General features: G+C 73.5%; 101 protein-coding genes, 1 tRNA gene and 1 pseudogene (1 of these 103 running past the window's edge). 40 read left to right on the top strand and 63 right to left on the bottom strand.

The window, feature by feature from the left end:
- Positions 1-11: 11 nt before the first annotated feature.
- Positions 12-1,091 (bottom strand): ribosome small subunit-dependent GTPase A, encoded by a 1,080-nt coding sequence (gene rsgA, locus MicB006_RS16590; RefSeq protein WP_116511484.1) that lies wholly within the window; start codon positions 1,089-1,091, stop codon positions 12-14.
- A gap of 223 nt (positions 1,092-1,314) precedes the next feature.
- On the opposite strand from rsgA, the gene MicB006_RS16595 reads away from it, so the two are divergent.
- Together MicB006_RS16595 and MicB006_RS16600 are read left to right on the top strand one after the other, a co-directional pair.
- Positions 1,315-2,031, top strand: a complete 717-nt coding sequence (locus MicB006_RS16595; RefSeq protein WP_116507286.1) for a maleylpyruvate isomerase family mycothiol-dependent enzyme — start codon at positions 1,315-1,317, stop codon at positions 2,029-2,031.
- An 8-nt stretch (positions 2,032-2,039) separates the two neighbouring features.
- Positions 2,040-2,693: an MBL fold metallo-hydrolase gene (locus MicB006_RS16600; protein WP_116511486.1), complete on the top strand. Its 654-nt coding sequence runs from the start codon at positions 2,040-2,042 to the stop codon at positions 2,691-2,693.
- A gap of 45 nt (positions 2,694-2,738) precedes the next feature.
- Here MicB006_RS16600 and MicB006_RS16605 read toward each other — a convergent pair whose 3' ends face one another.
- Positions 2,739-3,353 (bottom strand): DedA family protein, encoded by a 615-nt coding sequence (locus tag MicB006_RS16605; RefSeq protein WP_116511487.1) that lies wholly within the window; start codon positions 3,351-3,353, stop codon positions 2,739-2,741.
- 89 nt (positions 3,354-3,442) lie between these two features.
- Entirely contained in the window at positions 3,443-4,117 is a 675-nt protein-coding gene (locus MicB006_RS16610; RefSeq protein ID WP_073831427.1) for a methyltransferase, read from the bottom strand.
- Between the two features lie 181 nt (positions 4,118-4,298).
- On the opposite strand from MicB006_RS16610, the gene MicB006_RS16615 reads away from it, so the two are divergent.
- On the top strand, positions 4,299-4,502 hold the full coding sequence (locus MicB006_RS16615; protein WP_013287480.1) for a cold-shock protein: 204 nt from the start codon (positions 4,299-4,301) through the stop codon (positions 4,500-4,502).
- Between the two features lie 51 nt (positions 4,503-4,553).
- Here the strand turns inward: MicB006_RS16615 and MicB006_RS16620 are convergent, their stop codons facing one another.
- The 5 genes from MicB006_RS16620 to MicB006_RS16640 all read right to left on the bottom strand — a co-directional run bounded on the left by MicB006_RS16620 (position 4,554) and on the right by MicB006_RS16640 (position 9,814).
- A complete protein-coding gene (locus tag MicB006_RS16620; protein WP_116507288.1) occupies positions 4,554-5,828 on the bottom strand; it encodes an MFS transporter in 1,275 nt (424 codons plus the stop codon).
- 52 nt (positions 5,829-5,880) lie between these two features.
- On the bottom strand, positions 5,881-6,459 hold the full coding sequence (locus MicB006_RS16625; protein ID WP_116507290.1) for a helix-turn-helix transcriptional regulator: 579 nt from the start codon (positions 6,457-6,459) through the stop codon (positions 5,881-5,883).
- 96 nt (positions 6,460-6,555) lie between these two features.
- Positions 6,556-7,464 (bottom strand): hypothetical protein, encoded by a 909-nt coding sequence (locus MicB006_RS16630; RefSeq protein ID WP_116507292.1) that lies wholly within the window; start codon positions 7,462-7,464, stop codon positions 6,556-6,558.
- 167 nt (positions 7,465-7,631) lie between these two features.
- The gene (locus MicB006_RS16635) at positions 7,632-9,284 is read right to left on the bottom strand and encodes a CocE/NonD family hydrolase (protein WP_116507294.1); all 1,653 of its coding nucleotides are present in this window, start codon (positions 9,282-9,284) and stop codon (positions 7,632-7,634) included.
- A gap of 2 nt (positions 9,285-9,286) precedes the next feature.
- Positions 9,287-9,814: a MarR family winged helix-turn-helix transcriptional regulator gene (locus MicB006_RS16640; RefSeq protein WP_116507296.1), complete on the bottom strand. Its 528-nt coding sequence runs from the start codon at positions 9,812-9,814 to the stop codon at positions 9,287-9,289.
- A gap of 134 nt (positions 9,815-9,948) precedes the next feature.
- On the opposite strand from MicB006_RS16640, the gene MicB006_RS16645 reads away from it, so the two are divergent.
- Entirely contained in the window at positions 9,949-12,084 is a 2,136-nt protein-coding gene (locus tag MicB006_RS16645; RefSeq protein WP_116507297.1) for an MMPL family transporter, read from the top strand.
- Between the two features lie 76 nt (positions 12,085-12,160).
- Here MicB006_RS16645 and MicB006_RS16650 read toward each other — a convergent pair whose 3' ends face one another.
- A complete protein-coding gene (locus tag MicB006_RS16650; RefSeq protein WP_116507299.1) occupies positions 12,161-13,015 on the bottom strand; it encodes a lytic transglycosylase domain-containing protein in 855 nt (284 codons plus the stop codon).
- Positions 13,016-13,047: 32 nt separating this feature from the next.
- Positions 13,048-14,505: a DedA family protein gene (locus tag MicB006_RS16655; protein WP_116507301.1), complete on the bottom strand. Its 1,458-nt coding sequence runs from the start codon at positions 14,503-14,505 to the stop codon at positions 13,048-13,050.
- Between the two features lie 131 nt (positions 14,506-14,636).
- Here MicB006_RS16655 and typA point away from each other — a divergent pair, with 131 nt between their 5' ends.
- Positions 14,637-16,505 (top strand): translational GTPase TypA, encoded by a 1,869-nt coding sequence (gene typA / locus MicB006_RS16660; protein WP_116507303.1) that lies wholly within the window; start codon positions 14,637-14,639, stop codon positions 16,503-16,505.
- A gap of 485 nt (positions 16,506-16,990) precedes the next feature.
- Here typA and MicB006_RS16665 read toward each other — a convergent pair whose 3' ends face one another.
- Positions 16,991-17,656 carry a class I SAM-dependent methyltransferase gene (locus tag MicB006_RS16665; RefSeq protein WP_116507305.1) on the bottom strand — a complete coding sequence of 222 codons (666 nt, stop codon included), beginning with the start codon at positions 17,654-17,656 and terminating at the stop codon, positions 16,991-16,993.
- 61 nt (positions 17,657-17,717) lie between these two features.
- Between MicB006_RS16665 and MicB006_RS16670 the strand changes: the two genes are divergently transcribed.
- Complete coding sequence (locus tag MicB006_RS16670) at positions 17,718-18,584, top strand: serine hydrolase (RefSeq protein ID WP_116507307.1); 867 nt, start codon at positions 17,718-17,720, stop codon at positions 18,582-18,584.
- A 5-nt stretch (positions 18,585-18,589) separates the two neighbouring features.
- Here the strand turns inward: MicB006_RS16670 and MicB006_RS16675 are convergent, their stop codons facing one another.
- A complete protein-coding gene (locus MicB006_RS16675; RefSeq protein ID WP_116507309.1) occupies positions 18,590-19,387 on the bottom strand; it encodes a tyrosine-protein phosphatase in 798 nt (265 codons plus the stop codon).
- A gap of 44 nt (positions 19,388-19,431) precedes the next feature.
- On the opposite strand from MicB006_RS16675, the gene MicB006_RS16680 reads away from it, so the two are divergent.
- Both MicB006_RS16680 and MicB006_RS16685 read left to right on the top strand, forming a co-directional pair.
- Positions 19,432-20,529 carry a mandelate racemase/muconate lactonizing enzyme family protein gene (locus tag MicB006_RS16680; RefSeq protein ID WP_116507311.1) on the top strand — a complete coding sequence of 366 codons (1,098 nt, stop codon included), beginning with the start codon at positions 19,432-19,434 and terminating at the stop codon, positions 20,527-20,529.
- A gap of 101 nt (positions 20,530-20,630) precedes the next feature.
- Positions 20,631-21,497, top strand: coding sequence for an NlpC/P60 family protein (locus MicB006_RS16685; RefSeq protein WP_225980392.1), 867 nt, complete (start codon positions 20,631-20,633; stop codon positions 21,495-21,497).
- Between the two features lie 60 nt (positions 21,498-21,557).
- Here MicB006_RS16685 and MicB006_RS16690 read toward each other — a convergent pair whose 3' ends face one another.
- Positions 21,558-22,556, bottom strand: a complete 999-nt coding sequence (locus MicB006_RS16690) for a TerC family protein (RefSeq protein WP_073830911.1) — start codon at positions 22,554-22,556, stop codon at positions 21,558-21,560.
- Between the two features lie 386 nt (positions 22,557-22,942).
- Between MicB006_RS16690 and MicB006_RS16695 the strand changes: the two genes are divergently transcribed.
- Positions 22,943-23,236: an antibiotic biosynthesis monooxygenase gene (locus MicB006_RS16695; protein WP_073830912.1), complete on the top strand. Its 294-nt coding sequence runs from the start codon at positions 22,943-22,945 to the stop codon at positions 23,234-23,236.
- A gap of 116 nt (positions 23,237-23,352) precedes the next feature.
- Here MicB006_RS16695 and MicB006_RS16700 read toward each other — a convergent pair whose 3' ends face one another.
- The 4 genes from MicB006_RS16700 to uvrB all read right to left on the bottom strand — a co-directional run bounded on the left by MicB006_RS16700 (position 23,353) and on the right by uvrB (position 27,708).
- Complete coding sequence (locus MicB006_RS16700; protein ID WP_116511489.1) at positions 23,353-24,249, bottom strand: DUF5753 domain-containing protein; 897 nt, start codon at positions 24,247-24,249, stop codon at positions 23,353-23,355.
- A 95-nt stretch (positions 24,250-24,344) separates the two neighbouring features.
- Positions 24,345-24,719 (bottom strand): VOC family protein, encoded by a 375-nt coding sequence (locus MicB006_RS16705; protein WP_116507314.1) that lies wholly within the window; start codon positions 24,717-24,719, stop codon positions 24,345-24,347.
- 24 nt (positions 24,720-24,743) lie between these two features.
- A complete protein-coding gene (locus tag MicB006_RS16710; protein ID WP_116507316.1) occupies positions 24,744-25,577 on the bottom strand; it encodes a helix-turn-helix transcriptional regulator in 834 nt (277 codons plus the stop codon).
- A 25-nt stretch (positions 25,578-25,602) separates the two neighbouring features.
- The gene (uvrB, locus tag MicB006_RS16715; RefSeq protein WP_116507318.1) at positions 25,603-27,708 is read right to left on the bottom strand and encodes an excinuclease ABC subunit UvrB; all 2,106 of its coding nucleotides are present in this window, start codon (positions 27,706-27,708) and stop codon (positions 25,603-25,605) included.
- 347 nt (positions 27,709-28,055) lie between these two features.
- Here uvrB and MicB006_RS16720 point away from each other — a divergent pair, with 347 nt between their 5' ends.
- Positions 28,056-29,627, top strand: coding sequence for a hypothetical protein (locus MicB006_RS16720; protein ID WP_225980393.1), 1,572 nt, complete (start codon positions 28,056-28,058; stop codon positions 29,625-29,627).
- A gap of 54 nt (positions 29,628-29,681) precedes the next feature.
- Here MicB006_RS16720 and coaE read toward each other — a convergent pair whose 3' ends face one another.
- Positions 29,682-30,860, bottom strand: coding sequence for a dephospho-CoA kinase (gene coaE, locus MicB006_RS16725; RefSeq protein WP_116507320.1), 1,179 nt, complete (start codon positions 30,858-30,860; stop codon positions 29,682-29,684).
- Positions 30,861-31,022: 162 nt separating this feature from the next.
- On the bottom strand, positions 31,023-32,552 hold the full coding sequence (rpsA, locus tag MicB006_RS16730; protein ID WP_051611429.1) for a 30S ribosomal protein S1: 1,530 nt from the start codon (positions 32,550-32,552) through the stop codon (positions 31,023-31,025).
- A gap of 312 nt (positions 32,553-32,864) precedes the next feature.
- Here rpsA and MicB006_RS16735 point away from each other — a divergent pair, with 312 nt between their 5' ends.
- From MicB006_RS16735 to MicB006_RS16765, 7 genes are read left to right on the top strand one after another with little or no spacing between them, the layout of a single operon-like run.
- Entirely contained in the window at positions 32,865-33,668 is an 804-nt protein-coding gene (locus MicB006_RS16735) for a class I SAM-dependent methyltransferase (RefSeq protein WP_116507322.1), read from the top strand.
- Between the two features lie 56 nt (positions 33,669-33,724).
- Complete coding sequence (locus tag MicB006_RS16740; RefSeq protein WP_225980394.1) at positions 33,725-34,327, top strand: Uma2 family endonuclease; 603 nt, start codon at positions 33,725-33,727, stop codon at positions 34,325-34,327.
- A gap of 41 nt (positions 34,328-34,368) precedes the next feature.
- The gene (locus MicB006_RS16745) at positions 34,369-34,587 is read left to right on the top strand and encodes a DUF2945 domain-containing protein (RefSeq protein ID WP_030503817.1); all 219 of its coding nucleotides are present in this window, start codon (positions 34,369-34,371) and stop codon (positions 34,585-34,587) included.
- Positions 34,574-34,921, top strand: a complete 348-nt coding sequence (locus MicB006_RS16750; RefSeq protein ID WP_116507326.1) for a DUF3140 domain-containing protein — start codon at positions 34,574-34,576, stop codon at positions 34,919-34,921. The genes MicB006_RS16745 and MicB006_RS16750 overlap by 14 nt, the downstream gene beginning before the upstream one ends.
- A 39-nt stretch (positions 34,922-34,960) precedes the next feature.
- On the top strand, positions 34,961-35,827 hold the full coding sequence (locus MicB006_RS16755) for a CPBP family intramembrane glutamic endopeptidase (RefSeq protein WP_116507327.1): 867 nt from the start codon (positions 34,961-34,963) through the stop codon (positions 35,825-35,827).
- Between the two features lie 40 nt (positions 35,828-35,867).
- Positions 35,868-36,617 carry an SDR family NAD(P)-dependent oxidoreductase gene (locus MicB006_RS16760; protein ID WP_116507329.1) on the top strand — a complete coding sequence of 250 codons (750 nt, stop codon included), beginning with the start codon at positions 35,868-35,870 and terminating at the stop codon, positions 36,615-36,617.
- Between the two features lie 16 nt (positions 36,618-36,633).
- Entirely contained in the window at positions 36,634-37,023 is a 390-nt protein-coding gene (locus tag MicB006_RS16765; RefSeq protein WP_192900085.1) for a MerR family transcriptional regulator, read from the top strand.
- 89 nt (positions 37,024-37,112) lie between these two features.
- Here MicB006_RS16765 and polA read toward each other — a convergent pair whose 3' ends face one another.
- The 11 genes from polA to MicB006_RS16820 all read right to left on the bottom strand — a co-directional run bounded on the left by polA (position 37,113) and on the right by MicB006_RS16820 (position 49,622).
- The gene (gene polA, locus MicB006_RS16770; RefSeq protein ID WP_073830923.1) at positions 37,113-39,812 is read right to left on the bottom strand and encodes a DNA polymerase I; all 2,700 of its coding nucleotides are present in this window, start codon (positions 39,810-39,812) and stop codon (positions 37,113-37,115) included.
- A 72-nt stretch (positions 39,813-39,884) separates the two neighbouring features.
- A complete protein-coding gene (locus MicB006_RS16775) occupies positions 39,885-40,673 on the bottom strand; it encodes an amino acid ABC transporter ATP-binding protein (RefSeq protein WP_370013340.1) in 789 nt (262 codons plus the stop codon).
- A 5-nt stretch (positions 40,674-40,678) separates the two neighbouring features.
- A complete protein-coding gene (locus tag MicB006_RS16780; RefSeq protein ID WP_116507336.1) occupies positions 40,679-41,650 on the bottom strand; it encodes an amino acid ABC transporter permease in 972 nt (323 codons plus the stop codon).
- Between the two features lie 2 nt (positions 41,651-41,652).
- The gene (locus tag MicB006_RS16785; RefSeq protein WP_116507337.1) at positions 41,653-42,564 is read right to left on the bottom strand and encodes an ABC transporter substrate-binding protein; all 912 of its coding nucleotides are present in this window, start codon (positions 42,562-42,564) and stop codon (positions 41,653-41,655) included.
- Positions 42,565-42,596: 32 nt separating this feature from the next.
- On the bottom strand, positions 42,597-43,307 hold the full coding sequence (locus MicB006_RS16790) for an ABC transporter ATP-binding protein (RefSeq protein WP_116507339.1): 711 nt from the start codon (positions 43,305-43,307) through the stop codon (positions 42,597-42,599).
- On the bottom strand, positions 43,297-44,142 hold the full coding sequence (locus MicB006_RS16795; protein WP_116507341.1) for an ABC transporter ATP-binding protein: 846 nt from the start codon (positions 44,140-44,142) through the stop codon (positions 43,297-43,299). The genes MicB006_RS16790 and MicB006_RS16795 overlap by 11 nt, the downstream gene beginning before the upstream one ends.
- The gene (locus tag MicB006_RS16800) at positions 44,135-45,274 is read right to left on the bottom strand and encodes a branched-chain amino acid ABC transporter permease (protein ID WP_116507343.1); all 1,140 of its coding nucleotides are present in this window, start codon (positions 45,272-45,274) and stop codon (positions 44,135-44,137) included. Before MicB006_RS16800 ends, MicB006_RS16795 begins: the two co-directional genes overlap by 8 nt.
- A complete protein-coding gene (locus MicB006_RS16805; RefSeq protein WP_116507345.1) occupies positions 45,271-46,221 on the bottom strand; it encodes a branched-chain amino acid ABC transporter permease in 951 nt (316 codons plus the stop codon). The genes MicB006_RS16800 and MicB006_RS16805 overlap by 4 nt, the downstream gene beginning before the upstream one ends.
- 105 nt (positions 46,222-46,326) lie before the next feature.
- Entirely contained in the window at positions 46,327-47,487 is a 1,161-nt protein-coding gene (locus MicB006_RS16810; RefSeq protein ID WP_116507347.1) for a branched-chain amino acid ABC transporter substrate-binding protein, read from the bottom strand.
- A 257-nt stretch (positions 47,488-47,744) separates the two neighbouring features.
- A complete protein-coding gene (locus MicB006_RS16815) occupies positions 47,745-48,965 on the bottom strand; it encodes a hypothetical protein (protein WP_116507349.1) in 1,221 nt (406 codons plus the stop codon).
- Positions 48,966-49,001: 36 nt separating this feature from the next.
- Positions 49,002-49,622: an ANTAR domain-containing response regulator gene (locus tag MicB006_RS16820; protein WP_030503803.1), complete on the bottom strand. Its 621-nt coding sequence runs from the start codon at positions 49,620-49,622 to the stop codon at positions 49,002-49,004.
- Positions 49,623-49,716: 94 nt separating this feature from the next.
- On the opposite strand from MicB006_RS16820, the gene MicB006_RS16825 reads away from it, so the two are divergent.
- Both MicB006_RS16825 and MicB006_RS16830 read left to right on the top strand, forming a co-directional pair.
- Positions 49,717-49,794, top strand: a tRNA-Leu gene (locus tag MicB006_RS16825).
- Entirely contained in the window at positions 49,767-50,576 is an 810-nt protein-coding gene (locus tag MicB006_RS16830) for a helix-turn-helix domain-containing protein (protein ID WP_225980395.1), read from the top strand. The genes MicB006_RS16825 and MicB006_RS16830 overlap by 28 nt, the downstream gene beginning before the upstream one ends.
- A 30-nt stretch (positions 50,577-50,606) precedes the next feature.
- Here MicB006_RS16830 and MicB006_RS16835 read toward each other — a convergent pair whose 3' ends face one another.
- A complete protein-coding gene (locus MicB006_RS16835; RefSeq protein ID WP_116507353.1) occupies positions 50,607-51,782 on the bottom strand; it encodes a PLP-dependent aspartate aminotransferase family protein in 1,176 nt (391 codons plus the stop codon).
- Between the two features lie 83 nt (positions 51,783-51,865).
- Here MicB006_RS16835 and MicB006_RS16840 point away from each other — a divergent pair, with 83 nt between their 5' ends.
- Together MicB006_RS16840 and MicB006_RS16845 are read left to right on the top strand one after the other, a co-directional pair.
- The gene (locus MicB006_RS16840; protein ID WP_047894721.1) at positions 51,866-52,345 is read left to right on the top strand and encodes an Lrp/AsnC family transcriptional regulator; all 480 of its coding nucleotides are present in this window, start codon (positions 51,866-51,868) and stop codon (positions 52,343-52,345) included.
- A gap of 61 nt (positions 52,346-52,406) precedes the next feature.
- The gene (locus MicB006_RS16845) at positions 52,407-53,402 is read left to right on the top strand and encodes an LLM class flavin-dependent oxidoreductase (protein WP_192900086.1); all 996 of its coding nucleotides are present in this window, start codon (positions 52,407-52,409) and stop codon (positions 53,400-53,402) included.
- Between the two features lie 167 nt (positions 53,403-53,569).
- Here MicB006_RS16845 and MicB006_RS16850 read toward each other — a convergent pair whose 3' ends face one another.
- From MicB006_RS16850 to MicB006_RS16880, 7 genes are all read right to left on the bottom strand, one after another.
- Positions 53,570-55,867, bottom strand: a complete 2,298-nt coding sequence (locus MicB006_RS16850) for a cellulose binding domain-containing protein (RefSeq protein ID WP_116507355.1) — start codon at positions 55,865-55,867, stop codon at positions 53,570-53,572.
- A gap of 254 nt (positions 55,868-56,121) precedes the next feature.
- The gene (locus MicB006_RS16855) at positions 56,122-57,198 is read right to left on the bottom strand and encodes a sulfite exporter TauE/SafE family protein (protein ID WP_116507357.1); all 1,077 of its coding nucleotides are present in this window, start codon (positions 57,196-57,198) and stop codon (positions 56,122-56,124) included.
- Between the two features lie 111 nt (positions 57,199-57,309).
- The gene (locus MicB006_RS16860; protein ID WP_073830937.1) at positions 57,310-57,777 is read right to left on the bottom strand and encodes an Rrf2 family transcriptional regulator; all 468 of its coding nucleotides are present in this window, start codon (positions 57,775-57,777) and stop codon (positions 57,310-57,312) included.
- Positions 57,778-57,786: 9 nt separating this feature from the next.
- Positions 57,787-58,686: an acyl-CoA thioesterase II gene (locus MicB006_RS16865; protein WP_116507359.1), complete on the bottom strand. Its 900-nt coding sequence runs from the start codon at positions 58,684-58,686 to the stop codon at positions 57,787-57,789.
- Positions 58,683-60,131 (bottom strand): pyruvate kinase, encoded by a 1,449-nt coding sequence (pyk, locus tag MicB006_RS16870; RefSeq protein WP_073830939.1) that lies wholly within the window; start codon positions 60,129-60,131, stop codon positions 58,683-58,685. Before pyk ends, MicB006_RS16865 begins: the two co-directional genes overlap by 4 nt.
- Positions 60,132-60,299: 168 nt before the next feature.
- On the bottom strand, positions 60,300-61,727 hold the full coding sequence (locus MicB006_RS16875; RefSeq protein WP_116507361.1) for an FAD-binding oxidoreductase: 1,428 nt from the start codon (positions 61,725-61,727) through the stop codon (positions 60,300-60,302).
- 119 nt (positions 61,728-61,846) lie between these two features.
- The gene (locus MicB006_RS16880; RefSeq protein ID WP_073830941.1) at positions 61,847-62,212 is read right to left on the bottom strand and encodes a YciI family protein; all 366 of its coding nucleotides are present in this window, start codon (positions 62,210-62,212) and stop codon (positions 61,847-61,849) included.
- A gap of 177 nt (positions 62,213-62,389) precedes the next feature.
- On the opposite strand from MicB006_RS16880, the gene MicB006_RS16885 reads away from it, so the two are divergent.
- Both MicB006_RS16885 and MicB006_RS16890 read left to right on the top strand, forming a co-directional pair.
- Complete coding sequence (locus tag MicB006_RS16885; RefSeq protein ID WP_116507362.1) at positions 62,390-63,256, top strand: aldo/keto reductase; 867 nt, start codon at positions 62,390-62,392, stop codon at positions 63,254-63,256.
- Positions 63,257-63,345: 89 nt separating this feature from the next.
- A complete protein-coding gene (locus MicB006_RS16890) occupies positions 63,346-64,938 on the top strand; it encodes a GMC family oxidoreductase (protein ID WP_116507363.1) in 1,593 nt (530 codons plus the stop codon).
- Between the two features lie 39 nt (positions 64,939-64,977).
- On the opposite strand, the gene MicB006_RS16895 is transcribed toward MicB006_RS16890, so the two are convergent.
- The 4 genes from MicB006_RS16895 to MicB006_RS16910 all read right to left on the bottom strand — a co-directional run bounded on the left by MicB006_RS16895 (position 64,978) and on the right by MicB006_RS16910 (position 69,694).
- Positions 64,978-65,781 (bottom strand): alpha/beta fold hydrolase, encoded by an 804-nt coding sequence (locus MicB006_RS16895; RefSeq protein WP_116507365.1) that lies wholly within the window; start codon positions 65,779-65,781, stop codon positions 64,978-64,980.
- A gap of 170 nt (positions 65,782-65,951) precedes the next feature.
- Positions 65,952-66,215: a DUF6244 family protein gene (locus MicB006_RS16900; RefSeq protein ID WP_073830945.1), complete on the bottom strand. Its 264-nt coding sequence runs from the start codon at positions 66,213-66,215 to the stop codon at positions 65,952-65,954.
- Positions 66,216-66,374: 159 nt separating this feature from the next.
- The gene (locus MicB006_RS16905; protein WP_116507367.1) at positions 66,375-67,181 is read right to left on the bottom strand and encodes a hypothetical protein; all 807 of its coding nucleotides are present in this window, start codon (positions 67,179-67,181) and stop codon (positions 66,375-66,377) included.
- On the bottom strand, positions 67,178-69,694 hold the full coding sequence (locus tag MicB006_RS16910; protein ID WP_116507369.1) for an FtsK/SpoIIIE domain-containing protein: 2,517 nt from the start codon (positions 69,692-69,694) through the stop codon (positions 67,178-67,180). The genes MicB006_RS16905 and MicB006_RS16910 overlap by 4 nt, the downstream gene beginning before the upstream one ends.
- Before the next feature lie 182 nt (positions 69,695-69,876).
- Here MicB006_RS16910 and MicB006_RS16915 point away from each other — a divergent pair, with 182 nt between their 5' ends.
- The 3 genes from MicB006_RS16915 (at position 69,877) to MicB006_RS16925 (ending at position 72,608) form a co-directional block, all read left to right on the top strand.
- Positions 69,877-71,286, top strand: coding sequence for an alkaline phosphatase PhoX (locus tag MicB006_RS16915; RefSeq protein ID WP_116507371.1), 1,410 nt, complete (start codon positions 69,877-69,879; stop codon positions 71,284-71,286).
- Positions 71,287-71,442: 156 nt separating this feature from the next.
- A complete protein-coding gene (locus MicB006_RS16920) occupies positions 71,443-72,030 on the top strand; it encodes a Panacea domain-containing protein (protein WP_116507373.1) in 588 nt (195 codons plus the stop codon).
- Positions 72,027-72,608, top strand: a complete 582-nt coding sequence (locus tag MicB006_RS16925) for a Fic family protein (protein WP_116507375.1) — start codon at positions 72,027-72,029, stop codon at positions 72,606-72,608. The genes MicB006_RS16920 and MicB006_RS16925 overlap by 4 nt, the downstream gene beginning before the upstream one ends.
- 113 nt (positions 72,609-72,721) lie before the next feature.
- On the opposite strand, the gene MicB006_RS16930 is transcribed toward MicB006_RS16925, so the two are convergent.
- Complete coding sequence (locus MicB006_RS16930; RefSeq protein WP_192900087.1) at positions 72,722-73,303, bottom strand: TetR/AcrR family transcriptional regulator; 582 nt, start codon at positions 73,301-73,303, stop codon at positions 72,722-72,724.
- Positions 73,304-73,579: 276 nt separating this feature from the next.
- Between MicB006_RS16930 and MicB006_RS16935 the strand changes: the two genes are divergently transcribed.
- Positions 73,580-75,040, top strand: coding sequence for an MFS transporter (locus MicB006_RS16935; RefSeq protein WP_116507379.1), 1,461 nt, complete (start codon positions 73,580-73,582; stop codon positions 75,038-75,040).
- Positions 75,041-75,170: 130 nt separating this feature from the next.
- On the opposite strand, the gene MicB006_RS16940 is transcribed toward MicB006_RS16935, so the two are convergent.
- Positions 75,171-77,849, bottom strand: a complete 2,679-nt coding sequence (locus MicB006_RS16940) for a hypothetical protein (RefSeq protein WP_116507381.1) — start codon at positions 77,847-77,849, stop codon at positions 75,171-75,173.
- A 117-nt stretch (positions 77,850-77,966) separates the two neighbouring features.
- Positions 77,967-78,752, bottom strand: a complete 786-nt coding sequence (locus MicB006_RS16945) for an SGNH/GDSL hydrolase family protein (RefSeq protein WP_116507382.1) — start codon at positions 78,750-78,752, stop codon at positions 77,967-77,969.
- A 195-nt stretch (positions 78,753-78,947) separates the two neighbouring features.
- On the opposite strand from MicB006_RS16945, the gene MicB006_RS16950 reads away from it, so the two are divergent.
- Entirely contained in the window at positions 78,948-80,483 is a 1,536-nt protein-coding gene (locus MicB006_RS16950; RefSeq protein ID WP_116507384.1) for a M1 family metallopeptidase, read from the top strand.
- 107 nt (positions 80,484-80,590) lie between these two features.
- Here the strand turns inward: MicB006_RS16950 and MicB006_RS16955 are convergent, their stop codons facing one another.
- Both MicB006_RS16955 and gltB read right to left on the bottom strand, forming a co-directional pair.
- Positions 80,591-82,096: a glutamate synthase subunit beta gene (locus MicB006_RS16955; protein ID WP_116507386.1), complete on the bottom strand. Its 1,506-nt coding sequence runs from the start codon at positions 82,094-82,096 to the stop codon at positions 80,591-80,593.
- Positions 82,089-86,747, bottom strand: a complete 4,659-nt coding sequence (gltB, locus tag MicB006_RS16960; RefSeq protein ID WP_116507388.1) for a glutamate synthase large subunit — start codon at positions 86,745-86,747, stop codon at positions 82,089-82,091. The genes MicB006_RS16955 and gltB overlap by 8 nt, the downstream gene beginning before the upstream one ends.
- Positions 86,748-86,892: 145 nt before the next feature.
- Between gltB and MicB006_RS16965 the strand changes: the two genes are divergently transcribed.
- Positions 86,893-87,735, top strand: coding sequence for a GNAT family N-acetyltransferase (locus MicB006_RS16965; RefSeq protein WP_116507390.1), 843 nt, complete (start codon positions 86,893-86,895; stop codon positions 87,733-87,735).
- A gap of 75 nt (positions 87,736-87,810) precedes the next feature.
- On the opposite strand, the gene MicB006_RS16970 is transcribed toward MicB006_RS16965, so the two are convergent.
- Both MicB006_RS16970 and lgt read right to left on the bottom strand, forming a co-directional pair.
- Positions 87,811-88,998: an NAD(P)/FAD-dependent oxidoreductase gene (locus MicB006_RS16970; protein WP_116507391.1), complete on the bottom strand. Its 1,188-nt coding sequence runs from the start codon at positions 88,996-88,998 to the stop codon at positions 87,811-87,813.
- Between the two features lie 11 nt (positions 88,999-89,009).
- Positions 89,010-90,251 carry a prolipoprotein diacylglyceryl transferase gene (gene lgt / locus MicB006_RS16975; protein WP_116507393.1) on the bottom strand — a complete coding sequence of 414 codons (1,242 nt, stop codon included), beginning with the start codon at positions 90,249-90,251 and terminating at the stop codon, positions 89,010-89,012.
- Positions 90,252-90,353: 102 nt separating this feature from the next.
- Between lgt and MicB006_RS16980 the strand changes: the two genes are divergently transcribed.
- Positions 90,354-90,887: an NUDIX hydrolase gene (locus tag MicB006_RS16980; RefSeq protein WP_116507395.1), complete on the top strand. Its 534-nt coding sequence runs from the start codon at positions 90,354-90,356 to the stop codon at positions 90,885-90,887.
- A gap of 123 nt (positions 90,888-91,010) precedes the next feature.
- Here the strand turns inward: MicB006_RS16980 and trpA are convergent, their stop codons facing one another.
- From trpA to trpC, 3 genes are read right to left on the bottom strand one after another with little or no spacing between them, the layout of a single operon-like run.
- Entirely contained in the window at positions 91,011-91,814 is an 804-nt protein-coding gene (gene trpA / locus MicB006_RS16985; RefSeq protein WP_116507397.1) for a tryptophan synthase subunit alpha, read from the bottom strand.
- A 4-nt stretch (positions 91,815-91,818) separates the two neighbouring features.
- Positions 91,819-93,045, bottom strand: a complete 1,227-nt coding sequence (trpB, locus tag MicB006_RS16990) for a tryptophan synthase subunit beta (protein ID WP_116507398.1) — start codon at positions 93,043-93,045, stop codon at positions 91,819-91,821.
- 35 nt (positions 93,046-93,080) lie between these two features.
- On the bottom strand, positions 93,081-93,884 hold the full coding sequence (gene trpC, locus MicB006_RS16995; protein WP_192900302.1) for an indole-3-glycerol phosphate synthase TrpC: 804 nt from the start codon (positions 93,882-93,884) through the stop codon (positions 93,081-93,083).
- 442 nt (positions 93,885-94,326) lie between these two features.
- Here trpC and MicB006_RS17000 point away from each other — a divergent pair, with 442 nt between their 5' ends.
- A complete protein-coding gene (locus MicB006_RS17000) occupies positions 94,327-94,602 on the top strand; it encodes a hypothetical protein (protein WP_073831040.1) in 276 nt (91 codons plus the stop codon).
- Here the strand turns inward: MicB006_RS17000 and MicB006_RS17005 are convergent.
- The 5 genes and pseudogenes from MicB006_RS17005 to MicB006_RS17020 form a co-directional block, all read right to left on the bottom strand.
- Entirely contained in the window at positions 94,595-95,152 is a 558-nt protein-coding gene (locus tag MicB006_RS17005; RefSeq protein ID WP_116507402.1) for a Trp biosynthesis-associated membrane protein, read from the bottom strand. The genes MicB006_RS17000 and MicB006_RS17005 overlap by 8 nt on opposite strands.
- Entirely contained in the window at positions 95,149-96,702 is a 1,554-nt protein-coding gene (locus MicB006_RS17010) for an anthranilate synthase component I (protein ID WP_116507403.1), read from the bottom strand. Before MicB006_RS17010 ends, MicB006_RS17005 begins: the two co-directional genes overlap by 4 nt.
- Positions 96,699-97,112 carry a phosphoribosyl-AMP cyclohydrolase gene (gene hisI / locus MicB006_RS32360; RefSeq protein WP_116511493.1) on the bottom strand — a complete coding sequence of 138 codons (414 nt, stop codon included), beginning with the start codon at positions 97,110-97,112 and terminating at the stop codon, positions 96,699-96,701. The genes MicB006_RS17010 and hisI overlap by 4 nt, the downstream gene beginning before the upstream one ends.
- Before the next feature lie 180 nt (positions 97,113-97,292).
- Positions 97,293-97,943, bottom strand: a pseudogene (locus tag MicB006_RS32365) (phosphoribosyl-AMP cyclohydrolase); the annotation flags it as partial.
- Between the two features lie 151 nt (positions 97,944-98,094).
- Positions 98,095-98,484, bottom strand: a complete 390-nt coding sequence (locus MicB006_RS17020; RefSeq protein ID WP_116507405.1) for a MerR family transcriptional regulator — start codon at positions 98,482-98,484, stop codon at positions 98,095-98,097.
- Positions 98,485-98,594: 110 nt separating this feature from the next.
- On the opposite strand from MicB006_RS17020, the gene MicB006_RS17025 reads away from it, so the two are divergent.
- From MicB006_RS17025 to MicB006_RS17035, 3 genes are read left to right on the top strand one after another with little or no spacing between them, the layout of a single operon-like run.
- Positions 98,595-99,317, top strand: coding sequence for an ABC transporter ATP-binding protein (locus MicB006_RS17025; protein WP_116507407.1), 723 nt, complete (start codon positions 98,595-98,597; stop codon positions 99,315-99,317).
- Entirely contained in the window at positions 99,314-100,069 is a 756-nt protein-coding gene (locus MicB006_RS17030) for an ABC transporter permease (protein WP_116507409.1), read from the top strand. The genes MicB006_RS17025 and MicB006_RS17030 overlap by 4 nt, the downstream gene beginning before the upstream one ends.
- The gene (locus tag MicB006_RS17035) at positions 100,066-100,662 is read left to right on the top strand and encodes a TetR family transcriptional regulator (RefSeq protein WP_116507411.1); all 597 of its coding nucleotides are present in this window, start codon (positions 100,066-100,068) and stop codon (positions 100,660-100,662) included. Before MicB006_RS17030 ends, MicB006_RS17035 begins: the two co-directional genes overlap by 4 nt.
- Before the next feature lie 43 nt (positions 100,663-100,705).
- Here MicB006_RS17035 and MicB006_RS17040 read toward each other — a convergent pair whose 3' ends face one another.
- The gene (locus MicB006_RS17040) at positions 100,706-101,437 is read right to left on the bottom strand and encodes a DUF2470 domain-containing protein (RefSeq protein WP_116507413.1); all 732 of its coding nucleotides are present in this window, start codon (positions 101,435-101,437) and stop codon (positions 100,706-100,708) included.
- A gap of 63 nt (positions 101,438-101,500) precedes the next feature.
- Here MicB006_RS17040 and rpsD point away from each other — a divergent pair, with 63 nt between their 5' ends.
- Positions 101,501-102,109: a 30S ribosomal protein S4 gene (gene rpsD, locus MicB006_RS17045; protein ID WP_116507415.1), complete on the top strand. Its 609-nt coding sequence runs from the start codon at positions 101,501-101,503 to the stop codon at positions 102,107-102,109.
- Between the two features lie 4 nt (positions 102,110-102,113).
- On the opposite strand, the gene MicB006_RS17050 is transcribed toward rpsD, so the two are convergent.
- Both MicB006_RS17050 and MicB006_RS17055 read right to left on the bottom strand, forming a co-directional pair.
- Positions 102,114-103,895, bottom strand: a complete 1,782-nt coding sequence (locus MicB006_RS17050) for an ABC transporter ATP-binding protein (protein WP_116507417.1) — start codon at positions 103,893-103,895, stop codon at positions 102,114-102,116.
- Positions 103,892-105,790, bottom strand: a complete 1,899-nt coding sequence (locus MicB006_RS17055) for an ABC transporter ATP-binding protein (protein WP_225980396.1) — start codon at positions 105,788-105,790, stop codon at positions 103,892-103,894. Before MicB006_RS17055 ends, MicB006_RS17050 begins: the two co-directional genes overlap by 4 nt.
- A gap of 168 nt (positions 105,791-105,958) precedes the next feature.
- Here MicB006_RS17055 and MicB006_RS17060 point away from each other — a divergent pair, with 168 nt between their 5' ends.
- The 3 genes from MicB006_RS17060 (at position 105,959) to MicB006_RS17070 (ending at position 109,630) form a co-directional block, all read left to right on the top strand.
- On the top strand, positions 105,959-106,588 hold the full coding sequence (locus tag MicB006_RS17060) for a TIGR03085 family metal-binding protein (RefSeq protein WP_116507418.1): 630 nt from the start codon (positions 105,959-105,961) through the stop codon (positions 106,586-106,588).
- A 125-nt stretch (positions 106,589-106,713) separates the two neighbouring features.
- On the top strand, positions 106,714-107,664 hold the full coding sequence (locus MicB006_RS17065) for a terpene synthase (RefSeq protein ID WP_073830976.1): 951 nt from the start codon (positions 106,714-106,716) through the stop codon (positions 107,662-107,664).
- A gap of 139 nt (positions 107,665-107,803) precedes the next feature.
- A complete protein-coding gene (locus tag MicB006_RS17070) occupies positions 107,804-109,630 on the top strand; it encodes a long-chain fatty acid--CoA ligase (protein WP_116507420.1) in 1,827 nt (608 codons plus the stop codon).
- A 63-nt stretch (positions 109,631-109,693) separates the two neighbouring features.
- On the opposite strand, the gene MicB006_RS17075 is transcribed toward MicB006_RS17070, so the two are convergent.
- Positions 109,694-110,962: a low temperature requirement protein A gene (locus tag MicB006_RS17075; RefSeq protein ID WP_116511497.1), complete on the bottom strand. Its 1,269-nt coding sequence runs from the start codon at positions 110,960-110,962 to the stop codon at positions 109,694-109,696.
- A 108-nt stretch (positions 110,963-111,070) separates the two neighbouring features.
- On the bottom strand, positions 111,071-112,522 hold the full coding sequence (locus MicB006_RS17080; RefSeq protein ID WP_073830979.1) for a PLP-dependent aminotransferase family protein: 1,452 nt from the start codon (positions 112,520-112,522) through the stop codon (positions 111,071-111,073).
- A gap of 59 nt (positions 112,523-112,581) precedes the next feature.
- On the opposite strand from MicB006_RS17080, the gene MicB006_RS17085 reads away from it, so the two are divergent.
- Positions 112,582-113,217, top strand: coding sequence for a YitT family protein (locus MicB006_RS17085; RefSeq protein ID WP_116507422.1), 636 nt, complete (start codon positions 112,582-112,584; stop codon positions 113,215-113,217).
- A gap of 116 nt (positions 113,218-113,333) precedes the next feature.
- A complete protein-coding gene (locus tag MicB006_RS17090) occupies positions 113,334-113,795 on the top strand; it encodes a hypothetical protein (protein WP_116507423.1) in 462 nt (153 codons plus the stop codon).
- A 9-nt stretch (positions 113,796-113,804) separates the two neighbouring features.
- Here the strand turns inward: MicB006_RS17090 and hisF are convergent, their stop codons facing one another.
- On the bottom strand, positions 113,805-113,986 hold the final stretch of the coding sequence (gene hisF / locus MicB006_RS17095; protein ID WP_116507425.1) for an imidazole glycerol phosphate synthase subunit HisF. The gene runs 586 nt beyond the window's last position; only the last 182 of its 768 coding nucleotides appear in the window; its start codon lies beyond the right edge, outside the window — the gene reads right to left on this strand; the stop codon is at positions 113,805-113,807.

Consider the following 113,986-nt stretch of genomic DNA (forward strand, 5'->3'; position numbering starts at 1 on the left):
CTCTGGCCGGTTCAGAATGCCCCGGGAGCCGGGGGCGTGGCCGGACGCCCGGTGCGTCGCCGCCCGCCACGCCAGCCGCCCCGCCGTTCGGCCGCCAGCCGGGCCGCGCGCCGGCCGCCCTCGTACTCGATCTCCCGCTGCAGCCGGCGCCAGCTCTCCCAGCGGCGCACCGGCAGCGCGCCGTCCTCCAGCGCGTCCCGCACCGCGCAGCCCGGCTCGGCGTCGTGGGCGCAGTCGCCGTACCGGCAGCCGGCGGCCAGCTCGGCGATGTCGGCGAAGGCGCGGTCCAGACCGGCGGCGCCGTCGAGCAGGCCGACCGCCCGTACCCCTGGGGTGTCCAGCACCGCTCCCCCGTCCGGCAGCGGCACCAGCGACCGCCAGGTGGTGGTGTGCCGGCCCTTGCCGTCGACCCGGCGGATCGCCTGGGTCCGCATCACGTCCGCCCTGGCCAGCGCGTTGACCAGGCTCGACTTGCCGGCGCCGGAGGGGCCGAGCAGGCCGAGCGTGCGCCCCGGGCCGACGAACCGGCGCAGCGGCGCCAGGCCGGCGCCCCGCTCGGCGCTGACCGGCAGCACCGGCACGCCCGGCGCGAGGTCGGCCAGCTGCCGGGCCACCGCTTCCGGGTCCGCGGCCAGGTCGGCCTTGGTGAGTACGACGAGCGGCTCCGCGCCGGATTCGTGCACCAGCGAGAGCAATCGCTCGATCCGCGCGGCGTCCGGCTCCGGGTGCACCGGCTCGACCACCGCGGCGACGTCGAGGTTGGCGGCCAGCACCTGGCCGCTGGCGTCCTTGCCGGCGGTACGCCGCACCAGCGCGGTACGCCGGGGCAGCACCGCCTCCACGGTGACCGGGCCGTCCGGCCAGGTGGACAGCAGCACCCAGTCGCCCGCGCAGGGCAGCGCGGTCAGGTCACGGGCGGCAGCGGCGAGCACGCCGCCGCCGAGGCTGGCCCGTACCGGCCCCTGCGGGCTCAGCACGGTGCAGACGCCCCGGTCCACCCGGGCGACCCGCCCGGGACGGTGGCCGGCACGCCGGTCGAGGTGGGCCGCCCAGCCGGCGTCCCAGCCGAGGGCGGTCAGATCGAGAGTCATGGTGTCCTCATCGGTGTCGAGGGGGTGCATGGCGGAACACACGCGCTGCGGCCGGCATGCGCACCACCTCCCCTCCGACTCCCGGTGCCGCGTTGGCGACCACGCGGACCGGGCGGCCCGAGGTCGTCGGCCCTGACGGTAGGTGGCGCGCCGACGCGCCGAAAGCGATTTCCCCTGCGGCACGGCCCGCCCGGGCCAGCTAGGGTCGAACCGTGAGAACGAGATGACCGCCGACCCCCTGCTGCTGACCGGCCCGCTGGCCGAGGCGAACGACCGGCTCCTGCGTACCGTCTCCGGCCTGACCGCCGCGGACGTCGCGGCGCCCTCGCTGCTGCCGGGCTGGTCCCGGGCGCACGTGCTCACCCACCTGGCCCGCAACGCCGACGGGTTCGTCAACCTGCTCGCCTCCGCGCGAACCGGCGAGGACATCCCGATGTACGCCTCGGCGCAGGCCCGCGCCGACGACATCGACGCCGGCGCCGAGCGCGGTCCGGCCGACCTGCTCGACGACGTACGCCGCAGCGGTCAGCGCTTCGACGCGGCGGTCGCGGCGATGCCCGTCGACGCCTGGGGCGCCACCGTGCAGACCCGGCGCGGCCCCTGGCCGGCGGCGATGCTGGTCTGGGGCCGACTGCGCGAGGTCGAGGTCCACCACGTCGACCTGGCGGCCGGTTACCAGCCGGCGGACTGGCCGGAGGCGTTCGCCCAGCGGCTGCTGCACGAGGTGGTGACCGGGCTGTCGGGCAATCCGGCCGCGCCGGCCATGGTGCTGCGCTTCGACGGCGCGGCCTCCGAACTCGTCGTGGGCGACCCCGAGGGGGCGCCCACGGTCACCGGCCCCGCGCCGGAACTCGCCGCCTGGCTGACCGGCCGGGGCGCGGGCGAGCTGCTCACCGTCGACCCCGACGGCCCTCTGCCCAACCCACCGGAATGGATCTGAGCATCGTCATGACCTACACCGGAGACGTCACGCCCGGCGGGCCGCCGGCCGTGCGCGAGCTCGACCGGCTCACCGTCAGCAAGCTGTCGGTGGGCCCGATGGACAACAACGCCTACCTGCTGCGCTGCCGGGCCACCGGCGAGCAGGTGCTGATCGACGCGGCGAACGAGGCGCCTCGGCTGCTGGAGCTGGTCGGCGACGGTGGGCTGTCCGCCGTGGTGACCACGCACCGGCACATGGACCACTGGGTCGCGCTGGAGGAGGTGGTGGCCAAGACCGGTGCGCGCGCGCTCGTGCACGCCGACGACGCGGAGGGCCTGCCCATCTCCGCCGAGCGGCTCAGCGAGGGCGACACGGTGACGGTGGGCGACTGCGCGCTGGAGGTCATCCACCTGCGCGGGCACACGCCGGGCTCGATCGCGCTGCTCTACCGCGACCCGAACGGCACCCCGCACCTGTTCACAGGGGACTCTCTCTTCCCGGGCGGGGTCGGGAACACCGACCAGGACCCGGAGCGCTTCGGCCGGCTCATCGACGACGTCGAGGCCAAGCTCTTCGACCGCCTGCCCGACGACACCTGGTTCTACCCGGGGCACGGCAAGGACAGCACCATCGGCGCCGAGCGGCCCGCGGTGCCGCAGTGGCGCGCCCGCGGCTGGTGAGCACGACCGGCCCGGCCTCCCCCGTGGCGGCCGGGCCGGTCGCGGTCAGCCGGTGACAGTGACCGCCCGCAGCCGGCGCCGGGTGGCGAGCAGCACCGGCCCGGCGAGCAGCAGCCCGACCGCCATGGTCAGCACCGTGGGGTTCAGCGCGCCGGGAAGCAGCCCGGTCAGCGCCCGCGCGGTGAGCCCGAGCGCCACGTAGAGCCCGGCCCAGGCGGTCGCCCCGGCCGCCGCGCAGGCCAGGAACCGCCGGTACGACATCCGCAGCCCGCCGGCGGCCAGCGGCAGCAGCGCGTTGAACACCGGCAGGAACGGCGCCACCAGCACGATCCGTCCGCCACCGCGGTGCAGCAGCGTCTCGGCGGCGGTCCACCGGGACTCGCCGATCCAGCCGCCGACCCGGCTGCCCCGCAGCTGCCCGCCCCAGCGCCGTCCGGCGAAGAAGCTCAGCGACCAGCCGGCCAGGCAGCCGGCGACCACCGCCGCGACGGTCAGCGCCCCGCCGGCCGGGCGACCCGCGCCGACCGCGGCGAGCACCGCGGCGTCGCCGGGCACCAGCACCCCGATCAGGGGTACGGCGTCGGCGAGCATCACGATGCCCAGCAGACCCATCAGGAGGGTGGTGGGCAGCTCACCGGCGGCGGCCACGAGATCGTTCATGAGCTGCACGCTATGGCCCGCCGGTCACCTGGCACATCGGGCATGATCCCCCAGTGGCCCCCGACACCCGACCCGGAGATCCCTGAGGGTCATCGGGGGCGCAGCACCTGCACCCGGCGTACCGGGGAGTCGACGGAGGGCTCGGTGGTCGGCACCGGGTAGCTGGCCACCAGCTCCAGCCCGTCCGGCGGCAGGTGGCCCCGGTCCGGGTCGCCGACCAGCACCTCGACGCCGTGGTCGGCGCAGCGCCGCAGGTAGGGCAGGACCCGCGCGGCCAGTCCGGCGTCGTAGAGCGCGTCCCCGGCCACCAGCAGGTCGGCGCCGGCGACGCCGTCGAGCAGGTCGTCGCTGTCGGCGGCCACCATGACCCGGTTGGCGCGGGCGTTCACAGTGACGGCCGCCACCGCGTACGGGTCGATGTCGTTGGCGACCACCTCGTCCGCGCCGGCGAGCGCGGCGGCGATGGCGACCAGCCCTGATCCGGCGGCCAGGTCGAGCACCCGCCGCCCGGCGGCCAGCTCGGGGTGGTCGAGCAGGTGCCGGGCCAGCGCCTGCCCGCCGGCCCAGACCGACGCCCAGTACGGCGGCGGCAGCGACCTCCCGGCGGCGGCCTCCATCCGGGCCCACCACAGGATGGCGTCCTCGGCCAGGTGCAGGCGCACCTCGGGCACGAACGGCGTGTCGACCAGGCGCAGGCGGTCCGGGCCCGCGCCGGGCGCCGCGATCTCCTGTTCCAGGTCGGCCAGAGCCGTCTGCGTGCTCATCGGGGCAAGCATGCCGCGCCGCGCCGGACGCCGGGGTGATTTTCCCGGCGCGGCACGTATTCACGGGCGCGCCGCGCGCTTCCGGCAGCGGATTGCGGCCCGGACGGTTACTGTCAGGGTGGTACAGGGCGATCACCGGCCGCGGAGCCGGTGCTCGCCCGCATTGAACAGGGAGAGACGCATGGCAACCGGCACGGTCAAGTGGTTCAACTCGGAAAAGGGCTTCGGCTTCATCGAGCAGGACGGCGGAGGCCCGGACGTGTTCGTCCACTACTCGGCCATCCAGAGCAGTGGCTACCGCGAGCTGAACGAGGGTCAGAAGGTCGAGTTCGAGGTGACCCAGGGCCAGAAGGGCCCGCAGGCGGACAACGTCCGTCCGATGTAGTGACGTGCCGGTGGCGGCGGTCGGGGCTCCGACCGCCGTCGCAGCGCATCATCAAGACGGCGCGGCCGGCAGGTCGCGCCGTCTCCGTAGCGGCCCGGCCAGCAGGATCAGCGGGGTCAGCGCCAGCCACGCGGTCATCACCCGGATCGCGCCGCCCGGCCCCCAGGCCGCGCCCAGCGCGCCGGCGAGCAGGGCGGCCAGTGGAATCGTGCCGTAGTTGAGCAGGTGCATGCTCACCGTGACGCGGCCGAGCAGCCGGTGCGGCGTGTACGTCTGCCGGAAGCTGCCCTTCACCACGTTGCCGACCGCGACGCCCAGGCTCACCAGCACACCGCCGAGCACCAGCCACGCCGTGCGCGCGCCGGGTCCGGCCAGCGGGATGAGCAGCGCGGGCGGCCCGGTGAGGGCGCCGGCTACCAGCAGCGTCCGGGCGCTGCCGATCCGGCGGGCCAGGCGCGCGGCGAGCGCGGCCCCGATCACGCCGCCGAGGCTGGCGAGGCCGATCAGGAGGCCGACCAGGCCCGCCGGGAGTTCGGCCGAGCGCACCAGGAACACCACGAGCACCGCCTGGTAGCCGATGAGCCCGATGTTGCTCGCCGCCCCGAAGACCGTCAGCACCCGCAGGTACGGGTCGCGGACGACGAACCGCAGTCCGGCGGCGACCTCGTGGCGCAGCGACGTCGTCCCGTCCGGACGGTGCGGGCGGGCCTCGACCGCGCTGATCCGGCGCAGGCAGAGCGCGGACAGCAGGAAGGTGAGCGCGTCCAGCGCCACGGCGGTCACCGCGCCGACGAGCTGGGCGACGAGACCGGCCAGTCCGGGCCCGACCAGGTAGCTCGCGGTCTGTGTGGCGTGCAGGCGGGCGTTGGCCTCGGGCACCTGCTCGGGACGCAGCAGCGTGGGCAGGTAGACCTGGTCGGCGGTCTCGAAGAAGACCCGGGCCAGGCCGGCGCCGAGCGCCACCATCAGCAGGTGCCCGACGGTGAGCAGCCCGGCCAGGGCGGCCAGCGGCACGCTGGCGAACAGCGCCGCGGCGGCGAGGTCGGCGGCGATCATCACCGGGCGACGGCGGACCCGGTCGACCCACGCCCCGACCGGCAGGCCGGCGAGCAGCCAGGGCAGCCACGCCGCGGCGGTGAGCACCGCCACCTGGAAGGTGGTGGCGTCGAGCACCGCGACCGCGACCAGGGGCAGCGCCACAGTGGTCATGTTGCTGCCCACGGCGCTCACCGTGTGGCCGGTCCAGAGCAGCCGGAAGTCGCGGTGCCGGAACAGCCCGCCGCGCGGCGGGGCGGCCGGCCCGGCCGTGGATGCGGGGGCGGTCACGACGGGCGCCCCGGTAAGGCGCGCGCGGCCGGCGCCGGAACGGTGTGGGCGGTCACGGCCGGCCCGGGACGCCGTGGGCGAAGACGAAGACCGGCTCGCGGCGCTGCCCGTCGTCGGGGATCGGCCGGTCGGCCCATTGGGTGAGCAGGGCGATCACCTCGCGGCCGAGCGCCTCCAACTCTTCCGGGGTCAGGTGCAGCCAGTGGTCGGTGCTGAACGGGGCGTCGTTCCACTCGGCGTGTGTCTCGTCGGAGGCGGTGTGCCAGGCCCGCACCAGCTCGGTGTGCCGCTCCAGGTTGAGCGAGCCGGCGGCCTCGACGACCACCCGGGTGGACGGGTCGTCGCCGAAGTCGGACTCGGACCAGCGCACGCCCCGGTTGCGGGGCTTCCACCAGCGTTCCCGGCGGTCGCGTGCCAGCTCGGGCGCCTCGACCAGCAGGTCGGCGGCGGCCAGCACCTTGAGGTGGTGGCTCACGTTCGCCGGCGCCTGGTCGGTGCGCTCGGCGAGCATGCCGACGGTGCACGGGCCGTACACCTTGAGCACGTCCATGAGCCGGCGGCGCAGTGGGTGAGCGAGCGCGGCGAGCACCCGCGAGTCGGTGATCTGCCGGACGGGGGTCGGCTGTTCCATGCGCCGAGTCTCACATTGGCAAGAGCTGTTGCGCAACACCTCTTGCCGAATTGCCCCGCCGACGGCGCCGCGACCCGCGGTCGCGGCGCCGGACGGTCAGGCGGTCAGCCGCCGGGACAGCTCATCGGCGACGTCCCGGGCGATCTGCGGCGGGATGGCCTCGGCGATCTTCTCCGGCGGCAGCCCGGCCAGCACGCCGGAGACGATCTGCTGCTCGTCGGTGAAGTCCTTGCCGGACAGTTCGTTGACCTGTGCCACGAGTGCCGGCCAGGCGCGCAGCATCGCCAGCATCTGCTGCAACGGCGAGTTGGGCATGGGCGGGTTGACGAGCCCTGTCGTGCTGGCCGGCGAGATCAGCCAGTTGCGCAGGTTCTGCAGGTCGGCCAGGACGTCGCCGACGGTACGGTTTTTCGATCCGGTGTCGTTGATGAGCCGGTCGGTCTGTTCCATGTCGTCCTCCGGTTTCGCGATGGCGATCATTCCGATCGCGGTCAGATAGCGGCGGAACAGCGGGGTCTGGTCACGCCCCGCTTTGGTCGAGTCGCGGAAGAAGCTGAAGTGGGTGTGGAACAGGTGGCTGCTGTCGCCGCCGGTACGCCGTCCCAGCCGGTCCCAGCGCCGAACGGTCCGCCCGTCCGGGGAGTAGATGATCTCCCTGATGTCCCGGGTGTCGGCCGCGTTCGCCGCGCACTGCGCCACCATCCAGGCGGAGAACGTCCGCAGGTTGTGCGTGCCGCCGCCGGAGCGGACGGAGAACATGCCGACGTCCAACCCGGACGCGTGCAGGGTCAGCCCGTTGCGGTCCCGGCTGGACTCCACCACCGAGTAGTCGTTGCGCACGACCCGGTCGGAGCCGCAGTGGTAGCCACCCCGGTGGTTGACGTCGCCGACGATGCCGACTTCCGCCGGCTCCAGGTCGTCGCCGCGTACGGCCTTCTTGTCGACGTTGAGGTAGGTGAGCAACAGGTTCCGGACGGCCAGCAGGTTCGCCGGGGCCGACGTCATGGCAGATCCCCTTCCGATCGATGACCGGCGAGGGCACGACAATCACACCGCGTGATGACATGCGATCCGCGGACGCGCCCCGCCGGATAACTGCACGGCACCGGGCACTTGCCCCGAGCTTAACCACGGTTAGGCAGAAGTGCCCAGCTCAGGAGCGGTTTTTTGGACTATTCGCCTGCTGTGGACGGTGCCCGCAGCAGCGGCAGCGTCAACTCCGAGGGATGCTCACGATCATGAAGGATCTCTCGCCAGCCAGCACGAAGAGTCACGGCCGTGCCGAGTGGCTCGCCGGTGCCGGGATTGCGCGCGTAGCGGGGGTGGGCGCCACCGGAGACCTGGACCCGCAGCCGGTGCCCGGGCGCGAAACGGTACGCGGTCGGCCAGAGCGTCACCGGCACCGTGACCACACCGGACGGATCGCGCGGGAACCGCCCGGGCTCGACGCGGACCAGTCCGTCGCAGACGTTCCAGGAACGCCCCCGCCGGTCCACGTCGCACAGACGCACGAACACGTCCAGGTACGACAGCTCGCTGCGCAGGTGGATCTCGGCGCGTACCGGCCCGGCCACCTCGACCGGCTCCGCCAGCGGCTCGCTGGTGTAGGTGAGCACGTCCGGCCGGGCCTCCACCGGCCGGTTGTCCACCGCGCCGGCCCGCTGGGCCACGAGCAGCGGCCCGCCCAGCGACGGGGTCGGGTCGGCCGGGTCGTACCAGAAGCGGTCCGGCGTGCCGTGCTCCGGCGATTCCGGGGCGAGCCCGCCGCCGGATCGCAGGTGCCACCGGGCGGGCGTGGCCGGCGGCGGCCAGTCCGGCAGGTCACGCCAGCCGCCGCCGGCCCCGCCGACGTGCACCCGCACCGGCGCGCGCTGCGGCGCGGGCCGCCCGGCCAGGTGCGTGTCGAGCCAGTCCAGCCCTTCGCGCAGCGACGCCACGAGCAGGCCCGGACTGCCGTGGGTCCACGGGCCGACGACCAGGCGGGGTCGCGCTCCGGCGGCCCGCAGGCGGGCGTAGTCGTCGAGCTGGGCCGGCAGGAAGATGTCCTGCCAGCCGCTGACCATGGCGACCGGGGCGCGCACCTCGGTGATCCGTTCGCCGAAGACCCGGGTACGCCAGTAGTCGGCGTCCGGGGTGTGGTGGCGCAGCCACTCCTGGAAGAACGGCACCGTGACGCCGGTGGCGACCCGGTCCGCCTCGGCCAGCGGCAGGTGCGCCAGGGCACGGGCGAGCCGGGGCTGGCCGCGCTTGAGTTCCCACTGCCGGGCCAGCCAGGGCACCGTCTGCGCCTGGAGAAGCTCGGCCCAGGTGAGCACGGTGTCCAGTGCGAACGACTCCCCCGCGTACGTGGAGTCGCGGGTGGCCGAGGCGGTCACCACGGCGACCATCGCGCGCAGGTCCTCGCCCGCGTCGGCGGCTACCGCCCACTGCACGAAGCCCTGGTAGCTGGCGCCGAACATGCCGAGCGCGCCGGTCCACCATCGCTGGCGGCGCAGCCAGTCCAGCGTGTCCAGCCCGTCGTCGCGCTCGTGCACCAGCGGCGCGAACTCGCCGCCGGAGCCGTACGTGCCGCGGCAGGACTGGATGACCACGTGGAAGCCCCGCTCGGCGATCAGGCGGCCGAGCAGCCGGATCGGGCCGCCTCGCCCGTACGGGGTGCGGATCAGCACGCAGTGCGCGCCGGGCAGGTCGGGGGCGTAGTGGTCGGCGCGCAGCGTCACCCCGTCACGGACCCGGACCGGGATGTCCCGGGTCACGGTGACCCGCCCGGTGCGGGCGGCCGGCAGTCGCAGCGCCGCCGCGGCGGCCCGGGTGACCAGCCGCACGGTCAGTCGTCCCCGTGGGGGCCGGCAGTCGCAGCGCCGCGGCGGGGCGCGGCGCGGATCTCGTCGCGGTGGGTCCGCATGGAGTGCACCATCTCCGCCATGAACCGCTGCACCACGGCCAGCTCGTCGTCGCTGAAGCGGTCCATCACCTCGTCGGTACGGCGCCCGAGCGGGCCGAAGAAGCTCTGCGCCAGCGTGGCGCCACGGTCGGCGTAGTGCAGGAGGATCTTGCGGCGGTCGGCGGTGTCCCGGTCACGGCGGATGTGACCGCCGCGTTCCAGGCGGTCGACGAGCGCGGTCACCGACCCGGAGGAGATGTTGAGCGCCTCACCGAGGCGGCCGGGGGTGATCGGTTCGCCGACCAACTCGGCCTCCATCACCGCGATCAGCGCGTGCAGGTCGGTGGCGTTGAGCCCGTGCAGTCCGGCGAACGCGTGCCCGATGTGCTGGGCGTCGACCGAGTAGCGGCGCAGGTCGTTGGTGATTTCGGCGACCATCCGCCCGCGCGGGTCGTCCCGTCGCCGGTACATCCTGTGCGCCACCGCTCGCCGACACCCCCCTGCCCGAACTGATCCGGTTGCAGCATAGAACCACCCCGGATAATCTCGCTTATCAAGATACTCGTTCAGAGAGAATCCTCCGCGACCAATAGTGAGGGCACCCGATGTCACTGTTCTCCCGCGTCGTCCGGGGCCGGCTCGCCGCCTGGCTCACCCTGGCCGTCGCGCTCGTCGTCGGCGTAGTCGCCTTCGGGCTGCCGAAGCCGGACAATCCCGACCCGGTCTCCGGCACCGGCCTGTCCGTGGAATGGCAGTCGACGCAGGTCGAACGGCTGCAGGACCAGTTGCCCTCCAAGGACGCCCAGACCGCCCTGGTGGTCGTCAGCCGCGCCGACCAGGCGCCGCTGAGCGGGACCGACCGCGGCACGCTCGACGGCCTCTCCGGCCAGCTGAGCTCGCTCGCCGCCGGCGGGCGGGTCTCCCCCGCCCAGGTCTCCCCGGACGGGACCGTCGCGCTGGTCGCGGTGCCGCTGTCCACCGAGGGCGGGCCGTCGGCGGTGGTCGACGAGGTGGAGAAGCTCCGCGAGGCGGTCGGTGACCTGCCCGGCGAGCTGACCGTCGAGGTCACCGGCGGCCCGGCGTTCACCGCCGACCTGGGCAAGGTGTTCGAGGGCGCCGACACGACGCTGCTGCTGGTCACCGCCGCAGTGGTGGCGGTGCTGCTGCTGATCACCTACCGCAGCCCGTTCCTGTGGCTCGTACCGCTGCTCGTGGTGGGCGCGACCGAGCAGATCACGCTGCGCGTGGTGGAGTCCCTCGTGCCCGCGTTCGGCATCTACCTGCCCAGCGGGCAGGTGACCGGCATCGCCAGCGTGCTGGTGTTCGGCGCCGCGACCAACTACGCGCTGCTGCTCATCGCCCGCTACCGGGAGGAACTGCGCCGGGAGGAGGACCGGTTCGCCGCCATGCGGTCCGCGCTGCGCCGCACCGCCGAGCCGATCCTGGCCAGCGGCAGCACCGTCGTCCTCGGCGTCCTCACGCTGCTGCTGTCCGAGCAGGAGACCAACCGGGCGCTCGCCCTGGCCTGCGCCACCGGTGTGATCCTCGCCATGCTCTCCGCCCTGTTCGTGCTCCCCGCCGCGCTGCTGCTGTTCGGCCGGGGCCTGTTCTGGCCGTTCGTCCCCCGCGTCGGCAGCGCCGCCCGCGAGGGCCGGGTCTGGGGCCGCCTGGGCGAGATGGTCGTCCGCCGGCCGCTGCCGGTCGCCGCACTCGCCGTCCTGCTGCTCGCCGGTCTGGCCCTCGGCGGCCTCGGCATCCGCACCGGCCTGTCCGAGACCGAGCAGTTCAGCGAGAAGCCGGAGGCGGTCGCCGGGGCGGAGACGCTCGCGCGGGCGTTCCCGGCCGGCAGCACCCAGCCGGTGGCGGTGCTCACCAACCCGCAGGCCGCCCAGGCGGTGCTCGCCGCCGCCTCCGAAGTCGACGGGGTCGCCTCGGCCCGCCCGGGTGCCGCCGGAGACCGGGTCGCCCAGATCGACGTGGTGCTCACCGCCGAGCCCGGCAGCGCCGCCTCCGACCGGGCCGTGGTGGCGCTGCGCGACGCCGTGGCCGCCGTACCGGATTCCGCGCCGCCCGCCGTGGACGGCGCGGACGCCCCCGACGGCGCCCTGGTCGGCGGTTCGGTCGCCGCTACCTACGACTCGAACGAGGCGAACACCAGGGACCTCCAACTGATCCTGCCGCTCATCCTGCTGCTGGTCGGCGCGGTTCTGGTGCTGCTGCTGCGCGGAATCCTGGCGCCGCTGCTGCTGGTGGTGACCGTGATCGCGTCGTTCTTCGCCAGCCTCGGCGCGGCCTGGCTGCTCTTCGACCACGTGCTGGACTTCCCGGCGCTGGACAGCGGGGTGCTGCTGCTCGCGTTCGTCTTCCTGGTGGCGCTCGGCGTCGACTACAACATCTTCCTGGTCACCCGGGCCCGGGAGGACGCCCGGCGCACCGGTACCCGCGACGGCATGCTGTCGGCGCTGCGGGTCACCGGCGGCGTCATCACCAGCGCGGGCGTGCTGCTCGCCGCGGTCTTCGCGGTGCTCGGCGTGCTGCCGCTGATCACGCTCACCCAGATCGGCATCATCGTCTGCATCGGTGTGCTGCTGGACACGCTGCTGGTCCGTACCGTGCTGGTGCCGTCGCTGGCGTTCCTGCTCGGCGACCGGTTCTGGTGGCCCGGCCGGATCAAGCGGGACGCCGACGCGCCCAGCGGCGGCGTCGACGCGCCGGCCGAGCCGGTGCCCGCGCGGGACTGACCTGGACGGACAGGGCGGGGGCCGGCACGTTCGCCGGCCCCCGCCCTGTTGTCCGCTCGTTCGTTGGTCCGCTCGCTCAGAAGCTCAGGCACTCGCACTCGGTCATCAGCGCCCGCACGTTGCGCACGTACTGCGGGTTGGGGATGGTCAGCGGCTTGTCCTTCTCCGCCACTGCGGCGTGACCGAAGTTGTACGCCGAGATCACGGCGTTGAGCAGACAGGACTCCAGCTGCGCGGTGCACAGCGAGGCGTCGAGGCGGTAGTCGGCCTTGAAGTACATGTCGCCGATGTACTTGGTCAGCCAGGCCAGGTAGCTGCCACCCAGATAGGCGTTGTCCTGGTAGTCCTCGACGTCGTACGACTGGCCGAACCGCTGGTTCATCCACTTCGCCGTATCCGGCATGACCTGCATCAGCCCGATTCCGGTGTCGCAGGCGACGATGTTGGACTGCCACCCGCTCTCCTGCCACGCGGTGGCCTTCATCAGGGCCGACGGGATGCGGATGTCCGGCGCCGAGGTGGGCCAGTAGGTGCGCGCCGCGGCATCGGCGAGCGCCGCTTTCACCTGGCTCCGGCTCGCCGCTGTGCCCCGGTAGCTCGGCTTGCAGCCGGCCACCGGCTTGCGCGGGGGCGGCGGAACCTTGGTCTCGGTCGGCGGATCCGGCTTGGCGAGCGGCCCGGTGGACGTGCGGGACGGCTTGGCCCGCGGGCTGGCCGACGCGCTCGGGCTGGGCCGCCCACCCATCGCCGCCACCGCCGGTGGCTCCTCGCTCGGCGCGTCGGCGGGCGCCTCCTGCGGCTGGTCCACCGGCGCCGCCGTGGGCAGGTCCGCGGCGACCGGCCGTTCCCCCTCGCCGCATGCCGTCAGCGTGCCCGCCGCGAGCAGCGCCGCCACCGCCACCACGGCCCACCGGCCGAGTATTCGCCGCATCCGACCTCCCCCGTCGTCCCCGTCGGCGCACCCTAACAAGGATCGGCGGGCCCGCGGGGTACCCGAGACGCCGGCCTGCGCCGCCGGGGACGGGGCGGCGTGTCCCGTCGGGCCGGGTCGCCGTCCGTCGCGGCCGGCCGCTCGTCACCGTCGGCCAGCCGGTCCCGGGTCGCCCACGCCACCACGAACACGGTGGTCCAGGCGATGCCCAGCAGAACCGCCGTGACGGTGCCGCTCGCGGTGCTGAGTCCCAGGTAGAGCCGCGCGCCGGTGACCATGACCACCCCTGCCGACGCGGCTGTCCAGACCGCCACGCCGACCGGCCAGCGCACGCCGCGTGACAGCAGCCAGGCCAGCGTGCCGAGGCTCGCCGTCACCACCGCGTTCTGGGTCGGGAACAGGTCACCGGCCCGGTCCGGGCCACCCGGATCGGTCAGATCCGCGACAACGACGAGCAACACCAGCGGCACTGCCGCGCCGACGGTGCCCAGCACGCCGAGCGGGTCGGCCCGCCACGGCCGGCCCCGCCCCGTCACCACGGCGGCCACCACGGCGACCGCGGCGATGAGCAGCCAGCCGCGCAGCCCGGACACCGCGGCCTGCGCCGCGTCGACCACCCCGGGGGTACGCCGGGCGGCGAACCAGTCGGCGACCAGCCCGTCGAGGACGCCCAGCCCGCTGTGCCGGACCACCGCCTCCAGCAGCAGCGCCACGGCCAGCCCGGCGACGAACAGCAGCGCCAGCCCCAGCACCAGGTTGATCAGCAGGCCCCAGGCCGGGCCGACCCGCATCGCGACCAGGAAGAACAGCACGCCGTACCGGGACCGCAGCCAGCGCAGCGGCGGCAGCGCGGCGGCCCGGGCGGCCAGCGCGCGCACCGGGTCCGGATTACGCCCCAGCCAGCGGCCCGCCAGCACCACGCCGAGCAGGCACAGCAGCAGGGCCAGCACCGCCCCGGTGGCCTGGCCGAGCAGCTTCGACACCCGCTCGTACGACTCCCCGGCCAGGTAGCCGGCCAGCACCGAGGCGCCGACCCAGCTCGCCACCCCGGCCAGGTTCCACGGCGCGAACCGCCGGTACGGCATCCCGGCCGACCCGGCCAGCCGAGGCGCCAGCGTACGGGCGAACGCGATCCAGCGGGCAGCGAGCACACCCCGGCCTCCCAGCCGGTCCAGCAGCGAGTCGGCGCGCCGCCACCGGTGCGCCCCGATCCGGGCGCCGACGCCGGAGGCGCGCAGCCGTGGGCCGTACCGCCGCCCGGCCCGCCACGCGAGTGTGTCTCCGATCACTGCTGCGGCGGTCATGGCCACCAGCACGGGCGCGAGGCGCAGCGTCCCCGCGTACGCTAGGAAGCCGACCAGAAGCAGGGTCGCCTCGCCGGGCATCAGCAGCCCGACGATCACAGCGGTCTCCGCCGCGACGATCGCCGCGGCGGCCAGGTAGATCAGCAGGGGCGGCAGCTCCTGCAGCCAGCTCAGCAGGTCAGGCATCGGGCACCCCGCACGGGTGTCAGCATGCCAGGCGCTGGAACGGTCGGCACAGCACTTTCGACGCAGATCCGGGCGATCTCGGGGTGACCCCGAGGCGTGCCCGGGCAACCGCAGACAGGAGTATGGAGGGTATGCAGCTACGCACCGACCTCCGCAACGTCGCCATCATCGCCCACGTCGACCACGGCAAGACGACCCTGGTCGACGCCATGTTGCGGCAGGCCGGCGCCTACGGCGCCCGCGGTGAGAACACCGATCGGGTCATGGACTCGATGGACCTCGAGCGGGAAAAGGGCATCACCATCCTCGCCAAGAACACCGGTGTGCGGTACACGCCGGCGGACGGCTCCGAACCGGTGACCATCAACATCATCGACACCCCCGGTCACGCCGACTTCGGCGGCGAGGTCGAGCGCGGCCTGACCATGGTCGACGGTGTGGTGCTGCTGGTCGACGCCAGCGAGGGCCCCCTGCCGCAGACCCGGTTCGTGCTCCGCAAGGCGCTGCGCGCCCGGCTGCCGATCATCCTGGTGATCAACAAGGTGGACCGTCCGGACGCCCGGATCAAGGAGGTCGTGGACGACACCTACGAGCTCTTCCTCGACCTGGACGCCGACGAGGAGCAGATCGACTTCCCGATCGTCTACGCCTGCGCCCGCGACGGCATCGCCTCGCTGACCCAGCCCGCCGACGGCGCGGTCCCGGACGACAGCCACAACCTGGAGCCGCTGTTCCGCACCCTGCTGGACACCATCCCGGCGCCCTCGTACGACGAGGGCGCGCCGCTTCAGGCGCACGTCACCAACCTCGACGCCTCGCCGTTCCTGGGCCGGCTCGCGCTGTGCCGGGTCCGCCAGGGCACCATCAGCAAGGGCCAGAGCGTGGCCTGGTGCCGCACCGACGGCAGCACCCAGCGGGTCCGCATCTCCGAGCTGCTGATGACCGAGGGCCTGGAGCGCAAGCCCGCCGAATCCGCCGGGCCGGGCGACATCATCGCCGTCGCCGGCATCCCGGAGATCATGATCGGTGAGACGCTCGCCGACGCCGAGAACCCGGTGCCGCTGCCGCTGATCACCGTGGACGAGCCGGCCATCTCGATGACCATCGGCACCAACACCTCGCCGCTCGTCGGCCGGGTCAAGGGCGCCAAGGTCACCGCCCGGATGGTCAAGGACCGGCTCGACAAGGAGCTCGTCGGCAACGTGTCGCTGCGGGTGCTGCCCACCGAGCGGCCGGACGCCTGGGAGGTGCAGGGCCGCGGCGAGCTGGCCCTGGCGATCCTGGTCGAGCAGATGCGCCGCGAGTCCTTCGAGCTCACAGTCGGCAAGCCGCAGGTGGTCACCCGGGAGATCGACGGGAAGACCTGCGAGCCCGTCGAGCGGCTGACCATCGACGCCCCGGAGGAGTACCTGGGCGCGATCACCCAGCTGCTGGCGACCCGCAAGGGCCGGATGGAGCAGCTGGTCAACCACGGCACCGGCTGGATCCGGATGGAGTGGCTGGTCCCGGCGCGCGGCCTGATCGGCTTCCGCACCGAGTTCCTCACCGAGACCCGCGGCACCGGCATCCTGCACCACGTCTTCGAGTCGTACGAGCCGTGGTTCGGCGAGCTGCGCACCCGCAACAACGGGTCGCTGGTCGCCGACCGGGCCGGCGCGGTCACGGCGTTCGCCATGACCAACCTCCAGGAGCGTGGCCAGCTCTTCGTCGACCCGGGCACCGAGGTGTACGAGGGCATGATCGTCGGCGAGAACTCCCGCTCCGACGACATGGACGTCAACATCACCAAGGAGAAGAAGCTCACCAACATGCGCTCGTCGACCGCCGACGAGACCGAGAAGCTGATCCCGCCGCGCAAGCTGTCGCTGGAGCAGGCCCTCGAGTTCTGCCGCGAGGACGAGTGCGTCGAGGTCACCCCGGCCGCGGTGCGCATCCGCAAGGTGGTGCTGGACCAGACCCAGCGCGGCCGGATGGCCGCCCGCCGCAAGCACGCCGGCTGACCCACCCCACCCGTCCCACCCGGAGCCCGGCCCGCCCCAAGGCGGACCGGGCTCCGCCCGTCTCCGCCCTGCCCTGCCCTGCCCTGCCCTGCCCTGCCCTGCCCTGCCCTGCCCTGCCCTGCTGATCATGAGGTTGGCGGCGATTTCGATCTCCACAACCGCCGCCAACCTCATGATCGGCTGGGAAGCGTGAGATCTTGGTACGAAATGGCCCCTCCAGGGGCCGATTCCTACCAAGATCTACGTGGATCTCGGGATGTGGCCGCGATATCCCGGTGAACGGGAGGTCGGCGGGTGGGCGGAGACGGGTCCGGGGCGGTCTCCGTGGACGGCGTGGAAGCGGCAGACGGGCGCGAGGGCGGCCGACGGGTGAGCGGACCGGCAGCGGGACGAGCGCAGCTGGCAGCGGTGGGTGCGGACACGACAGCGGTGGGAGCGCGGGCGCGGACGACCGCGCGAGGCCGGAGGATGACCGGAAAGTGGCGTCAGCGCGGTTTGGTGGCGGCGATCGCCAGGGCGTCGGGCTCGGGGCCGGAGCCGGACTCGACCACCCGGTTCACCACCAGACCGGCGGCCGCCACGGCGTTGAGCAGGTCGGCCAGGGGCAGGTGCCAGGCGCCGACCCGCGCCCGCACCCCCACCGAGTTCCACGACCGCAGCGTGTGCTCCCGTGAGGCGTACCCGCCGTCGATGACGATCCGCTCCGGCTCGGACCGGTCGGCGAACGCGCCGACGTAACACGGGTGCACTCCGACGTGCACGAGCCGGCCACCGGGCGCCAGCACCCGCGCCGCCTCCGCGAGCGCGGCCGGATAGTCGGGCATGTCGGTGTGCGCGAGTACGCACACAGCGGCCGGCACCGCGCCGGTGGCCAGCGGCAGCGCTGTCGCGTCGGCCCGGGCCACCGGCAGCCGGGACCGGGCGTGACGCAGTTGCCCGCCGGACAGGTCCACGCCCACCGGTGTCCATCCGAGACGGCGCAGCTCGGCCGCGTGCGCGCCGGTGCCGCAGCACAGGTCCAGGCAGCGGCCCGGGCCTTCGCCCAGCAGGCCGGCCAGCACCGACCGGATCCGGTCCATGTAGACCGACGAGGTCTCGCTGGCGTACTCCTCGTACCAGTCGGCGATGTCGTCGTACAACGGGGTCGTCATCTCCGCACGCTAGCCCCGCACCGGGCCCGCCGCTGCCCCGCAGATCGGCTACGGTGCCCCCATGACCTGGGAGGAGCTCGACGCGCACCTGGACAAGGTGCCCGGCACCGTCTCCGCGTACGTGGGCCGCCCCGGCGCGGGGCCTACGTGGACGCGGCGCGCCGACGCCACCCACTACGCGGCGAGCACCATGAAGCTCGCAGTGCTGGTGGCGCTGTTCCGCGCCGCCGAGGCCGGCCGGCTCGACCTGGACGCGCCGGTGCCGGTGCGCAACTCGTTCGACTCCGCGCTGCCGGGCGCGCCCCGGTTCGCCAACGCCCGCGACTACGACAACGACGAGGCGGTCTGGGACCGGGTGGGCGGGGACGCGCCGCTGCGCTGGCTCGCCGAACGGATGATCGTCCGGTCCAGCAACCTGGCCACGAACATCTGCATCGGCCAGGTGGGGCTGCCCGCGGTGGCGCAGGCGTGGGCGCTCGCCGGTGCCCGGCACAGCGTCACCGGGCGCGGCATCGAGGACTTCGCCGCCCGCGACTCCGGCATCGACAACCTGGTCACCGCCGCCGACCTGGCCGCCCTGCTCGGCGAACTGGCGCTCGGCGCGACCCGGCCCGGCCCGCTGGCCCCACCGTCCGCCTGCACGGCCATGCTCGACGTGCTGGCCGCCCAGGAACACCGTGAGGACCTGGCCGCCGGGCTGCCCGACGGCACCCGGATCGCGCACAAGAACGGCTGGGTACGCGGCGTGCGCCACGGCGCCGGAGTGGTGTTCCCGGACGACGCGCCGCCGTACACGATCGTCGTCTGCACCACCACCGACCTGGCCGACGGCGGCGCGGACGACGACGAGGTGGAGGACGACGCCTGCCGGCTGATCGCGCACGTCTCCGAGCGGGTCTGGGCGGCCCGGCACGACCTGGCCGGCTGACCCGGCTACTCCAGCAGCCGCTCGCGCAGCGCCGCGCGGTCCGCGTCGGTCACCCCCAGACCGTCCCGCAGGTACGCCTCGAACGAGCCGTGCGCCCGGCGCACCTCGTCGTAGGCGGCGTCCAGGTATTCCGGGCGCACCTCCAGCAGCGGCCGCGCCGCCGCCGGGTCCAGGTCCGGCCGGCGCCGGATCATCGCCGACAGCAGCACCTCGCGCAGGCTCTCGGTCAGCTCGTTGTGCACCAGGTAGTCGGCGCGGATCGCCTCCTCCTCCACACCCAGCGCGGTCAGCAGCACCACCGACAGCCAGCCGGTGCGGTCCTTGCCCGCCGAGCAGTGGAACAGCAACGGCAGGTTCGCGTCCTCGACGGCCAGCCGCACCGCCGCGCTGAAGCCGGCCCGCGCCGACTCGCCGGTGACGAACCAGCGGTAGATCGCCGTCATCGCCCCCGGCATGCCCTCGCGGGCCAGCGCCGCGTAGGCGTTCAGATCGTGGCCCTGCAACACCGCCGAGACATACGTGAACACGGGGTGCGCCGCGTCGTAGACGGGCAGGTGCACCACGCGGGGCGCACCGGTCAGCCGGTCCGGCGGCGCCACCGCCTGCTCGTGGGCGTCGCGCAGGTCCACCACGCAGGCCGGGCCGAGTTTGCCCAGCACCGGCAGGTCCTCGTCGGTGAGCCGGCCCAGCGCGGGCGTGCGGATGAGCCGTCCGGCGCGTACCCGCCGCCCGTCGCCCGTCGGCAGTCCGCCCAGGTCACGCGCGTTCGGCGCACCCACCAGCTCCCAGTCCCGCCCGGTCATCGGCCCTCCCCTGCTCGCCGCCAGTTGGCTATAGGGTGCCCCACATGACCATCGCCGCGGTACGCACCCACCGTCTGTCGGCCCCCTTACACACCCCGTTCGTCACCGCGCTGCGCCGTACCACCACCGTGGACACGCTGGTCGTGGAGGTGATCGACGGCGACGGCCGTTCGGGTTTCGGTGAGTCGCCGCAGGTCTGGCAGGTCACCGGCGCGTCGGTGGCCGGCGCCGAGGCGTGCGTACGCGAACTGCTCGCGCCGCTGCTGATCGGCCGGGACGCCGACGACCTCCAGGCGGGTTGCGCGCTGCTGCGTCGCGCCGTGGTGGGCAACGAGTCGGCGAAGGCGGCGCTCGACGTGGCGCTGCACGACCTGGCCGCGCGGCGGCTCGGCGTACCCCTGGTGCGGCTGCTCGGCGGCACGGCGCTGCGCGTGCCGACGGACGTCACGCTCGCCGCCGGCGACGCGGTCGACCTGGCGACGACGGCGGCGCGGCGCGGCGCCGAGGGGTTCGGGGTGCTCAAGCTCAAGGTCGGCACCGACGCCCGCGGCGACCTGGACCGGGTACGCGCGGTGCGGGCCGCGGTCGGGCCGGACGTGCGGATCCGGCTGGACGCCAACCAGGGCTGGACGCCGCGGGAGGCGGTCCGGGTGATCCGCGCGATCGAGGACGCGGGGCTCGACGTCGAACTGGTCGAGCAGCCGGTGCACCGCCGTGACCTGGACGGACTGGCCTGGGTCAGCGACCGGGTCGGGCTGCCGATCCTGGCTGACGAGTCCGTCTTCGACACGCGTGACCTGGTCGAGGTGATCCGGCGGCGCGCGGCGGACATGGTGAACGTGAAGCTGGCCAAGTGCGGTGGCCTGCAGGCGGCCCGCACGCTGCTGGACCTGGCCGCCGCGCACGGCATGGGCACCATCGTCGGTTCGATGATGGAAGGGCCGGTCGGGGTGGGCGCCGCCGCCAGCCTGGTCGCCGCCTACGGCACCACTGCGGTGTCGGACCTCGACGCCGCCTGGTGGCTGGCCTGGTCGCCGGTCGCCGGGGGCATCCGGTACGAGGGCGCGAGCGTGCTGCTGCCGGACGCGCCGGGTCTCGGCGTCACAGGGCTCCGTGAAGCTAAAATTCAAGCACATGGTTGAGTGGCGGCAGAATCTTTCATAGGGTCGCCCGGAGAACCACTGCAGAGAGGGGTACGCGCGTGGCACCTCAACCGTGCCGACAGGCCGTCGTACGGGTGCCGGTGGCGACCCTGTGGACAGCACCCGACGCGGTGCGCCCGATCGACCGGCCCGCTCTCGCCGACTGCCCCGACGTCGCCGGCTGGATCGCCGGAATGGACCGCGACCAGCGGGTCGGTGACTGCGTCCTGACCCAGTTGCTGCTCGGCGAGCGGGTACAGGTCACCGAGACGCGGACGGACGGCTGGACCCGGGTGGTGGCGCTCGGGCAGCCCGCCGCGAAACACGGCGCCGACGGCTACCCGGGCTGGGTGCGGACCGCCCACCTGACCGCCGCCGACCCGGTCGACGCCGTGCTGACCGTCGACGTCGCCCACACCACGCTGCGCGTCGCGCCGGGCGGCGCTGCGGCGCTCAGCGGCCTGGTGCTCGGCACCCGCCTCGCGTCGGCCGGGCGGCCGGTGGACGGCGGGCGACCGGTGCGCGTACCTGGTCGGGCCGACCCGCTGTGGGCCCCGGAGGGCGACCTGGTGCCGCTGCCGGCCGAACGCCCCGAGGCCAAGGAGGTGCTCGCGGTCGCCGAGCGGCTGCGCGACCTGGTCTACATCTGGGGCGGCCTGTCCACCGACGGCATCGACTGCTCCGGGCTGGTCCACCTGGCCTGGCGGCGGTACGGGATCACGCTCCCCCGCGACGCCGACGACCAGGCGGACGCGACGACGCCGGTGGCGCTCGACGACGAGCGTCCGGGCGACCTCTACTTCTTCGCGCGGCCCGGCCGGCGTGTCCACCACGTCGGGATCGTGTCGGCCGAGCCGCACGGCGGCCGGCGCCGGATGCTGCACGCCTGCTACCTGACCCGCCGCGTGGTCGAGGAGGAGCTGCCCGCCGACCGGGTCGCCACACTCGTCGGCGCGCACCGCGTCTGACCCTGCGGAAACGCCGCTGGGCGCCCTCGGAACGAGGACGCCCAGCGAATGGTGATCCGATCAGCGGCGGGCCTTGACCAGCTCCCGCCGCCGGTCCCGCGACGACTTCGCGAGGCTTGCCGCGGTGGCCACGGCCAGGGTGCCGAGGATGACGGTGAGCGACAGCCAGATCGGGATGTGCGGGGCCCACCCCACGGGCTCGCCGCCGTTGATGAACGGCAGGTGGTTGTCGGCGAGCGCCTCCAGCATCAGCTTCACGCCGATGAAGCCGAGCACCACCGCCAGCCCGTAGCTGAGGTAGATGAGCCGGTCCAGCAGGCCGCCGAGCAGGAAGTAGAGCTGCCGCAGACCCATCAGCGCGAACACGTTCGCGGTGAAGACCAGGTACGGCTCCTGGGTGATGCCGAAGATCGCCGGGATCGAGTCGAGCGCGAAGATCAGGTCGGTGGTGCCGATCGCGATCATCACGATCAGCATCGGGGTGAACAGCCGCCGCCCGTGCTCCCGGGTGGTGATCTTCGCCCCGTCGTAGTCCCGGGACAGCGGCAGCGCCCGGCGGCTCCACCGGATCAGCAGGTTCTCGCTGAACTCGTCCTCGTCCGGCTCGCCCTGCCGGGCCAGGTTCACCGCGGTGTAGATGAGGAACGCGCCGAAGATGTAGAAGACCCAGGAGAACTGGGAGATCAGCGCCGCGCCGGCCGCGATGAAACCGCCGCGCATGACCAGCGCCAGGATGATGCCGACGAGCAGCACCTTCTGCTGGTACTGCCGGGGCACCCCGAAGCGGGCCATGATGATGACGAAGACGAAGAGGTTGTCCACCGAGAGGCTGTACTCGGTGAGCCAGCCGGTGTAGAACTCGCCTGCCACACCGGCGCCCGAGGTCAGCCAGAGCACCGCGCCGAAGATCAGCGCCAGGCCGACGTAGAAGCCCACCCACAGGCTCGACTCGCGGACGCTGGGCTCGTGCGGTCGCCGGCCGATGATGAACAGGTCGGCGAGCAGGACCGCGATCATCGCGATCAGCGTTACCGCCCACACCAATGCGGACACGTTCAAATCCATCCTCCGGCAGACACGCGGCGTCGGGCACACCGTACGCCGGGTGGGGTGCCGGGGTGCGTCGACGCTGACAGGGGTGACTGTCGGAGGTCTCTTCCGCCGGAGCCCGGTAGCCGGTTCCGACCGACGGAGCCGGGTCGAGCCACCGTTGGGGGTACCGGGGCTCTTCCGTGCTGACGACTCCGCCGCGAGGGAATACTCCCCTCCTCGGCCGCCATTGTTCACCATCACACCCAGGGGCCGCATCTCCGGGCCGTCGTCCGGCTGAGTGACGTGTGCCGCCTCACCCCGCGTAACGCTTCCTAGGAGGCTAGCCCATCAACTCCGGCCGGGCGTCTCCCCCGGTGCGTACACACGGCGGGGTGGCATGGCAGGCTGCGGGCATGGTTCTTGAGGTCGCGCTTATCGATGTGACGCCCGGAAACGAGGACGACTTCGCCGCCGCCTACGCGCAGGCGCGGCCGATCCTCGCCGGCGCCGAGGGCTGCCGCTCCGTGCGGATGACCCGGGGCGTGGAGTCGCCCACCCGGTTCGTCCTGCTGGTCGAGTGGGACTCGGTCGAGGCGCACGACGTGAACTTCCGCCAGACCGAACGGTTCGCGCAGTGGCGCGGGCTGATCGGCCCGTACTTCGCCGGGCCGCCGCTGGTGGAGCACTTCACCGACGTCCCGGCCTGAACTGTCGTACCCGTGCCGTAGCCTGCGCGCTGCGCGGCCACCGGCCCCGACGGTCATCGGGGGCGCCGGGCCCGGTGGTCGCGCCAGACCGTGCCGGTCAGCCCAGGTCGTACGGGTCAGTCCAGCTTGTGCGGATCGCGCTGCCGGGGCACCGGCGCGGCGCCCAGCCGCCGGGCCACCAGCTCGGCCGTGGCATCGGGTGGCAGCGCGACCGCGAGCAGCCGTTCGATGACCCGCTCGTAGTGGGTCACGTCCGTCTCGGACACCAGGCGCACGTCAGTGGTGAGCGTCTCCACCAGCACGGTGCGCGGGTCCGCCGGATCGGGGTAGGCGTAGTAGGAGAACGGCGCGAGCGGGTGCGGGCCGTCGCCGCAGGATGCCCCGGGCAGCAGCCGGACGCTGACGCGTGGCCGCTCGGCGAGCGCGAGCAGATGCCGCATCTGGTCGCGCCACACGTCACCGGGCAGGCCGTCCGGGTCGCAGACCCGCTCGTCGATCAGCGCCGTGTAGTGCGGCGGGTCCGGCCGGATCAGCAACTCCTGACGCGCCGCGCGGGCGCGGACCTCGGCCTCCACGTCCACGTCGCCGGTCAGCGCCGCGCCCGCCGACACACGCAACCGGGCGTACGCCGGGGTCTGGAGCAGGCCGGGCACGAGCGCGCACTGGTACTCGACGATGCGCTCGGCGCCCGCCTCCAGCTCGACGTACGCCCGCTGCCGTTCGCCCATCTCGCCGAGCGCCCGGGACCAGCCGCGTCCGGTGGCGGCGTCCCGGGCGATGACTATCAACTCGTCCCGCTGCGGTGACGGCACCTGGTAGACGTCGAGCAGGTCGAGCACGTCGGCCAGGTCGGGCCGGCTCTGCCCCAGCTCGATGCGGGACAGCTTCGAGGTGGACGCCCAACCCAGCCGGACGCAGACCTGCTCCAGCGTGAGCGACTCGCGACGGCGCAGCCGGCGCAGCTCCACACCGAGCCGCGCCCTCCGGACCACGGGACTTGCTGACAACGGCATGCACGCCTCCCAGGGGAGGAGCGTACGCATGACCATCACGCTCGGCAATACCTCGCCCACACAGCGCTACCACGCGCGAAGTAGGCGCCAGTTGTTCACGGGCGGTAGGTGCCGAACGACCAGACCACTCCGGACAGGTCGCGGGCGATGTAGTCACGGGAGCCGTAGTCGGTGTCGAACGGCGCCCGGACGATCTCCGCGCCGGCCGCCCGGGCCCGCTCGTGATGCGCGTCGACGTCGTCGATCGCCAGGTAGACACGGTAGTCGTCGTCGGCCGGGCGGGGCTGCGGCGCCGGCCCCGGGCCCGGGCCGAGCATCACCAGGTCGCCGGCGTACTCCAGCTCGACGTGGACGAGGGTGCCGTCGGGCAGCTCGTGCAGTTCACGCACGGTGAGGCCGAACGCGGAACAGAGGAAGTCGACTGCTGCTCGCACATCGGGATACCGCAAGACGGGATAAACGCTCTGCATGCCGCCAGTCTGCCGTGGGGCCGGTCAGACCGGATTGGACGAATGGGATCCCGGCCCGGCCAGCGCGGCCGGGGTGGCCCCGGCGAACTCGCGGAACTCACGGATGAGATGCGACTGGTCGTAGTAGCCCCACCGGGCCGCCCGCTCCGCCCAGCCGGTCTCGCCGGTCACGGCGGCGGGCGCGGTGAGCACGGTGCGGCCCAGGCTCGCGTACGCCCGGTCGAAGCGCAGCAGGCGGGCGACGGTCCGCGGCGGCAGGCCGAACTCCCGCCGGAACCGGACCGACAGGTGGCGGCGCGACCAGCCCAGCTCCTCGGCCAGCGTGGCCACGCCCACCCCGTCCTCGCCGGCCAGCCGCCGCCAGGCCGCCAGCAGGTACGCGTCCACCGGCTCGGTCTCCGCCAGCCGCGCGGCCAGGGCGGCGTCGAGCCGGGCGAAGCGCTGCGGCCAGTCCCGCTCTCCGGCCAGCTCGTCACGCAGCCGGACCAGCCAGCCCGCCACCGCGTCGACCGGCACCGCCCGGTTGGCCAGGTCGGCCAGCGGCAGCCCGAGCAGGCGGCGGGCCGCCGGGGCGGTCAGCAGCACCTGGACCCCGGTGCCCGTCCCCACGGTGCGGGTAACGCACCAGCCGTCGAACGGACCGGCCAGGAAGGCGTTCGTGCCGTACGCGCCCCGGGCCGGGTCACGCGGATCGGTGACGTCCAGCGGGTCGCCCCAGCCGAGGATCAGCACCACGAACGCGCCCGCCACCTCCCGGCGCGCCAGCGGGACGGGCGCGTCCTCGCGGTAGCCGAGGTAGCGGTCCACCCACTGGCGCAGTCGCGGGTCGGGGCGCGCGACGACGGCCTCGGTCAGCATCGCGCCGCCCCGGCCGTCGCGCCGGTCACCGGACCCCTGCGGCGTCCATCCCGCGCAACTCCTTCTTGAGGTCGGCGACCTCGTCCCGGATCCGGGCGGCCAGCTCGAACTGCAGCTCCCGCGCGGCGGCGAGCATCTGGTCGTTGAGCTCCTGGATGAGGTTGGCCAGGTCGGCCCGGGCCATCCCCTCGCGCGACGGGGTCCCCGCGGCGCCGCGGCGGCTGCGCGTCTCCTTCACCGGCGCCTTGCCCCGGGAGAGCTGCCGCACGGCCCCGCCGACGTTGCTGTTCTCGGTGTCCTCCGCCTCGCGGTAGATGTCGTCGAGGATGTCGTGGATCTTCTTGCGCAGCGGCTCCGGCTTGATGCCGTTCGCCTCGTTGTGCGCGATCTGCTTGGCCCGGCGCCGGTTGGTCTCGTCGATCGCGTTCGCCATCGACGGCGTGATCTTGTCGGCGTACATGTGGACCTGGCCGGAGACGTTACGGGCCGCCCGGCCGATGGTCTGGATCAGCGACCGGCCGCTGCGCAGGAACCCCTCCTTGTCGGCGTCGAGGATCGCCACCAGGGAGACCTCGGGCAGGTCGAGACCCTCCCGGAGCAGGTTGATGCCGACGAGCACGTCGTAGTCGCCCTTGCGCAGCTCGCGCAGCAGCTCGACCCGGCGCAGCGTGTCGACCTCGGAGTGCAGGTAGCGCACCCGGATGCCGTTCTCCAGCAGGTAGTCGGAGAGGTCCTCGGCCATCTTCTTGGTGAGCGTGGTGACGAGCACGCGCTCGTCCCGCTCGGTGCGCAGCTTGATCTCGTGCATGAGGTCGTCGATCTGGCCCTTGGTCGGCTTGACCACGACCTCGGGGTCGATCAGGCCGGTGGGGCGGATCACCTGCTCGACGAACTCGCCCTGGGCCTGCTCCAGCTCCCACGGGCCGGGGGTGGCGGAGAGGTAGACCGTCTGGCCCACCCGCTCCAGGAACTCGTCGAAGCGCAGCGGCCGGTTGTCCGCGGCGCTCGGCAGGCGGAAGCCGTGGTCGACGAGCATCCGCTTGCGGGAGGCGTCACCCTCGTACATGCCGCCGATCTGCGGGATCGTCACGTGCGACTCGTCGATCACGGTGAGGAAGTCGTCCGGGAAGTAGTCGAGCAGGCAGTGCGGCGGGCTGCCGGGCAGCCGGCCGTCGATGTGCATGGAGTAGTTCTCGATGCCGGAGCAGAAGCCCACCTGGCGCATCATCTCGATGTCGTAGGTGGTGCGCATGCGCAGCCGCTGGGCCTCCAGCAGCTTGCCCTGCCGCTCCAGCTCAGCCAGCCGCTCGCCCAGCTCGGCCTCGATGTCGCGGATCGCCCGTTCCATCCGCTCCGGACCGGCGGCGTAGTGTGTGGCCGGGAAGATCATCAAGCTGTCGACCTCGCGGACCACGTCGCCGGTCAGCGGGTTCAGGTAGTAGAGCTTCTCGATCTCGTCACCGAACAGCTCGATCCGGACCGCCAGCTCCTCGTACGCCGGGATGATTTCCAGCGTGTCGCCGCGGACCCGGAAGGTGCCGCGCTGGAAGGCCATGTCGTTGCGGGTGTACTGGATGTCGACCAGCCGCCGCAGCAGCTGGTCGCGGTCGAGCTCCTGCCCCACCTTGACCCGGACGGCGCGCTCGAGGTATTCCTCCGGCGTGCCCAGGCCGTAGATCGCCGAGACGGTGGCGACCACGATGACGTCCCGCCGGGTGAGCAGCGACATGGTGGCCGAGTGCCGCAGCCGCTCGACCTCCTCGTTGACCGAGGAGTCCTTCTCGATGTAGGTGTCGGTCTGCGGGATGTACGCCTCGGGCTGGTAGTAGTCGTAGTAGGAGACGAAGTACTCCACCGCGTTGCGCGGCAGCAGCTCGCCGAACTCCTTCGCGAGCTGGGCGGCGAGGGTCTTGTTGGGGGCGAGCACCAGGGTCGGCCGCTGGAGCCGCTCGACCAGCCACGCCGTGGTGGCGCTCTTGCCGGTGCCGGTCGCGCCGAGCAGCACCGTGTTGCGGTCGCCGCGCCGCACGCGCCGCTCAAGCTCGTCGATCGCCGCCGGCTGGTCACCGGCCGGCTGGAACTCACTGACGACCTGGAAACGGCCGTCGAGCCGGGGAATGTCGAGCGCCATGCCACCAACGGTACGCCCGGGGTCCGACACTTCGGCCACGACCACGGACCGTCCCTGATCAGCTTCGATATTCCCATTGTGTGGCTCATCTCACGGGTTTACCCTCGTACCGTAGGCCGCTCGCGGCGGCCGACCGGGCCGGCGACCGCCCCCTTCCGGGGCCCGGTTGCCCCCGGCGCCAGGGCCGCAGCACCCGGGTCGACCGGCGTGCGCGCCGACGGTGGTCGCGCGCAGGCGCTGACCGGCCGCCGCGAGCGCCCCTGCTCGTCACCGAAACCCCGCTCTCGCGTTCTCCACTCGTGGGGACCTCTCCCGACCGCCGGCCGCGACGCGAGCCCGACACCGGCGTGCCCCTGCCCGCTGACGACGCCGGCCGCCCGCGCGGCGCGGGTCGTCCCCACCGGCTCACCGCCCGTGGGAGCGGCGACCAGGCCGTGCCCCGTGAGCCCGGTCGGCGGCACCGCCGCGCCCGCACCAGCACACCGGCCCGGCCCGCCACCGTGGCCGGCCGACGCCGCCGCGCCGAGACCGGCGCCGGCCGCTCCCCCGCTCTCCCGGCCCGGCCGGGAGGCGACCCGGAACTGGACGGCGCCGACGACCCGCCGGACGGGCCGGGCCGCCGCCGGATCATGCTCGCCGCGCTCGCGGGCGCCGCCGTGATCTCCGCGACGGCGCTGGTAGCCGCGCTGCTGGCCTGGGTACCCGGGCGGAGCGAACCGGCCGGGACGGCCCGCCCGCTCACCCCGGCCGAGGCCGACCGGGTGGCCGCGCTGCGGGTCACCAACCTGCGCGACGTACGCGCCGGCGTCCGGGTCACAGTGGGCGCCGGCGGCACCCGTACCGAACTCGTCGGCTGGATCGACTGGGCCCGCCCCCTGGTCTACCTGGACGTCGGCGGTCCCGGCGCGGGCGCCGACCGGGGCCTGGCCCAGGCCACCACGTCCGCGCTGCTCGTGCGCCCCGACCCCGCGGCGCTCCCCACGCCGGCCCGGCCCCCGCTGGTGCCGCCCGCGGACCGGTGGCGGATGCGGGACCCGGCCGGCGGGCACGGCCTGGGCGCGGTACGCGACCTGCTGATCGGGCTCGGCGCCGCGCGGGTCGACCCGCCCGGCACGGACGGCCGGTGGCTGCGTCACGACAGCGTCGACGGTGTGCCGGTGGACGTGCTCCAGGCGCCGCTTCCCGTGCCGGGCGACCCGCGGCCCACGCTCTGGCTGGACGCGGACGCCCGCCTGCACCGGCTCACCGGGCGGCTGGCCGACGGCACCCCGGTCACCGTCGAGCTGAGCCGCGCGGACCGGCCCACGCTGCACCCGGTGGACGCCCTCGGTGGCCGGCCCGGGCAGCCCCGTGACCTCACCGACGACGAGGCCGAGCGGCTGGCCGCGCTGCCCGCCCGGTTACGCGCCGTCGGCGGCGCGGCGGTGACCGCGACCGCCCCGCTCGGCCCGTCCACCACCCTGCGCGGTACGGGCACCCTGAGCTGGACGACCTCGTCGGCGTACCTGGTGGTGATCGAGGGCGGCAGCGGCCGTCGCACCCTGCGCTGGGCCCGGCCGGGCCGGGTGGCCGAGGTGCACCGGTCCCCCGACGGGCCGGCGACGCCCCCGACACCGGTACCGGCCGCGCTGCTCTCGGCGCCTGCGCGCCCGCCCGGCGACGACCTGGACCGGCTGCTCGACGCGGCGCTGCGGGCCGCGGTGCGGGTGCCGGAAGGCGCTGCCGTCCGGGTGCGGGAGGACCGGCTCGCCGACCGGGCCGTCGACGTCGTCGAGGTGCCGGGCGGCAGGCGCTGGTGGCTCGACAGCGGTGGGCTGCCGCGCCGGCTGGAACTGCGTACCGGGTCCGGCGTCTGGGTCCGGCTCGACCTCACGCCGGGCCGCGTGCCCGCCGGTTCCCCGGTTTCGACGTCGCGCTGACCCACCCGGCGCCGCGCCGGATCCGTGCGGGGACGCGGCGGGGCAGGAGCGCGGTCAGGGGCGCCAGCCGGTCTGCGCGGCCCACTCCTCGGCGCGCAGGTGCTCCTCGTCGAACCACGGGTCGTTGACGGTGCCCCACGCGGCGCGTTCCGGCGCGGTGGCCGCCAGATCCCGCTTCACCTGCAGGTAGTCGGCCCGCCGCGCCGGGTCGGCGCGCAGGTGGTCGCGCATCAGCAGCGCGTGCCGCCAGCCGGGTGAGCCGGCCTCGCGCAGGTGCAGCCGCACCGGACGCCCCGGGTCCGCGCCGCCGTGCAGCCGCTTGGCCCAGCGCGCCGGCTCGGGCTGCCGGGGCGCGTCCCACCACTCGCCCGGCAGCCGGGGGAAGCCCGCATCGGCCAGCCGCTGCGCGAGCGGGCCGTCCGCCTCGTCCAGCGAGGAGACGGTCACCTGGATGTCGATCACGTCCGGCGCGGCGATCCCCGGCACCGCTGTGGAGCCGACGTGGTCGACCCGGAGGTCACCGCCTGCGGCGTGGCGGATCCGGGCGGCCAGCCGGGCGTACTGCTCGGGCCAGGTCGGGTCCGGCGCGGCGAGCGCCGCCGGGTCGGGCGGCACGGCGCGGCGCTCGCGGACGTTGCGCTCGTAGGGCGTCAGGCGGTCCCGCCAGAGGGCGTCCACGGCGGCGTGCAGCTCGGTGAGCGTGCCGTCGTTGGTGAGCAGCACGTCGGCGACCGCGCGGCGGGCGGCGTCGTCGGCCTGCGCCGCGATGCGCCGCTGCGCCTCCGCCGCGACCATGCCCCGGTCGCGGGTCAGCCGGGCCATCCGGGTCGGCACGGCCGTCTGCACCACGACCACCAGGTGGTACGTCGGCGCGAGCCCCACCTCCACCAGCAGCGGCACGTCGTTGACGACTATCGCGTCGGCGGGGGCGGCGGCGACCAGTTCGGCGCTGCGCGCGCGTACCCGGGGGTGGGTGATCCCTTCGAGCGTGCGGCGGGCGGCCTCGTCGCCGAAGACCAGCGCGCCGAGGGCGGCCCGGTCCAGCGCCCCGTCGGCGTCGAGGACCTTGTCGGAGAAGGCGGCGACCACCTCGGCCAGCCCGTCGGTGCCGGGCGCCACGATCTCGCGGGCGATGCGGTCCGAGTCGACGATCACCGCGCCCAGCGCGGCGAGCCGGCTCGCCACCGCGCTCTTGCCTGATCCGATTCCGCCGGTCAGCCCCACCTTCAGCACCCGGACAGTCAACCGGATCCGTCGTCCGCATGCCAAACCCGCCCGGCACACGACGCGGGCCCCGCCCCCGGCGCTCCGCTGGTGCGGAACGCGGGGACGGGGCCCGTCGTTCAGAGGCAGTCGCCGGTTCGTCCGGTGGGACGAACAGGCGTCAGCGTCCGGTCACTTGCCGCCGGCGAGCTTCTCCCGCAGCGCGGCGAGCGCCTCGTCGGTCGCGAGCGTGCCGGCCGGCTCCTCGGCCTGACGGCTCGGGGCCGAGGTCGAGGTGGTGGTGCCGCTGGTGGCGGGCGGAGCCGGGTTGGCAGCGGCCTCGGCGTCGGCGGCGCGGGAGGTCTGCACCTGCTTGGTGTGGGCCTCCCAGCGCTGACGCGCCTCGGCGTACTGCTGCTCCCAGGTCTCGCGCTGCTTGTCGTAGCCCTCGAGCCACTCGCCCGTCTCCGGGTCGAAGCCCTCCGGGTAGATGTAGTTGCCCTGCTCGTCGTAGGTCGCGGCCATGCCGTAGAGGGTCGGGTCGAAGTGCTCCTCGCCCTCGACGAAGCCCTCGTTGGCCTGCTTGAGCGACAGCGAGATCCGGCGGCGCTCCAGGTCGATGTCGATGACCTTGACCATGACCTCGGAGCCGACCTGCACGACCTGCTCCGGGATCTCCACGTGGCGCTCGGCCAGCTCGGAGATGTGGACCAGGCCCTCGATGCCGTCGTCCACCCGGACGAACGCGCCGAACGGCACCAGCTTGGTGACCTTACCCGGCACGATCTGCTGGATCGCGTGGGTGCGGGCGAACTGACGCCACGGGTCCTCCTGCGTCGCCTTCAGCGACAGCGAGACCCGCTCGCGGTCCAGGTCGACGTCCAGGACCTCGACCTCGACCTCCTGGCCCACCTCGACGACCTCGGACGGGTGGTCGATGTGCTTCCAGGACAGCTCGGAGACGTGCACGAGGCCGTCCACGCCGCCCAGGTCGACGAACGCGCCGAAGTTGACGATCGAAGAGACGACGCCCTTGCGGACCTGCCCCTTCTGCAGCTTGTTGAGGAACTCGGTGCGCACCTCGGACTGCGTCTGCTCCAGCCAGGCCCGGCGGGACAGGACCACGTTGTTGCGGTTCTTGTCCAGCTCGATGATCTTGGCTTCGAGCTCGCGGCCGACGTACGGCTGCAGGTCACGCACACGCCGCATCTCGACGAGCGACGCGGGCAGGAAGCCGCGCAGGCCGATGTCGAGGATGAGACCACCCTTGACGACCTCGATGACCGAGCCGCGGACGACGCCGTCCTCGTCCTTGATCTTCTCGATCGTGCCCCAGGCCCGCTCGTACTGCGCCCGCTTCTTGGAGAGGATCAGCCGACCCTCCTTGTCCTCCTTCTGGAGGACGAGGGCCTCGATGTGGTCACCCACCGAGACGACCTCGGCCGGGTCCACGTCGTGCTTGATCGACAACTCCCGAGAGGGGATGACACCCTCGGTCTTGTAGCCGATGTCGAGCAGGACCTCGTCCCGATCGACCTTGACGACGGTGCCTTCGACAATGTCGCCGTCGTTGAAGTACTTGATGGTCTCGTCGATCGCGGCGAGGAAAGCTTCCTCAGAGCCGAGGTCGTCGTGGGTGACCTTGTTGGCGCTCGAGGTGGCCTCGATGCTGCTCGTCATGTGGGCGGTTGCTCCGGTCGGATGGGTTGTCACAGCGGGCATGGGTGTCGCAGTGACTCTTCCGCGCCAACGGATCCGTCGCCGGGCACACCGAACGATCGACGCGAGAAGATCATTAGTGGCTCCGGTGACCGCGCACCTGCTCCCTGCCGAGGCACACGATCCGCGAGCGCATCGTCTAGCCTACCCGCTGCATTACCACAGCGTGCAAGCCCTCCCGGGTCCGCGCGAACTCATCGTCTGCGAAAGCGGAGATTTTACTCGGTAAGGTGCCACAGCTGTCTCGTCCGTCACATCCGCCCCAACCGCCACCCCACCCGACCGGCCCGGCGCCGCCGGACCTAGCGTGGACGGGTGGACGACGACAGGGTGACCCGCCGACGGGTCGAGGCCGGTGAGATCCGCCGCGCCAACCGCGGCTGGTGGGACACCGACGCCGACGCGTACCAGGCCGAGCACGGCGCGTTCCTCGGCGACGTCGACTTCGTCTGGTGCCCGGAAGGGCTGCGCGAGGCCGACGCCCGGCTGCTCGGCGACGTGACCGGCCGGCGGATCCTCGAACTCGGCGCCGGCGCGGCCGCCGCCGCCCGCTGGCTCGCCGCCCAGGGTGCCCGGCCGGTCGCGCTGGACCTCTCCGCCGGCATGCTGCGGCACGCCGCCGAAGCCGCCGACCGCACCGGGGTACGCGTGCCGCTGGTGCAGGCCGACGCGCTCGCCCTGCCGTTCGCCGACGCCGCGTTCGACGCCGTCTGCACCGCCTTCGGCGCGATCCCGTTCGTGGACGACTCGGCGGCGGCGATGCGCGAGGTGGCAAGGGTGCTGCGCCCCGGCGGCCGGTGGGTCTTCTCGGTCACCCACCCGATGCGCTGGATCTTCCTGGACGACCCGGGCGAGGGCGGGTTGACCGCCGTGCACTCGTACTTCGACCGCTCCCCCTACGTCGAGCAGGACGAGCACGGCGTGGCCACGTACGTCGAGCAGCACCGCACGCTCGGCGACCGGATCCGGGAGCTGGTCGGCGCCGGTTTCCGCCTGCTGGACCTGGTGGAGCCGGAGTGGCCGGCCGGGCACGAGGGGATCTGGGGCCAGTGGAGCCCGCTGCGCGGACGGCTCTTCCCCGGCACCGCGATCTTCGTCGCCGAGAAGCCGGCGGACTGAGCGCGTCGCACGTCCGGTGCGACACGGGCTCCGGCACCCGGCGGTACGCTCGCCGCATGAGCGCCGAGCCCATCCCGACATCACCTGGCCCCTGGTGTCCGGACCCGATGCGGCAGCAGCGCGCGGACTACACGCTGGAGGATCTGCTCACCCTGCCGGACGACGCCCCCCGCGTCGAACTCGTCGACGGAGTCTTCCAGGTGACCCCCTCCCCCACTCTGGGCCACCAGGACATATCCCTGCTGCTCAGCCTCTGGCTGCGGTCGCACGCCCCGGCCGGTCTGCGGGTCGCCCAGGCCATCGGGGTCGGGCTCAGCCCGAACACCAGCCGCCAACCGGATGTGCTGCTCCACCACGCCGGGCTGCCGAGCGACCGGTCCCTCCTGCGACCGGCGGACGTCGTCCTGGCCGTCGAGATCGTCTCCCCGGGCACCCGGCGGGTCGACCGGTTCGCCAAGCCGGGCGAGTACGCCGCCGCGGGGATCCCGTTCTACTGGCGGATCGAGCAGGACCCGGTGCACCTCTACGCGTACCGCCTCGGTGACCGGATCGGCCCGGGCGGCGAGCGGCAGTACGAACTGGTGGACGACAGCGGCGAGGTGATCGAGCTGTCCGAGCCGTTCGCGATCAAGCTGCCGATCGCGGAGATCCGGCCCTGACGACGCCGTTACTCGGTGTCGGCCGCGGGTAACCCGGCGGCATGGCCGAGAAGGAGTTCCGCGCCGGCGACCACGTCTCCTGGGCCAGCCACAGCGGCCGGGCGTACGGGGTCGTCAAGGAGAAGCTGACCGAGCGCACCCACGTCCGCGGGCACACCGTGAACGCCTCCCCGGAGCAGCCGCAGTACCGGATCACCAACGACGACTCGGGCCGCGACGTCGCCCACCGACCGGAGGTGCTGCGCCATGAGTCGCGCTGAGGACCCGCAGCAGACGTACCGGGAGTTCACCGACGCGGTGAACATGAAGCCCGGTGAGCTGACCCGCTGGCTGGAGACCGAGGAGTCCAAGCACGTCGGCTGGCACAAGAAGGGCACCGAGGGCGGCGAGTCGGTCGGGCACGACTCCGGCCGCCGGATCGTCGACCTGCTGCGGCGTAAGCGCGCCGACCTCACCGCCGCCGACTACAAGCACATGCGCAAGGTGATCGGGTACGTCCACCGCCACCTGGCCCAACGCCCCTCCGGGGACGTCCGCGACACGAGGTGGCGCTGGTCGCTGATGAACTGGGGTCACGACCCGCTCAAGAGCTAGCCGGCCGGTCGTTCGCCCCACGTTGGTACCGTCCGGGCGATGACGACAGACGTCTCGACCGCCGGCCGTCATCCCCGCGCCGGGCGGGTGGTCCTCCTGGCGGGCCTCGGGCTCGTCGCCGTCGCGGCGATCGTCCTGGTGGCCACCGGGAACACCGGTGTCCGGTACAGCGCCGACCACGACGGCACCGTACCGATGTGGAACCGCTGGATCCCGGCGCTGGCCGGGATCGTGCTGATCCGCCTGATCCCACCCGCGCCCGACCCCAGGTGGCCGGACCCGGTCGCGCCGTACCGCGAGGCGGTGCCGCTGCTGCTGGCCGGGATCGCGTTCGCCGCCGTCATGCCGCTGCTGGGCGGCGAACCCGCGTACACGCTGCTGAAGCTCGCGCTGCTGCTCGGCGTACCCCTTGTGGTGTTCCTGGTCGCGCGCCGCCGGCCGCCGCGATGGCGACCGGCGCCGGCCCCGGCGGACGCCGCCCACCGGTGGGGTCCGGCGCTGCCGGTGGCGGTGTGGCTGGCGCTCAGCTACGCGACGCCGCTGGCCGTGCCCGCGAGCGACTGGGGGCGGACCGTCACGCCGGTCGAACTGGTCGTCACGCTGCTGGTGGCCTTCGCGGTGAACGCGCTGCTGGAGGAGGTCTTCTACCGGCGGTGGCTGCAGACGCGGTGGGAGTCGCTGCTGGGCCGCTGGCCGGCGATCGTGCTCGCGTCGCTGGTGTGGGCGGTCTGGCACGTGGCCATCCAGGGCAGCGGACGGCCCGGCGTCGACCTGGCCACGGTGCTGGTCAACCACGGGGTGCTCGGGCTCTTCCTCGGCTACCTGTGGTCCCGGTACCGCCGGATGTGGCCGCTGCTGGTGGTGCACGGCGCGGTCAACGCGATGCCCACGCTGCTCGGTCTCTGACTTGACCCTGCCGCAGGCGGCAGGGTCGGACGATGCCGGCATGGAACGCCGTACGCCACGCGTCGCCGTGGTCACCGGTGCGGGCACCGGCATCGGCCGGGCCACCGCACATGCCTTCGCCACCTCCGGGTACGCCGTGGTCGCCGTCGGCCGGCGCGCAGCGCCGCTGTCGGAGACCGCCGCCGGCCGCCCGGACATTACGCCGCTGACCGCCGACGTCACCGCGCCCGACGGGCCCGGCCGGATCGTCAGCGCCGCGCTCGACCGGTACGGCCGCCTCGACGTCCTGGTCAACAACGCCGGGGTGGCCGGCGGCGGGCCGCTGGCGGAGCTGGACGAGAACGCCGCCCGGCGGCAACTGGAGACGAACCTGCTGGCCCCGATCCGGCTGGCGCACGCCGCCGTCGAGGCGCTCACCGAAACGCGCGGCGTGCTGGTCAACGTCACCACGTCGGTCGGCCTGCGCGCCTGGCCGGGCAGTTCGGTGTACGCGGCCGGCAAGTCCGCGCTGGACTCGCTGACCCGGAGCTGGGCGGTGGAACTCGCGCCGCGCGGCGTCCGGGTGGTGGCGGTGGCGCCCGGCGCGATCGACACCCCGATCGGGGTGCACAGTGGCCTGTCCGCCAAGCGGCGCGCGGCGGTGCGGGACTGGCAGCTCGCGCACACGCCGGCGGGCCGGATCGGCCGCCCGGAGGACGTAGCCTGGGCGATCCGGCGGCTGTGCGAGCCGGAGGCGGACTTCGTCACCGGTGTGGTGCTGCCGGTGGACGGGGGCGCGGTGGTCGCGTGAGAGGACGGTGGCGGCGGTGCGGATCGGCGCGGTGGCGAAGGCGACGGGCTGCACGCCGCGTGCCCTGCGGCACTACGAGGAACACGGACTCATCGCCTCGGCCCGGGCGGCGAACGGCTACCGCGAGTACGACGACGCGGTGGTCATCCGGGTCCGCAACATCCGTCACCTGCTCGACGCCGGGCTGACCCTGGACGACGTGCGGGTCTTCATGCCCTGCCTGGACGGGGACGTGGCGTCGGCGCCGCCGTCAGCGGCCGGGCTGCGGATCGGCCGGGAGCGGCTGGCCGTGCTGGACGCCCGGATCGCCGCCCAGGTGGCCGTCCGCGACCGCCTGCCCGCAGCCCTCCAGGCCGCCTCCCTCGACCCCGCCCTCTCGCCGTCCCCGCCGCCTCTTGCGCGGTGATCAAGGAGTTTGTGTCATGCCAGAGCCCGTTCGGGACACAAACTCCTTGATCACCGCCGGGGGGCGGGTGGTGGCCGGCGCGGGTGGGGTCAGTGGTCGGCGCTGTTCCAGTCGCGGCCCTCGCCCACCGACACCTCCAGCGGCACCGACAGCGGGTACGCCTCACCCATCTGCTTGCGCACCAGCGCCTCCAGCGTCTCCCGCTCGCCCGGCGCGACCTCGAAGACCAGCTCGTCGTGCACCTGCAACAGCATCCGCGACCGCAGCCCGGCGTCGCGCAGCGCGCTGTCGACGTGCAGCATCGCGACCTTGATGATGTCGGCCGCCGAGCCCTGGATCGGGGCGTTGAGCGCCATCCGCTCGGCCATCTCGCGGCGCTGCCGGTTGTCGCTGACCAGGTCGGGCAGGTAGCGGCGGCGGCCCAGGATGGTGGAGGTGTAGCCGTCCTGGCGGGCGCGGGCCACCACCTCCTGGAGGTAGTCGCGGACCCCGCCGAACCCGGCGAAGTAGTTCTCCATCAGCCCGCGCGCCTCCTCGGCGGAGATGCCGAGCTGCTGGGACAGGCCGAACGCGCTGAGCCCGTAGGCCAGGCCGTAGTTCATCGCCTTGATCTTGCGGCGCTGGTCGGCGGTGACGTCGCCGACCTCGACGGTGAAGACGGAGGACGCGGTGGCGGCGTGGAAGTCGTGCCCCGAGTTGAACGCCTCGATCAGCGCGTCGTCCGAGGACAGGTGCGCCATGATCCGCATCTCGATCTGGCTGTAGTCGGCGGTGAGCAGGCACTCGTAGCCCTCGCCGACGACGAACGCGCGCCGGATCCGCCGCCCCTCCTCGGTGCGGATCGGGATGTTCTGCAGGTTCGGCTCGGTGGAGGACAGCCGACCGGTCGCCGCCACCGTCTGGTTGAACGTGGTGTGGATCCGGCCGTCGTCGGAGACCGACTTGAGCAGACCGTCGACTGTCGACTTGAGCTTCGCGACGTCGCGGTGGCGCAGCAGGTGGTGCAGCAGCGGGTGCTCGGTCTGCGCGTAGAGCCACTGGAGCGCGTCGGCGTCGGTGGTGTAGCCGGTCTTGATCCGCTTGGTCTTGGGCAGGCCCAGCTCGGTGAAGAGGATCTCCTGCAACTGCTTCGGCGAGCCCAGGTTGAACTCGCGACCGACCACCTCGTACGCGCTCTGGGCGGCGGCCTTCACCTCGGCGGCGAAGTGTGCCTCCAGCTCGGAGAGGTAGTCGGTGTCGGCGGCGATGCCGGTGCGCTCCATGGTGGCGAGCACCCGCATCAGCGGCAGTTCCACGCCGGCCATCAGCCGGGCCGACTGTTCGCCGTCGCGGGACAGCTCGGCGTCGATCGCGTCGGCCAGGTCGAGCGTGGCGCGGGCCTGGAGCATGAGGTTCTGCTCGGCCACGCCCTCGTCGCCGAGCCCGTCGAGGGTGAGCTGACCGGTCTCCGGCGCGTCGACGCGCAGCTCCCGGTGCAGGTAGCGCAGAGCCAGGTCGGTCAGGTCGTAGGAGCGCTGGTCGGGGCGGGCCAGGTAGGCGGCGATCTGGGTGTCGCGGGCGATGCCCTGCAGCTCCCAGCCGTGCGCGGCGAACGCCAGCACCGCCGGCTTGCTGTCGTGCAGCACCTTCGGGCGCTCGGCGTCGGCCAGCCACCCGGCCAGCGCGGCCTCGTCGTCCGCGCCCAGCCGGCTCGGGTCGAACCAGGCGCCCGCGCCGCCGGCGGTGGCCAGCGCCATCGCGGTCACGGTGGCGGTGTGCCGGCGGTTCGGGCCGGTGTCGAGCGTGACCGCCAGGCCCACCGGCGTGCCCGCCGGGGCGTGCGTGTCGAGCCAGCCCGCGAGCGCGCCCGGCTCGGTGAGCACCTCGCCGTCGAGGTCGAAGCCCGCCTCGGCCTCCGGCTCGACCGCCTCCAGGTATTGGTAGAGCCGGTCGCGCAGGATGCGGAACTGGAGCGTGTCGAAGACCTGGTGCACCGCTTCGCGGTCCCAGCCCTGCCAGCGGGCGTCCTCGGGGCGGACCGGCAGCTCCAGGTCGGAGACCAGACGGTTGATCTCGTAGTTGCGGATCACGTCGGCCAGCCGCTCGCGCAGACTGTCGCCGGCCTTGCCCTTGATCTCGTCGGCGCGGGCCACCACGCCCTCGACGCCGTCGTACAGGTTGATCCACTTGGCCGCGGTCTTCGGGCCGACGCCGGGCACGCCGGGCAGGTTGTCGCTGGTCTCGCCGACCAGCGCGGCCAGGTCGCGGTAGCGGTCCGGGGTGACGCCGTACTTCGCCTCCACCGCGGCCGGGTCCATCCGGGCCAGGTCGGAGACGCCCTTGCGCGGGTAGAGCACAGTGACCCGCTCGCCGACGAGCTGGAACGCGTCCCGGTCGCCGGTGGTGATCAGCACGTCCATGCCCTGGTCGCGGGCCTGGCAGGCGAGCGTCGCGATCACGTCGTCGGCCTCGTAGCCCTCCCGCTCGACCACCGGCACGCGCAGCGCGGCGAGGACCTCCTTGACCAGGCTGACCTGGCCCTTGAAGTCGGTCGGGGTCTCGCTGCGGCCGGCCTTGTACTCGGCGTACTTGTCGGTGCGGAAGGAGCGGCGGGAGACGTCGAACGCCACGACGATGTGCGTCGGCTGCTCGTCGCGCAGCACGTTGATCAGCATCGAGGTGAAGCCGTAGACGGCGTTGGTCGGCTGCCCCGTGGTGGTGGAGAAGTTTTCCACAGGCAGGGCGAAGAACGCCCGGTATGCCAGGGAATGTCCGTCGACGAGGAGCAGGCGCGGCGTCGTAGCTGTCACGGCAGCGACTCTAGTCCGTACGCCCGACAACTCCGGCCTCCGGTGCGGCGCGCGCCGCACCGGAGGCCGAGGTCAGAGAACCTTGGCCAGGAACGCCTTGGTCCGCTCGTGCTTCGGCGCCGAGATCACCTCGCGCGGGTCACCCTGCTCGACCACCACGCCGCCGTCCATGAACACGAGGTGGTCGCCCACCTCACGGGCGAAGCCGATCTCGTGGGTCACCACGATCATCGTCATGCCGTCGCGGGCCAGGTCCTTCATCGTGTCCAGCACCTCGCCCACCAGCTCCGGGTCGAGCGCGCTGGTCGGCTCGTCGAACAGCATCAGCTTCGGCCGCATGGCCAGCGCCCGGGCGATCGCCACCCGCTGCTGCTGGCCACCGGAGAGCTGACCGGGGTACGCGCCGAGCTTGTCGCCCAGCCCCACCCGGTCCAGCAGCTGCGCGGCGTGCTCCCGGGCCTGCGCCTTCTTGGCCTGGCGCAGCAGCACCGGGGCCTCCATGACGTTCTGCAGCACCGTCATGTGCGGGAACAGGTTGAAGCGCTGGAACACCATGCCGATGGCGCGGCGCTGCGCGGCCACGTCCTTGTCCCGCATCTCGTACAGCTTGCCGCCACGCTCCCGGTAGCCGATCAGGTCGCCGTCCACCCGGATCCGGCCGGCGTCGATCTTCTCCAGGTGGTTGATGCAGCGCAGGAACGTCGACTTGCCGGAGCCGGAGGGCCCGAGCAGGCAGCACACCTCGCCGGAGCGGACCTCCAGGTCGATGCCCTTGAGCACCTCCAGCGGCCCGAACGACTTGTGCACCTGCTCGGCCCGGACCATCAACTCGGCGGCCGGCGTCTGCGGGGAAGCGGTCATGTCCGTCATTGCGCCGTCCCACTCGTGGTACTGCCGCTCTCGGCGGTCAGATTCCGCAGCCGCTGCCGGGCCCGCCCGCTGCGTCCGAACCCCTTGGAGTAGTGCCGCTCCAGGTAGTACTGCCCCACCAGCAGGACGCTGGTCAGCAGCAGGTACCACAACGTCGCCGCGACGTACATCGGGAAGGGCTGGAAGGTCCGGGAACCGACGGCCTTGAGCTGGAAGAACAGCTCCATCGACACCGGCACGAAGGCCACCAGCGAGGTGTCCTTGAGCATCGCGATGGTCTCGTTCCCGGTCGGCGGGATGATCACCCGCATCGCCTGTGGCAACACGATCCGCCGCAGGATCTGCGCCCGGCTCATGCCCAGCGCCTGAGCCGCCTCGGTCTGCCCCTCGTCCACCGACTGGATGCCGGCCCGGACGATCTCGGCCATGTACGCGGCCTCGGACAGACCCAGCGCCAGCATGCCGGCGACGAAGCCGGTCAGGATGTCCACCGCGCTGAACCCGAACAGCCGGGCCTCGAAGTCGTGCAACCCGAAAAGGGCGCCGATCTGCCTGTCGAACGGCAGGCCGAACTCCAGCCGCGACCAGAGGATGCCGAGGTTGCCGAAGAGGATCGCCAGCACCAGCCGCGGCACCGCCCGGAAGAACCAGGTGTAGACCCAGGCCACGCCGCGCAGCACCGGGTTGGGCGACAGCCGCATGATCGCGATGACGATACCCAGGCCGATGCCGATCACCATCGACGTGATCAGCAGCAGGATGGTGCCGCGCAGCCCTTCGATGATCGGCGGGCGGAACATCTCGTCCACCATGAACGACCACTGGAACGCGGAGTTCGTGACCAGCATGTGCACGAACATCGCCACCAGCACGGCGATGACCGCCACACCGGCCCAGCGCCCGGGGTGCCGCACGGGCACGGCCTTGATCGGTTCAGGCCGTGCCCGTCCGGATGTGTCGGCCGACATGGTCAGACCGACGGGTTCAGTTCAGCGTTGGTGATCGCGCCGCCCTCGACACCCCACTTGCCGAGCGCCGCCTTGTAGCTGCCGTCGGCGATGACCGCCTGCACGGCCTCCTTGAGCACCTCGGCGAACGCCTGCTGCTCCTTGTTCACCGCGTAGCCGTACGGCGCCGACTCGTAGATGTCGCCGAGCACCTCGAGCTGGCCGTTGCTCTGCTTCACCGCGTACGCGCCGACCGGGGAGTCAGCCAGCATGGCGTCGTTCTTGCCGCTGCCCACGGCGGCGGTGGCGTCGCTCTGCGCCTGGTACTGGTCGATCTTGATGGCCGGCTTGCCGGCGTCGGTGCACTTCTTCGACCGGGCGGTGATGTCGTCGAGCTGGACCGTACCGACCTGCACGGCGATCTTCTTGCCGCAGGCGTTCTCCGGGTCCACCCCGGCCGGGTTGCCCTTCTTGGTCGCCCACTGCGTGCCCGCCGAGTAGTAGCTCACCATGTTGACCGTCTTGAGACGGTCGGCGTTGATGGTGAACGACGAGACGCCGACCTCGTACTTGCCCGAACCCACGCCGGGCAGGATCGCGTCGAACGGCGCCGACTCGTACTCGGCCTTGAGGCCGAGCTTCTGCGCCACCGCGTTGAACAGCTCCACGTCGAAGCCGACCACCGTCTTGCCGTCGGCGTCGAGGAACTCGGCCGGGGCGTACGTCGAGTCGGTGCCGACCTTGATCACGCCGTCGGCCTTGATCGCGTCCGGCACCTTCGCGGCGAGGTTGGAGTCGGCCGTGGCGGACACCGACGGGCCGTCGCCCGGCTCGGCCGAGTTCTCCTTCTCGCCGCAGGCGGCGAGGGAGAGCAGCAGGACGGCCGCACCGGCGACGCCGAGCGCCGCCCGCCGTCCGGGGTTGGGGTGGAACATGGCTGTACTCCTTATTGCGAGGGGTCGGTCGGTCAGGCCACGCCGAGGTAGGCCTCTTTGACCGAGGGGTCGTGCAGCAGGTCCGTGCCGGAACCGGTCTTGACGATCCGGCCGGTCTCCAGCACGTACGCCCGGTGGGCCCGCGCCAGCGCCTGCTGGGCGTTCTGCTCCACCAGCAGGATCGTGGTGCCCTGCTGGTTGATCTCCGTGATGATCGTGAAGATCTGCTGGATCAGCATCGGCGCGAGACCCATCGACGGCTCGTCGAGCAGCAGCAGCTTCGGGCGGCTCATCAGCGCCCGGCCGACCGCGAGCATCTGCTGCTCGCCGCCGGACAGCGTGCCGCCGGCCTGCTTGCGCCGCTCGGCCAGCCGCGGGAACAGGTCCAGCACCCGGGCCAGGTCCTGCGCGACGCCGGCCTTGTCCCGCCGGGTGTACGCGCCCATGTCCAGGTTCTCCAGCACCGACATGCCGGGGAAGATCCCCCGGCCCTCGGGTGCCTGGCACAGCCCGCGCCGGACCCGCAGGTCGGCCCGGAGCTTGGTGATGTCCTCACCGGCGAACTTGATCCGGCCGGAGGCGACCGGCCGGATGCCGGAGATCGCCCGCATGGTGGTGGACTTGCCGGCGCCGTTCGCGCCGATCAGCGCGACGATCTCCCCCTCGTCCACGGTCAGGCTGATCCCGTGCAGCGCCTGGATCCGCCCGTAGAGCAGGCTCACGTCCTCGATCTCAAGCAGCATCGTCCGGCACCCCCAGGTACGCCGCGACCACCTTCGGGTTGTCCCGCACCTCGGCGGGCAGCCCCTCGGCGATCTTCCTTCCGAACTCCAGGACCACGATCCGGTCGGTCACGCCCATCACCAGGCGCATGTCGTGCTCGATCAGCAGCACCGTCACGCCCTGGTCCCGGATCTGCCGGATGAGCTGGAGCAGCTCCTCCTTCTCCGCCGGGTTGAAGCCGGCGGCCGGCTCGTCCAGGCAGAGCAGCTTCGGGTCGGTGGCCAGCGCGCGGGCGATCTCCAGCCGTCGCTGCTCGCCGTAGGACAGGTTGCGGGCGAACTCGTGCATCCGCTTGCTGATGCCGACGAACTCCAGCAGGCGCTCGGCCTTCTCCCGGCCCTCGCGCTCCTCCTTCCAGTGCCGCGGCAGGCGCAGCAACGCGGAGATCACGCTGGTCTTGTGGTGCGCGTCCGCGCCGACCTGGACGTTCTCCAGCGCGGTCATCTCCGGGAAGAGGCGGATGTTCTGGAACGTACGCGCCATGCCCATCCGGGTGATCTTGTGGCGCTTCTTGCCACTGATCTTCTGGCCCAGGAACCGGATCTCGCCCTCGGTGGGCTGGTAGATGCCGGTCATCGCGTTGAAGCAGGTGGTCTTGCCGGCGCCGTTCGGGCCGATCAGACCGAGGATCTCCCCCTTGTAGAGGGTGAAGTCCACGTCGTTGAGGGCCACCACGCCGCCGAAGCGCAGCGTGACGTGGTCGACCTCCAGCAACGGCTCCCGCTCGCTCACCGTCTCGACGACGGGGGCCGCCGCCTGGACCGGAACTTTCGGATTCTGCTCGGTGTCACTCACCGACGATCACCTCCTTGCGGCGGTCCTTGAACTCCGCCGCCCGTCGCCGGTTCGGAATCAGGCCCTGCGGCCTGAAGATCATCATCACCACGAGCACCAGGCCGAAGAAGAGGAACCGGTACTCGTACAGCTCCACGCCGAACAGCTCGATGCCGCGGAACCGCTCGATCATGTACGCCACCAGGCCACCGCCGACGATCGCGCCGACGATGTTGCCCGATCCGCCGAAGATGACAGCGGCCAGGATGATGATCGAGTTCAGCAGCTCGAAGTTCTGCGAGTTGACGAAGTTCTGCTTGCCGGCGAACAACGCGCCGGCCAGGCCGGCGATGGCCGCGCCGGAGGCGAACGCCCACAGCTTGAACTTGAACGTCGGCACGCCCATCAGCTGGGCCGCGTCCTCGTCCTCGCGGATCGAGATCCAGGCCCGGCCGACCCGGCTGTGGGTCAGGTTCCGCACCCCGATCACCACCAGGATGATCAGCGTGAGCACCAGCCAGTAGTACGGGCGGGCGTCGAGCACGCCGAACCACGGCCGGCCGTCGGCGTACTGGCCGGGCGGGTGCGGGATCTGGTTGAAGCCGCGCTGTCCCTTGAGGAACTCGGAGCTGACCGCCGCGATCCGGATCATCTCGGCGAAGCCGAGCGTCACCAGCGCCAGGTAGTCGCCGCGCAGGCGCAGCGTCGGCGTGCCGAGCATGACGCCGGAGACCATGGTCAGGCCGATCGCGATCGGCACCACCGCCAGCCACGGCCACAGCGTCTTGAGGTCGCTGCTCGGCGAGGTCAGCACCGCTACCGTGTACGCGCCGACGGCGAAGAAGCCGAAGTAGCCGAGGTCGAGCAGGCCGGCGAAGCCGACCACGATGTTGAGTCCGACCGCCAGCAGCACGTAGATCGAGACCGTGAACATCACCTGGGTGAAGTTCGCTCCCGGGGTCGGGATCGGCCCGAGGTACTGGTAGAACTCCTTGTTCGGCAGCGCGTAGAAGAACGCGATGACCGCGACCAGCAGCACCCAGCGCACCCAGCGCGGCGCGTGGTGCCAGCGCTCCGAGATCGCGTGCCGGCCCTGCCGCAGCTTGTCCGCCGCCGTCTCCCGCCGCTCCGGCGGGTCGATGGTGGTCGTCATGCGCGTGCCCTCCCCAGTGATTCGCCGAGCAGACCGGTCGGCCGGAACATCAGCAGCACGACCAGCACCGCGAACGCGGCGAAGTCCTTCCACTGACTGCCGAACAGGCCCGCGGCGTAGTTCTCCACGACGCCGAGCAGCAACCCGCCGACGAGCGCGCCGCGCAGGTTGCCGATACCGCCGAGCACCGCCGCGGTGAACGCCTTGAGGCCCAGCAGGAAGCCGACGCTGTAGGTGAGCGTCTGGATCCGCACGTCGTAGAGCAGGCCCGCGACGCCGGCCATGGTGCCACCGGCGATGAAGACCATCAGGATGATGCGGTCCTTGTTGACGCCCATCAGGGCCGCCGTGTTGGCGTCCTGGGCCACCGCCCGGATGCCGCGGCCGGTACGGCTGCGGTTGATGAACTGGTCCAGCGCGAACATCATCACCAGCGCGGAGCCGACAGTGAGCAGCTGCACCGCGTCGATCGGCACCCCGGCGATGTGGAACAGCGGCTTCGAGCTGACCAGGATCGGCGCGCCCTCCGGCCGGCGCCGGGTGTAGACGCCGAACGCCTCGGAGATGGCGATCGAGGCGCCGATGGCGGTGATGAGGAACGCCAGCGGCGGCGCGTTGCGCTTGCGCAGCGGCCGGTACGCCACCCGTTCGATCACCGTCGCGGTGCCCGCCGAGGCGATGGCTGCCACGATCATCGCCACCAGCAGGTAGAACAGGATCGAGCCGAGGCCGCTGACCTGCGAGTTCTGGTCGAGTCCGAATCCGTTCCAGGTCCAGATCGCGGCGAACGCGCCGGCGATGAAGACCTCGGAGTGGGCGAAGTTGATGAGCCTTAGCACGCCGTACACAAGCGTGTAGCCGAGCGCGACCAGGGCGTAGATGGCGCCCTGCGTCAAGCCGGTCGTGGTGAGTTCCCCAAAGTTGGAGAACAATCCGTCGAAGTCCAAGGGAGGGACGCTCCGTCGCTCAAGAGAAAAAGAGGGTGCGGCCGGGAGCCAGCTCCCGGCCGCACCCGCGATCACTACTCAATCGCCAGTCCAGCGATCGAACGCTCAGGACTTGGGGATCTCCTGGTCCGGGACGACCTTGCCGCCCTGCACCTTGAACGCCCAGACCTTGACCTGCGCCGGGTCGAGCTCGCCGCCCTCGACGAACTTGTAGCTGGCGGCCACGCCCTCGCCGCTGTAGCCCTTCACGAACTCCAGCAGGTCGGCGCGGGTGCTCTTGCCGGCCTTGATGCCCGCCAGCAGGATGGTCGCCGCGTCGTAGGCGGTGTCGCTGTAGGTGCCCGGGTCGGTGCCGTTGAGCGCCTTGAAGTCGGCGGCGAAGGTGCCGCGCGCCTCGGTGGACGGAGCGCAGGGGCAGGTGAGGATGGTGCCCTCGGCGGCGGCAGCACCGGCGGAGGTGATGTACGCGCCGTCGTTCACGCCGTCACCGGCGACCAGCGGAGCGGTGACACCGGCAGCGGTGAGCTGCTTACGGATCAGGCCGGCCTCCTGGTAGTAGCCGCCGTAGAAGACCGCCTTCACGTTGGCGGCCTTGACCTTGGTGACCACACCGGAGAACTCGACCTGCTTGCCCTCGCCCTGGACCTTGTCGCTGCCCACGACCGAGGCGCCGAGCACCTTCTTGACCTCGTCGGCCAGGCCGGCGCCGTACGCGGACTGGTCGTCGATGACGTAGACCCGGTCGGCCTTCATCACGTTCTTGATGTAGTTACCGGCGGCGGGGCCCTGGCTCAGGTCGTTGCCGACCGCGCGGAAGAACGTCTTCCAGCCCTGCTCGGCGAGGCTGGGACGGGTCGCGGAGGGGGTGATGGTGACCAGACCGGCCTCGTTGAACAGCGGACCGGCGGCCTCGGACTCGCCCGAGTAGGCCGGACCCACGACACCCAGGATCTTGGTGTCATCGATCGCCTTCTGGGCCAGCTGCGGCGCCTGGTCCGGGCTGCCCTGCGAGTCGAGCTCGGCGAGCTCGACCTTGCAGTCCGGGTTCTCCTTGTTGTACTTGTCGACGGCCAGCTTGACGCCGTTCTTCTCGTTGATGCCCAGCGCGGCCGAGCTACCGGTCAGCGCGCCGAAGAAAGCGATCTTGCTCCCGCAGGCGCTGCCCCCGGAACCCTCATCGTCGCTGCCGCTGGAACAAGCGGTGCCACCGGCGACGAGCGCCAGCATGGCGACCCCGCCGATCACGCGTGCGAGCTTCTGCCTCAAGGCCCGAACCCTCCTCCGTCCATGATCCGAACCACCCACCGCCGATTGGCCCTTGCGGGGTGGACGAACCAAGACCGTCGTCGCCGGTCTGGGGCGGGACGTTATCCCACCGCGAGCGGCGGCGTAAGACCTGGAAAGCGGGGTTGACCGAACCGTTACACGCGGTGGCGGATTCAAGCCGATCGCCGTAAGAACCGTAGGCGGGGAAAGGCTTTCACCAACTATTCCTCGGTAACGGGCCAATCCCCGATCACCCCCTACCGATCGATGGTCGGCAACACCCCCCACCAGGCACGGGACGTTTTCCCGTCGTCAGCGACCACGAACAGCCCGTCGTCGCCGACGGCCACCGCCAGCGCGGCGTCGCCACCGTCCGGCACCGGCACCGGAGTGATCACCGGAAGCCACGACGTGCCGCCGTCACGCGACATCCAGAGCCGTCGCTGAGCCCCGTCACCGGTCACCGCGACGAGCCGCCGACCCGCCGCCGCGAGCGCGTCCACCGACGACACCCCGGGACCCGATGTACCGAACCCGCCGACCCGCCGCCACCGCTGCGCCGCACCCGCCGGCCCGGCCGACGGCGAGCCGCAGTCGTCGCACCCGCGCCACACCGCGAACCGGTCGCCCACCGGCCCGAGGACCACCGGCCCGCCGTCGGCCCGCGCCACCCGCTCCGCCGCCCCGGCGGCGCCCTTCGGCACCGGCAACGCCGCCCGCCGCCACACCCGGCCGTCGGCCGAGAACCACGCGAGCGGCGCCCGAGCCGCCCCGCCGGGCGGCAGCAGTGACCCCACCACCAGCCAGCCCGAGCCCACCGCCGCCACGTCATAGGCAGCAGTCCGGCCCCGGCCGTCACTTCCCAGCTCGTCGACGCCCTCGCGCAGGACGAACCCCTCGGCGTCCGGCGACGTCCACACCGCCGCGCCGCCGACGCGCGCCCCGGCGACCAGCCACCCGCCCGGCCCGGCCGCCAGCCCCGACGCGCTCACCGCGCGCGGGCCGCCGAACAACTCGAACGCCGCCGGCGCCTCCCGCAACGGCCCGCCCGGCCGCCAGACCCACGTCCCGGTACGCGGATTGCCGTGCACGCCACCCGTCTTCGCGCCCAGCGCCGCCATCCCGTCGCCCCGGCAGGCCACCGCGTAGAGCACGTGCTGGCGGCCGTAGAACGTCTGCGCGCGTACCGGGATCGGCGACCAGGTCACACCGTCCGATGAGGACCACGCCGCCGGCCGGGTCTCCCCCGCCGGATCGATCAGCCCGCCCACCACGTACCAGCGGCCGGCGCAGCGCGCCACGTCACGTGCCACCGGGCGACCTGCGGCACCGGCGGGAAGCGCCAACTCCACGGCCCGCCACTGCGGACGCACCGGCGCGGGCACCGGAAGCGGCCGCGGGGTGGCGTGACAGGCTGCCAGGAGCAACGCGGCGGCGGTCACGGCGACGAGCGCCGGCCGGACGCGCGCGGAAGGCATGGATCCGATCCTATCGATCGGACGCCTCCCGGCAGGTCAGGAAGCCGGCTGCTCGACCTCGCCGCCGGTGGTCTCGGCGAGGATCCGCTCGGCGACCTCCTTCATGGTCATCCGGTGGTCCATCGCGGTGCGCTGGATCCACTTGAACGCCTGCGGCTCGGTCATGCCGTACGTCGTCATCAGCGCGCCCTTGGCGCGCTCCACGGTCTTGCGGATCTCCAGCCGGTCGGTGAGGCCGGCCACCTCCGACTCCAGCGCGGCGATCTCCGAGTAGCGGGACAGCGCGATCTCGACCGCCGGCACCAGGTCGCTCTTCTGGAACGGCTTGACCAGGTACGCCATCGCGCCCGCCGCCCGCGCCCGCTCCACCAGGTCACGCTGGCTGAACGCAGTCAGGATGATCACCGGGGCGATGCGCGCGCCGGCGATCCGCTCGGCGGCGGCCAGCCCGTCCATGATCGGCATCTTGATGTCGAGGATGACCAGGTCCGGCTTGAGCTCCTCGGCGAGCTTGACGGCGGTCTCGCCGTCACCGGCCTCGCCGACCACCTCGTAGCCCTCTTCGACGAGCATCTCGGCCAGGTCCAGCCGGATGAGCGCCTCGTCCTCGGCGATCAGAACGCGCTTGCGCTCGGCGTCCGCCTGCATCTCGCCCACGAGCCACTCCCACCGGTTCGAACTCGACACCCGCCCTGCCGGGTGTCGCCGCCTTCAGCCTAGCGGGTAGGCTGTCGAGGCCGAATCACGGAACGCCCTCGTAGCCCAACTGGCAGCAGGCAATGGATTCAAACTCCATACAGTGTGGGTTCGAATCCCACCGAGGGCACCAGAAATGTCATACAGGCGTTCGACCATGGGGCTGTGCATCCACCCGAACTGCGCGCCCGGGCGCGGCGTCTCTACCTCGACGGCGCAACCGTCGCCGAGGTGGCGCGGACCGTGGGGCTCTCCTATCCGACGGTCCGCCACTGGTGCAAGGATCGGCCGACGCCGAAGCAGCAGGGCACCGCGCTGCGATGCTTCCGCTGTCGTGACGACATGCACGCTCCGACAGACCCGGCGGCCTACGCCTATCTCCTCGGCCTCTACCTCGGCGACGGGCACCTCGTGACCAGGGCCCGGGTGCCGGTGCTCCGGATCGCCTGCAGCGAGTGCTGGCCGGGCCTGATCGAAGCGTGCGACGACGCCATGCGAGCGGTGCTGGCCGAAAAGGTGCAGCGGGTCTCAAAACCGGGCTGCGTCAATGTGCAGAGTTACGGCAAGCACTGGCCGTGCCTACTACCGCAGCACGGGCCCGGCAAGAAGCACGAGCGTCCGATCGTCCTGACCGACTGGCAGCGGCCCATCGTCGAGGCCCATCCGGGCGACTTTTTGCGCGGCCTGTTCCACTCCGACGGCTGCCGTTTCGCCAATCAGGTGGTCGTGCGCGGCAAGCGCTACGTCTATCCGCGCTACATGTTCGCCAACGAGTCCGCCGACATCATGGGTCTCTGTCAGTGGGCGCTCGGCCTGCTCGGCATCGCCTGGCGGATGAATCGCCGCAACTCGCTGTCGGTGGCCCGCCGGGAGGCAGTGGCCGCCCTCGACCAGCACGTCGGCCCGAAGTCGTGACCGGCCGCCGACGCGGGCGACCGGCGCGCGTCAGATCCGCGCCAGCGCCCGGGCGAGATCCGCCCGCAGATCCTCCGGGTCCTCCAGGCCGACCGAGACGCGCAGCAGCCCGCCGCACGGTTTGGCGTCGCCCTCGACCGGCCGGTGGGTGAGCGAGGCCGGGTGCTGGATCAGCGTGTCGACGCCGCCGAGCGACACCGCGTGCGTGATCAGTTCGCAGGCGCCGGCGACCTCGGCCGCGGCGGGCGCGCCGCCGCGTACCTCGAAGGCGAGCAGGCTGCCGGTGCCGGACATCTGCCGGCCGACCAGCCCGGCCGGGTCGTGCAGCGACGGGTGGTGGACGCGCTCGACGGCGGGGTGCCCGGCGAGCCAGGCGGCGAGCTTCTCCGCGCCGGCCTGCTGGGCGCGGACGCGCAGCGGGAGGGTCTGGATGCCGCGGTGCAGCAGGTACGCGCCGAGCGGGTGCAGGACGGCGCCGGTGACGGCGCGGACCTGGCGCAGCCGGGCGGCCCACTCGGGGGCGCAGGCGATCACACCGGCGAGGACGTCGCCGTGGCCGCCGATGCTCTTGGTGGCGCTGTGCAGCACGAGCGCGGCGCCGTGGCGGGCGGGCTGCTGGAGCACCGGGGTGGCGACGGTGTTGTCGACGAGCAGCGGGACGTCACCGGCGGCCTCGGCGAGCGCGGCGATGTCGACCAGGTCGAGGCTGGGGTTGGCCGGCGTCTCGACCAGCACCAGGGCGGTGTCGGGGCGGATCGCGGCGGCCACGCCGGCTGGGGTGGCCCAGTTGACCTCGGTGCCGAGCAGGCCGGTGGCGAGGACGTGGTCGGTGCCGCCGTAGAGGGGGCGCACGGCGACGATGTGACGCTTGCCGTCCCGGGTGGCGGCGAGCAGGGCGGCGGTGAGCGCGGCCATGCCGCTGGCGAAGGCGACGGCCTCGGCGGTGCCTTCGAGCTGGGCGAGCGCGGTCTCGAACCGGGCCACCGTCGGGTTCCACAGGCGCTGGTAGACGGCGCTGCCGCCGGCCGGGAGGGTGCCGCCGGTGGCGAGCGTCTCGTAGTCGTCACCGCCGCCGGCCACCGAGGGCAGCGGGTTGGTGGTGGACAGGTCGATGGGCGGGACGTGGACGCCGAGCCCGGCGAGGTCGGCGCGCCCGGCGTGTACGGCTGCGGTGTCCACGGAAGTCATGACGGAACTGTCGAACATGACGACGGCGGCAGGCAAGAGCAGCGAAGAAGATTCTGTCCGTCGCGCTTTCGCCCGACGAGGGTTCGGTGAAAGATGGTCACATGCCTGCCGCACCGAATGATGTACGGCCGTTCGCCGGCCTGGACGACACCGACCGCGCGATCCTCACCGAGCTGGCGGCCGACGGCCGGCTGCCGAACAACGCGCTGGCCGAGCGCGTCGGGGTGGCGCCGTCGACGTGCCTGACGCGTACCCGGGCGCTGCGCGAGTGCGGGGCGATCCGCGGGTTCCACGCCGAGGTGGACCCGGCGGCGGTGGGTCTGCCGTTGCAGGCGCTGGTCTCGGTGCGGCTGACAGCGCACGAGCGGGCCGCCGTGGACGCGTTCCGCGCCCGGTCGGTACGGCTACCAGGGGTGGTATCGGTGTTCCACGTGGCCGGCGCGGAGGACTACGTGCTGCACGTGCGGGCCGCCTCCGGTGACGCGCTGCGGGACTTCGTGCTCGACCATCTGGCTGTCGATCCGGCGGTGCAGCACACCCAGACCAGCCTGATCTTCGAGCAGGCCCGGGGTATGGGATAGCGCACCCGGCGGAACAATTCCGGCACGTGGCCTGTTGCACCACGCTGTGATCGACGTACCCATGTCTGTTCTTGATCTTGCCCCGGTGGCGGCGACCGGCAACGCCGGTGAGGCGCTGCGGTACACCACGGAGCTGGCCCGCCGCACCGAGGAGCTGGGCTACCGCCGGTTCTGGGTGGCCGAGCACCACAACATGCCGGCCATCGCCAGCTCCGCCCCGGCGGTGCTGCTCGCGCACCTGGCCGCGAACACCAGCACCATCCGGCTCGGCTCCGGCGGGGTGATGCTGCCCAACCACGCGCCGCTGGTGGTGGCCGAGCAGTTCGGCACCCTGGAGGCGCTGCACCCGGGCCGGATCGACCTGGGCATCGGCCGGGCGCCCGGCACCGACCAGGTGACCGCGCTGGCGCTGCGCCGCACCATGGAGGGCCTGTCCGCCGAGCACTTCCCGCGCGAGCTGGCCGACCTGATGAACTACTTCTCCGGCGCCGAGCCGGGCCCGATCACCGCGACGCCGGGCCGGGGCCAGTCGCCGCAGGTGTGGCTGCTCGGGTCCAGCGGGTTCAGCGCGCAGCTGGCCGGCCTGCTCGGGCTGCCGTTCTCGTTCGCGCACCACTTCAGCTCGCAGAACACGATCCCGGCGTTGCAGCTCTACCGGCAGAACTTCCGGCCGTCGCAGTGGCTGGACCGGCCGTACGCGATGGTGGCGGTGAACGCGGTCTGCGCGGAGACCGACGAGCGGGCCGAGTGGCTCGCCGGGCCGGCCGGGCTGTCGTTCCTGAAGCTGCGGTCGGGGCGGCCGGAGCCGCTGGTCACGCCGGAGGAGGCGGCGGCGTACCCATACTCGGAGTTCGAGCGGGAGTTCGTCGCCCAGCGCCGCGACGGGCAGGCGACCGGCTCGCCGGAGACGGTGGCCCGGCAGCTCGGGGAACTGCTGGAGCGCACCGGCGCGGACGAGCTGATGCTCACCACGATGGTCTACGACGTGGCCGACCGGGTCCGCTCGTTCGAGCTGATCGCCGAGAAGGTGGCGGGCGGGCTGCGCCGGGAGGGCTGAAACACGCTCTTCATAGCCACGTCACCGCAGCGTCGCGCGGGACGCATAACTTTATCCCCGGTGGTGGTACGGCATTCCCGGTCGGGACGGGTCGGGAATGCTGCGGTGTGGAGCACCGGGTCGCCGGCGGAGCGGATTCCGCGGCCGGCGACCCGGTGCCTGCCGTTTCAGCGCAGGTAGATGTTCGGCGCCGGCGGGGTGCTCATGCCGTCGCCCAGGTGGAAGCCCGGGTGCGGCGGCTGGTTGTACGCGGTGTTCTGCCAGGCCACCGCCACCCGGTACTGCGGGTCGTGCATCAGCGTCGGCAGTCGCAGGCCGGTGGTGACCGGCGTGCTGTAGATCCGTAGCGCGGTGCTGTCGCTGGTGCGCCAGACGACCTCCTCGCGCCAGTCGCCGAGCAGGTCCGCCGAGAGGGCCGGGGTGGACTTGGTGCCGTTGTTGGACGCGACGCCGCTGCCGGTGAGCAGCCGGGTCTCGCCGCCGGTGCCGTACTTGTCGATCTTCGTGGCGTCGAGCAGTTCCCGCACCGGGTCGCCGTCCCACCAGATCAGGAAGTTCGCCGACGACGGTTTGCGCCCGACGTTCTGCCCCCGGGTGTTCAGCAGCCCGTCGACCGCCGACGACCACGACTCCGCGCCCGGGCTGCCGGCCCAGACGTCACCGGAGACGCCACGTCCGTTGTCGCCGTTCGGCGCGGTCTGCCAGAGGATCTGGCCGGTACGCGCGTCGGCCATCCAGGAACTGGGCTTGCTGCCGTCCTCGTCGACCTTGAACACCTCCAGGCCGGAGCGGGAGGGGTCGAGGTCGCCGACGTGCAGCGCGTCGCCGTGGCCGTTGCCGGTGGAGTACAGCAGCCGGCCGTTGTCGTCGATCGTGGCGGCCCCGTACACGATTTCCTGGCGGCCGTCGTTGTCGACGTCGGCCACGGAGAGCTGGTGGTTGCCCTGGCCGGCGGCGGCGCCGTTGCCGGAGGCGTTCGAGTCGAACGTCCAGCGCTTGCGCAGCGTGCCGTCGCGGAAGTCCCAGGCCGCGACGACGGCCCGGGTGTAGTAGCCGCGCGCCATGATCAGCGAGGGGCGTTGCCCGTCCAGGTACGCGGTGCCGGCGAGGAACCTGTCGACCCGGTTGCCGTACGAGTCGCCCCAGGACGAGACGGTGCCGCGCGGCGGGTCGTAGTCGGCTGTGGACAGCGCCGCGCCGGTGCGGCCGTCGAACATGGTCAGGTACTCCGGGCCGGCGAGCACGTATCCGCTGGAGTTGCGGTGGTCGGCCGAGCCGTTGCCGATCACCTGGCCGGTGCCGGAGCGGGTGCCGTCGGCGGTCTTCATGGCCACCTCGGCGTCCCCGTCGCCGTCGTAGTCGTACACCTGGAACTGGGTGTAATGGGCGCCGGCGCGGATGTTGCGGCCCAGGTCGATGCGCCACAGCCGGGCGCCGGTGAGCGTGTACGCGTCGACGTAGACGTTGCCGGTGTAGCCGGACTGCGAGTTGTCCTTGGCGTTCGACGGGTCCCACTTGAGCACGAACTCGTAGCGGCCGTCGCCGTCGAGGTCACCGACGCTCGCGTCGTTCGCCGAGTAGCTGTACCCCTCACCGCTCGGCGTGGTGCCGCCGGGCGGCGGCTGGATCGGCACGTCCAGGTAACCGTTGGCGAACTGGAGCGCCGGGGCGGACGCCGCCTGCTCGGCGCCGTTCACCACGGCCCGCACGGTGTACGCCGATCCGGCCGCCGCGCCGCTGTCCAGGTACGTGGTGGCGCCGGTGATCGGGCTGGCGTTCACCTTCGTGCCGTCGCGGTAGAGGTTGAACGACACGCCGGTGGTCTCGGTGCCGAGCAGCCGCCAGGAGACCAGGTTCCCGCTGCCGGAGCGGACGCTGACCAGCCCTCGGTCGAGCTTCTCCATCTGCTTCGCGCCGGCCGGCGGGTCGGTGGGCGGTGGTGTGGTGGGCGGTGGTGTCGACGGTGGCGGGGTGCTGGGCGGCGGTGTCGACGGTGGCGGCGTGGACGGCGGCGGGGTGGACGGCGGCGCGCTGGTGGACGGCGCGCCGGTGCAGGCGGTGCCGTTGAGCGTGAACGCGGACGGTACCGGATTCGACGCGTTGTTCCACGAGCCGTTGAAACCGAAGTTCGCGGTGCCGCCGGCGCCGAAGGCCGCGTTGTAGCCGGCGTCGCGGGCGCTCACCTGCGCGCCGGACTGGCTGACGGTGGCGTTCCACGCCTGGACGATCTGCTGGCCGGCGGCGAAGCTCCAGCCGAGGGTCCAGCCGTTGACCGGGTCGCCGAGGTTGGTGACTGTCACGTCGGCGCCGAAGCCGCCGCTCCACTGGTTGGTGATCCGGTAGTCGACCCGGCAGGCGGCAGCCGCCGCCGCGGCGGTCATCGTGGTGAGCGCGCCGGCCGACAGGGTGACCGCCGAGGCCGCGGCGAGCAGCGCGAGCCGGCGGCGTGGGGTGGTGAGGTGCACGGGGATGCCTTTCGCGGAGGTCAGGCACGCGACGACGCCGGCCTGCCCGGACCGGCGGGGAAGGTACGTGCCCTGCTGCGACGAGCGACGTCAACGTATCGACGTCGGTGATTCGGCTCCGCGCTCCGTCAGCCTAGGTCACCGCCGGACACACCCACAAGCGCGGTGGAGCGGTGCAGCGGCGGCCGGCGAGACAGAGCCCTCCCGGGCGAAGACGCGGCCGGGTGATGGCCCGGCCCCTGACCGCGAGCAGCTCAGCCGTCGACGGCGGCGGCGAGCTTCCGCGACTCCGCGGCCTCGGCGGTCTCGGCGGTGGCCACCGGCTCCGGCACCTGCCCCGACTTCGCGGCCTCCACCGGCTCGACGGACTCCCCCGGCTGGGCGGGCTCCCCCGCCTCGGCCGCCGACGCGGAGGCCAGCGCGGCCTCGGCCGGCGACGCGGAGGCCAGCGCCGCATCGACGGTGGCGCGGGCGCGCCGGGTACGGCGCAGCGCACGCACCGCCAGGACGATGGCGACCACCCAGGCGACGCCGAGCAGCGCGTAGACCACCACCGGCACCGAGCCGCTCACGCCACCGGCGCTCAGCAGGGTGCGGGCGTTGGTCAGCACGATCACGCCGCCGATCACGGCGCCGAGCAGCTGGGCGGGAACGATGCGGACCAGCCAGGCCGCGATCGGCGCGGCGATCAGGCCACCGACCAGGAGCGCGGCCACTGTGGGCAGCAGGAAGCCCTCGGTGCCCAGGCCGATCAGGAAGCCGACGCTCGCCGCGCCGGCCACGACGAACTCGGAGGTGTCCACCGAGCCGATGACCTTGCGGGGTTCCATCCGGCCGGAGACCAGCAGCGCCGGGGTGGCGACCGGGCCCCAGCCTCCGCCGCCGGTGGCGTCGACGAAGCCGGCGACCAGTCCCAGCGGGGCGAGGAAGCGGCTACGCAGCCGGCCGGCGGCGCGGTTGGCCCGCAACGGCCGGGAGAACCGCACCAGCAGGTACGCGCCGAGCGTGAACAGGATGGCCGCCATCCACGGCGCGGCGGCCTCGGTGGAGATGGAGCTGAGGAACGTGGCCCCGGCGAACGCGCCGATCGCGCCGGGCAGCGCGATCCGGCCGACCACCCGCCAGTCGACGTTGCCGAAGCGCCAGTGCGAGACGCCCGCGGCGAGCGTGGTGCCGATCTCGGCCAGGTGCACCGAGGCCGACGCGGCGGCCGGCGCGACACCGGCGAACAGGAGCAGCGTCGAGGAGGTCAGCCCGTACGCCATGCCGAGCGAGCCGTCGACCAGTTGCGCGGCGAGCCCGACGAGGGCGAGGACCAGCAGCTTGCGCACGAGCGCCCCCTGACTTTTCGGCATCTCCTATCAACTTGGTCGACAATGCGGCACGGAGGCGGTCCCGGTCAAGTCCCCCATCCGGTTGGTAGGACGCGCCGGACGGCGCGATCAGCTCCAGGCGCGCGGGTCGGCAGCCAGCTCGTTGACCCGGCCGGGCAGGGCGCCGGAGGCCACGTCGGCGATCGTGACCAGCTCCAGGATCTCCCGCTCGCTGGCCCGCAACGCGATCCAGACGTCCTGCAACGCGCGGGCCGCGCCCTGGTAGCCGAGCTGTTCCGGACGCTGGCCGCGCACGTGCGCGAGCGGACCGTCGATGACGCGGATCACCTCGGCCAGGGAGATCTCCCCCGCCGGCCGGGCCAGCCAGTAGCCGCCCTCGGGGCCACGCTGGGCGTGCACGATGCCGCCCCGGCGAAGCTGGAGCAGGATGCTCTCCAGGAACTTCGGCGGGATTTCCTGGGACCGGGCGATCTGCTCGGCGGTCACCGGGCGACTCCGCTCGGCGGTCCCGTCCGCGACCGAGGCCAGCTCAGCGGCCGCGCGGAGGGCATAGTCGACCCGGGCGGAAAGACGCATACGGCCAGGCTAGTCCGCTGCCTCGCGAGCCGCCCCGCCGACCCGGCGCAGCAGTCCCTCCTGCACGGCGCTGGCGATGTGCCGCCCGTCGGCGGTGAACATGCGGCCGGTGGCCAGGCCACGGGCGCCCGACGCGGACGGGCTCCAGCAGTCGTACAGGAACCACTCGTCGGCGCGGAACGACCTGTGGAACCACAACGCGTGGTCGAGGCTCGCGCCGACCACGCCGCCCGGACCCCACACCTCGCCGTGCACCGACAGCACCGAGTCCAGCAGCGTCAGGTCGGAGGCGTACGTCAGCGCGCACGCGTGCAGCAGCGGGTCGTCCGGCAGCTTGCCGTCCACGCGCATCCACACCCGCTGGTGCGGTTCGGCCGGACGGTCGCCGGGGCGTACCCAGCCGGGCTCGCCGACGTAGCGCACGTCGATCGGCCGCGGGATCATCCCCCAGATGCCGAGCCGCTCCGGGTAGCGGGCGAGCCGGTCCGCCATGGTCGGCACGTCGTCCGGGCCGGGCACGTCCGGCGGCAGCGGGGCGTGGTGGTCCAGCCCTTCGTCCTGCCGCTGGAACGACGCCGACATGAAGAAGATCGGCTTGTCGTGCTGCAACGCCACCGAGCGGCGCACCGAGAAGGACCGGCCGTCCCGGACGTTCTCCACCTGGTACTCGATCGGCTCGGCCGGGTCACCGGGGCGCACGAAGTAGCCGTGCAGGGAGTGCACGGCCCGCTCCGCGTCGACGGTGCGGCCGGCCGCGACCAGTGCCTGCCCGGCGACCTGCCCGCCGTAGACCCGTTGCGGGCCCACCGGTGGGCTCATGCCCCGGAAGGCCATCTCCCCGGTACGGGCGAGGTCGAGCACCTCCAGCAGCTGGTCGACCGCCGCCTGCCCGGTCGCCGCAGCACTCACTGGAGAGCTCGCGCCGAGGCCGCGTCCACGAGCGAGCCCAACTGGTGCACGCGCAGCGTGTTGGTGGAGCCGGGGGTGCCGGGCGGGCTGCCCGCCACGATCACCACGTAGTCGCCCGGGTTGGCCCGGTTGAGGCCGAGCAGCGCCTGGTCGACCTGGCGGAACATGTCGTCGGTGTGCTGGACGAACGGCATCAGGAACGTCTCCACGCCCCAGGAGAGCGCGAGCTGGTTGCGCACCTCCGGCACCGGCGTGAAGGCCAGCAGCGGCAGGTCGCAGTGCAGCCGGGCGAGCCGCTTGACGGTGTCGCCGGTCTGCGAGAACGCCACCATGGCCTTCGCGCCGATGGCCCGGGCGATGGAGGAGGCGGCCACGGTGAGCGCGCCGCCGTGCGTACGCGGGTCGTGCTGCAACCGGGGGACGGCGATCGAGCCGGCCTCGGTGGTGGTGATGATCTTGGCCATGGTGCTGACGGTGAGCACCGGGTACTTGCCGACGCTCGTCTCGCCGGAGAGCATCACCGCGTCCGCGCCGTCGAGCACCGCGTTCGCCACGTCGGAGGCCTCGGCGCGGGTCGGTCGGGAGTTCTCGATCATCGAGTCGAGCATCTGGGTGGCCACGATGACGGCCTTGGCGTTCTCCCGGCAGAGCTGCACGGCGCGCTTCTGCACCAGCGGCACCTGGTCCAGCGGCAGCTCGACGCCGAGGTCGCCGCGGGCGACCATGACCCCGTCGAAGGCCAGCACGATCGCCTCCAGGTGGTCCACCGCCTCCGGCTTCTCCACCTTGGCCAGGACCGGGCGGCGCACGCCCTCCTCGTCCATGATCGAGTGGACGAGCTTGATGTCCTCGGGCGAGCGGACGAACGAGAGCGCGACCAGGTCGACACCGAGGCCGAGGGCGAAGCGCAGGTCCTCCGCGTCCTTGTCCGACATGGCCGGGACGCTGACCGCCACGTTGGGCAGCGAGACGCCCTTGTTGTTGGAGACCGGGCCGCCCTCGGTGACCAGGCACCGGATGTCGTTGCCGGTGACGTCGCTGACCTCGACCGCGACGCGGCCGTCGTCGATCAGCAGCCGGTCGCCCGGCTTCACCTCCTGCGGCAGCTTGCGGTAGGTGCAGGAGACCCGCTCCTTCGAGCCGACGATGTCGTCACCGGTGATCACGACCGAGTCGCCGGTGCGCCACTCGTGCGGACCGTCGGCGAACCGGCCCAGCCGGATCTTGGGCCCCTGCAGGTCGGCGAGCACCGCGACCGGCTTGCCGGACGCCTCGGCGGCCTCCCGGACCAGGCGGTAGACCGATTCGTGGTCGGCGTGACTGCCGTGGCTGAAGTTGAGCCTCGCCACGTTCATGCCCGCCTCGACAAGCCCTCGGATACGCTCCGGGGACGAGGTGGCGGGGCCGAGAGTACAGACGATCTTCGCGCGGCGTGTCACGCCCATCAGGCTAGTCTCTCCTCCGGATCGGCCTCCCGGCCGACCCCTTGCGGACAGCGGAACAGTTGTCCAACGACGCGCGTCTACGCGCGGGCGGGCGGTTGGCGTACCGCACCGGAACGTCGTGAGTGGCGGGCATCGGCGACCGCGCGGCGGAAATGGTACCCCTCGCCGTCACGTGCCGGCCGGGTGCTCCCGTGGATGCCGCCCGCCCTCGCCGTGGCGCGGCCCCGGCGGACCGGCCGGGGGCAGCGTCGGTACGGCCGAGAACATCCCGCGCGGGTCGTAACGGCGCTTGGCCCGGCGCAGCCGCTCCCAGTTCGATCCGTACGCGAGGCGCACCCGGTCGGTCTCCTCGGGCGCGAGCAGGTTCGGGTAGCCGCCGGGCAGCGCGTGCGGGGCCAGGGCCGCGCTCGTGTGCTCGGCCCACGCCCGGTGCGGCGCCGGGTCGCCGTCGGGCGTCCAGACCGCGATGATCTCGGCGAGCAGGTGGTCGGCGCGCAGCCCGAACGCGGTCCGCTCCACCGGGACCCGGCTCGCGGCGCCGTGGAAGTGGTGCAGCGCGATCGCCGAGAACGGCGACGAGACCGCGCCGGCCGCCGCGGTCAGCGCCGCCACCACCGGCTCGTCCACCCGGGCCAGCCATCGGGTACGCAGCAGGTAGTGGTTGCCGTCGGCCATGCCGCCGTCGAACAGGCGCAGCACGTCCTCGTACGCCAGTGGGGCGACCTGGTCGACGATCGGGGTGCCGAGCGCGCGCAGCCGGTCCACCGCGGCCTGTCCCGCCGCCGCGTCGTCGCCGGTGAAGACCGGGGCGAGGAACACCACCGGCTCCCCGGCCGGGCCGGGCAGGAACCCGGCCATCACGGTCAGCTCGTCCGGGGCGTCCCGCACGGCCTGCCCGTAGCCGCGCAGCACCGCCGTCGCCTGGGCCGCCGGGAACAGCAGCATGCCGGCGAGCGCGGCGGCCAGCGGGTGGGTACGCAGGCGCAGCGCGGTGACCACGCCGAAGTTGCCGCCCCCGCCGCGCAGGGCCCAGTACAGCTCGGGCTCGTGCTCCGGGCCGGCGGTGACCCGCCGGCCGTCGGCGAGCACCACCTCGGCGGCGAGCAGGTTGTCCAGCGCCAGCCCGTGCCGGCCGCAGAGCGGGCCGTACCCGCCGGCCATGGTCAGCCCGGCCAGCCCGACCGCGCGCACCACGCCGGTGACCACGACCCGGTCGTACGGCCGCAGCGCGGCGAGCGCGTCGGCGGCCGTCGCCCCGCCGCCCACCGTGACAGTCGACGCGCCGGGGCCGATGTCGACCTGGCGCATACCGGTGAGGTCGACGACCAGGCCGCCGTCGCGCAGCGCCCGGCCGGCCCAGTCGTGGCCGCCGCCGCGCACCGACAGCGGCAGCCGGCACCGCCCGGCGACGCGGACCGCGAGCGCGACCTCGTCGGCGTCCTGGCACCGGGCGACGAGCGCGGGCGTGCCGGCCGGGGCGCCGTTCCAGAGCCGGACGGCGGCCGGGAAGCCCGGGTCGGCGGGGGTGAGCAGGCGGACGCCGAGCGCCTCGCGGAGCAGGCCGGTGGCGCGGGGCAGGTCCGGGGCGGAGGTCATGGCGACTCCTCGGCCGACCCGGGCCGGCGGCGCCGGACGCGCCGGGATCGGCTCACTGCGCCGGACGCTAGCACCGCCGCACCGGGCCCGCCGTCGCCCGCACGACAGTGCCCCGGCCGTCAGCTCTCCGTCTTGACCAGCGGGAACTCCAGCGAGCCGGCCGGGCAGAGGAAGGTCAGCACCTCGACCCGGTAGAGACCGGCCTGCACCGCCGGGTCGGCCTCCATGACGCTGCGCACGTCGTCCACCGAGCCGGTGCGCGCCAGGCCGAAACCGATCGGCGGGTCCGGTTCCCGGGCCGGGCCGTCCACCGAGCCGTCGACGAGCACGATGCCGCGCCGTTGCAGCGCCCGCATGTGCTGCAGATGCTCGGCCTGTAGCCGCTGCACGGTCTCCTCCGGCAGGGCCCGGCCGGAGGGCCCCGGGTAGAGCACGATGCACTCGTACGTGTCCAGCGCGAAGTCGAGCTGTGGCGTCGCGCCCATGCGCACCTCCTGACCAGCGTTGCGCTCAGCCTCGCACGGCGGTCCGGTGCGCCGGGCCCGCTCGCCGCAACTGCCCCGCCGGTCGTCCCGCTGGCTTCGCCGCCGCGATTCGGGGAATGTCCAGGGGTCGGGGCGCGCGCCGCCCCGCGACCGCGTACGAGCACAGGAGGACCACGAATGGCCACCAGCACCCAGCCCGCCAAGGCGTCGGGCAGCTACCGGATCGGTGGTGACCTGCGGGTCGACCGCCTCGGCTACGGGGCGATGCAGCTCACCGGCCCCGGTGTGTGGGGCGACCCGAAGGACCCGGCCGAGGCGGTACGGGTGCTGCGCCGCGCGTACGAGCTGGGCGTCACGTTCATCGACACCGCCGACTCGTACGGGCCGTTCGTCAGTGAGCTGCTGATCCGCGAGGCGCTGCACCCGTACGCCGACGACCTGGTCATCGCGACCAAGGCCGGGCTGACCCGGTCCGGCCCGGACGACTGGCGGCCGGTGGGCCGACCGGAGTACCTGCGCCAGCAGTGCGAGCTGAGCCTGCGTCACCTGGGCCTGGACTGCATCCCGCTCTACCAGCTGCACCGCGTCGACGCGACTGTGCCGCTGGCCGACCAGCTCGGCGAGCTGGCGCTGCTGCGGCAGGAGGGCAAGATCCGGCACATCGGGCTCTCGCAGGTCAGCGTCGAGCAGATCGAGGCGGCCCGGGAGATCGCGCCGATCGTGTCCGTGCAGAACCTGTACAACCTGGCCGACCGGAGCGCGGAGGACGTGCTGGCGCACTGCGAGCGTCACGACCTGGCGTTCATCCCCTGGTTCCCGATCGCCACCGGCAACCTGGCCCGGCCCGGCGGCCCGCTGGACGCGATCTCGACCTCGCACGGCGCGACTCCGGCGCAGCTCGCGCTGGCCTGGCTGCTGCGCCGCTCGCCGGTGATGCTGCCGATCCCGGGTACGTCGTCGGTGGCGCATCTGGAGGAGAACGTCGCGGCGGCCGAGGTGGAGCTGACCGACGACGAGTTCGAGGCGCTGGCCAAGGCGGCCTGAGTCGGCTGTCACACCCACCCGAGCGGCCCTTTCGCGGAATGTGATCGAACAACTACCGTCAGAAGGATTCTCGCGAGTGGGGGTCCGCTGTGGAGGAGTTCGACTACGTCATCGTGGGGGCCGGCGCGGCGGGATGCGTGCTGGCCAACCGGCTCACCGAGGATCCGGGGACGCGGGTGCTGCTGCTGGAGGCGGGCGGCTGGGACCGCAGCCCGTACGTGCGGGTGCCGAAGGCGTTCTCCCGGCTGATGGACGACGAGCGCACCGCCTGGCACTACCCGGCCGGCACCGGACCGGGCCGCGAGGAGATCTGGCAGCGCGGCCGGATGATCGGCGGCTCGACGTCGGTGAACGGCATGATCTGGAGCCGCGGCGCGGCTCGCGACTGGGACGCCCTCGACCCGCTGGGCTGGGGCTGGTCGGCCATGCGGCAGGTGTTCACGCGGCTGGAGGACCACCCGCTCGGGCCCGCGCCGCACCGGGGCGTGGGCGGCCCGGTGCGGCTGTCCATCGCCACCGGCACCGATCCGCTCGCCGAGGAGATGGTGGCCACCGGCGCCGAGCTGGGCTGGCGCCGGGCCGACGACCTGGACGCCGACGACGACGAGCGGATCGGCTACCCCACCGCGACCATCCACGACGGACGGCGGGTCAGCGCCGCGGACGCGTTCCTGCACCCGGTGCGGCGCCGGCCCAACCTGACCGTCGAGGTCGGCGCCGTCGTGCTGCGGGTGCTCGTCGAGGGCGGCCGGGCGGTCGGCGTACGGGTGGCACGCGACGGCCGGGAGGTCGAGCGCCGGGCGGCCGCGGAGGTGATCCTCGCCGCGGGCGCCCTCGCGACCCCGCACCTGTTGCAGGTCTCCGGCATCGGACCGGCGGACACGCTGCGCGCCGCGGGCGTGCCGGTGCTGCTCGACCGGCCCCGGGTCGGCGCGGGGCTGCGCGAGCACCGGTCGATGGTGCTCCAGTACCGCCTCGCCGAACCTGGCGGCCACAACATGACCATCGGCAGCCCGCTCGGGCAGGCCCGGGCGGCGCTGCGCTGGCTGCTCACCCGGGGCGGCCCGCTCGCCCTGCCGGTGCTCGACGTGGCGGCCCACGTCAAGTCCCGGCCCGACCTGGACCGCCCGGACACGCACCTGCTGATGGCACCGTTCTCCGCCGCGCCGCCGCGGCCCGGCAAGGCCCTCGAACTGGAACGGGAGCCGGGCCTGATGTGCCTGGGCACCGTCACCCGGCCGGACAGCGAGGGCAGCCTGGCGATCACCGACGCGGACCCGCGTACGCCGCCGGCCATCGTGGCGAACTACCTCACCACCGAGCACGACCGGCGGGTGGCGGCGGACCTGTTCCGCCGGATGCGGGAGTTCTTCGGCACCGGGCCGATCGCGAAGCGGATCAAGGCCGAGACGGTGCCCGGCCCGGCGGTCCGGACCGACACGGAGATCGTCGAGGCGGCGGTGGCGCGCGGCTACTGCGGTTACCACGCCATCGGCACCTGCGCGATGGGCGACGGCGACGACCACGTGGTCGACCCGCGGCTGCGGGTACGCGGCGTCGACGGGCTGCGGGTGGTCGACGCGTCGGTGCTGCCGGTGATGGTGGCGGGCTGGACCAGCGCCCCGGTGAGCGCGCTGGCCTGGCGGGCCGCCGACGTGATCCGCGGGCGGGACGGGAGCTGACCGTGCCCGGGCCCGCCGTCGCGGGCCCGGGCACGGCTGTCAGACCGCGAAGCAGTTCGGCTGGACCGGGGCGCCGGCGAGCACCTGGCGCACCACCGTGTACGTGGTGCCGTCCAGCACCAGCCCGAGGTGGCCGACGACCCGCAGCGGGCACCACGCCTGCACCAGGACGTTCGTGGCGCCGTCGGCGAGCAGCGCGTTGTCCACCGGCCGGACCAGTTCGTCCTGCCAGGTGCGCACGGTGGCCCAGCGGACCGGCCCGGGCGTGTCGTCACCGGCGTTGAGGTCGGCCAGGAAGCTCGACCCGATCGTCATCTGCTGGCAGGCGATCACCCCGGCGCAGCTGCCCAGCCCGAGGAAGGCGACCAGGTTGGCGACGTAGGTGCCGTACTGCGGGCTGCCGAGGCTGACGTACTGGTCGACGGTCGCGGCGCCGCCGAGGTACTTGACGTACCAGCGGCTGACCAGGCCGCCCTCGGAGTGGCCGACCAGGTCGACCCGGTCCGCTCCGGTGGCGGCGCGGACCCGGTCCACGTAGGACGACAGCGCTCGGGCGGACTCGCGGATGTCGCCGAGCCCGAGGTTCGGCAACTGGTAGATCGAGACCCGGTAGCCGTCGGCGCGCAGCCGGGCGGCGAGCGGCTCGTACGCGATGGAGATTCCACTCAGGCCGCCGACCACGATCACCGGGTCGGCGGCCGCGGCGGCGGCCCGTTGTGCGGCGGTGGTGACGGTGGCCGTGTTCGACGGGGCGGCGGGTTCGGCGGCGGCCGCCTGCGCGGCGGCCGGGACGAGCAGGACGGTGGCGGCGGTGGTGGCGGCAAGGATCGTTCGGAGCAGCATGGGCTGCACCTCCGGGGGGAGGCACCCGGGCGGACCGGGAGGGGACGGGTGGGATCCGATCGATCGTGGACACGATGATGCGTGTCCGATTTCACACACGTCAATGAAAAGTTACGCGGCGGTAACCCTTGTCGCGCCCTCCGCGCAAACCGGCAAGCCGGGCCGGGCCCTCAGTTGCCCAGCGCCTGGACCTTCGCGATGGTCTCCTGGACGTGCTGCCGGGCCGGCTCCCCGCCCTGCGCGGCCTGCGCCAGCGCCTGCCGGTAGGAGTCGATGGCGCCGATCAGCGGCCCGGCCGTGGCCCCCTCCAGCGCGCCTGCCACCAGCGCCCGCGCCTCCGCCGCGTCCTGGGCCGCGGCAGCCGTGCGTGCCTTGGCCTCGTCCAGCTTCTGCGCCGCTGCCGCCAGCCTCGCGATGATCTCCGCCGCGCTCACAAGCCCTCCCCAGCTCACCACCCGCGCCGAGCCTACCGCCCTCCCTCACCCCCACGCCTTCGCGATCTTGCAGTTTCCGCCCCGGCAAAAGCCACATCAAGCCCACCCCAGGGGCCACAAGTCCATGATCGACGGCGCGAGGCGGGGCGGGGGCGGGGGTCAGCGGAGGAGGCGGAAGAGGAGCAGGTAGACGCAGAACAGGGACGGGGAGACCAGCGCGCAGATCACGAAGCCCAGGGGCACGTACCGCCCGGGCGTGGCCTCAGCGCCGGCCAGCGCGGGGCGGCCCCAGCGGGCCAGCACGACCTGACCGGCCACGAAGGACAGCAGCGGCACCCCGGCGCAGGACAGCGCCGCCACCAGGTCCAGCCCGGCCACCGGCACCGGCGACCCCACGAGCGCGACCAGCATCAGCAGCGAGCCGACGAGCGCGCAGCCACCGTACACCGCGACCGCCCGGGCCGGCGCGGACCAGGTCGGCAGCAGCACCGGCGTACGCGCCAGCGCGTCGGCCTGCTGCCCGTACCCGTCGGCCTCCCCGGCGAGCCGCTCCGCCGCCGCCAGCTCCGCCGCCGGGTCACCCGCCCGCGGCGCGGGCACACCCGGAGAGGGGTACGCCCCGACGCCCGCCTGCCCCGGCGCGGCGGCTGCGCCGCCGGTCGAGCCGTCCCCCGGTACGGCGACCGCCCGCCCGCCCGCATCTGCCGTCTCCGGCGCGCCCGGTCCGGCGGCGACAGCGACCGCCGGTGCGGGCGCCTCCGCCGGGACCGAGGTCATCGGCGTGCCGATCGCCTGCCCCAGCCGGTCCAGGTGCTGCCCCTGGGCGGCGAGCCGCTGCCCCAGCTTGTCGACGGCGTCCTGCAGGCCACGGCGGCGCTCCGCCTCGGCCGCGATCTCCCGCTCCCCGCCCCGCTGCCGGGTGGACAGCTCCCGCAGCAACGCCGCGTACTCGTCGAATCCACTCATGGAACATCACTCCCGGCGGCGAACGGCACGATCAGCGCGGTGCGGTGCTCGTGCCGGTCGACGAGCAGGGCGCGGCCCTCGCGCGGCACGTACGCGAGGTCGTGCACGCCGAGGTGCAGGCCCAGGTCGGCGGCGGGCACGTTGAGCGCGACCAGCCCGGTGACGTCGTCGCGGTGCCCGCTGCCGCCGAGGTCGTCGGCGAGCCGGCGCAGCCCGCGCCACCAGCCGAGCACGTGCACGCCGCGCGCGGGCCCCTGGCGCAGCACGGCGCGCAGGTCGTCGTACCCGGAGCGGAACGTCGCCGGGTCGGAGGCGGCGAGCGTCGTGGCGGCGGCGTCCATCCCGAACACCACCAGGTAGGTGCGCCCGGAGGGCGCGTCGTCACCTGCGGCGGCCTCGGCGAGCTGGGCGCGCAGCGCCTCGGCGTCCAAGCGGCGGACCGGGTGCCCGGCGGCGGCGAGCGTCATGGCCAGGTCGTCGGCGGCGTCTGTGGTGCCGGGCGCCAGCGGCGCGAACAGGAACCGGGCGGTGCCGGGCGCGTGCTGCCGGGCCAGGGAGAGCGCGGCCGACCGGAGCACCTCCGCGCCGACCGCCGCGGTGCCGACCACCGCCAGGTGCCGGCCCGGGCTGGCGTCGAGCGCGAACCCGGCCGGGCTGCCGGCGACGTCGACCACGCGGCCCACGAGCGCGTACGGCGGGTCGGCGCCGGGCGTCAGCGCGGTCCAGGCGCTGTCGTCGGTGAGCCGGGGCGTCTCGTGTCCCCGGAAGACCGACGGCGGGCGCGATCCGGCCGGGCGGGACGCGTGCAGCTCGTGGCGCAGCGACGCCAGGTCGGCCGAGGCGGCGTGCGCGTCCGGGAACCGCACCTCCACGTCCGCGCCGGGCGCGCCGGCGGCGGTGTTGACCACTGCCGTGCCGACGGTGAGCCCGCGCGCGGCGTCGTTGCGCGGGTCCAGCACGGCGTCCCCGCCGGGCAGCGCGATCCGCAGCGGGAACTGGCCGAAGATGGCCTCGGCCCGGCCGTAGAGCGCCTCGATCCCCGTGGTGCTCTGGCTGGCCAGCACCAGGTGCAGGCCGTACGAGCGGCCCTTGCGGGCCAGCTCCTCGATCAGGTCGACGGCCTGCCGGGCCAGCGCGTCGTTGCCGGCGAACAGCACGTGGAACTCGTCGATCACGGTGACGATCCGGGGCGGCCGGGCGTTGGGCGGCAGGTCGGCGAGCCGGCTGACGCCGTGCCGCTTGAGCAGGTCGGCGCGGCGGCCCAGCTCGGCGCGCAGCCCGCGCAGCACCGCCACGCCGTACTCGCGGTCGGACTCGATGCCCACCGCGTCGGCGTGCGGCAGCCAGGACGGGTCCCGGTCGGTGGGCACGAACTCGGTGAAGCTCACGCCCTCCTTGAAGTCGAGCAGCATCAGCCGCAGCTCGGCCGGGGAGTAGCGGGCGGCCAGCCCGTAGAGCACGTCGAGCAGCAGCACCGTCTTGCCGGCGCCGGTACGCCCGCCGATCAGCCAGTGCGGCGTGGCGTCGTCGAACGCCACTGCGAGCGGGCGGCGGCCGGCCCGGCCGAGCACGGTACGCAGGCCGGAGGCGGCGGACCCGGCCCAGCGCTGCGCCGGCAGCAGGTCGGCGAACGTGACGCCGTCCTGGTCCGCGGCCTCGGCGTACCGGCGGGCCAGCGCGGTCACCGCGGCGTGCGACGGGTCGCCGTCGAGGACCACCGGCGCGGCCAGCCCGCTGCCGTCGGCGCTGAACGGGCGGCCGGGCGGGTCACCGACGAGCGTGTACCGCTCGGTGATCCGCAGTTGGGTGGTGGCGCCCAGCGGCGGCGCGGCGCTCGGGCCGGCGGGCGGGTGGCCGGCCAGCAGCACGCAGACCGCCGCTGCGGGGCCGGCGTGGGTGAGCGCCGCCAGTCGGGCCAGTTCGCGGGGCGGCGGCGCGGACGCGGCGACCACGACCAGCAGCTCCCGGTCCTCCGGCGCGGATCGCTGGGCGGTACGCGCGTGCCGCTCGGCCGCGTCGAGCAGGGCCGTCGTCTCCGCCTCGGTGGTCGCCGCCGCGGCGAGCACCCCGGCGTCGTGCAGCGGGCGCAGCGGCAGGAACGCCGCGCCGAAGGCGGCCTGGTCGATGCCGACGACCCGGATCGCCCCGGCCGGAGCGGCGGTCAGCAGCCGCACCACCACCGCCCGCAGGAGCTCGCCCACGCGCGGGTCGCGGGCGTCCTGATCGAGCGCCAGGTGCGCACCCGCCCCCACCGGCACGAGCACCGGGAACGCGCCGTCGACAGTGGTCGCCGCGCCGAGGCGTACCGGAACGGGGTGGGTCGCGACCCGGGCGGTGCCGGGCACCGCGGCGGCCAGCTCACCGCCGAGGCGGGCCAGCCGCGCGACAAGTTCGGGGCTGCCGACCGGCGCCGGACCGGCGGCGCCGAGCAGGTGCCGGGCCGCTTCCCAGTGGCGCAGGGCCCGCCGGTGCCGATCGACCGCCTGCCGGTACGCCGAAGCGAGTCTTCCCACCGTCCGCCCTCCGACGTCATGCGATCGAGGGAACCCTAACGGACGCGCACCACAGCGGCACGTGGCGCTCCGCACCGGGGATTCGTCCACTGTTCACCGGCGGCGGGCGGGCGCGCCGCCCGCCGTTCCCCCGGCCCCGCTTGCCTTCCTCCAGGCAATCGTGCGCACAGGAAGGCGACGACGTGACCTCACCTCTTCCCCGGCGGTCCCTGCTGCGCGGCGGCGTGGCCGGCGGGCTCGGCATCGTGGTGGCCGGCAGCCTGGAGGCGATCGCCGGACCGGCCGCGGCCCGGCCCGCGTGCCGTCCCGCCGTCGGCTACGGCGACCTGGTGCCGGACCCGGCCGGCCTGCTGGCGCTGCCGCCCGGCTTCTCGTATACGGTGGTCGCGCAGGCGGGCGCGACGCTGCTGGAGTCCGGGCAGCCCACCCCCAGCGACGCCGACGGCACCGGCTGCTTCCGCGGCCCGCGCGGCTCGGTGCTGGTGAACAACCACGAGATCGGCGGCGACGAGCCGTACCCGGTGCCGGCGCTGGCAGGTCTCACCTACGACCCGGGCGCCCGCGGTGGCACCACCACCATCGAGGTGGACCGGCACGGGCGGCGGCTGCGCGAGTACGTCAGCGTGGCCGGCACGCACAACAACTGCGCCGGTGGCATCACCCCGTGGGGCACGTGGCTGACCTGCGAGGAGACCGAGCAGCGGGCCGGTGGGCGGTATCTGAAGGACCACGGGTACGTCTTCGAGGTCGACCCGCACGACCGGTCCGCCAACACCGACCCGGTGCCGCTGACGTTCCTCGGCCGCTACTCGCACGAGGCGGTCGCGGTCGACCCGTACACCCACTCGATCTACCTGACCGAGGACGCGAGCGGGCCCAACGGCCTGTACTTCCGGTGGACGCCGCCGCCCGGCTTCCGGGCCGGCAAGGGCGCGCTGCGGGCGCTCGCCCAGCGGCCCGACGGCGACACCGCCGGCAGCCTCGCCGCGATGCGCTGCCTGCGCGGCGACGGCCACGTGGCCGACCTGTCCGAGGCCACCACGCCGGGCACCCGCTACCGGGTCCAGTGGGTCGAGGTGCCGGACCGCGACGCCCGCACCGTCTCGGTACGCCAGCAGTTCACCGACACGGAGGTGACCCGCAGCCGCAAGCTGGAGGGCGCCTGGTGGGGCGACGGCGGCGCGTACTTCGTGGCCAGCTACGCCCGGCACGACGACGGCAGCGCCAACGAGCACGACGGGCAGGTGTGGTTCTACGACCCGCGCCGGCAGACCGTGACGCTGAAGACCATCTTCGGGGTGAACACCGACCCGGAGGCCGACGACGGCAACTACGACGGGCCGGACAACATCACCGTGTCGCCGTACGGCGGGGTGATCCTGGCCGAGGACGGCGAGGGCGTGTCGCACCTGGTCGGCGTCACCGAGCAGGGCAAGGCGTATCCGCTGGCGCGCAACGAGCTGAACGACAGCGAGTTCACCGGGCCGACGTTCAGCGCGGACGGGAAGACGCTGTTCGCCAACATCCAGTCGCCGGGGTACGTGTTCGCGATCACCGGCCCGTGGGGGCGGCCGCGCAACGGGCACCGCTGACGGGACGGCGAGCGGCCGGCGGTTCTCGCTCGGGAGCCGCCGGCCGGGCAGTGCCGGTATGCGGCGGACGTCCCATTCGACACAGCTCCGCGGGTCGCCTGGCCAGGCGGATCATCGGTACGCTCTGAGCAGGGCCGAAGAAGGAGGTGTCCCCCGATGGCCAACGCACACGACGTTGCCGCGGCAGTGCTCGCCGAGGTCGGCCGCGTCACGGCGATGAAGCTGGAGAAGCTCGTCTACTACTGCCAGGGGTGGCACCTGGCCCGCACCGGAGCACCGCTGTTCGCCGAGCCGATCGAGGCCTGGCGGGAAGGCCCTGTCGTTCCCCTGCTCTACCGGCAGCACCGCCAGCAGCTCTACGTGTCGGATTGGCCGCTCGGGGATGCCTCCCGGCTCACGGACGCCCAGCTCGGCTGTATCCGCTGGGTCACCCGCGAGTACGGAAAATTCTCGGCGGCCGAGTTGTCTACCATGACGCACAACGAGCTGCCCTGGCGAGCTGCTCGGGGGGCACTGCCCGAGTCCGCCAGTTCCTCCGAACCTCTCGACACCGACCTGATGCGGACCTACTACGCGAGGCAGATGGCGAGCACAGAAACGGCTGTCGCCCTGGCCACTGCGAACGCCGCGATCGAGGGCGAGGAGTTCGACGAGGAGTGGCAGGAGCGCCTTCGCGACGTGGCCTCGGGTCTGGTGAGCGCTGAGGATCTGATCGCCGAAGAGATCGCCCGCCTGCGCGGATGACCGATCCGTACTGCTGGCCGGGTACGGATTGCCTGGCCAACAAGTTGGGCCTGAGGGATGCCGCCGCCCTACGCGACGCCGAGTTTCGCCTCGTCTCGATCCGGGACGTGCAGGCCGCTCGGACCATCATCCCTGGCAACTACGGTTTGGGTCACCTCCAGGCGTTCCACCGCCATCTCTTCGGTGACCTGTATAAGTGGGCGGGTCAGACCCGTACGGTCGACATCAGCAAGCCCGGGGCCCGTTTCTGCCACTGGCGGTTCATCGACGACCAGGTGAGTACCGTCCTCACCGGACTGTCCGAGGACGGTTTCCTGCTCGGGTTGAGGCGCGAGGCGTTCGTCGAGTCACTCGCCCACTACTACGGGGAGCTGAACGTCTGCCATCCGTTCCGGGAGGGCAACGGACGGACCCTGCGCGCCTTCCTGCGCCAGCTCGGCGCCGCGGCCGGCTACCTGCTCGACTGGTCGGAACTCGATGCGGCGGACAACATCGCCGCATGCGTCCAGCACCTGAACACCGGCGAGACGGACCTCCTGACGGCAGCGCTCGATCCGGTCGTCCGGCGGATCAGCTGAGCCACGCTCCTCAGTCATGGATCATGGAGGGATACGGCCGCGCCCGCCACTTCCTCCCGCGCCGAGCAGCCCTTGTTGCGTCACGTCGACAGACGGCCGGGCGACGAGACGTATCAGCTCACGCCGGCCGGCGGGCGCAGGCCGTCCAGCGCGATGGCCAGGACGCGGTCGCGCTGCGCCGGGTCCGGGAACTGGTACGCGGCCAGCCCGCTGATCAGCCGGATCACGTCGTCGAACCCGGCGTCCGGCCGAGCGGCCCCGGCCTCCTGGGCACGGCGCAGCAGCGGCTCGCCGGTCGCGTAGATCTCGGTGCGGCAGCTGCGGAAGACCTCGGAGTCGTGCACCAGTTCCTCGGCCAGCGCCCGCTTGGTGGCCACGTAGGCGACGAACCGGTGCAGCCAGCCGACCAGGGCGTCCCACGGCGGCTCGTCGGCCAGGTCGGCGGCGGAGGCGCTGAGCGCACGCACCTCCTCGACGTAGACCGCCTCGAACAGGTCCCGCCGGTGGGGGAAGTTGCGGTAGAGCGTGCCGATTCCCACGCCGGCCCGGCGGGCGATCTCCTCCAGCGACGCACCCGCGCCGTGCTCGCCGAAGACCTCGCGGGCGGCGGCGATGAGCGCGTCGTAGTTGCGGCGGGCGTCGGCCCGTTTCGGGCGGCGGGAGAAGACCTCACCGGGCACGTCGGCGTCGGTCATGACGCGCGTCACCCCTTCCGTCTTGCAACCGGAGGCAACCCTCCGCTAGGTTAATGGAGGCACGCCTCCGGTTACGGACCGGAGCCACCCCTCCGGATAGCTTACTCCGGACTTCCGGCCGCCCATCCGGCCACGCGATCCTCGCGCCCCGACCCGAACCCGGGGAGGTCCCACCATGCCCGCCGACCGCTGAGCACCAGCGCCACCCGGCCGCCACCGCCGCACGACCGCGCGAGCGGCCACCAGTCTCGTACCGAGAACGGGGAGTCGTCCCACATGATCCACTCATCCCGGCGCGGTTCGCGCCGGCTCACCTTCCTCGTGCTGGCCGCCGGCACCGGATTCTTCGCGATGCTCCAGTCGCTGATCACGCCGGTGCTGCCCACCATCCAGCACGACCTGCACACCTCGCCGAACACGGTGACCTGGGTGCTCACCGCGTACCTGCTCTCCGCGTCCGTCTTCACGCCGATCGTCGGCCGCGTCGGCGACATGGTCGGCAAGGAGAAGACGCTCGTCTTCTCGCTCGCCGCGCTCGCGCTGGGCTGCCTGCTGGCGGCCGTCGCCCCCAGCATCGGCGTGCTGATCGCGGCCCGCGTGGTGCAGGGCATCGGCGGCGCCGTCTTCCCGCTGTCGTTCGGCATCATCCGCGACGAGTTCCCGGCCGCCCGGGTCGGCTCGGCGGTGGCCTCGATCTCCGCGGTCGTCGCCGTCGGTGGCGGGCTGGGCGTGGTGCTGGCCGGGCCGATCGTGGCCACGCTGGGCTACCGGTGGCTGTTCTGGATCCCGCTGGTGGTGGTCGGCCTGACCGCGCTCGCCGCGCACCGGTTCGTGCCGCGCTCGCCGGTACGCACCCCGGGCCGGATCAACTGGCTCAGCGCCGTACTCCTGTCCGGCTGGCTGGTGACGCTGCTGCTGCCGGTCAGCAAGGGCGCCGCGTGGGGTTGGGGCTCCGGCCGGGTGGTCGGGTTGCTGGCGCTGGCCGCGGTGCTCGCGGTCGCCTGGCTGGCGACCGAGGCCCGGGCCGCGAACCCGCTGATCGACCTGCGGATGATGCGCCTGCCGGCGGTCTGGACCACGAACCTCGTCGGATTGCTCTACGGCGCCTCGATGTTCGCCGTCTACGCGTTCCTGCCGCAGTTCGCGCAGATCCCGACCAGCGCCGGCTACGGCTTCGGCGCCAGCATCACCCAGGCCGGGCTGCTGATGCTGCCGATGCTCGTCGGCATGTTCGTGGCCGGCCTGCTGGCCGGGCGCCTGCAGTCCCGGTTCAGCGCCAAGGCGCAGCTGAGCACCGGCGCGGTGTTCAACGTGGCGGCCGCCGCCATGCTGACGGTCGCGCACGACACCCGCTGGCAGGTCGGGATCGCCGGTGGCCTGGTCGGCCTCGGCATCGGCCTGGCGTTCGCCTCGATGGCCAACCTGATCGTGGCGAACGTGCCGGCCGAACAGACCGGCGCGGCGACCGGCATGAACGCCAACATCCGTACCATCGGCGGCGCGATCGGCGCGGCGCTCGCCAGCGCCGTGATCACCGCGAATCCGCAGCCGAGCGGGCTGCCCCGGGAGGCCGGCTTCACGGCGGGCTTCCTGCTGCTCACCGGCATCTCGGTGGCCGCGGCGCTGGCCGCGCTCGCCGTACCCTCCGGCCGCCGTCGCTGGCCGCGGCGGCGCATCGGCCCGGCGGTGCCGGACCTGACGCCGGCGCGGGCCGCGGAGCTGGCCCCGGCCCGCTGACCCCAGGGGGTACGAGCAGACGGGAGCCCCGCCCGGCGCGTGCGCGAGAGACAGTTCTTGCCTCCCTGGCTGCCTAGTACGGCATCCGACAACCTCGAACTCCAACCATCATCACGCATGGCGCTGCGTACTAGCGTGGGGCGACGCGGCAGCCGGGGTCGGGGCCGGTGTCGGCTACGCCGCAGTGGAACACCTCGACCGGGGCGGCGTCCACGTCGGGCACCTTCGCGACGGTGAGCAGCGCCAGCCGCTTCGCGACCGGTTCACCGGAGTCCGGGGCGTACCGGATGAGGCCGCTGACCCCCGGGTAGCCGCCGGCGGCGTTCTGCCGCAGCACCTCGGCGTGCACCCCGACCGGGTTGACCGAGCGGGGCTCCCAGCGGCGGCCGGTGTCGGCGTGGCGCAGGCGGGCGGCGAGGCTCTCCAGCGCGCGTACCGTCATCATGGTGGCGTCGTAGGCCAGGCTGACCCGCTCGCCGACCGGCGGGCCGGCCCCGGCGCGGCATCGGGGCGGGTCGAGCAGGCCGTCCGCGCCGATCCAGGTGAGGAAACTGCCCCGGGCGTCGTCGCGCCCGGCCTGCGCGGCCCGTAGCGACGCACACGTGGCCAGCGCGGCCTTGGACACGTAGGTGACCGGCAGGTTGCCCGGCGCGCTGGCGCGCAGCCCCGGGTTGGCCATGTAGCGGTTCACCGAGTCGTCGGCGACCAGGTGCCGGGGCGGGTTCGCGCCGCACTCCTTGAGCGCGCGCATGAACCCGTCGAACTCCGACCAGCGGCCGGCGAAGAAGAGCATCCCCGGGTAGCCGCACTCCTGGGTGAGCCGCCGCCCGCTGCGCCACTCGTCGAGCCGGGTGATCCGGTCGCCGAAGCGCTCCCGCAGGCCGTCGACAAGCGTGGCGACGTACAGGTCGTCGGCGAGCGAGCTGCCCTCGCCGGTGGTCCAGTAGACGTGCGCCTCCCCCACCCGCAGCACCTGCCGGGCGTACGCCTCGACCATCCGCACCTGGTCCCGGTTCGGCGCCGACATGGCCAGGTAGAGGCTGGAGTTGGCGTCCATCCGGTCGGCGGACAGCGTGGGGGCGAGCACCGGCAGGCCGACCCGGTTGAGTTCGCGCAGCGCCGCCGCCGTGCTGGTGCGGCTGTCCACCAGCCCGACCACGCCGAGCACGGTGGGGTCGTCGCGGGCCAGCCCCTCCAGCATCCGTACCGCATCGTCGGCGTGCCGCATCTGCCGCCCGGCGTTCGCCACCACGATGTGCAGCAGCGCCGCGTCGTCCGCCGCCGCCGACTCCTGGAGCAGGGCGTACTGGGCGGTGGCCATGCCCTCCAGTTCCTCCCGCTCGGAGACGTAGGACTCCTCGTCCGCGCGGGTCCGGTTCCCGGTGAGGCTGCCCAGGTAGACAAGCGTCAGATAGGGGCGGCGGTGCTCGCTGCGCCGCCACACCTCCTCGGCGGCCCGGTTCTGGGCGAAGATGCGCCGCTGCACGGCACGCAGCCGGTCCTGCCCGGGTTCGCTGTTGAAGACCTGCCCGGCGGTGTCGCTGTAGCCGACGCACTCCCCGGCCACGAGCCGGACGGCGACCCGGTCGGCGGGCCAGGGGCGGCAGTCCGGCGCCCACCGCCCGTGCGCCCACACACCCAGCCCGGCGACGAGCGCCAAGGCCACCGCTGCGGGCAGGAACCGCCGTGCCCACCAGGGCGGGTCGGGCGCGACAAGGGCCGGCGGGACGCCTCCCACCGGGACGTCGACGTCCCTGTCGTCCGCCTCCAGCAGCATCAGCCAGGCGCCGGGGCGGCGCAGCCGGCGGTTCTCCGGCAGCGCCTCGGCCCACTCCTCGTACGCCTCCTCGGCCTGGTCCAGCGGCCGGGCCGCGGCCGGTTCCGGGGGCGGGTCGGCGGCGACCGCGACGACGAGCAGCGGGTCGTTGCGGCCGGTCTCGTTGCGCACCTCGTCGACGAGCCGGACCAGCGTGTGCCCGACGTTGTCCGGCCGCGCGCCGTCGAGCACCAGCACCGGATAGGCGGTGCGGCGCCAGTCGCCGGGCCGCCAGAACCGCCTTCGGTACGCCAGGCGCAGGTCCTCCAGGAACGCGTGCAGCAGCAGCTTCTCCACCTGGGCCGGGTGTTCGCCGTCGCGCCAGCCGGCGGTGAGCCGCTCGGCGAAGCCGAGGAACGTCACCGACTGCCGGGGCGCCAGGTACTGCTGGCGCATGAACCAGCGGTACTGCCGTCCGACGAGCGGCACCCGGCCGGAGACGGCGATCCGGAACACGACGCTGGGCACGGCCCGCCAGAGCAGCCAGAGCAGCAGGTGCAGTGCGGTGCCGAGGCCGGAGTCGCCGCCGACCTGGGGGTCCTCACGGGTGCGCCGTCCCCGCCAGTCCCGCAGCCGACGTACCAGCGCGGTCCGGCCGCTGTCGGCGGCGTCCAGGTCCACGGCGAGCGTCTGATGCATCAGCCAGTCGGCCAGCGGATAGTGCCGGAACCGCAGCCGGGGCGCGCCGAACGCCTCCACGGAGAGTTGCCGGTGCAGCTCGCGCAGCACGGCCGCGACGTCGTCTCCGGCCGGGCGGCCGGTCAGATCCAGCACGGCGTGCGGTACCCGCCGCCCGGCCCGGCGCGCCGCGAAACGCCGTAGCAGGGCCGCGACCGCGCCGTCCCCGGTGGGCCGGACCAGCCAGAGCAGCGGGAGCCGGCGGTCGCCGCGGCGTGGACGCCGCAGCAGCCAGGCCAGCAGGGTGAGCAGTTCCGGGCCACCGGCCGGGAACTGCTCACGGACCGGCCGCGGCCGGGTCGCCGGTTCGCGCATGGTCACCTCCGGGTCACACGGGGTGTCGCACCATTGTCGATGCTCGATGCAACCCGGCAAGGGCGGGGCCCCGCTCGACGGACGGTTGTCGAGCGGGGCCCTCTCCTCACATGCGGATCAGCCGATCGCCGCGGTCAGCGCGGCCAGGTAGCCGTAGCGGTAGCCGTTCGCGTTCGGGTGGTACGCCTCGATGACGCCGCTGACGTCACGGATCCACGGGTCGGCGGCGCACACGCCGTGCCCGGCGAAGAACGGCCGCGCGTCGACGAACGTGCCACCGGCGGCGGCGACCCGGCCGGCGATGACGCCGTTGAGCGTGTCGGCGGCCTGGTTGAGGATGGTGCGCTTGTAGCTGCTCATGGCGAGCAGTCCACAGGAGCCGGTCTCGAACAGCCGCGGGTAGCCGAGCACCACCAGCCGGGCGTTCGGGGCCCGGTTGCGGATCGCGGTGTACGTGGCGTCGAGCCGGCCGGGCAGCGTCGCGGTGGTGAACGCCTTGGACTCGTTGACCGCGCTCTCGCAGCTCGACGTGCTGCCGAAGCGGCAACTGGTCATCACGTCGGCGAAACCGGCGTCGTTGCCGCCGATGGTGATGGTGACCAGCGTGGTGCTGGTGCTGAGCTGGCCGACCTGGTTGTTCAGCACGTCGGCGGTGACCGCGCCGCCGCAGGCCGGGAACTTGAAGCTGGTGACCGAGTGGGCGGCGGCCCACAGCGGGGCGTACGACTTCTGGCTGCGCAGGCAGGTGGACAGGTCGTACGGGCTGGCGCCGACCCCGGAGGAGTAGGAGTCGCCGAGGGCGACGTAGTTGACGGTGGCCGCCCGGGCGGCGCCGGGCAGGAGCACGGCGCCGAGAACGGCCGCCAGGACGGCGGCGAACGCGGTACGGACGCGACGGGACATGACAGAGCCTCCACGGGGCAGGGGTGGTGGAGCCCGTTGACCGCGCGCGTGGCCGAGGGATCGGTGCTGTTACTGGTCGGTAATGCTATCGAAACATTCGCAAAAATTGAATAGCCGAGATCGACCGGACGGGACAGATGCGTTCACACGTGTCGATTAGTTTGGCGGTGACGACACCCGACGGAGGGAGTCCCCGTGCGACGCGCACTCACGGCGGCCATCGCCGCCCTGACCCTCACCGCGGCCGGCACCACAGTGACCGGCGCGCCCGGCCAGGCCGCCCCGGCCGGATGGGGCCGGCCGCAACCCGCGGCGGCCACCCCGACGCCCGGCAGCCCCGGGCTGGGCGACAGCTACTTCCCCGACTACGGCAACGGTGGCTACGACGTCGGGCACTACGACATCCGGCTGCGCTACGAGCCGGCCACCGACCGGCTCAGCGGCACCACCACGATCCTGGCCACCGCCACAAAGGACCTGTCCCGGTTCAACCTGGACTTCCTCCTCGACGTCGAGTCGGTGCGCGTGAACGGCTGGGTCGCCGGCTTCGCCCGCGCCGGCGACCACGAGCTGGTCGTCACCCCGGCCCGGCCGCTGACCAAGGGACAGCAGCTCACCGTCGTGGTGAAGTACGCCGGCGTGCCGTCACAGACCACCGTCTACGGCTACACCGCGTGGACCCGTACCGCCGACGGGGCGCTCGCCGTCAACGAGCCCGAGTCGGCCTGGTGGTGGTACCCGAGCAACGACCACCCGAAGGACAAGGCCACCTGGGACATCTCGGTCTCGGTGCCGACCGGCGTCGAGGTGATCAGCAACGGCGTGCAGCCGCGTGACCCGCTGCCCGAGGCCGGCAACCGCACCCGGTGGAGCTGGCGCAGCGTCAAACCCGGCGCCACGTACCAGGCGTTCCTGGCCATCGGGCAGTACGAGATCGTCACCGACGTCGCGCCGAACGGGCAGCCGGTGGTGAACGCCTACAGCACCACGCTGGGCGAGCGCCTGCCCGCCGCGCGGGCCAGCATCGAACGCACCGCCGAGATCGTCGACTGGGAGAGCGGGCTGTTCGGCCCGTACCCGTTCGAGGCGCAGGGCGGCGTGGCCGGGCCGGTCGACGGCATCGGCTTCGCGCTGGAGACGCAGACCCGCCCGGTGTACGGCCCCGGCTTCTGGCGGCGCGGCGCCAACCCGTACGTGGTTGTGCACGAGAACGCCCACCAGTGGTTCGGCGACTCGGTGTCGGTGGCGGACTGGCGGCACATCTGGCTCAACGAGGGCTTCGCCTCGTACGCGGAGTGGCTCTGGTCCGAGGAGCAGGGCGAGGGCACCGCGCAGGAGCTGTTCGACTTCACCTACGACAGCTACCCGGCCGACTCCGAGTTCTGGCAGGTGCGCCCCGGCGACCCGGGCCCGAGCGGGATCTTCGACGACGCCGTCTACGACCGGGGCGCGATGGCGCTGCACCAGATCCGCCTCGCCGTCGGCGACGCCGCGTTCTTCCGCATCCTGCGCACCTGGACCGCCAAGCGTCAGTACGGCAACGGCACCGTCGCGCAGTTCCAGGCGCTCGCCGAGCGGATCTCCGGGCGGGACCTCGACGCGGTGTTCACCACCTGGCTGTTCACGCCCGGCCGGCCCGATGTGGCCGCCGCCGCGCGGACGAGCGCCGCACCGGCGCAGCCGGCCTCGTGGGCGAAGATCCGCGCGGCGCACGACCTGCTCGGCCGCTGACCTACGCCGCCGCTCGGCGCGCCGTTCGGACGACGCGCCGCGCGGCGGCGGCGGGCGTTAAGAAGGGCCCCTCCTCTACCCGAGGCGTTAACAGGGGGCCCTTCCTTTCACCTGGCGGCGAGTGGCTGGCGGGCCGGGTCGACCGGGGCGGGCAGGTCGCCCACCCCACCCAGGTACGTGTGGATCGCCGCCGCGGCGGCGCGTCCCTCCGCGATCGCCCAGACGATCAGCGACGCGCCCCGGTGCATGTCGCCGGCGACGAAGACACCTTCGGTGGCCTGCCAGTCCGGGCCGGAGTCGATCGCGCCCCGGCCGTTGCGGGTCACCCCGAACTGCGCCAGCAGCGGCTGCTCCTCGGTGCCCTCGAAGCCGATGGCGAGCAGCACCAGGTCGGCCGGGATCTCCCGCTCGGAGCCGGGCAGCGCGGTGACGATGCGGCGACCGTCCACCTTCTCCACCGTCACCTCGGCGATCCGGACCGCGCGGACCTGGCCGGTGCCGTCGTCCACAAACTCCTGCACGGCGACCGCGAAGACCCGGTCGCCGCCCTCCTCGTGCGCCGGGTAGTTGCGCAGCACCCACGGCCAGGTCGGCCACGGGTCGCGCTCCGCGTCCCGCTCCGACGGCGGCTGCGGGTAGAGGTCGAGCTGGTGTACGCCGGCCGCGCCCTGCCGGTGCGCCACGCCGAGGCAGTCCGCGGCGGTGTCGCCACCACCGATGATCACCACGTGCTTGCCGGCGGCGTCGATCGGCGTGCCGTCGGGGAGCATCGCGAGGGCGGGCTTCCCCTCCCCGGCGGCTGCCACGACCCGGTTCGCGGCGACCAGGTGCGCCATCGCCTGATGGACGCCGCGCAGCGCCCGGCCCGGCGTCTCCGGGGTGTCCCGGCCCTGCAACGCGCCGCAGGCAAGCAGCACCGCGTCGTGCTCGGCGCGCAACTGCTCGGCGGTCACCTCGACGCCGACCTCGACGCCGGTACGGAACCGCACGCCCTCGGCGGTGAGCTGGGCCAGCCGCTTGTCGATGTGCTGCTTCTCCAGCTTGAAGTCGGGGATGCCGTAGCGGAGCAGCCCGCCGATCGCGTCGTCGCGCTCGTACACGGTGACCGTGTGACCGGCGCGGGCGAGCTGCTGCGCGGCGGCCAGCCCGGCCGGGCCGGAGCCGACCACCGCCACCGACCGGCCGGTGGACACGGACGCGGGCCGGGGCCGCAGGCCGTCGCGGGCCACCGCCGCGTCGGCGATCTCCACCTCGACCTGCTTGATGGTGACGGGCTGCTGGCCGCCCAGGCCGAGCACGCAGGCCGCCTCGCACGGTGCCGGGCAGAGCCGGCCGGTGAACTCGGGGAAGTTGTTGGTGGCGTGCAGCGAATCCACCGCCGCGTCCCAGTTGCCGGTGCGGACCAGGTCGTTCCAGTCCGGGATGCGGTTGCCCAGCGGGCAGCCGTCGTGGCAGAACGGGATGCCGCAGTCCATGCACCGGGTGGCCTGCTCGCGGATCAGCTCCTCGCCGGCCGGCGGGTACACCTCCCGCCAGTCGGAGATCCGCACCGGGACCGGACGGCGGGCGGGCAGCCGCCGGTCGTAGCGCAGGAAACCGTTCGGGTCAGGCACGAGCCACCTCCTGGGCGACCGCCCGGGGCGCGGGCGGTACCGGCGCGGGAGCGAGGGCGCTCATCACCGCGTCGTCGACGTCTCGGCCGGCGGCTTCGGCGGCCCGCATGATCTCCATGACCCGGCGGTAGTCCCGGGGCACCACTGCGGTGAACTCCTCCACCGCCTGCGGCCAGCGCTTGAGCAGGTCCTCGGCGACCGCCGAGTCCGTCTCGGCGAAGTGCCGCTGGACCAGCTCGTGCAGCCGGTCGCGTTCCTCGTCGCGCAGCGGCGACAGGTCGACCAGCTCGGTGTTCACCAGTCGCCGGTCGAGCCGGTGCACGAACGCGGTGCCGCCGGACATGCCGGCGGCGAAGTTGCGCCCGGTCGGCCCGAGCACCACGACGGTGCCGCCGGTCATGTACTCGCAGCCGTGGTCGCCGAGGCCCTCGACCACCGCGACCGCGCCGGAGTTGCGCACCGCGAACCGCTCCCCCACCCGGCCGCGCAGGTAGACCTCGCCGCCGGTCGCGCCGTACAGGATGGTGTTGCCGGCGATGATCTGGTCCTCGGCCCGGCGGCCCGGCGCGGCGTCCACGCCGACGAACGGCGCGTCGGTGTCCGGCCGGACCACGATCCGCCCGCCGGACAGTCCCTTGCCGACGTAGTCGTTGGCGTCGCCGTGCAGGCGCAGCGTGACCCCGCGCGGCAGGAACGCGCCGAACGACTGGCCGGCGGTGCCGCGCAGCAGGAACTCGATCGTGTCGTCGGGCAGCCCGGCGCCGCCGAAGCGGCGGGTCACCTCGCCGCCGAGCATCGCGCCGACGCTGCGGTGCTCGTTGCGCACCTCGACCTCGACCCGGACCGGGGTGCTGTCGCGCAGCGCCGGCCCGGCCAGCTCGATGAGCCGGTTGTCCAGCGCCGCGTCGAGGCCGTGGTCCTGGGCGCGGACACCGCGCCGGGCCGCGCCCTCGGGCAGTTCGGGCAGGTGCAGCACGCGGCTCAGGTCGAGCCCGTGGCCCTTCCAGTGGTCGATCGCGCCGACCACGTCGAGCAGCTCGGTGTGCCCGATCGCCTCGTCGATGCTGCGGAAGCCCAGCTCGGCCAGGTAGCCGCGGACCTCCTCGGCGAGGAAGAGGAAGAAGTTCTCCACGAACTCGGGCCGGCCGGTGAAGCGCTCGCGCAGCACCGGGTTCTGGGTGGCGATGCCGACCGGACAGGTGTCCAGGTGGCACACGCGCATCATCACGCAGCCCTCGACGATGAGCGGCGCGGTGGCGAACCCGAACTCCTCGGCGCCGAGCAGCGCCGCGATCAGCACGTCCCGGCCGGTCTTGAGCTGGCCGTCGACCTGCACGGTGACCCGGTCGCGCAGCTTGTTGAGCAGCAGCGTCTGCTGCGCCTCGGCCAGGCCCAGCTCCCACGGGGTGCCGGCGTGCTTGAGCGAGTTCAGCGGGGACGCGCCGGTGCCGCCGTCGTGCCCGGAGATCAGGATGACGTCGGCCTTGAGCTTGGCCACGCCGGCCGCGACGGTGCCCACGCCCACCTCGCTGACCAGCTTCACGTGCACCCGGGCGGCCGGGTTGACGCACTTCAGGTCGTGGACGAGCTGGGCCAGGTCCTCGATGGAGTAGATGTCGTGGTGCGGCGGCGGGGAGATCAGGCCGACGCCGGGGGTGGCGTGCCGGGTCCGGGCGATCCACGGCCAGACCTTGTTGCCGGGCAGCTGCCCGCCCTCGCCGGGCTTCGCGCCCTGCGCCATCTTGATCTGGAGGTCGTCGGCGTTGACCAGGTATTCGCTTGTCACGCCGAAGCGGCCGCTGGCGATCTGCTTGACCGCGGAGCGGCGCGCCGGGTCGTGCAGCCGCTCGACGTCCTCGCCGCCCTCGCCGGTGTTGGACTTGCCACCGAGCCGGTTCATCGCGATGGCGAGCGTCTCGTGCGCCTCCGCCGAGATCGACCCGTACGACATGGCGCCGGTGGCGAAACGCTTCACGATCTCGGTGGCCGGCTCGACCTCGTCCAGCGGAACCGCCGGGCGTACGCCGGTGCGCAGCGTGAACAGCCCGCGCAGCGAGCCCGCCTTCGCGGCCAGCTCGTCGACCTTGGCGGTGTACTGCCGGAACACGTCGTACTGACGGCTGCGGGTGGCGTGCTGGAGCAGGAAGACGGTCTCCGGGTTGAACAGGTGCAGCTCGCCCTCGCGGCGCCACTGGTACTCGCCGCCGACCTCCAGCCGGTCGTTCGCCTGCGTGCCCGGCGCCGGCCAGGCCCGCGCGTGCCGGGCCGCCACCTCGGCGTGGATCTCGGCCAGCCCGATGCCGCCGATGGTGCTCGGCGTGCCCCGGAAGTACCTGTCGACCAGGCGGGTCTCCAGGCCGACCGCCTCGAAGACCTGCGCCCCGCAGTACGACGACACGGTAGAGATGCCCATCTTGGACATGATCTTCAGGACGCCCTTGCCGAGCGCCTTGACGTAGTTGCGGACCGCCTTGACCCGGTCGACGCCGGCCAGCACGCCGGTGGAGATCATGTCCTCGACCGACTCGAAGGCCAGGTACGGGTTGACAGCCGCCGCGCCGTACCCGATCAGCACCGCCGCGTGGTGCACCTCGCGGCAGTCGCCGGACTCGACGACCAGCGCCACCTGAGTACGGGTCTGCTCGCGGACCAGGTGCTGGTGCACCGCGGCGGTGAGCAGCAGCGACGGGATCGGGGCCAGGTCGGCGTTGGAGTCCCGGTCGGAGAGCACCAGGATGCGGACGCCGTCCTCGATCGCCTCGGAGACGTGCCGGCAGATCTCGGTCAGCCGGGCCTTGATGCCGGCGCCGCCGTCGCGCAGGCGGTAGAGCCCGGAGACCCGGACCGCCTTGAAGCCGGGCAGGTCGCCGTCCTCGTCGATGGAGAGGATCTTGGCCAGCTCGTCGTTGTCGATCACCGGGTACGGCAGCACGATCTGCCGGCAGCTCGCCGGACCCGGGTCCAGCAGGTTGCCCTCCGGCCCGATCGTGGACGCCAGGCTGGTCACCAGCTCCTCCCGGATGGCGTCCAGCGGCGGGTTGGTGACCTGCGCGAAGAGCTGATGGAAGTAGTCGTAGAGCAGCCGCGGCCGGGTGGACAGCGGGGCGATCGGCGTGTCGGTGCCCATCGAGCCGATCGGCTCCGCGCCGCTGCGGGCCATCGGGCCGAGCAGGATCTTCAGCTCCTCCTCGGTGTAGCCGAACACCTGCTGGCGGCGGCGCACCGAGTCGTGGGTGTAGACGATGTGCTCGCGGGCGGGCAGGTCGTCCAGCTCGATCAGGCCGGCGTGCAGCCACTCCTGGTACGGCTGCTCGGCGGCCAGCTCGGTCTTGATCTCGTCGTCGGAGACGATCCGGCCGTTGACGGTGTCGACCAGGAACATCCGGCCCGGCTGGAGCCGGCCCTTGGCGATCACCGTGGACGGGTCCAGGTCGAGCACGCCCGCCTCGCTGCCCAGCACCACAAGCCCGTCGGCGGTGTGCCACCAGCGGCCCGGGCGCAGCCCGTTGCGGTCGAGCACCGCGCCGACGACCTCGCCGTTGGTGAAGGCCACCGAGGCCGGGCCGTCCCACGGCTCCATCAGGCTGGCGTGGAAGCGGTAGAACGCGCGCTTGTCGGCGCGCATGTCCGGGTCGTTCTCCCACGCCTCGGGGATCATCATGAGCACCGCGTGCGGCAGGCTCCGCCCGGCCAGGTGCAGCAGCTCCAGGACCTCGTCGAAGTTCGCCGAGTCGGACGCCGCCGGGGTGCACACCGGGAAGACCCGGCGGATGTTGCCGGGCAGATTCGGGCTGCGCAGCAGCGCCTCGCGGGCCTGCATCCAGTTGCGGTTGCCGCGGATCGTGTTGATCTCACCGTTGTGCGCGATGAACCGGTACGGGTGCGCCAGCGGCCAGGACGGGAACGTGTTCGTGGAGAAGCGGGAGTGCACCAGCGCGATGGCGCTGACCACCCGCTCGTCGGTCAGCTCCGGGTAGAACTCCGGGAGCTGGTCCGGGGTGAGCATGCCCTTCCACACCATGGTGCGGCCGGACAGCGACGGGAAGTACGCCGGCACGCCCCGCTCGGCGGTCTCCCGCTCGACCTGCTTGCGCAGGCAGAACGCCACCCGGTCCAGGTCGAGCCCGGTCAGCGGGGAGCCGGCCGGGCCGGCGGGCGAGTCGGTCAGCCGGCGCGCGGAGAGGAAGAGCTGCCGGACCCGGGGCATCGCCGCGAGGGCCGTCTCCCCCAGCCCGGACGGGTCGGTCGGCACCTCGCGCCAGCCGAGCACGTCGGCGCCCTCGACCAGCGCGTACTTGTCGACCACCTGGCGGGCGCGGGTCTCGGCCGCGTCGTCGTCGGGCAGGAACACCAGACCGGTGGCGTACTGGCCGGCCGGGGGCAGCGGGAAGTCGACGGTGGCGCGCAGGAACGCGTCCGGCACCTGGATCATGATGCCGGCGCCGTCCCCGGTGTTGTGCTCCGCGCCCCGGGCGCCCCGGTGGTCCAGCCGGCACAGGGCCCCGAGGCCGTTCGCGACGACCTGGTGCGAGCGCCGCCCGTGCAGGTCGGCCACGAAGGCCACACCGCAGGCGTCGTGCTCGTACGCGGGGTCGTAGAGCCCGGTCGTCGGTGGGGCCGACTGCGGGCTGTGAGGGTACGGAAAGGCCACCGGGCCTCCTGTCGTCACTCAGGATGGATCATGATGGGGACGACGTCGGCCCTCTGCGGTTTATTGAGTCTACGTTAGGGCTTCCGGCGCAAGGCCAGTTCAGATTGATCACACTTCCAGATGCTGGGACGTGTAGTCTCGCGCGGTGGATCTCGCACGCGCTGACGTACTCGACCGGTTGGAGCGGTTCTACGACGCGGTGCCCCGCGACGGGGCCCGCTGCGAGGAGTACGACGCCCTGGTGCTCTTCGTCCGGGAAGGCGCCGGATGGCCGTTCTACGCCCGGCCCCGGCTCGACGCCACCGGGCACCCCACGCTCGCCGACGTCACGGCGGTCCGCGCCCGCCAACGGGAGCTGGGCCTGCCGGAGGCGTTCGAGTGGGTGCACGAGCATCAGCCGGACCTGCTGGCGGTGGCCCGCTCGGCCGGGCTGAGCGTGCTGGAGGCGCCGCTGATGCTGCTGGAACCGGAGCGGCTGCCCGAACCGGGGACGTTCAGCGACGTACCGGTGCGGGTGCTGGACCCCGCCGAGCCCGGCTTCGCCGCGGACATCGCGCTGCGACGGGCCGTCGCCGCGGTCGGCTTCGCCAACGGCGGCACCGCGCGCGGCGAGGCCGGACCGGCCGAGCGGGACGCCGCCGTCGCCGGGCTGGACGTGGCCGCGCTGGAGGAGGAGGCGACCCGGGTCGCCGACGGCCGGCGCGTCTCCGTGCTCGCCGGGACGCCCGAGGAAGGCGCGCTCGCCAGCGGCATGGCCATGCGGGTGGGCGACGTGGCGGAGATCGCCGGGGTGGCCACGCTGCCGTCCGCGCGGCGGCGCGGCCTCGGCGCGGCGGTGACCGCCACCCTCGCGCGGGAACTGCGCGCCGCCGGCACCGAGCTGATCTTCCTCAGCGCCGGCAGCGAGGACATCGCCCGGGTCTACCTACGGGTCGGATTCCGCCGGATCGGCACCGCCTGCATCGCCGAGCCCGCCGCGGTCATCTGAGGACTGACCCGGCTGCCGGCCGGCCGGGGACCGAGCCGTCGCGGGACGGCCGCGCGCGGACCGGGCCGCACGCGGTCAGGACGGCGGCTGCCAGGCGGCGGCCGCCGCGGCGGCCGTGTTGCGCATCCGGGGGCTGATCGTGCCGAGGGCGGCGTCGCGGGCGCGCAGCGCCAGCCGGCCCCGGGCCTGCAGGACCGCCGACATCCGCCGGGTCTGCCGGACCATCGTGGCCGCGCGAGGGCGGCGCAGCCTGTCGTACGCGGTCACCGCGTCCGGCAGCCGCGACTCCCGCAGCAGCCCGGCCAGCGTCGCCGCGTCCTCGAACGCCAGGCAGGCGCCCTGGCCGAGGTGCGGCGGCATGGCGTGCGCGGCGTCGCCGAGCAGCACCACGCCGCCCGGCCCGGCCGGGAAGCCGTACGCCTTCGGCAGCGGGCGCAGCTCGCGGATCTCCTGCTGCACCACGTCGTCCGGGTCGGTCGCCTCCAGCAGCGTGCCGATCGGCGCGGGCCAGCCGGCGAACCAGCGTTTGAGCAGGGCGAGCTGGACCTCGGGCGGCTCCGGGCGGGGCGCGCCCGCCGCGGTGGCCACCCAGTAGACGCCGCCCCGGCGGGAGGCCCCGGCGTTGCCCCGCTCGCCGAGCGAGGCGGCCAGGAACCGGTAGCCGGCGCCCAGCGTCTCGCCGTGCAGCGGCTGGTCGTCGGGCAGCTGCGGGGCCCGGTACCAGGGGATGACCGCCCGCCACGCGGCGCACCCGGAGCTGACCACCGAGCTCTCCGGCGCCAGTTGCCTGCGGATCTCGCTGTCCACGCCGTCGGCGGCCACCACCAGATCCGCCTCGTAGGTGTGCCGGCCGTCGCCCACCGCCGGGCGCTCGCCGGAGGCGGCGCGCACCGTCCGCACTGTCACGCCGGTACGCAGCTCGACCCGGTCACCGAGGCCGGCGATGAGCGCGTCGTGCAGGTCCTCCCGGTGCACCACCACCGGCATCCGCTCGGCCGGGGTGGACCGGGGCTGCACCAGCCAGTGCCCGTCCGGGCGGCGCACGCCGCCGTCGGGCAGCGGTGTGGCGATCGCGTCCAGCCCGTCGCCCAGCCCGAGGGCGCGCAGCGCGCGCACCCCGTTGGGCCAGAGCACCACGGCGGTCGCCTCCGGCCGGACCCGGTCGGCGCGTTCCAGCAGCGTGACCTGCCATCCCGAGCGGGCCAGCACGCCGGCCACCGCCATCCCGCCGAGTCCGGCGCCGACCACCACCGCGCTGCGCATGACTCCCCCGCTCAGCTGTCCCGGTCGGTGGGGCGCGCGCCGGCGTCGGCCCGGCCCGCGTTCGTGCGCTCGGCGTCGGTTCGTTCCGGGCCGGAGTCGGTGTCGGAGTCGGCGCCGTCGGCGTCCGCGCGGTCGGCGTCGTCCGCGTCGGCCGTAGTGGCGTCGGGCGTGGTGGCGTCGGGCGCTTCGGCCGTGGTGGCGTCGTCGTCCGGGGATTCGGCCCGCTCGTCGTCGGCCGGGGGCAGCACGCCGGTCTTGCGGTACGTGTCGAACTGCTCCTCGCTCACCACCCGGTAGCCCTCCGGCACGACCGGCCGGGCGGCGGCCTCCCGGGCGGAGAGGTCGACCTGGGAGACGTCCCCGGACGGGGTGGGCGCGGCGGCCGGCTCACCCACCGGCACGAGGTATTCGCGGGGGCCCCGGACCCGGACGAAGTAGGCAAGCGCGCCGAGGAAGACGAGCACGGCGGTCCAGACGTTGAGCCGTACGCCGAGGATGAGGTTGGCCTCGTCGGTGCGCATCAGCTCGATCCAGAACCGGCCCACCGTGTAGCCCATCACGTAGAGCGCGAACGCCCGGCCGCGGCCGAGCCGCAGCTTGCGGTCGAGGTAGAGCACCAGCGCGGCGACGCCGACGTTCCAGAGCGCCTCGTAGAGGAACGCCGGGTGGTAGAGCCCGGGCTGGAGCACCGGGTTGCCGGCGTCGTCGCGCAGCGCGTGGCCCGGGTTGTCCGGGTCCATCACGTGCACCTCAAGACCCCAGGGCAGTGTGGTCCGCCCGCCGTACAGCTCGTTGTTGAACCAGTTGCCCAGCCGGCCGACGGCCTGTGCCAGCGGCAGCCCCGGCGCCAGCGCGTCGGCGATCACCGTGAACGGGATGCCGAGCTGCCGGGCGGCGAGCCACGCGCCGACCGCGCCACCGGCCACCGCGCCCCAGATGCCGAGCCCGCCCTCCCAGATGTAGAGCGCCTTGAGCGGCTCACCGCCGGCGCCGAAGTATTTCTCCGGCGACGTGATCACGTGGTAGATCCGCGCGCCGATGATGCCCGCCGGCACCGCCCAGACGGCGATGTCGAGCACCGCGCCCGGAGCGACGCCGCGGCGGCGCAGCCGGTACTCGGTGACCACGCAGGCCACCACGATGCCGAGGATGATGCAGAGCGCGTACGCCCGGATCGGAACCGGACCGAGCTGCCAGACGGCGGTGCTGGGGCTGGGCATGGCCGCCAGTGGGGTCATCGGGGCGAGGGTCACGGGTGCACACGGTACCTGTGCGGACTGTGTGTGCGGCACCCCGGTCGGCCTGCCGCGCGGGTCGGATGACTTCTGGTTTGCGCGGTCGTAGGCTCTTTGTCCATGAGCCCGCTCACATGGGCGGTCGCCGCGGTCGTCATCGACGGGTCGGGCCGGCTGCTGCTCTGCCGCCGCTCCGACGGGGCGCGTCGCTGGGCGCTGCCGGGCGGGCGGCTGCGCCACGACGAGAGCCCGGCGGACGCCGTCGTCCGGGCGGTCCGCGCGGAGACGGGCTGGACGGTCGAGCCGGTCGACCTGGTCGGCCTCTACCGCGTGATCGGCCCGCGGACGCCCGCGCCACCGGCCGGGCGCTGCGGCGCGCGCCCCGACGTGCTGGTGCACGTGTTCCGCGCCGGGCCGGCCGGCGTCGAGCCGCTGAGCGAGCCGGCGGCCGGGTGCCTGCCGCGGTGGTGGCCACCGCAGGAACTGCCCGACGTGCTGACCCCCGCAACGCGCGCGGCGATCGCGGACGCGCTCGCCGGCCGCTCCGGCGTGCTGCGCCACACCGCTTCCGGTGACGCGCTCACGCCGTCCGGTGACGGGCAGCCCGCCCCGCCCGGCCAGCGCGCGTCCGAGCAGGCCGACAGCAAGCGCTGACCGCCCTCCCGCTCGCTTGATCGACACCAGTTCGGCGGAGTGGCGGTGTCCCGGCGTCCTGGACCACGCCAACTCGGCGAAATGGAGTCGATCAAGCAGGTGGCAACGGTGTGGAGCAGGGCGTCAGCGGGCCGGGTTGCGGACGCCCTCGGCCAGTTCGGCGCTGAGCTTGCGCAGGGCGGTCAGGCCGGTGGCCTGGTCCGGGGCGTCCAGCACGCAGCGGACCAGCGCGCTGCCCACGATCACCGCGTCGGCGTACCCGGCGACGGTGGCGGCCTGCGCGCCGGTGCCCACGCCCAGCCCGACGCCGACCGGGATCTCGGTGACCTCGCGCAGCCGGGAGACCAGCACCGGGGCCGCCTCGGAGGTCTGCGCCCGGGCGCCGGTGACACCCATGATCGCGGTGGCGTAGACGAAGCCACGGCAGTGCTCGGCGGTCATCCGCAGACGCGCGTCGGTCGAGGACGGGGAGACCAGGAACGTCCGGTCCAGGCCGTGCGCGTCCGAGGCGGCCAGCCACTCGGCGGCCTCGTCGGGGATCAGGTCCGGGGTGACCAGGCCGGTGCCACCGGCGGCGGCCATGTCGCGGGCGAACGCGTCCACGCCGTACTGCTCGATCGGGTTCCAGTAGGTCATGGTGACCACGCTCGCCCCGGTCGCGGCGACCGCCTCGACGGCGCGCAGCGTGTCCGCGACGCGGACGCCACCGGCGAGCGCGATGTCGCTCGCCTTCTGGATGACCGGGCCGTCCATCACCGGGTCGGAGTACGGGATCTCCACCTCGATGACGTCCACGCCCGCCTCGACCATGGCCTTCATGGCGGCGATGCTGCCCTCGACGGTCGGGAAGCCCGCCGGCATGCAGCCGACCAGCACGGCCCGTCCGTCCGCGCGCGCCTTGTCGAAGGCGACCCCGATGCGGCTCACGCTGTCACTCCTTGTCGAGGATGCCGAAGTACGCGCCGGCGGTGTGCACGTCCTTGTCGCCCCGGCCGGACAGGTTGACCACGATCAACGGCTCGCGGCCCAGCTCCTCGGCGAGCCGGGGGGCGATCGCGCGGGCGCCGGCGAGCGCGTGCGCGCTCTCGATCGCCGGGATCACGCCCTCGGTGCGGCAGAGCAGCTCGAACGCGGCCATCGCGTCGGCGTCGTCGACCGGCAGGTAGGTGGCCCGGCCGGTGTCGTGCAGCCAGGCGTGCTCCGGCCCGACGCCCGGGTAGTCCAGGCCGGCCGAGATCGAGTGCGACTCGATGGTCTGCCCGTCGGCGTCCTGCAGGACGTACGTGCGGGTGCCGTGCAGCACGCCCGACGAGCCGCCGGTGATGCTGGCGGCGTGCCGGCCGGTGTCGACGCCCTCGCCGCCGGCCTCGAAGCCGTAGAGGCGCACCCCGGCGTCCGGCACGAACGCGTGGAAGATGCCGAGCGCGTTGGAGCCGCCGCCGACGCAGGCCGCGACCGCGTCCGGCAGCGTGCCGGTCAGGTCCAGGCACTGCTGGCGGGCCTCCACGCCGATGCCGCGCACGAAGTCGCGGACCATCTCCGGGAACGGGTGCGGTCCGGCGGCGGTGCCGATCAGGTAGTGGGTGCTGTCGACGTTGGCGACCCAGTCCCGCATCGCCTCGTTCATCGCGTCCTTGAGCGTGCGCGAGCCGGCGGTCACCGGGACGACAGTGGCGCCGAGCATCCGCATCCGGGCCACGTTGAGCGCCTGCCGCTCGGTGTCCACCTGGCCCATGTAGACGACGCATTCCAGGTCGAACAGCGCGGCGGCGGTGGCGGTGGCCACGCCGTGCTGGCCGGCGCCGGTCTCCGCGATCACCCGCTGCTTGCCCATCCGCTTGGTGAGCAGCGCCTGGCCCAGCACGTTGCGGACCTTGTGCGCGCCGGTGTGGTTGAGGTCCTCGCGCTTGAGCAGGACCCGCGCGCCGATCTGCGCGGAGAAGCGCCGGGCCTCGTAGAGCATCGAGGGCGTCCCGGCGTAGTCACGCAGCAACGAGTCGAACTCGGCGAGGAAGTCCTCGTCGCCCATCGCCTTGCGGTACGCCGCGTCCAGCTCGTCCAGCGCGGCGACGAGCGCCTCGGGGACGAACCGGCCGCCGAACCGGCCGAAGTGACCGGCGGCGTCGGGAACCTGGCCGGCTGCGGGTACGGCGCTCATCGCGGGCGTCCTCTCGGATCGGGTGGCCCGGCGGCTCAGCGCACCGGGCGGGGCGTGGCCGGGTGGTTGCCGGCGTTCACCAGCTCGGCGACCGCTTCGCGCGGGCTCTTCTGGGTGACCAGGCCCTCGCCCACCAGGACGGCGTCGGCGCCGGCCGAGGCGTACCGGATCAGGTCGTGCGGGCCACGCACGCCGGACTCGGCGATCTTGACGACGCTGCTCGGCAGGCCGGGCGCGATCCGCTCGAACACCGAGCGGTCGACCTCCAGCGTACGCAGGTCACGGGCGTTGACGCCGATGACCTGGGCGCCGGCCTCCAGGGCGCGGTCCGCCTCCTCCTCGGTGTGCACCTCGACGAGCGCCGTCATGCCCAGCGACTCGATCCGCTCCAGCAGCCCGACCAGCACGTTCTGCTCCAGCGCGGCGACGATCAGCAGCACCAGGTCGGCGCCGTGCGCGCGGGCCTCGTGCACCTGGTAGCTGGAGACGACGAAGTCCTTGCGCAGCACCGGCACGTTCACCGCGGCCCGCACCGCCGCCAGGTCGTCGAGCGACCCGCCGAACCAGCGGCCCTCGGTGAGCACGCTGATCGCCCGCGCTCCCCCGGCCGCGTAGTCACCGGCCAGGTCCGCCGGGTCGGCGATCTCGGCCAGCCGCCCCTTGGACGGCGACGAGCGCTTCACCTCGGCGATCACGGCCACGCCAGGGCGGCGCAGGGCCGCGTACGCGTCCAGCGGTGGCGGCGCGGCGGCGGCCAGTTCACGGATCCGCTCCAGCGGAACCTGCTCCTGGCGCCGGGCCAGGTCCTCGCGTACGCCGGCCAGGATCTCGTCGAGCACCCCTGCGGACGGCGCCGCTCCGGCGTCGTCCCCCTCCGCGTGCGCATGCTCAGCAGTCACCAACGGACTCCCCTCTCCGGGCGTCATGGGCCGATGCTAGGGGGCGCCACCTGGCGACGAGTGCCCGGGGGTATGGCGCACCTCACGACATGGGCTGTGGCATGATGGCCGACTTCCGGTGAACGCCATGTCACGCAGCGCCACGCTGGCATCGACCGTCACCCATCCCCTATCTCACCACGATCGCTCCGGGCCCGCAGGACCGGTTCCGGCGACGTCTGTGACCAAGCTCAAGGACCTCCGGCCCTGCCCAGGTCGGGCCCGCTGCAGGACCGTTGACCTGTGCTTCATGAGGGCGAAACGTGAGCCCGGCAGCATCGTCCTCAGGCAGACTCGACACCGGCGGCCGCGACCGCCGACAACCATCTCGTGCGGGGTGACCATGAGCGCCAACGGGCCGACCCAGACCATCGGCTTGACCACCATCTCCCGGACCGTCGCCTCCCTCGCCTTCGGCGTGGTGCACACGCTGGAGCGCGCGGTGGCCGGTGACGGCCGGACGCGCACCGCCCAGGGCAACGCCTGGGAAGCCGTCTGCGCGGACCGGGCCCGTGCCGCCCAGCGCCGCGAGCTGGAGCGGCTGGTGGCCGAACTGACCGCCGCACGGGCCGCGGCCCGACAGCGGCGCGACGCGCGCGAGGCGCAGCCGGTCAGCTGACCGTCGGGTCCTCGCCCCGGTCCAGCGCGTCCCACGCGTCCCGGGTGCCCCGCTCGACCGCGGGCCGGCCGGGCTCGGCCGCCGGCGCGGCCCGTCGCTCGTAGCGCGCGCCCATCGCCGGCCAGTCGTCGCCGCGCAACGCGGTGAACGCGCCGCCGGCCGCGAGGGCCAGGCCACCGGCCAGCACCAGTGCGGGCCACTGCCGGCTCACCCCGGCCTCGGTGAGGCCGATCCCGCCGCCGACCGTCACGGCCAGGCCGACCGCGCCCAGCAGCAGGCCGAGCAGCCGGCGCAGGCGGCCCCGGGTGGCGAGCACCGCGCCGCCGCCGGCCAGCCCCACGTAGGTCAGCGCCAGCACCCAGGGCAGCAGGTCCGCGCCGGTGCGGTCGGCCCGGCCGGGCGGCAGCGAGCCGCGGGCGGTCACCTCCACCGACCAGGTCCGGGTCACCGCCCAGCAGGCCAGGCCCGCGCCGGCCAGGCAGAGCAGCACCGCGTACGCGAGTTCGCGCCGGCCGCGGGCCGCCGGCGCGGTGGCTCCGGGCGCGCTCACCGGGCTGCCCGCAGCGTCTCGGCGGCGGCGATCGCGGCGAGGACGGCGGCGGCCTTGCTCCGCGTCTCCTGGTCCTCGGCGGCCGGATCGGAATCGGCCACGATTCCGGCCCCGGCCTGCACGTAGGCGCGACCGTCGCGGATCAGCGCGGTACGGATGGCGATGGCCATGTCCAGGTCGCCGCCGAAGACGAAGTAGCCGACGGTGCCGCCGTAGACGCCGCGCCGGACCGGTTCCAGCTCCTCGATGATCTCCATGGCGCGTACCTTGGGCGCGCCGCTGAGCGTGCCGGCCGGGAACGTCGCGGCGAGCGCGTCGAAGGCGGTGCGGTCGGCGCGCAGCTCGCCGACGACTGTCGAGACGATGTGCATGACGTGGCTGTAGCGCTCGATGGTGGCGAACTCGGGCACCTCCACGGTGCCCGGCCGGCAGACCCGCCCCAGGTCGTTGCGGCCCAGGTCGACGAGCATGACGTGCTCGGCGCGTTCCTTGGGGTCGGCGAGCAGCTCGGCGGCGAGCCGGGCGTCGGCCTCCGGGGAGCGGCCGCGCGGCCGGGTGCCGGCGATCGGGTGCAGCAGGGCGCGCCGGCGCCCGTCCGGGCCGGCGCTGACCTTGAGGTGCGCCTCCGGGGACGACCCGACGATGTCGAAGCCGTCGAAGCGCAGCAGGTACATGTACGGGCTGGGGTTGGTGGTGCGCAGCACCCGGTACACGTCCAGCGGGTCGGCGTCGGTGGGCCGCTCGAAGCGCTGGCTGAGCACGATCTGGAAGCACTCGCCGGCCCGGATCGCCTCCTTGGCCGCCGCCACCGCCTTCGGGTAGCCGCCCTCCGGGGTGCGGCTGACCACCTCGCCGACGCCCGGGCGGCCGACGGTGGAGACCATGGGTGGGATCGGTCGGGACAACGCGCTGGTCATGGCGTCCAGGCGACCGACGGCGTGGTGGTACGCGGCGTCGACCCGCTCGGCCCGGTCGGGGTCGTCCAGCGGCGGCAGCACCGCGTTGGCGACGAGGATCGCCGAGCCCTCGTAGTGGTCGAGCACCACCAGGTCGGTGGCGAGCATCATGCCCAGCTCGGGCACGTCCAGCTCGTCCTCGGTCAGCTCGGGCAGCCGCTCGAAGCGGCGGACCAGGTCGTAGGCGAGGAAGCCGACCAGCCCACCGGTGAGCGGCGGCATTCCGCCGGCCGGGTCCCAGGCCGGGCCGGCGAGCGCGTCGACCGACTCGCGGAGCACGGTGACCGGATCGCCGGTGGTCGGTACGCCCGCGGGCGGCGTGCCGGTCCAGCTCGCCTCGCCGTCACGCTCGGTGAGCGTGGCGCTGCTGCGGACGCCGATGAACGAGTACCGCGACCAGGCCGTACCGGCCGAGCCGACGCCCTGCTCGGCGGATTCCAGCAGGAACGTGCCGGGACCGCCGGCCAGCTTGCGGTAGACCCCGACCGGGGTCTCGGCGTCGGCGAGCAGCCGCCGGGTCACCGGCACGACGCGCCAGCGGGCGGCCAGGTCGGCGAACGTGGACCGGTCCGGGCTGACCGCGCCGTCGGTCACGGGGTCACCTCCGGGGAGCTGACCGGCAGGTCGGTGAAGAAGCACGTGCGCTGCCCGGTGTGGCAGGCCGCGCCGACCTGCTCCACGCTGACCAGCAGCGCGTCGCCGTCGCAGTCCAGCGCCACCGAGCGCACGTACTGGTGGTTGCCGGAGGTGGCGCCCTTGACCCAGTACTCGCCGCGGCTGCGCGACCAGTAGGTGGCCCGGCCGGTGGTGAGCGTGCGGTGCAGCGCCTCGTCGTCCATCCAGGCGACCATCAGCACCTCGCCCGAGTCGTGGGCGCGGACCACGGCGGCGACCAGGCCGTCCGGGGTGCGGCGGAGCCTGGCCGCGATGGCCGGGTCGAGCCGGGACGGGCGGGCCGGGCCGGGAGCGGTGGCGCCGTTCAGCGGCGCGTCAGGGGCGGGCACGGTTGACCATTCTCCCGCACGCGGCCCCGGCACCGCCGACGTGTCCCGGGAGGCGGGCGTCACCGTCGCCGGCGCCCGGCCGAGCTGCCGCAGGTAGCGGTCCACCCGGCCGTCGGTGAGCGCCTCGGCCAGGTCGGTCCCGGCGACCCGGGCGATCTCCGCCGCGTACGGGCGCACCAGCGGGAGGATGCCGGTGACCAGCCGTCCGGCGGCGGCGGCGACCTCGGCCGGGTCGCCGTGGCGCAGCCCGAGGCAGAGCAGCATGTCGTCGCGGTAGCCGGGCGGGGCGACCGGCAGGTCCAGCGCGGCGGTCAGGGCCGCCCGGCGGGACACCACGCGCACCGACGGGTTGGCCGGCCGCAGCACCGAGGGGCAGAGCCGGGCCAGGTCGGCCGCGGCGAGCCGGACCCCGACCGGGTCACCGGCCCAGCGGTTGGCGGCGACCTTGCCCAGCGTGGCGATCAGCTCCTCCAGACGCGGCTCGTCGGCGGGCTGGCAGAGCACCGGCAGGTCGATCCGGCGCCGCCATTCCGGCACCGCCCACAGCAGCCGGGCCGGCGCGGTCACCGGCAGCCCGAACGCCCAGTCGGCGGGCTGGCCGAGCCGGCGCACCCAGGACCGGACGTCGCGGGCCGCCACCGAGACGTGCACGAGGCGACCGCCGAACTCGGTCAGGTACGCCCGCCGGGCGGCGTAGTGGCCGCCGCGCCGGGCAGCGGCGCGGGTTCCCGCGCCGGTGGCGGCACGCCCTTCGTCGGCGACCACGAGCACGTCCACGTCCACGTCGCTGTGCTCGGTGGCGGCCCGCCGGGCGTGGCTGCCTCGCAGCATGATCCCGACGACCGGACGGTCGGCGGTCTGCCGCAGACGGGCGGCCCAGTCGTCGAGGAATCCGGTGTCGGGCAACTGCGCTGGACCCACGGCGTCATGGTGCCGAGATCCGATCTTCCGGTGCCGGACTCCCTGTCCGCCACCGAGGCGTTCAGCTCGACTCCTCCTCTGCCCGCCGGTACGCGTCGATCTTGTACTCGAGAACCTTCAGGTCCTCCTCCAGCTCGGCCATCCGGGCCAGCACCCGGTCCCGGTGCGCCTCGAACAGCGCCCGGCGCGCGCCGAGCGTGCTGTCGCCGTGCCGGGCCAGCTCGGCGTAGCGGCGCATGTCGCGCACCGGCATCCCGGTGCGCCGCAGCCGGGTGAGCAGGAACAGCCAGTTGACGTCGGACTCGGTGTAGCGCCGGCGGCCCGAGGAGTCCCGTCCGACGCGGCCCACCAGGCCCTCCTGCTCGTACCAGCGCAGCGTGTAGGTGGTCAGGCCGACCCGTTCCGCCGCCTCACCCACGGTGAGGCTCATCTCCCGCGTGCTGATGTCCACGCCCTCCAGGCTTCCAGTTCGAGCGCACTCGAAGTCAAGTCCCTCGTTGCCTCGTCGAAGGAATTCATCTAGCGTTGAGTTCAACGAGTGATGAATTGACGGAGGCGAGCATGGACGACGCGGTGTCGGTCCGCGAGCTGGTGGTCGACCGGGGCGGGCGGCGGGTGTTGCACGGCATCACCTGCGGAGTGCCCCGGGGCACCGTGACCGGGCTGCTCGGGCCCAGCGGCAGCGGCAAGACCACGCTGATGCGCGCGGTGGTCGGCGTACAGACGGTCGGCTCCGGCGCGGTCGACGTGCTCGGCCGCCCGGCCGGCTCGGCCGACCTGCGCCGCCGGGTGGGCTACCTGACCCAGGCGCCGAGCGTCTACGCCGACCTGACCGTGCGGGAGAACGCCCGCTACTTCGCGGCGCTCCAGGGCCGGGGCCGCGCCGAGGCCGACCGCGCGGTCACCGACGTCGGCCTGGGCAAGGCGGCCGGCCAGCTCGTCGGCACGCTCTCCGGCGGCCAGCGCAGCCGCGCCTCGCTCGCCTGCGCCCTGGTCGGCGAACCGGAGCTGGTGGTGCTGGACGAACCCACTGTCGGCCAGGACCCGGTGCTGCGCGCCGACCTGTGGGCCCGGTTCCACGCCATGGCCGCGAACGGCACCACGCTGCTGGTCTCCAGCCATGTGATGGACGAGGCGGCCCGCTGCGACCGGCTGCTGCTGATCCGCGAGGGCCGGCTGGTCGCCGACGACACCCCCGCGGCGGTCCGCGCCGCCACCGGGACCGACGACCTGGAGGAGGCGTTCCTGCGCCTGATCCGCGAGGCCGAGGGAGAGGCACGATGAACGGACGGATCCTGGCCGCCACCACCGGACGCATCCTGCGCCAGCTCCGGCACGACCGGCGGACCGTGGCGCTGCTCGTCGTGGTGCCGTCGGTGCTGCTCACGCTCGTCTACTTCATGTACGTCGACCAGCCCACCCCGCCCGGCGCGCCCAGCACGTTCGACCGGGTGGCCCTGATCATGCTCGGCTTCTTCCCGTTCATCATCATGTTCCTCGTGACCAGCATCGCCATGCTCCGCGAGCGCACCACGGGCACGCTGGAGCGCCTGCTCACCACGCCGCTGGGCAAGCTCGACCTGCTGTTCGGGTACGGCATCGCGTTCGGCCTGGCCGGGGTGCTCCAGTCCACTGTCGCCTCGGTCGTCGCGTACCGGGTGTTCGGGCTGGAGACCGCCGGCAGCGCGTGGCTGGTCGTGCTGATCGCGGGGGTGAACGCGGTGCTGGCGGTGGCGCTCGGGCTGTTCTGCTCCGCGTTCGCCCGCACCGAGTTCCAGGCGGTCCAGTTCATGCCGGTGGTGGTGGCCCCGCAACTGCTGCTCTGCGGCCTGTTCGTGCCGCGCGACCAGATGGCCGGCTGGCTCCAGGCGGTCAGCGACGCGCTGCCGCTGTCGTACGCGGTCGAGGCGCTGCAGGAGGTCGGCGCGCACGCCGAGCCGACCGGGACGATGTGGCGGGACGTGGCGGTCGTGGCCGGGGCGGCGGTGGCGGCGCTGGTGCTGGCCGCCGCGACGCTGCGTCGGCGCAGCGGGTGAACGCGCGGCGCACCGGACGGCGGCCCGGCACCCCGGACACCCGGGACACCATCCTCGCCGCCGCGCGGGAGGCGTTCGCCGAGCGGGGCTTCGACGCCGCGTCGATCCGGGCCATCGCCGCCGCGGCCGGTGTGGACCCGGCGCTCGTGCACCACTACTTCGGCGGCAAGGAGGAGCTGTTCCGGGCCGCGACGGCGTTCCCGGCCGACCCGGGACGGCTGCTGCCGGCGGTGCTCACCGGCGGCCCGGACGGGGTCGGCGAGCGGATGGTCCGGGTCTTCCTGGAGGTCTGGGACTCCCCGGCCGGGAGCGCCGCGGTCGCGCTGCTGCGCTCGGCGGTCAGCAACGACTGGAGCGCCCGGCTGCTGCGCGAGTTCCTGGTCACGCAGGTGCTGCGCCGGGTGCTCGACCATCTCGACGTCGACCCGGCGCAGCGCGCGCTGCGCGGCGGGCTGGTCGCCACCCAGCTCGCCGGGCTGGCCATGATGCGGTACGTGCTCCGCCTCGACGCGGTCGCCACCGCCGAGCCGGCGACGCTGGTGGCCGCCGTCGGACCGACGGTCCAGCGGTACCTCACCGGCGACATCGCCTGAGCCGCCTCCGCGCCCCGCGGCGTCGACGGCGGTCCGGCCCGCCTCAGGCCGCGGCCCGGGGGCACAGCATCGGGTGCAGCAGGCGGGACAGCTCCGCCACGTCGGCCACGGGCCGCGCGAAGGCGATCCGGGCCCGCCGGGTCGCGCCGGGCCGCCCGTGCGCGACCAGCAGGCCGTACCTGTCGATCCGGACCACCCGCGGCGTCCGGTCGCCGGGCAGGTCCAGCCGCCGCCGCAGGTAGTCACCGACCTGCTCGGCGTGGTGGTCGGCCAGGTCGGCCAGCAGGGCGGCCTCGACCGGGTGCAGCGGGTCCGGCTCGGCCTCGGCGAACGCCTCCGGGTCGATGCGCCGCACCCGCCCGGCGCGCTCCCAGCGCGCCTCGGCCACCTCGAAGCGGTGCAGGTGGAACCGGCGGCCCACGTCGAGCAGGTCGCCGGTGGGTTCGGTGGCGGCGAAGTCGACAGCGGCCCGGCGCGCCTCGTCCCCGTCGAGGCGGGCCGCCCAGCCGGACACCCAGGCCCGGCCGAGCGAGGGCGCGCCGGCGGTCGGCGGCAGATCCAGCACGTCGAGCACGGTGGCCACGTCGGTGTCGCCCGGCGGCGGCACGAGCGCGGCGGCCAGGTCGCTGACCACCGGTACGAGCAGCAGCACCCGCCCGTCCGGGTCGACGGCGTGCCGGACCTGATGCGGGCCGGGGTGCCGGGCCAGGTGGACGAGGGCGGGCAACCGGCCCGCGACCAGGGTACGCACGATCTCCGCCGGGCTGGGCCGCATGATCCGCCTCCAAGGTAGGTTAGGCTTACCTAAGAAGCAGGCTAGACGATCGGAGACGTCCCCGTGAACCACCCCCGGCCCAAAGCCCGGATCTCGCGCGCCCTCGGCATCCCGCTGACCCGCAAGTGCGTGCGGTACTTCGAGCGGCGCCCCTATCCCCCGGGCGTGCACGGCCGGTCCCGCCGCACCACCTCCGACTACCAGGTGCGGCTGCTGGAGAAGCAGCGGCTGCGCCACCAGTACAACGTCAGCGAGGCCCAGCTGCGCCGGCTCTTCGACGAGGCCGCCCGGGCCGCCGGCAAGACCGGCGAAACGCTCGTCGCGCTGCTGGAACGACGTCTCGACGCGGTGGTCCTGCGCGCCGGGCTGGCCCGCAGCATCTACCAGGCCCGCCAGCTCGTCGGGCACGGCCACGTCACGGTCGACGGCCGCAAGGTCGACAGGCCCTCGTACCGGCTGCGGCCCGGCCAGGTGGTCGCGGTACGCGAGCGCAGCCGCGCGCTGCCGCCGTTCCAGCTCGCCGCCGCCGGCGCGCACGCCGACGCGCAGCCCCGGCCGTACCTGTCGGCGCAGCCGGCCGAGCTGCGCGCCACGCTGCTGCGCGAACCGGCCCGGCACGAGGTGCCGGTGGTCTGCGACGAGCAGCTGGTGGTGGAGTTCTACTCCCGCTGACCGGTTACCGGGTCTGCTCCAGCCAGGAGGCGTACAGCAGCGCGTAGACCGAGTCGGTGTCGCGGACCAGCTCCTCGTGCGGGCCGCGCTGCACGATCCGGCCCCGGTCCACCACGATCACCTCGTCGGCCGCCTGCGCGGTGGAGAGCCGGTGCGCGATGGCGAGCGTGGTCCGCCCCCGGGTCACCGCGTCGAGCGTGCGTTGCAGGCGTACCTCGGTGGCCGGGTCGACAGCGCTCGTCGCCTCGTCGAGCACCAGCAGGTCCGGGTCGGCGACGTACGCGCGGGCCAGCGCCACGAGCTGCCGCTCGCCGACGCTGAGCGCCTCCCCGCGCTCCCCGACCGGCGTGTCCAGCCCGGACGGCAGCCCGTCCAGCCAGTCGGCCAGGCCCAGCTCGCCGAAGGCGGCGGTGAGCTGCCCGTCGGTCAGGTCGGGGCGGGCGAAGCGGACGTTCTCCCCGACCGTGGCGTCGAACAGGAAGCCGTCCTGCGGCACCATCACCACCCGGGCGCGCAGCGAGTCGAACCGCACCTGCCGCAGGTCGACCCCGGAGAGCAGCACCGCGCCCTCGCTCGGGTCCATCAGGCGGGTGAGCAGCTTGGCGAACGTGGTCTTGCCGCTGCCGGTCTCGCCCACCACCGCCACCCGGCTCTTCGCCGGGATGTCGAGCGTGACGTCGTGCAGCACCGGCGGGCCGCCCGGGTAGGCGAACGTCACACCGGCGAACCGGACGTCGAGCGGGCCGGCCGGCAGGTCCCGCCCCTGGTCGCCCGGATCGGCCACGTCCGGCGCGACGTCCAGCACGTCCAGCACCCGGCGCCAGCCGGCGATCGCGTTCTGCGCCTCGTTGAGCACCTCGGTGGCGATCTGCACCGGCTGGATGAAGAGCGTGACCAGGAACAGGAACGCGGTGAGCTGGCCGATCGACAGCGTGCCGTCGACGCCGAGGCTCACCCCGACCACCACCACGCCGGCCAGCGCCAGCCCGGCCGCCAGCTCCCCCACCGAGCTGCCCATGATGCTGATCCGGATCGCCCGCTGCTGGGCCACCCGCTGGCCGTCGATCGCCGTGTCCAGCCGCCGCGCGGTCCGCCCGGCGATGCCGTACGCCCGGATCACCGGCGCGCCCACCACGCTCTCGCCGATCGCGCCGAGCAGCGTGCCGGTGCGCTGCCGCACCAGCCCGTACGCCCCGGCGAGGCGGCGCTGCAACTGCCGGATCACCAGCACCGCCGGCGCGAACGCGACGAGCACCACGAGCGTCAACTGCCAGGAGTACGCGAGCATCACCGCTGTGGTCACCAGCAGCTGGCCCAGGTTGACGATGAGGATCACGCCGCCCCACTGGAGGAACTGGGTGATCTGGTCGACGTCGCTGGTGACCCGGGAGACCAGCGAGCCGCGCCGCTCGGACTGCTGGTGCAGCATCGACAGGTCGTGCACGTGCCGGAACGCCCGCGTGCGCACACCGGCCAGGGCGGTCTCGCTCACCGTGAACAGCCGGCGCATCATCAGGTAGCCACAGATGGTGGTGACGACCAGCACCCCGGCGGTGATCGCCACGGTGACCGAGATGACGTCCAGGTCGAGCCCGCCGACGATGCCGTGGTCGATGCCGCGCTGCACCGCCACCGGCACGGCGACCCGGCCGACCATGTAGACAAGCGCCAGCGCGATCGTGCCCGCGAGGCCGGTGCGCAGCTCCGGCGAGAGCGCCAGCCCGCGCCGCAGCGTCTGCCAGGTGGTCTCGGTGCTCTCGGTGTTCTCCCCCGTGGTCGTACTCACCGGTCAACCTCGATCTCCAGGCCGGAGGTCATCGGCGTGACCTCGTCGTACGTCTGCTTCTGCTCGCGTTCCTGCTCGGCCTGCTCGTACGCGGTGACCAGGTCGGCGTAGCCGGGCACGGTGGCCAGCAGCTCGGTGTGGGTGCCGCGGGCGACCACCCGGCCCTGCTCCACGTAGATCACCTCGTCGGCGAGCGCGATGGTGGCCCGGCGGTACGCGACCACCAGGATCGACGCCGGGGCGCCGCCGTCGGCGGGGGCGCGCAGCCCGGCCAGGATGGCCGCCTCGACGCGCGGGTCGACAGCGCTCGTGGCGTCGTCGAGCACCAGCAGCCGGGGGCGGCCGGCGAGCGCCCGGGCCAGCGTCAGCCGCTGGCGCTGCCCGCCGGACAGCGACGTCCCCCGCTCGCCGACCATGGTGTCCAGCCCGTCCGGCAGCGCGGCCACGAAGCCGTCCGCCTCGGCCAGCCGCAGCGCCGCCCACACCTCGTCGTCGCCGATGCCGGCCCGGTCCAGCGCGATGTTGGCCCGGACCGTGTCGTCGAAGACGAACGGCACCTGCGCCACCAGCGCCACGGTGCCGGCGAGCGAGGCGGCGGTCAGCTCCCGCACGTCCACGCCGTCCAGTGTGACCCGCCCGGCGCCCGGGTCGACCAGCCGCACTGCGAGCGAGGCGATCGTGGACTTGCCCGCGCCGGTGGGCCCCACCAGGGCGACCGTCTTCCCGGCGGGCACTGTGAACGTCACCTCGCCGAGCACCTGGGCGCCGGGCAGGTGCGCCTCGGCCGGCTCGTACGCGAAGTGCACGTCGTGGAACGCGAGCGTGGCCGGCGTGCGGGTGGCCGGGTCGAGCGTCCTCGTGCCGTACGGCATCTCGCCGGTCGCGTCGAGCACGCGGCGGACCCGGTCCCACCCGGCGACGCTGCGCGGCAGCTCGGCAAGCACCCAGCCGATGGCGCGCACCGGGAACGCCAGCACGGTGAACAGGAAGGCGACGCTGACCAGCTCGGTCACGGTGATCGCGCCCTGCCGCAGCCGGATCGCGCCGACCACCAGCACGGCGAGCGTGCCGAGGCTGGGCAGCGTCTCCAGCATCGGGTCGAAGACGCCGCGCAGCCGGCCGACCGAGATCAGCGCGTCCCGCAGGTCACCGGCGCGGGCCGCGAAGCGGGCGGTCTCCTGCGCCTCGCGGCCCATCGTCTTGACCACCAGCGCGCCGTCGAAGCTCTCGTGCGCGATGCCGCTGACCTCGGCGCGCAGCCGCTGCGCCCGGGCCTGGCGGGGCGCCATCCGGCGGGAGTAGACCACGTTGAGCGCGAACAGCGCGGGAAAGACCGCCAAGCCGACCAGGGCCAGCGCCCAGTCGGTGAAGAACAGCGAGGCCACCGCGCCGACCAGCATCACCAGCGTGCCGACCGCGAACGGCATGGGCGCGATCGGGTACCAGGCGGCCTCGACGTCGGAGTTGGCGTTCGACAGCAGCGTGCCGGTGGAGTTGCGGTGGTGCCAGGCCAGCGGCAGCTCCAGGTAGCGGCGGGTGACCCGGCGGCGGTAGGCGGCCTGGAGCCGGTACTGCATGTAGCCGGCGCCGAGCCGCCGGCCGAAGATGCCGACGACCCGCAGCACGCTGATGCCGAACAGCGCCGTCGCGGCCAGCGCCAGGGCCCCGCGGGCCACCTCGCCGCGCTCGACCGCCGGCACGACGACATTGCCGACCACCCCGCCGACCACGTACGCGCTGGCGATCACCAGGAGGCCGAAGAGCACGCTGCCGCTGACCGCCACCGCGAAGATCCGCGGCTGTTCCCGGATGGCCTGGCCGAGCACCCGTAGCCCTCTGCCGAGGACGTCCCGACTTGTCTTGCTCGCCACGCTCTCCCCCGCCGTAAGCCGCATCTTTCTCCCCCATCCTTACCGCTCGTCGCCGACTCCGCCGACCCGGCCGGGATATGTCCGCCGTCACGTTCCGCTCGACCTGGGCGGACAGCGGCCGCTGACGCTCCCGGCCCATCCTCGCGCCGGGCGTGGCGCGCCGAACTGCCCGGACGGGCCTACGATCGGGCCATGCCGCGGTACGCCCGAGCGGAGCGCGAGGCGCTCGCCGACCTGATGCTGGAACTGGGACCGGACGCGCCGACCGTCAACGAGGGGTGGACCACCCGGGACCTGGCCGCGCACCTGCTGGTGCGGGAACGCCGGCCGGACGCGGCCGGCGGCATCCTGCTGCCGCCGCTGCGCGGCTACGGCGAGTCGGTGCGCCGGCGGATCGCCGCCGGGCCGTACGCCGACCTGATCGCCCGGGTCCGCCGTCCCCCGGTGTGGAGCCCGGTGAGCAACCCGCTCACCGACGAGCTGGCGAACGGGATGGAGTTCTTCATCCACCACGAGGACGTCCGCCGGGCCCGTCCCGGCTGGCAGCCGCGGAACCTTCCCGCCGGGCAGCAGGCGGTGCTCTGGAAGCGGGTCGCCCTGCTGGCCCGGATGGCGCTGCGGCGCTTCCCGGCCGAGGTGCTGGTGCAGGCGCCGGGGCACGGCGAGCTGCGGGCCGGTGGCGGCGGCGAGCGGCTGCGGCTCGTCGGCGCGCCGGGGGAACTCGTGCTGTTCCTCACCGGACGGCAGCGGGTGGCCCGGGTCCAGGTGGACGGCCCGGCCGAACGCGTCGAGCGCCTGCGTAACGCCGAACTGGGCCTGTGAGCGACGTTTCCGCCCGTTCACAAGCGATCGTAGAATGTGGACACCCGGCATCGATAACGTTCGCCGGCTGCCGTACGCTCCTGCGAACCGTCCCGACCCCGCGGGGCGGCGGACAGGGGACGACGATGCGGGACTTCGCGCTCTCGGCGCTGCACGAGCCGCCCTTTCCCTCCCGATGTCACCCGGCCACCGACGAGGTGGCCGCGCAGAGCGTCGCCTGGGTGCGCGGATTCGGCCTGATCAAGGACCGCGCCGGCCTGCTCCGGCTGACCGGGGCCCACGCCTCGGAGCTGGCCGGACGGGCCTGCCCCGATGCCTCCCCGGCCGGCCTGCGGTTGCTCACCGACCTGATCAACTGGCTGTTCGTGGTAGACGACGCCTGCGACGACGACGGGCTGGGCGCCGCACCGACAGTGCTCGCGCCCACCCTGGCGGCGCTGCTGGCGGTGCTCGACCGGCACGGTGACCCGGACGCGCCCGCGCCCACCGACGCCGGCCCGATGGGCCTGGCGTTGCACGACCTGTGCCGGCGGGCCCGCGGCCGGGGGCGGCCGGCGCACCTGATGCGACTGGTGAGCCAGTTGCGGGAGTACCTGCTGGCGCTGCTCTGGGAGGCCGCGAACCGGGAGCGCCGGCGCGTGCCCGGGGTCGCCGAGTACGTGCAGATGCGCCGCCACACCGGAGGCGTACGCCCCAGCTTCACGGTGACCGACCTGGCCCGCCCGTCCCTGCCCCGGCCCGACCAGCGGGCGAACCCGGCGCTCACCGCGCTGGACGCCCTCGCCACCGACCTGGTCTGCTGGTGCAACGACATGTTCTCCTACGGCAAGGAGCGGGGCGTCGCCCCGGAGGCGCACAACCTGGTGACCACCATCGCGGGCGAGACCGGGAAGGACGAGTCGGCGGCGTTGAACGCGGCGGCGAACTGCTTCAACACGGCGCTCGCGTCGTACGCGGAGCGGGACGCGGCGTTGAGCGCCGGGGCGGACGAGGGGATGCGGGCGTTCCTGGACACCCGCCGGGACTGGATCCGGGCCACCTACGACTGGTCCCGCGCCGCCAGCCGGTACGCCTGATCCGGCTCCAGCAGTCGGGACCGGTGGGGACTCGGCCGATCAGGGCTAGCCGCTGGCCGGGTGCAGGCAATACCCTTCGGTAACCGCAGATCGACGTGACCCCCGTCACGTCCCTCCACCCCTGAAGGCGGCTACAGCGATGGCTCTCGATGTACCGTACCGTTCCGTTCCCGATATGTTCCTCAAGCGCGTGGCGGATTCCCCCGACCGGCAGGCGTTCGCCCACCCCGCACCCGACGACTCGGGCCCGGTCTGGCTGACGTGGGAGCAGGTCGGGCAGCGCGCGAAGGCGATCGCCGCCGGGTTGCACGGGCTCGGTGTCGGCCTGGAGAACCCGGTGGCGATCCTGGCCAACACCCGGCTGGACTGGGTGCTGGCCGACTTCGGCATCATGTGCGCCGGCGGGGCCACCACCACCGTCTACCCGACCACCGAGCCCGACGAAGCGGTCTTCATCATCGCCGACTCCGGCTCGAAGGTGCTGTTCGCGGAGAACCCGGCCCAGGCGGCGAAGATCGCCGGGGCGGACCTGCCCGCGCTGACCCACGTGGTGCTCTTCGACGGCTCGCCCGATCCGGCCGCCGCCGTCCCGCAGCTCACCCTGGCCGAGCTGGAGGAGCGCGGCGCCGCCGCGCTGAGCGCCGAGCCCGACCTGATCGACATGCTCGTCGCCGGCATCGGCCCGGACCACCTGGCGACGCTCATCTACACCTCGGGCACCACCGGCCGCCCGAAGGGCGTGGAGCTGCTGCACGGCGGCTGGTGCTGGGAGGGCGTGGCGCAGGCCGAGCTCGGCCTGCTGCGCACCGACGACCTGCAGTACCTGTGGCTGCCGCTGTCGCACTCGTTCGGCAAGACGCTGCTCTGCGGCGCCACCCACGTCGGCCTGCCCACGTACGTCGACGGCCGGGTGGACAAGCTGGTCGACCTGCTCGGCGTGGTCCGGCCGACGCTGATGTGCGGCGCGCCCCGGGTCTTCGAGAAGGTCTACAACAAGGCGGTCACCACCGCGCAGGGCGCGGGCGGCGCGAAGGCCAAGATCTTCGCGTGGGGCGTCGCGGTCGGCAAGGAGAAGGTGGCGCTGGAGCAGGCCGGCAAGCCGGTGCCGGCCGGGCTGCGGATGAAGTACGCGCTGGCCGAGAAGCTGGTGTTCAGCAAGCTGCAGGCCCGGCTCGGCGGCCGGATGCGGGTGCTGGTCTCCGGCGCGGCGCCGCTGAGCCAGGAGATCGCGACCTTCTTCGCCGCCGCCAACCTGCCCATCTCCGAGGGCTACGGCCTGACCGAGACCAGCGCCGGCGCGTTCGTCAACCCGCCCGACGGGCTGAAGATCGGCAGCGTGGGCCGGGCCATGGGTGACCTGGAGTGCCGGATCGACAGCGACGGCGAGGTCCTCATGCGGGGCAAGCCGGTCATGCGGGGTTACCACAACCTGCCGGAGGAGACCGCCGCCGCGTTCACCGAGGACGGCTTCTTCCGCACCGGTGACATCGGCACGCTCGACTCCGACGGCTACCTGCGCATCACCGACCGGAAGAAGGACCTGGTCAAGACGTCCGGCGGCAAGTACGTCGCGCCGTCGCACATCGAGGGCATGTTCAAGGCGGTCTGCCCCTACACCTCGCAGGCGGTGGTGATCGGCCAGGCGCGCAACTACTGCACCATGCTCGTCACGCTGGACCCGGACGCGATCAAGGCCTGGGCCGCCGGCACCCCGCTGGAGGGCAGCGACTACACCACGATCGTCACCTCGCCGCAGGCGCGGGAGATGGTCGAGGGCTACGTGGCCGAGCTCAACGCCAAGCTCAACCGCTGGGAGACGATCAAGAAGGTGTCGATCCTCCCCCGTGACCTCACCATCGAGGACGGCGAGGTCACGCCGTCGCTGAAGATCAAGCGTCGCAGCGTGGAGACGAACTTCGCCTCCGAGATCGACAAGATGTACGAGGGCACGCTCGCCGAGCTGTAGCCCGCACCGCCAGTCGGTAGCGCCGGCCGTGCCCCACCGTCCCGGGGCACGGCCGCGTGCCGTTCAGAGGTGCTGCTGCCGCCAATGGCTCTGCTCGGCCTCGGCGGCGATCTGCTCCTCCAGCGCGAGCTGGCGTATCCGGCGCCGATAACCGTTCTCGCGGCCCGTCTCCCAGGCGACACCGGCGCCGGTGATGATCGCGAGCACGGCGAGCGCCATCAACTCCGCGATTTGGAACGCGATCGGGCCGACCACGGCCAGCGCCACCACCGTGAGCAGCAGCGGCCGGCGCACCTCGCGCAGCGCGAGCCACCAGCACCGGGCGAGGCCGAGCAGGTACAGCGCGACCCCGCCGTACATGACCACACCCCAGAAGTTGCCGAGTGGCGGCCCCCAGTCGGGCGTGCTCGTGTCGGCGGCCTCGACCAGCAGGTCCTTGAGGCCGAGCGCGAAGAGGACGATCCCGGCGACCATCGCCAAGTGCAGGAACGTGTACACGTCCCGGGTTATCCGGATCCGGGCTTCTTCGTCCCGGGCCTTGTGCAGGGCTTGTTCCAGCGCGAAGGAGAACGTGTCGAAGTACGCCCACCACAGAGCCGCCACGACCACGATGCCGAGCAACGCCGACACCGCCACCGGGCCGGTCAGCGGCAGCCCGTGCTTGCCGAACCCGAGCGCGATGATCGACTCGCCGAGCGCGACGAGCACGATCAGCGCGTGCCGTTCCGCCCAGTGCCCGGCCGAGAGCACCATCCACCACTGGCGGGCCAGCGTCACGCCGCCCACGTACTCGACGAGCAACGCCAGCGTCCAGAGCGACAGTTGCAGCGGGATCGCGAACCGCTCCTGCGGCAGGCGCGCCGGCACGGTGCCGGCGACAACGAGCAGCACGGTGGCGGTGGTCGGGAACGCGGCCCGCATCAGGAGCCGGCGGCGCCGGACCGGATCGGATCGGTCCAAACAGCCGAAGACCGCGAGCTGGGCCATCCGGATCACGAAGTAGCAGCCGGCGAAGACCAGCGGGCCGGGCAGCCCGCCGGGATTGTTCTCGAACGCGTCGGGCTCGCTGAGCACCAGCAGGAACGTCGCTGCCATGGTGATGAAGCCGACCAGCGGCAGCACACCCTGGTCGGCGCGGAACGCGTTGCCGAGGCGGGCGAAGCCGGTCCACGACCACCACAGCAACGCCAGCACCAGCAGGAAGCGGTAGAGGTTGACCGGCGTGAGCTCCGACGCGGTGAGCGTGGTGACGCTCAGGAACGCGAAGACGAAGACCAGGTCGTAGAAGAGCTCCAGCCGGGTGGTGCGGGAGCCCGGTGCGCCGGCCCGTATGATCCACGACCGCCGCGGCTCGCTCCCGTTCCCCACCCCGGCAGTCTGCGGGCACCGCCTGCCCCGTAGCCGCCGTTCGGCGCAACCACCACCGGATCGGGCGGGCGGTCAGGCGATGACGCCGGCCTCGCGCCACTGCGGGCGGCCGGCCCGGTCCAGGTCGTAGCGCACCGCGGCGAGCCGGCCCACCGCCTCCACCAGCTCCTCGGCGGCCAGTGTGAAGGGCAGGCGCAGGAAGCGCTCGAGCGTCCCGTCCAGGCCGAACCGGGGTCCGGGCGCCAGCCGTACGCCGACCTCCTCGGCGGCCCGGGCCAGCGCGCTGGAGATCGGGCCGTCCAGCTCGGCCCAGAGCGTCACGCCGCCGCGCGGCACCGTGACCCGCCAGTCGGGCAGCTGCTCGGCGAGCGCCGCGACCAGGGCGTCCCGCTGGGCGGCGAGCTGGGCGCGGCGGGCGGCCACGATGGCGGGCGCCTCGGCGAGCAGGTGCACGGCGACGAGCTGGTCGAGCACCGGGCTGGCCATGTCCACCCCGACCCGGGCCGCGGCCAGCCGCTGCACCTGGGGCGCGGAGGCGCGGACCCAGCCGATCCGCAGGCCACCCCAGTAGGGTTTGCTCATCCCGCCGATGCTGATCACCCGGGAGTGCCTGTCGAAGACCGCCACGGGTGGCGGCAGCGGGGTGTCGTCCAGCGGCAGGTCGACGAAGGACTCGTCGACGACGAGGTCGGTGCCGGCCGCGTGGGCCGCGCCGACCAGCCGTTCGCGCAGGTCGGCCGCCATCAGGTGGCCGGTCGGGTTGTGGAACTCCGGGATCACGTACGCGAGCTTCGGCCTTGTCTGCCGGATGCTGCCGAGCAGCAGCTCGGCGTCCCAGCCCTCGTCGGACAGGCCGTGGGTGGCGATCCGGGCGCGCCGGGCGGACAGCGCGGCCAGGGCGTTGGGGTAGGTGGGTGACTCGACGAGCACCGCGCCGCCGGGCGACAGGGCCAGTCGCAGCACCAGGTCCAGCGCGTGCTGGGTGCCGCTGGTGACCATGATCTGCTCCGGGCTGGTGGGCAGCCCGCGCTCGGTGTACCCGCGGGCCACCGCCTCCCGCAGCTCGATGATGCCGGTCGGGTGGTAGCCGGCGCCGCCCAGGTAGCGGGGGAGGTCCTCGGCGGCCGCCCGGGCGGCCGGGACGAGCTGCGGCGGCGCGGACAGCGCGGCCACGCCGAGGTCGATCATGTCGCGGTCGTCCAGCGGCGTCCACAGCCCGGTGCTGGCCACCCGGTGGCCGCCGGGCAGCATGGTCCAGCTCCCGGCGCCCCGGCGGCTGGCCAGGTGGCCGCTCTCCCGCAGTTCCCGGTACGCGGCGGTGACAGTGGTCCGGCTGATCCGCAGCGCCTCGGCCAGTTCCCGCTCGGCCGGCAGGCGTACCCCCAGCGGCAGCCGGCCGTCGGCGAGCAGGCCCCGGACGGCGGCGGCGAGCGCGGCGTAGTCGGGGCTGCGCCGGCGGCCCGGCAATGCGTGCCACTGGCCGAGGAGTCGCGCCAATTGGACGCCGCGCACCTGGCTGGTCATGGCCACACCTCCAGAATTGGCCCCCTTGCGGCCTGCAATTGGCCCCTAGGGTGGCATGCATGGCACCGCTTGGCAATCTCGGGCACCGCCCGGCGCGACGACTCACCCAGCTCTACGCCGGGCTCGTTCTGTACGGCCTCAGCATGGCGCTGATGATCCGGTCGGAGCTGGGACTGGACCCGTGGGACGTGTTCCACCAGGGGCTCTCCCGGCAGACCGGTCTCTCCTTCGGCACCGTCACCATCGCCGTCGGCGCTCTCGTCCTGCTGCTCTGGATCCCGCTGCGGCAGCGGCCCGGCCTCGGCACGGTCAGCAACGTCGTGGTGATCGGGCTGGTCGTCGACGCCACGCTCGCAGTGCTGCCGCCCGGTGACGGCATGCCGGCGCGCGCCGCGATGCTGGTGGCCGGGATCGTCGCCAACGGCGCCGCCACCGGGCTCTACCTCGGCGCCGGGCTCGGCCCCGGACCCCGCGACGGTCTGATGACCGGCTTCGTCGCCCGCCACCCCCGCTTCTCGGTCCGGCTGGTCCGCACGAGCATCGAGATCACCGTGCTGGCCCTCGGCTGGCTGCTCGGCGGGCCCGTCGGTCTCGGCACCGTGGCGTACGCGCTCACCATCGGCCCGCTCGCCCAGTTCTTCATCCCGGTCTTCGCGCTGCCCGCGCGGCCGCCGCGCGGCGCTTACGCTACGTGATCAGCGCCGGGCCGACCGCCACGGCCCGCAGCCCTCCGCAACGCGCTGAGCTGCGGTGACACAGAACAGCGAAACCAGGTGTTTCCTCCGCCGTCGCGGCCGGGCATCATTCCTGCATGGGGGAGAACGGATGGCGTTGGAGCGACGCCTGGATCTTCGTCGCGTTGGTCATCGCCAGTGGCGCCGGCCGGCACCGGCGGTCCGCGTCGACACGCCGCCCCGAAGGCGTACGGCTGGCCGATGTCCTCTCCACAGCCGACCACCTCAACCAGGCCATTCCCGAGCGGCACGAGGTGGAGGGCGCGGTCCGGCGGCTCGTCGGCGCGGGCCTGGTCAGCGTCTCCGACGGCTGGTTCCGGGTCACCCCGGACGGTGAGCAGCTCTGGCGCACCCGTCCCAGCGCCGGGCTCGGCACCACTGTGGACACGGTGCAGGGCGTGCTGACCCGCCGGCACCCGCCCGGCGAGTCCGAGTGGCAGCTCGACGAGGACGACCACGCCGCCGCGGTGCAGGAGTACGTGGTCCGCTCGATCCCGATGCCGCGCCGCTCCCCCGAGGGGCGATCCGGCCGGCAGTGACCGCCCGCCTCAGCGCACCGGGTGCCCGGCGCCGCGCAGCGCGTCCTTGACCTGGCCGACGGTCAGCTCGCCGAGGCGGAAGACGCTCGCGGCGAGCACCGCGTCCGCTCCCGCGCCGACGGCCGGCGGGAAGTGTGCCACCTCGCCCGCGCCGCCGCTGGCGATCACCGGCACGTCGACCACCTCCCGCA

The organism is Micromonospora sp. B006, from assembly GCF_003408515.1.
Lineage (GTDB): Bacteria > Actinomycetota > Actinomycetes > Mycobacteriales > Micromonosporaceae > Micromonospora > Micromonospora echinospora_A.

What these genes read in the sequence shown, in the direction of transcription:
- MicB006_RS17090 (WP_116507423.1), top strand. Translation starts at nt 113,334, where the DNA reads ATGGGGGAGAACGGATGGCGTTGGAGCGACGCCTGGATCTTCGTCGCG.
- MicB006_RS16780 (WP_116507336.1), bottom strand. Translation starts at nt 41,650, where the DNA reads ATGTCGGCCGACACATCCGGACGGGCACGGCCTGAACCGATCAAGGCC.
- MicB006_RS16630 (WP_116507292.1), bottom strand. Translation starts at nt 7,464, where the DNA reads ATGACGTCGGCCCCGGCGAACCTGCTGGCCGTCCGGAACCTGTTGCTC.
- MicB006_RS16840 (WP_047894721.1), top strand. Translation starts at nt 51,866, where the DNA reads ATGCCTGCCGCACCGAATGATGTACGGCCGTTCGCCGGCCTGGACGAC.
- MicB006_RS16875 (WP_116507361.1), bottom strand. Translation starts at nt 61,727, where the DNA reads ATGACCTCCGCCCCGGACCTGCCCCGCGCCACCGGCCTGCTCCGCGAG.
- MicB006_RS16670 (WP_116507307.1), top strand. Translation starts at nt 17,718, where the DNA reads ATGACCTGGGAGGAGCTCGACGCGCACCTGGACAAGGTGCCCGGCACC.
- MicB006_RS16935 (WP_116507379.1), top strand. Translation starts at nt 73,580, where the DNA reads ATGATCCACTCATCCCGGCGCGGTTCGCGCCGGCTCACCTTCCTCGTG.
- MicB006_RS16705 (WP_116507314.1), bottom strand. Translation starts at nt 24,719, where the DNA reads ATGCAGAGCGTTTATCCCGTCTTGCGGTATCCCGATGTGCGAGCAGCA.
- MicB006_RS17070 (WP_116507420.1), top strand. Translation starts at nt 107,804, where the DNA reads ATGGCTCTCGATGTACCGTACCGTTCCGTTCCCGATATGTTCCTCAAG.
- MicB006_RS17065 (WP_073830976.1), top strand. Translation starts at nt 106,714, where the DNA reads ATGCGGGACTTCGCGCTCTCGGCGCTGCACGAGCCGCCCTTTCCCTCC.
- MicB006_RS16835 (WP_116507353.1), bottom strand. Translation starts at nt 51,782, where the DNA reads ATGTTCGACAGTTCCGTCATGACTTCCGTGGACACCGCAGCCGTACAC.
- MicB006_RS16625 (WP_116507290.1), bottom strand. Translation starts at nt 6,459, where the DNA reads ATGGAACAGCCGACCCCCGTCCGGCAGATCACCGACTCGCGGGTGCTC.
- MicB006_RS16940 (WP_116507381.1), bottom strand. Translation starts at nt 77,849, where the DNA reads ATGCGCGAACCGGCGACCCGGCCGCGGCCGGTCCGTGAGCAGTTCCCG.
- MicB006_RS17000 (WP_073831040.1), top strand. Translation starts at nt 94,327, where the DNA reads ATGAGCGCCAACGGGCCGACCCAGACCATCGGCTTGACCACCATCTCC.
- MicB006_RS16945 (WP_116507382.1), bottom strand. Translation starts at nt 78,752, where the DNA reads ATGTCCCGTCGCGTCCGTACCGCGTTCGCCGCCGTCCTGGCGGCCGTT.
- MicB006_RS16785 (WP_116507337.1), bottom strand. Translation starts at nt 42,564, where the DNA reads ATGTTCCACCCCAACCCCGGACGGCGGGCGGCGCTCGGCGTCGCCGGT.
- MicB006_RS16600 (WP_116511486.1), top strand. Translation starts at nt 2,040, where the DNA reads ATGACCTACACCGGAGACGTCACGCCCGGCGGGCCGCCGGCCGTGCGC.
- MicB006_RS16645 (WP_116507297.1), top strand. Translation starts at nt 9,949, where the DNA reads ATGTCACTGTTCTCCCGCGTCGTCCGGGGCCGGCTCGCCGCCTGGCTC.
- MicB006_RS16695 (WP_073830912.1), top strand. Translation starts at nt 22,943, where the DNA reads ATGGTTCTTGAGGTCGCGCTTATCGATGTGACGCCCGGAAACGAGGAC.
- MicB006_RS17080 (WP_073830979.1), bottom strand. Translation starts at nt 112,522, where the DNA reads ATGACCAGCCAGGTGCGCGGCGTCCAATTGGCGCGACTCCTCGGCCAG.
- MicB006_RS16790 (WP_116507339.1), bottom strand. Translation starts at nt 43,307, where the DNA reads ATGCTGCTTGAGATCGAGGACGTGAGCCTGCTCTACGGGCGGATCCAG.
- MicB006_RS16760 (WP_116507329.1), top strand. Translation starts at nt 35,868, where the DNA reads ATGGAACGCCGTACGCCACGCGTCGCCGTGGTCACCGGTGCGGGCACC.
- MicB006_RS16665 (WP_116507305.1), bottom strand. Translation starts at nt 17,656, where the DNA reads ATGACGACCCCGTTGTACGACGACATCGCCGACTGGTACGAGGAGTAC.
- rpsA (WP_051611429.1), bottom strand. Translation starts at nt 32,552, where the DNA reads ATGCCCGCTGTGACAACCCATCCGACCGGAGCAACCGCCCACATGACG.
- MicB006_RS17055 (WP_225980396.1), bottom strand. Translation starts at nt 105,790, where the DNA reads ATGCGGCTTACGGCGGGGGAGAGCGTGGCGAGCAAGACAAGTCGGGAC.
- MicB006_RS16920 (WP_116507373.1), top strand. Translation starts at nt 71,443, where the DNA reads ATGGCCAACGCACACGACGTTGCCGCGGCAGTGCTCGCCGAGGTCGGC.
- typA (WP_116507303.1), top strand. Translation starts at nt 14,637, where the DNA reads ATGCAGCTACGCACCGACCTCCGCAACGTCGCCATCATCGCCCACGTC.
- pyk (WP_073830939.1), bottom strand. Translation starts at nt 60,131, where the DNA reads ATGGGCGTGACACGCCGCGCGAAGATCGTCTGTACTCTCGGCCCCGCC.
- MicB006_RS16800 (WP_116507343.1), bottom strand. Translation starts at nt 45,274, where the DNA reads ATGACGACCACCATCGACCCGCCGGAGCGGCGGGAGACGGCGGCGGAC.
- MicB006_RS16880 (WP_073830941.1), bottom strand. Translation starts at nt 62,212, where the DNA reads ATGGGCGCGACGCCACAGCTCGACTTCGCGCTGGACACGTACGAGTGC.
- MicB006_RS16655 (WP_116507301.1), bottom strand. Translation starts at nt 14,505, where the DNA reads ATGCCTGACCTGCTGAGCTGGCTGCAGGAGCTGCCGCCCCTGCTGATC.
- MicB006_RS16925 (WP_116507375.1), top strand. Translation starts at nt 72,027, where the DNA reads ATGACCGATCCGTACTGCTGGCCGGGTACGGATTGCCTGGCCAACAAG.
- trpB (WP_116507398.1), bottom strand. Translation starts at nt 93,045, where the DNA reads ATGAGCGCCGTACCCGCAGCCGGCCAGGTTCCCGACGCCGCCGGTCAC.
- MicB006_RS16615 (WP_013287480.1), top strand. Translation starts at nt 4,299, where the DNA reads ATGGCAACCGGCACGGTCAAGTGGTTCAACTCGGAAAAGGGCTTCGGC.
- MicB006_RS16650 (WP_116507299.1), bottom strand. Translation starts at nt 13,015, where the DNA reads ATGCGGCGAATACTCGGCCGGTGGGCCGTGGTGGCGGTGGCGGCGCTG.
- MicB006_RS16750 (WP_116507326.1), top strand. Translation starts at nt 34,574, where the DNA reads ATGAGTCGCGCTGAGGACCCGCAGCAGACGTACCGGGAGTTCACCGAC.
- MicB006_RS17025 (WP_116507407.1), top strand. Translation starts at nt 98,595, where the DNA reads ATGGACGACGCGGTGTCGGTCCGCGAGCTGGTGGTCGACCGGGGCGGG.
- MicB006_RS16905 (WP_116507367.1), bottom strand. Translation starts at nt 67,181, where the DNA reads ATGAGTGGATTCGACGAGTACGCGGCGTTGCTGCGGGAGCTGTCCACC.
- MicB006_RS16885 (WP_116507362.1), top strand. Translation starts at nt 62,390, where the DNA reads ATGGCCACCAGCACCCAGCCCGCCAAGGCGTCGGGCAGCTACCGGATC.
- MicB006_RS16815 (WP_116507349.1), bottom strand. Translation starts at nt 48,965, where the DNA reads ATGCCTTCCGCGCGCGTCCGGCCGGCGCTCGTCGCCGTGACCGCCGCC.
- MicB006_RS16745 (WP_030503817.1), top strand. Translation starts at nt 34,369, where the DNA reads ATGGCCGAGAAGGAGTTCCGCGCCGGCGACCACGTCTCCTGGGCCAGC.
- rsgA (WP_116511484.1), bottom strand. Translation starts at nt 1,091, where the DNA reads ATGACTCTCGATCTGACCGCCCTCGGCTGGGACGCCGGCTGGGCGGCC.
- MicB006_RS16605 (WP_116511487.1), bottom strand. Translation starts at nt 3,353, where the DNA reads ATGAACGATCTCGTGGCCGCCGCCGGTGAGCTGCCCACCACCCTCCTG.
- MicB006_RS16680 (WP_116507311.1), top strand. Translation starts at nt 19,432, where the DNA reads ATGACCATCGCCGCGGTACGCACCCACCGTCTGTCGGCCCCCTTACAC.
- MicB006_RS16930 (WP_192900087.1), bottom strand. Translation starts at nt 73,303, where the DNA reads ATGACCGACGCCGACGTGCCCGGTGAGGTCTTCTCCCGCCGCCCGAAA.
- MicB006_RS16595 (WP_116507286.1), top strand. Translation starts at nt 1,315, where the DNA reads ATGACCGCCGACCCCCTGCTGCTGACCGGCCCGCTGGCCGAGGCGAAC.
- MicB006_RS17040 (WP_116507413.1), bottom strand. Translation starts at nt 101,437, where the DNA reads ATGCGGCCCAGCCCGGCGGAGATCGTGCGTACCCTGGTCGCGGGCCGG.
- MicB006_RS16675 (WP_116507309.1), bottom strand. Translation starts at nt 19,387, where the DNA reads ATGACCGGGCGGGACTGGGAGCTGGTGGGTGCGCCGAACGCGCGTGAC.
- MicB006_RS16860 (WP_073830937.1), bottom strand. Translation starts at nt 57,777, where the DNA reads ATGCGTCTTTCCGCCCGGGTCGACTATGCCCTCCGCGCGGCCGCTGAG.
- MicB006_RS16640 (WP_116507296.1), bottom strand. Translation starts at nt 9,814, where the DNA reads ATGTACCGGCGACGGGACGACCCGCGCGGGCGGATGGTCGCCGAAATC.
- MicB006_RS16775 (WP_370013340.1), bottom strand. Translation starts at nt 40,673, where the DNA reads ATGACCGCTTCCCCGCAGACGCCGGCCGCCGAGTTGATGGTCCGGGCC.
- MicB006_RS16970 (WP_116507391.1), bottom strand. Translation starts at nt 88,998, where the DNA reads ATGCGCAGCGCGGTGGTGGTCGGCGCCGGACTCGGCGGGATGGCGGTG.
- MicB006_RS16740 (WP_225980394.1), top strand. Translation starts at nt 33,725, where the DNA reads ATGAGCGCCGAGCCCATCCCGACATCACCTGGCCCCTGGTGTCCGGAC.
- MicB006_RS17030 (WP_116507409.1), top strand. Translation starts at nt 99,314, where the DNA reads ATGAACGGACGGATCCTGGCCGCCACCACCGGACGCATCCTGCGCCAG.
- MicB006_RS16700 (WP_116511489.1), bottom strand. Translation starts at nt 24,249, where the DNA reads ATGCCGTTGTCAGCAAGTCCCGTGGTCCGGAGGGCGCGGCTCGGTGTG.
- MicB006_RS16755 (WP_116507327.1), top strand. Translation starts at nt 34,961, where the DNA reads ATGACGACAGACGTCTCGACCGCCGGCCGTCATCCCCGCGCCGGGCGG.
- MicB006_RS17085 (WP_116507422.1), top strand. Translation starts at nt 112,582, where the DNA reads ATGGCACCGCTTGGCAATCTCGGGCACCGCCCGGCGCGACGACTCACC.
- MicB006_RS16895 (WP_116507365.1), bottom strand. Translation starts at nt 65,781, where the DNA reads ATGCTGCTCCGAACGATCCTTGCCGCCACCACCGCCGCCACCGTCCTG.
- MicB006_RS16610 (WP_073831427.1), bottom strand. Translation starts at nt 4,117, where the DNA reads ATGAGCACGCAGACGGCTCTGGCCGACCTGGAACAGGAGATCGCGGCG.
- MicB006_RS16845 (WP_192900086.1), top strand. Translation starts at nt 52,407, where the DNA reads ATGTCTGTTCTTGATCTTGCCCCGGTGGCGGCGACCGGCAACGCCGGT.
- MicB006_RS17060 (WP_116507418.1), top strand. Translation starts at nt 105,959, where the DNA reads ATGCCGCGGTACGCCCGAGCGGAGCGCGAGGCGCTCGCCGACCTGATG.
- uvrB (WP_116507318.1), bottom strand. Translation starts at nt 27,708, where the DNA reads ATGGCGCTCGACATTCCCCGGCTCGACGGCCGTTTCCAGGTCGTCAGT.
- MicB006_RS16980 (WP_116507395.1), top strand. Translation starts at nt 90,354, where the DNA reads ATGAGCCCGCTCACATGGGCGGTCGCCGCGGTCGTCATCGACGGGTCG.
- MicB006_RS16710 (WP_116507316.1), bottom strand. Translation starts at nt 25,577, where the DNA reads ATGCTGACCGAGGCCGTCGTCGCGCGCCCCGACCCGCGACTGCGCCAG.